The sequence below is a fragment of the Comamonas sp. E6 genome (genome assembly GCF_001010305.1).
In the GTDB taxonomy this organism is placed as follows: Bacteria; Pseudomonadota; Gammaproteobacteria; order Burkholderiales; family Burkholderiaceae_C; genus Comamonas; species Comamonas thiooxydans.
The window spans coordinates 56916-172258 of record NZ_BBXH01000011.1 but is presented as its reverse complement, the minus strand read 5'-3'; the positions used below and the strand labels follow the sequence as shown (position 1 = coordinate 172258).

The 115343-nt window shown below is 60.6% G+C and carries 93 protein-coding genes, 1 tRNA gene, 1 other RNA gene and 2 pseudogenes (1 of these 97 only partly in view); 46 read left to right on the top strand and 51 right to left on the bottom strand.

Annotation, left to right across the window (positions count from 1 at the left end; all coding sequences use genetic code 11):
• Positions 1-106 precede the first annotated feature (106 nt).
• The 5 genes from pgsA to CSE6_RS10515 form a co-directional block, all read right to left on the bottom strand.
• Entirely contained in the window at positions 107-670 is a 564-nt protein-coding gene (gene pgsA, locus CSE6_RS10535) for a CDP-diacylglycerol--glycerol-3-phosphate 3-phosphatidyltransferase (protein WP_003066269.1), read from the bottom strand.
• 60 nt (positions 671-730) lie between these two features.
• Complete coding sequence (uvrC, locus tag CSE6_RS10530; RefSeq protein ID WP_034407677.1) at positions 731-2683, bottom strand: excinuclease ABC subunit UvrC; 1953 nt, start codon at positions 2681-2683, stop codon at positions 731-733.
• A 205-nt stretch (positions 2684-2888) separates the two neighbouring features.
• Positions 2889-3875: a tripartite tricarboxylate transporter substrate binding protein gene (locus CSE6_RS10525; RefSeq protein ID WP_059440480.1), complete on the bottom strand. Its 987-nt coding sequence runs from the start codon at positions 3873-3875 to the stop codon at positions 2889-2891.
• Positions 3876-3954: 79 nt separating this feature from the next.
• Positions 3955-4947 carry a hydroxymethylglutaryl-CoA lyase gene (locus tag CSE6_RS10520; RefSeq protein ID WP_152668557.1) on the bottom strand — a complete coding sequence of 331 codons (993 nt, stop codon included), beginning with the start codon at positions 4945-4947 and terminating at the stop codon, positions 3955-3957.
• Positions 4944-6176: a CaiB/BaiF CoA-transferase family protein gene (locus CSE6_RS10515; RefSeq protein WP_059440479.1), complete on the bottom strand. Its 1233-nt coding sequence runs from the start codon at positions 6174-6176 to the stop codon at positions 4944-4946. Before CSE6_RS10515 ends, CSE6_RS10520 begins: the two co-directional genes overlap by 4 nt.
• Before the next feature lie 164 nt (positions 6177-6340).
• Between CSE6_RS10515 and CSE6_RS10510 the strand changes: the two genes are divergently transcribed.
• From CSE6_RS10510 to CSE6_RS10485, 6 genes are all read left to right on the top strand, one after another.
• Positions 6341-7255 (top strand): LysR family transcriptional regulator, encoded by a 915-nt coding sequence (locus CSE6_RS10510; RefSeq protein WP_059440478.1) that lies wholly within the window; start codon positions 6341-6343, stop codon positions 7253-7255.
• Between the two features lie 4 nt (positions 7256-7259).
• Entirely contained in the window at positions 7260-8381 is a 1122-nt protein-coding gene (earP, locus tag CSE6_RS10505; protein WP_059440477.1) for an elongation factor P maturation arginine rhamnosyltransferase EarP, read from the top strand.
• Positions 8382-8575: 194 nt separating this feature from the next.
• The gene (gene efp / locus CSE6_RS10500) at positions 8576-9130 is read left to right on the top strand and encodes an elongation factor P (protein WP_003056627.1); all 555 of its coding nucleotides are present in this window, start codon (positions 8576-8578) and stop codon (positions 9128-9130) included.
• 170 nt (positions 9131-9300) lie between these two features.
• Entirely contained in the window at positions 9301-10050 is a 750-nt protein-coding gene (aat, locus tag CSE6_RS10495) for a leucyl/phenylalanyl-tRNA--protein transferase (protein ID WP_034357018.1), read from the top strand.
• A 28-nt stretch (positions 10051-10078) separates the two neighbouring features.
• Entirely contained in the window at positions 10079-10849 is a 771-nt protein-coding gene (locus CSE6_RS10490) for an arginyltransferase (RefSeq protein ID WP_034393186.1), read from the top strand.
• 98 nt (positions 10850-10947) lie between these two features.
• Entirely contained in the window at positions 10948-11781 is an 834-nt protein-coding gene (locus tag CSE6_RS10485; protein ID WP_034383642.1) for an IclR family transcriptional regulator, read from the top strand.
• A 110-nt stretch (positions 11782-11891) separates the two neighbouring features.
• Here CSE6_RS10485 and pbpG read toward each other — a convergent pair whose 3' ends face one another.
• The 7 genes from pbpG to CSE6_RS10450 all read right to left on the bottom strand — a co-directional run bounded on the left by pbpG (position 11892) and on the right by CSE6_RS10450 (position 21359).
• Positions 11892-13106, bottom strand: a complete 1215-nt coding sequence (pbpG, locus tag CSE6_RS10480; protein WP_059440476.1) for a D-alanyl-D-alanine endopeptidase — start codon at positions 13104-13106, stop codon at positions 11892-11894.
• A 112-nt stretch (positions 13107-13218) separates the two neighbouring features.
• The gene (locus CSE6_RS10475; RefSeq protein WP_012837810.1) at positions 13219-14757 is read right to left on the bottom strand and encodes a 2-isopropylmalate synthase; all 1539 of its coding nucleotides are present in this window, start codon (positions 14755-14757) and stop codon (positions 13219-13221) included.
• A gap of 103 nt (positions 14758-14860) precedes the next feature.
• The gene (leuA, locus tag CSE6_RS10470) at positions 14861-16534 is read right to left on the bottom strand and encodes a 2-isopropylmalate synthase (protein ID WP_034393178.1); all 1674 of its coding nucleotides are present in this window, start codon (positions 16532-16534) and stop codon (positions 14861-14863) included.
• A 231-nt stretch (positions 16535-16765) separates the two neighbouring features.
• Positions 16766-17635, bottom strand: a complete 870-nt coding sequence (gene pssA, locus CSE6_RS10465; RefSeq protein ID WP_003056635.1) for a CDP-diacylglycerol--serine O-phosphatidyltransferase — start codon at positions 17633-17635, stop codon at positions 16766-16768.
• A 199-nt stretch (positions 17636-17834) separates the two neighbouring features.
• Positions 17835-18851, bottom strand: a complete 1017-nt coding sequence (gene ilvC, locus CSE6_RS10460; protein WP_003056637.1) for a ketol-acid reductoisomerase — start codon at positions 18849-18851, stop codon at positions 17835-17837.
• A 73-nt stretch (positions 18852-18924) separates the two neighbouring features.
• Positions 18925-19416 (bottom strand): acetolactate synthase small subunit, encoded by a 492-nt coding sequence (ilvN, locus tag CSE6_RS10455; protein WP_003056638.1) that lies wholly within the window; start codon positions 19414-19416, stop codon positions 18925-18927.
• A gap of 155 nt (positions 19417-19571) precedes the next feature.
• Complete coding sequence (locus CSE6_RS10450; RefSeq protein WP_059440475.1) at positions 19572-21359, bottom strand: acetolactate synthase 3 catalytic subunit; 1788 nt, start codon at positions 21357-21359, stop codon at positions 19572-19574.
• A gap of 265 nt (positions 21360-21624) precedes the next feature.
• On the opposite strand from CSE6_RS10450, the gene CSE6_RS10445 reads away from it, so the two are divergent.
• From CSE6_RS10445 to CSE6_RS10420, 6 genes are all read left to right on the top strand, one after another.
• On the top strand, positions 21625-22194 hold the full coding sequence (locus tag CSE6_RS10445) for an RNA polymerase sigma factor (RefSeq protein WP_034356999.1): 570 nt from the start codon (positions 21625-21627) through the stop codon (positions 22192-22194).
• Entirely contained in the window at positions 22191-22646 is a 456-nt protein-coding gene (locus CSE6_RS10440) for a DUF3619 family protein (RefSeq protein ID WP_059440474.1), read from the top strand. Before CSE6_RS10445 ends, CSE6_RS10440 begins: the two co-directional genes overlap by 4 nt.
• Positions 22647-22668: 22 nt before the next feature.
• Complete coding sequence (locus CSE6_RS10435; RefSeq protein ID WP_034356994.1) at positions 22669-23484, top strand: DUF3106 domain-containing protein; 816 nt, start codon at positions 22669-22671, stop codon at positions 23482-23484.
• Positions 23485-23611: 127 nt separating this feature from the next.
• Positions 23612-24076, top strand: coding sequence for an RDD family protein (locus tag CSE6_RS10430; protein WP_003066228.1), 465 nt, complete (start codon positions 23612-23614; stop codon positions 24074-24076).
• A 9-nt stretch (positions 24077-24085) separates the two neighbouring features.
• Positions 24086-24484, top strand: a complete 399-nt coding sequence (locus CSE6_RS10425; protein WP_034356988.1) for a diacylglycerol kinase — start codon at positions 24086-24088, stop codon at positions 24482-24484.
• A complete protein-coding gene (locus CSE6_RS10420) occupies positions 24481-25074 on the top strand; it encodes a TIGR00730 family Rossman fold protein (RefSeq protein ID WP_034356985.1) in 594 nt (197 codons plus the stop codon). Before CSE6_RS10425 ends, CSE6_RS10420 begins: the two co-directional genes overlap by 4 nt.
• A 143-nt stretch (positions 25075-25217) precedes the next feature.
• Here the strand turns inward: CSE6_RS10420 and CSE6_RS10415 are convergent, their stop codons facing one another.
• Together CSE6_RS10415 and CSE6_RS10410 are read right to left on the bottom strand one after the other, a co-directional pair.
• Positions 25218-25556 carry a P-II family nitrogen regulator gene (locus CSE6_RS10415; protein WP_003056652.1) on the bottom strand — a complete coding sequence of 113 codons (339 nt, stop codon included), beginning with the start codon at positions 25554-25556 and terminating at the stop codon, positions 25218-25220.
• A gap of 51 nt (positions 25557-25607) precedes the next feature.
• On the bottom strand, positions 25608-27254 hold the full coding sequence (locus CSE6_RS10410; protein WP_059440473.1) for an NAD+ synthase: 1647 nt from the start codon (positions 27252-27254) through the stop codon (positions 25608-25610).
• Between CSE6_RS10410 and CSE6_RS10405 the strand changes: the two genes are divergently transcribed.
• A complete protein-coding gene (locus CSE6_RS10405) occupies positions 27253-28614 on the top strand; it encodes a GNAT family N-acetyltransferase (protein WP_193751116.1) in 1362 nt (453 codons plus the stop codon). The two genes, CSE6_RS10410 and CSE6_RS10405, sit on opposite strands and share 2 nt — an antisense overlap.
• Before the next feature lie 60 nt (positions 28615-28674).
• Here CSE6_RS10405 and CSE6_RS10400 read toward each other — a convergent pair whose 3' ends face one another.
• The 4 genes from CSE6_RS10400 to CSE6_RS10385 form a co-directional block, all read right to left on the bottom strand.
• Entirely contained in the window at positions 28675-30444 is a 1770-nt protein-coding gene (locus CSE6_RS10400; RefSeq protein WP_083994713.1) for a methyl-accepting chemotaxis protein, read from the bottom strand.
• A gap of 436 nt (positions 30445-30880) precedes the next feature.
• Positions 30881-32644 carry a methyl-accepting chemotaxis protein gene (locus CSE6_RS10395; RefSeq protein ID WP_059440535.1) on the bottom strand — a complete coding sequence of 588 codons (1764 nt, stop codon included), beginning with the start codon at positions 32642-32644 and terminating at the stop codon, positions 30881-30883.
• Between the two features lie 138 nt (positions 32645-32782).
• Positions 32783-33310 (bottom strand): inorganic diphosphatase, encoded by a 528-nt coding sequence (ppa, locus tag CSE6_RS10390; RefSeq protein ID WP_003056663.1) that lies wholly within the window; start codon positions 33308-33310, stop codon positions 32783-32785.
• 226 nt (positions 33311-33536) lie between these two features.
• Positions 33537-34061 (bottom strand): DUF962 domain-containing protein, encoded by a 525-nt coding sequence (locus CSE6_RS10385; protein WP_059440472.1) that lies wholly within the window; start codon positions 34059-34061, stop codon positions 33537-33539.
• A 112-nt stretch (positions 34062-34173) separates the two neighbouring features.
• Between CSE6_RS10385 and CSE6_RS10380 the strand changes: the two genes are divergently transcribed.
• From CSE6_RS10380 to CSE6_RS10355, 6 genes are all read left to right on the top strand, one after another.
• Positions 34174-34935 carry a Crp/Fnr family transcriptional regulator gene (locus CSE6_RS10380; protein WP_003066211.1) on the top strand — a complete coding sequence of 254 codons (762 nt, stop codon included), beginning with the start codon at positions 34174-34176 and terminating at the stop codon, positions 34933-34935.
• A 78-nt stretch (positions 34936-35013) separates the two neighbouring features.
• Positions 35014-35700 carry a DUF2889 domain-containing protein gene (locus CSE6_RS10375; RefSeq protein WP_083994712.1) on the top strand — a complete coding sequence of 229 codons (687 nt, stop codon included), beginning with the start codon at positions 35014-35016 and terminating at the stop codon, positions 35698-35700.
• Positions 35701-35797: 97 nt separating this feature from the next.
• Positions 35798-36940: a GTP 3',8-cyclase MoaA gene (gene moaA, locus CSE6_RS10370; RefSeq protein ID WP_059440471.1), complete on the top strand. Its 1143-nt coding sequence runs from the start codon at positions 35798-35800 to the stop codon at positions 36938-36940.
• On the top strand, positions 36933-37598 hold the full coding sequence (gene mobA, locus CSE6_RS10365; RefSeq protein ID WP_034407648.1) for a molybdenum cofactor guanylyltransferase MobA: 666 nt from the start codon (positions 36933-36935) through the stop codon (positions 37596-37598). The genes moaA and mobA overlap by 8 nt, the downstream gene beginning before the upstream one ends.
• Positions 37599-37684: 86 nt before the next feature.
• Positions 37685-39058: a molybdopterin molybdotransferase MoeA gene (locus tag CSE6_RS10360; protein ID WP_034383609.1), complete on the top strand. Its 1374-nt coding sequence runs from the start codon at positions 37685-37687 to the stop codon at positions 39056-39058.
• Positions 39059-39111: 53 nt separating this feature from the next.
• A complete protein-coding gene (locus CSE6_RS10355; protein ID WP_059440470.1) occupies positions 39112-39438 on the top strand; it encodes a thioredoxin family protein in 327 nt (108 codons plus the stop codon).
• A gap of 27 nt (positions 39439-39465) precedes the next feature.
• On the opposite strand, the gene rnhA is transcribed toward CSE6_RS10355, so the two are convergent.
• Together rnhA and CSE6_RS10345 are read right to left on the bottom strand one after the other, a co-directional pair.
• Positions 39466-39915: a ribonuclease HI gene (rnhA, locus tag CSE6_RS10350; RefSeq protein ID WP_003066200.1), complete on the bottom strand. Its 450-nt coding sequence runs from the start codon at positions 39913-39915 to the stop codon at positions 39466-39468.
• Complete coding sequence (locus tag CSE6_RS10345) at positions 39912-40745, bottom strand: class I SAM-dependent methyltransferase (RefSeq protein WP_034356964.1); 834 nt, start codon at positions 40743-40745, stop codon at positions 39912-39914. Before CSE6_RS10345 ends, rnhA begins: the two co-directional genes overlap by 4 nt.
• 19 nt (positions 40746-40764) lie before the next feature.
• Here CSE6_RS10345 and gloB point away from each other — a divergent pair, with 19 nt between their 5' ends.
• Positions 40765-41538, top strand: a complete 774-nt coding sequence (gene gloB / locus CSE6_RS10340; protein WP_034356961.1) for a hydroxyacylglutathione hydrolase — start codon at positions 40765-40767, stop codon at positions 41536-41538.
• Positions 41538-43070 carry a transglycosylase SLT domain-containing protein gene (locus CSE6_RS10335; RefSeq protein ID WP_034393156.1) on the top strand — a complete coding sequence of 511 codons (1533 nt, stop codon included), beginning with the start codon at positions 41538-41540 and terminating at the stop codon, positions 43068-43070. The genes gloB and CSE6_RS10335 overlap by 1 nt, the downstream gene beginning before the upstream one ends.
• A 130-nt stretch (positions 43071-43200) precedes the next feature.
• Here the strand turns inward: CSE6_RS10335 and recR are convergent, their stop codons facing one another.
• The 3 genes from recR to dnaX all read right to left on the bottom strand — a co-directional run bounded on the left by recR (position 43201) and on the right by dnaX (position 46439).
• Entirely contained in the window at positions 43201-43791 is a 591-nt protein-coding gene (recR, locus tag CSE6_RS10330) for a recombination mediator RecR (protein ID WP_003066191.1), read from the bottom strand.
• Between the two features lie 128 nt (positions 43792-43919).
• Positions 43920-44252, bottom strand: a complete 333-nt coding sequence (locus CSE6_RS10325; protein ID WP_003066189.1) for a YbaB/EbfC family nucleoid-associated protein — start codon at positions 44250-44252, stop codon at positions 43920-43922.
• A 27-nt stretch (positions 44253-44279) separates the two neighbouring features.
• Positions 44280-46439, bottom strand: coding sequence for a DNA polymerase III subunit gamma/tau (gene dnaX / locus CSE6_RS10320; protein WP_059440469.1), 2160 nt, complete (start codon positions 46437-46439; stop codon positions 44280-44282).
• Between the two features lie 103 nt (positions 46440-46542).
• Here dnaX and ffs point away from each other — a divergent pair.
• From ffs to CSE6_RS10310, 3 genes and pseudogenes are all read left to right on the top strand, one after another.
• An RNA gene (gene ffs, locus CSE6_RS10315) (signal recognition particle sRNA small type) lies at positions 46543-46638 on the top strand.
• A 116-nt stretch (positions 46639-46754) separates the two neighbouring features.
• Positions 46755-46934: pseudogene (locus CSE6_RS26800) on the top strand (DUF6538 domain-containing protein); the annotation flags it as partial.
• Positions 46935-47123: 189 nt separating this feature from the next.
• Positions 47124-48134 carry a site-specific integrase gene (locus CSE6_RS10310; RefSeq protein ID WP_059440468.1) on the top strand — a complete coding sequence of 337 codons (1011 nt, stop codon included), beginning with the start codon at positions 47124-47126 and terminating at the stop codon, positions 48132-48134.
• Between the two features lie 332 nt (positions 48135-48466).
• Here the strand turns inward: CSE6_RS10310 and CSE6_RS10305 are convergent, their stop codons facing one another.
• From CSE6_RS10305 to rimO, 5 genes are all read right to left on the bottom strand, one after another.
• Positions 48467-49267: a hypothetical protein gene (locus CSE6_RS10305; RefSeq protein ID WP_059440467.1), complete on the bottom strand. Its 801-nt coding sequence runs from the start codon at positions 49265-49267 to the stop codon at positions 48467-48469.
• Between the two features lie 1135 nt (positions 49268-50402).
• A complete protein-coding gene (locus CSE6_RS10300) occupies positions 50403-50984 on the bottom strand; it encodes a recombinase family protein (RefSeq protein WP_059440466.1) in 582 nt (193 codons plus the stop codon).
• Between the two features lie 622 nt (positions 50985-51606).
• Entirely contained in the window at positions 51607-52008 is a 402-nt protein-coding gene (locus tag CSE6_RS10295) for a hypothetical protein (protein WP_059440465.1), read from the bottom strand.
• Positions 52009-52012: 4 nt separating this feature from the next.
• Positions 52013-52708 (bottom strand): HNH endonuclease, encoded by a 696-nt coding sequence (locus CSE6_RS10290; RefSeq protein WP_059440464.1) that lies wholly within the window; start codon positions 52706-52708, stop codon positions 52013-52015.
• Between the two features lie 793 nt (positions 52709-53501).
• On the bottom strand, positions 53502-54908 hold the full coding sequence (gene rimO, locus CSE6_RS10285; RefSeq protein WP_034356952.1) for a 30S ribosomal protein S12 methylthiotransferase RimO: 1407 nt from the start codon (positions 54906-54908) through the stop codon (positions 53502-53504).
• A gap of 735 nt (positions 54909-55643) precedes the next feature.
• On the opposite strand from rimO, the gene CSE6_RS10280 reads away from it, so the two are divergent.
• The gene (locus CSE6_RS10280; protein ID WP_034356949.1) at positions 55644-56024 is read left to right on the top strand and encodes a MerR family transcriptional regulator; all 381 of its coding nucleotides are present in this window, start codon (positions 55644-55646) and stop codon (positions 56022-56024) included.
• A 75-nt stretch (positions 56025-56099) separates the two neighbouring features.
• On the top strand, positions 56100-56687 hold the full coding sequence (locus tag CSE6_RS10275; protein ID WP_059440463.1) for an NAD(P)H-dependent oxidoreductase: 588 nt from the start codon (positions 56100-56102) through the stop codon (positions 56685-56687).
• A gap of 174 nt (positions 56688-56861) precedes the next feature.
• On the opposite strand, the gene CSE6_RS10270 is transcribed toward CSE6_RS10275, so the two are convergent.
• The 7 genes from CSE6_RS10270 to CSE6_RS10235 form a co-directional block, all read right to left on the bottom strand.
• On the bottom strand, positions 56862-58952 hold the full coding sequence (locus CSE6_RS10270) for a site-2 protease family protein (protein ID WP_059440533.1): 2091 nt from the start codon (positions 58950-58952) through the stop codon (positions 56862-56864).
• A 27-nt stretch (positions 58953-58979) separates the two neighbouring features.
• The gene (locus tag CSE6_RS10265) at positions 58980-60344 is read right to left on the bottom strand and encodes an efflux RND transporter periplasmic adaptor subunit (RefSeq protein ID WP_059440462.1); all 1365 of its coding nucleotides are present in this window, start codon (positions 60342-60344) and stop codon (positions 58980-58982) included.
• A gap of 36 nt (positions 60345-60380) precedes the next feature.
• Positions 60381-72146 (bottom strand): Ig-like domain-containing protein, encoded by an 11766-nt coding sequence (locus CSE6_RS10260; RefSeq protein WP_059440461.1) that lies wholly within the window; start codon positions 72144-72146, stop codon positions 60381-60383.
• A 209-nt stretch (positions 72147-72355) separates the two neighbouring features.
• Entirely contained in the window at positions 72356-73138 is a 783-nt protein-coding gene (locus CSE6_RS10250; RefSeq protein ID WP_034356737.1) for an efflux RND transporter periplasmic adaptor subunit, read from the bottom strand.
• A 17-nt stretch (positions 73139-73155) separates the two neighbouring features.
• Positions 73156-74697, bottom strand: coding sequence for a TolC family protein (locus CSE6_RS10245; RefSeq protein ID WP_238585678.1), 1542 nt, complete (start codon positions 74695-74697; stop codon positions 73156-73158).
• 1014 nt (positions 74698-75711) lie between these two features.
• Complete coding sequence (locus CSE6_RS10240; protein ID WP_059440460.1) at positions 75712-76947, bottom strand: EAL domain-containing protein; 1236 nt, start codon at positions 76945-76947, stop codon at positions 75712-75714.
• A gap of 412 nt (positions 76948-77359) precedes the next feature.
• Positions 77360-78055, bottom strand: coding sequence for an RNA polymerase sigma factor (locus CSE6_RS10235; protein WP_059440531.1), 696 nt, complete (start codon positions 78053-78055; stop codon positions 77360-77362).
• Positions 78056-78245: 190 nt separating this feature from the next.
• Between CSE6_RS10235 and CSE6_RS10230 the strand changes: the two genes are divergently transcribed.
• From CSE6_RS10230 to CSE6_RS10220, 3 genes are all read left to right on the top strand, one after another.
• The gene (locus CSE6_RS10230) at positions 78246-78815 is read left to right on the top strand and encodes a ferritin-like domain-containing protein (RefSeq protein WP_059440459.1); all 570 of its coding nucleotides are present in this window, start codon (positions 78246-78248) and stop codon (positions 78813-78815) included.
• Positions 78812-79210 (top strand): cytochrome c family protein, encoded by a 399-nt coding sequence (locus CSE6_RS10225; RefSeq protein WP_045839707.1) that lies wholly within the window; start codon positions 78812-78814, stop codon positions 79208-79210. Before CSE6_RS10230 ends, CSE6_RS10225 begins: the two co-directional genes overlap by 4 nt.
• 560 nt (positions 79211-79770) lie before the next feature.
• Complete coding sequence (locus CSE6_RS10220; protein ID WP_003070780.1) at positions 79771-79956, top strand: hypothetical protein; 186 nt, start codon at positions 79771-79773, stop codon at positions 79954-79956.
• Between the two features lie 459 nt (positions 79957-80415).
• Here CSE6_RS10220 and CSE6_RS10215 read toward each other — a convergent pair.
• The 5 genes from CSE6_RS10215 to tolB form a co-directional block, all read right to left on the bottom strand.
• A tRNA-Lys gene (locus CSE6_RS10215) sits at positions 80416-80491 on the bottom strand.
• Positions 80492-80587: 96 nt separating this feature from the next.
• Positions 80588-81412 (bottom strand): ThiF family adenylyltransferase, encoded by an 825-nt coding sequence (locus CSE6_RS10210; protein WP_034356714.1) that lies wholly within the window; start codon positions 81410-81412, stop codon positions 80588-80590.
• Positions 81412-82173: a tol-pal system protein YbgF gene (ybgF, locus tag CSE6_RS10205; RefSeq protein WP_012837777.1), complete on the bottom strand. Its 762-nt coding sequence runs from the start codon at positions 82171-82173 to the stop codon at positions 81412-81414. Before ybgF ends, CSE6_RS10210 begins: the two co-directional genes overlap by 1 nt.
• Positions 82173-82700, bottom strand: a complete 528-nt coding sequence (pal, locus tag CSE6_RS10200) for a peptidoglycan-associated lipoprotein Pal (protein ID WP_034356711.1) — start codon at positions 82698-82700, stop codon at positions 82173-82175. The genes ybgF and pal overlap by 1 nt, the downstream gene beginning before the upstream one ends.
• A 67-nt stretch (positions 82701-82767) precedes the next feature.
• Positions 82768-84087 (bottom strand): Tol-Pal system beta propeller repeat protein TolB, encoded by a 1320-nt coding sequence (gene tolB / locus CSE6_RS10195; RefSeq protein WP_034361226.1) that lies wholly within the window; start codon positions 84085-84087, stop codon positions 82768-82770.
• Positions 84088-84387: 300 nt separating this feature from the next.
• Between tolB and msbA the strand changes: the two genes are divergently transcribed.
• Entirely contained in the window at positions 84388-86256 is a 1869-nt protein-coding gene (gene msbA / locus CSE6_RS10190) for a lipid A export permease/ATP-binding protein MsbA (protein ID WP_034356707.1), read from the top strand.
• Positions 86257-86368: 112 nt separating this feature from the next.
• On the opposite strand, the gene CSE6_RS10185 is transcribed toward msbA, so the two are convergent.
• The 6 genes from CSE6_RS10185 to mltG all read right to left on the bottom strand — a co-directional run bounded on the left by CSE6_RS10185 (position 86369) and on the right by mltG (position 91277).
• Positions 86369-87097 (bottom strand): ankyrin repeat domain-containing protein, encoded by a 729-nt coding sequence (locus CSE6_RS10185; RefSeq protein WP_034356706.1) that lies wholly within the window; start codon positions 87095-87097, stop codon positions 86369-86371.
• Positions 87094-87924, bottom strand: a complete 831-nt coding sequence (locus tag CSE6_RS10180; protein ID WP_034356703.1) for a TatD family hydrolase — start codon at positions 87922-87924, stop codon at positions 87094-87096. Before CSE6_RS10180 ends, CSE6_RS10185 begins: the two co-directional genes overlap by 4 nt.
• Before the next feature lie 112 nt (positions 87925-88036).
• Complete coding sequence (locus CSE6_RS10175) at positions 88037-88360, bottom strand: PilZ domain-containing protein (protein ID WP_012837773.1); 324 nt, start codon at positions 88358-88360, stop codon at positions 88037-88039.
• 123 nt (positions 88361-88483) lie between these two features.
• Positions 88484-89509 carry a DNA polymerase III subunit delta' gene (holB, locus tag CSE6_RS10170; RefSeq protein WP_059440458.1) on the bottom strand — a complete coding sequence of 342 codons (1026 nt, stop codon included), beginning with the start codon at positions 89507-89509 and terminating at the stop codon, positions 88484-88486.
• Positions 89506-90195 (bottom strand): dTMP kinase, encoded by a 690-nt coding sequence (gene tmk / locus CSE6_RS10165; protein ID WP_034381236.1) that lies wholly within the window; start codon positions 90193-90195, stop codon positions 89506-89508. The genes holB and tmk overlap by 4 nt, the downstream gene beginning before the upstream one ends.
• A gap of 89 nt (positions 90196-90284) precedes the next feature.
• Positions 90285-91277 carry an endolytic transglycosylase MltG gene (mltG, locus tag CSE6_RS10160; protein ID WP_034356694.1) on the bottom strand — a complete coding sequence of 331 codons (993 nt, stop codon included), beginning with the start codon at positions 91275-91277 and terminating at the stop codon, positions 90285-90287.
• Between the two features lie 44 nt (positions 91278-91321).
• Between mltG and CSE6_RS10155 the strand changes: the two genes are divergently transcribed.
• Together CSE6_RS10155 and CSE6_RS10145 are read left to right on the top strand one after the other, a co-directional pair.
• Entirely contained in the window at positions 91322-92278 is a 957-nt protein-coding gene (locus CSE6_RS10155; RefSeq protein WP_034356692.1) for a folate-binding protein YgfZ, read from the top strand.
• A 211-nt stretch (positions 92279-92489) separates the two neighbouring features.
• A pseudogene (locus tag CSE6_RS10145) lies at positions 92490-92776 on the top strand (heme-binding protein); the annotation flags it as partial.
• Positions 92777-93089: 313 nt separating this feature from the next.
• On the opposite strand, the gene CSE6_RS10140 reads toward CSE6_RS10145, so the two are convergent.
• A complete protein-coding gene (locus tag CSE6_RS10140; protein WP_059440457.1) occupies positions 93090-93947 on the bottom strand; it encodes a GNAT family N-acetyltransferase in 858 nt (285 codons plus the stop codon).
• Positions 93948-93963: 16 nt separating this feature from the next.
• Positions 93964-94944, bottom strand: a complete 981-nt coding sequence (locus CSE6_RS10135; protein WP_059440530.1) for an alpha/beta hydrolase — start codon at positions 94942-94944, stop codon at positions 93964-93966.
• A gap of 906 nt (positions 94945-95850) precedes the next feature.
• Here CSE6_RS10135 and CSE6_RS10130 point away from each other — a divergent pair.
• The 5 genes from CSE6_RS10130 to CSE6_RS10110 all read left to right on the top strand — a co-directional run bounded on the left by CSE6_RS10130 (position 95851) and on the right by CSE6_RS10110 (position 101558).
• Positions 95851-96159 carry a DUF3649 domain-containing protein gene (locus tag CSE6_RS10130; protein ID WP_034356687.1) on the top strand — a complete coding sequence of 103 codons (309 nt, stop codon included), beginning with the start codon at positions 95851-95853 and terminating at the stop codon, positions 96157-96159.
• Positions 96156-97868 carry a PepSY domain-containing protein gene (locus tag CSE6_RS10125; RefSeq protein ID WP_059440455.1) on the top strand — a complete coding sequence of 571 codons (1713 nt, stop codon included), beginning with the start codon at positions 96156-96158 and terminating at the stop codon, positions 97866-97868. The genes CSE6_RS10130 and CSE6_RS10125 overlap by 4 nt, the downstream gene beginning before the upstream one ends.
• Before the next feature lie 2 nt (positions 97869-97870).
• Positions 97871-98230, top strand: a complete 360-nt coding sequence (locus CSE6_RS10120) for a DUF3325 domain-containing protein (protein ID WP_034356680.1) — start codon at positions 97871-97873, stop codon at positions 98228-98230.
• Positions 98231-98570: 340 nt separating this feature from the next.
• Positions 98571-99287 carry a DUF4198 domain-containing protein gene (locus tag CSE6_RS10115; protein WP_059440529.1) on the top strand — a complete coding sequence of 239 codons (717 nt, stop codon included), beginning with the start codon at positions 98571-98573 and terminating at the stop codon, positions 99285-99287.
• A 45-nt stretch (positions 99288-99332) separates the two neighbouring features.
• Positions 99333-101558 (top strand): TonB-dependent siderophore receptor, encoded by a 2226-nt coding sequence (locus CSE6_RS10110; protein ID WP_059440454.1) that lies wholly within the window; start codon positions 99333-99335, stop codon positions 101556-101558.
• Positions 101559-101703: 145 nt separating this feature from the next.
• On the opposite strand, the gene CSE6_RS10105 is transcribed toward CSE6_RS10110, so the two are convergent.
• The gene (locus tag CSE6_RS10105) at positions 101704-102675 is read right to left on the bottom strand and encodes an AraC family transcriptional regulator (RefSeq protein WP_034356674.1); all 972 of its coding nucleotides are present in this window, start codon (positions 102673-102675) and stop codon (positions 101704-101706) included.
• Between the two features lie 143 nt (positions 102676-102818).
• Between CSE6_RS10105 and CSE6_RS10100 the strand changes: the two genes are divergently transcribed.
• Entirely contained in the window at positions 102819-103991 is a 1173-nt protein-coding gene (locus CSE6_RS10100; protein WP_059440453.1) for an FAD-dependent monooxygenase, read from the top strand.
• 481 nt (positions 103992-104472) lie between these two features.
• On the opposite strand, the gene CSE6_RS10095 is transcribed toward CSE6_RS10100, so the two are convergent.
• Entirely contained in the window at positions 104473-104997 is a 525-nt protein-coding gene (locus tag CSE6_RS10095) for a MarR family winged helix-turn-helix transcriptional regulator (protein ID WP_003061480.1), read from the bottom strand.
• A gap of 178 nt (positions 104998-105175) precedes the next feature.
• Here CSE6_RS10095 and CSE6_RS10090 point away from each other — a divergent pair, with 178 nt between their 5' ends.
• From CSE6_RS10090 to CSE6_RS10055, 8 genes are all read left to right on the top strand, one after another.
• On the top strand, positions 105176-106159 hold the full coding sequence (locus CSE6_RS10090; protein WP_034356671.1) for a tripartite tricarboxylate transporter substrate binding protein: 984 nt from the start codon (positions 105176-105178) through the stop codon (positions 106157-106159).
• A gap of 115 nt (positions 106160-106274) precedes the next feature.
• Positions 106275-108581, top strand: a complete 2307-nt coding sequence (locus CSE6_RS10085) for a xanthine dehydrogenase family protein molybdopterin-binding subunit (protein ID WP_059440452.1) — start codon at positions 106275-106277, stop codon at positions 108579-108581.
• Positions 108574-109455: a xanthine dehydrogenase family protein subunit M gene (locus CSE6_RS10080; protein WP_045839725.1), complete on the top strand. Its 882-nt coding sequence runs from the start codon at positions 108574-108576 to the stop codon at positions 109453-109455. Before CSE6_RS10085 ends, CSE6_RS10080 begins: the two co-directional genes overlap by 8 nt.
• The gene (locus CSE6_RS10075; RefSeq protein ID WP_034356661.1) at positions 109452-109931 is read left to right on the top strand and encodes a (2Fe-2S)-binding protein; all 480 of its coding nucleotides are present in this window, start codon (positions 109452-109454) and stop codon (positions 109929-109931) included. Before CSE6_RS10080 ends, CSE6_RS10075 begins: the two co-directional genes overlap by 4 nt.
• Positions 109921-110724 carry a CoxG family protein gene (locus tag CSE6_RS10070; RefSeq protein WP_059440451.1) on the top strand — a complete coding sequence of 268 codons (804 nt, stop codon included), beginning with the start codon at positions 109921-109923 and terminating at the stop codon, positions 110722-110724. The genes CSE6_RS10075 and CSE6_RS10070 overlap by 11 nt, the downstream gene beginning before the upstream one ends.
• A gap of 107 nt (positions 110725-110831) precedes the next feature.
• Entirely contained in the window at positions 110832-111926 is a 1095-nt protein-coding gene (locus tag CSE6_RS10065) for a porin (RefSeq protein WP_059440450.1), read from the top strand.
• Between the two features lie 278 nt (positions 111927-112204).
• Positions 112205-112549 (top strand): DUF4148 domain-containing protein, encoded by a 345-nt coding sequence (locus CSE6_RS10060; protein ID WP_080745891.1) that lies wholly within the window; start codon positions 112205-112207, stop codon positions 112547-112549.
• A 629-nt stretch (positions 112550-113178) separates the two neighbouring features.
• Positions 113179-114315, top strand: a complete 1137-nt coding sequence (locus CSE6_RS10055) for an iron-containing alcohol dehydrogenase (protein ID WP_012837752.1) — start codon at positions 113179-113181, stop codon at positions 114313-114315.
• 18 nt (positions 114316-114333) lie between these two features.
• On the opposite strand, the gene CSE6_RS10050 is transcribed toward CSE6_RS10055, so the two are convergent.
• Positions 114334-115343 carry the 3' portion of an AI-2E family transporter gene (locus CSE6_RS10050; RefSeq protein WP_045839734.1) on the bottom strand. Its footprint extends 1417 nt past the window's final position, so 1010 of the gene's 2427 nt are visible here — the last part of the coding sequence; its start codon lies beyond the right edge, outside the window; its stop codon occupies positions 114334-114336.

Sequence of the window (115343 nt, the reverse complement as noted above, 5' to 3'; positions counted from 1 at the left end):
TCATGCGATGCGCCGCCGCAAAGTCTTTTGCCGCTCCGAAAGCAGCCCGCCAGATAGCAAAAAGCGCTTGATGAACAAGCGCTTTCAGAGAGGTCCATTTCGGATTTCAGAGCCTGGCACGAATTTCGGGCAATGCCTTTTGCAGGTAGTAGACCATGGACCAGACGGTCAGCACCGCTGCAATCCAGATCAGCCACTGCCCCCAGACGCCGGTATCGATCACTCCGAACGCCACTCCGTCATAGAGCAGAAAGGGAATGGCCACCATCTGGGCCATGGTCTTGGCCTTGCCGATCATGTGCACGGCCACGCTCTTGCTGGCACCGATCTGAGCCATCCATTCACGCAGCGCCGAGATTGCGATCTCGCGTCCGATGATGATCAGCGCCACGAACACATCGGCGCGTTGCAGATGAACCAGTACCAGCAGCGATGCACAGACCAGAAATTTGTCGGCAACGGGATCTAGAAAAGCACCGAATGCCGATGTCTGATTGAGCTTGCGCGCAAGATAACCATCGAACCAGTCGGTGGCGGCAAACACGATGAACATCACGGTGGCGATGAGATTGCGGGTCGCCTGATCCAGCGGCGCGTAAAACACCCCCACGATGAGCGGAATCGCCACGATCCGCGTAAGGGTCAGCACAGTAGGGATGGTGAAGAACATGGGTGTCATTGTGTCACGAGCACGCAGCGCCAGCGCGGATTCGCGCTCGCGCAGCCTGCATCAATGCAGTGCCTTGTAGATTTCTTCGGCCAGCGTTGCGGAAATGCCTTCCACCGTCATCAGGTCGTCCACACTGGCATCGGCCACGCCGCGCACGCCGCCAAAGCGCTGCAGCAATCGCGCCCGCTTCTTGGGCCCCACGCCCGCAATATCTTCCAGGCTGCTGCTGCCCGTGCGCACCTTGGCGCGGGCCGCGCGCATGCCGGTGATGGCAAAGCGGTGCGCCTCGTCGCGAATCTGCGCCACCAGCATCAGGGCCGCCGAGTCATGGCCCAGATAGACCTTGTCGCGCCCGTCGGCAAACACCAGCTCTTCCAGGCCGACCTTGCGGCCCTCGCCTTTTTCCACGCCCACGATGCGCGACAGATCAAGGCCCAGTTCCGTGAACACCTCGCGCGCCATGCTGACCTGGCCCTTGCCGCCGTCGACCAGCACCAGATCCGGCAGATGCGGCTGCTTGCCGGTCAGCTCGGCGCCGCCCGCCTCGCGCTGTGCCTCGGCCACGGGCTTGTAGCGACGCGTGAGCACCTGGCGCATGGCCGCATAGTCGTCGCCGCCGGTGATGCCTTCGATATTGAAACGGCGGTAATCGCTGCTCTGCATCTTGTGGTGATGGAACACCACGCAGGACGCCTTGGTGCTTTCGCCGCTGGTGTGCGAGATATCGAAGCATTCGATGGTCAGCTCGTCGAGATTCTCGACCGGCAGGTCCAGCGCCTCGGCCAGAGCACGCGTGCGCGCCTGTTGCGAGCCTTCTTCGGCCAGCAGGCGGGCCAGCTGGATGTCGGCATTTTTCTGTGCCATCTCCAGCCAGATGCGGCGCTGCTCGCGCGGCTGCTGGACCACGGTGATGCGCACGCCGGTCTGCTCGGTCAGCAGCTCCACCAGCCGCTTCTCCACGGGATGGCTGACGATGAGCGTGGGCGGCACGGCCACGCCGACATAGTGCTGGGCGATAAAGGCCTCCAGCACCAGCTCCTCCACGGGCCGTGCCTCGGCCGCGGCGTCCACCTCTTCCTCGCTGGAGTAGACCGATGCGGCATCGCCCAGATTCGCCGGGAAGTAAGGCCGATCGCCCAGGTGGCGGCCGCCGCGCACCATGGCCAGGTTGACGCAGGCGCGGCCGCCCTGCACGCGCACGGCCAGGATGTCCACATCCTTGTCGTCCGTGGTTTCGATCGCCTGCTGGTGCAGCACGCGCGACAGGGCCGTGAGCTGGTTGCGCACCTCGGCCGCCTGCTCGAACTCCAGCTTGTCGGAGTGCGCCATCATGCGCGCTTCAAGCTGCTGCAGCAGCTCGCTGGTTTCGCCGCGCAGCATGGCCTCGGCATTGCGCACATCCAGCGCATAGGCCTCGGGCGATATCAGATCCACGCAGGGGCCGGTGCAGCGCTTGATCTGGTAGAGCAGACAGGGCCGGCTGCGGTTGGCGAACACCGTGTCTTCACAGGTGCGCAGCCGGAAGACTTTCTGCAGCAGCTGAATGCTTTCCTTGACCGCCCAGGCACTGGGGTAGGGGCCGAAATAGCGGTGCTTCTTGTCCACGGCGCCGCGGTAGTAGGCGATGCGCGGGAACTCCTGAAACGCCGGTTCGCCCTCCTTGCCGTCACGATGCGCCACACCGGTGATCTTGAGATAGGGATAGCTTTTGTCGTCCCTGAACAGGATGTTGTACTTGGGGTACAGCGTCTTGATGAGGTTGTTTTCCAGCAGCAGCGCCTCGGCTTCCGAGCGCACCACCGTGGTCTCCAGACGCGCGATCTTGCTGACCATATGGCCTATGCGCGTGCCGCCATGGTCCTTCTGGAAATAGCTGGAAACGCGGCGCTTGAGGTTGATGGCCTTGCCCACATAGAGCAGGACACCGGCAGCATCGAAATAGCGATAGACGCCCGGCAATGGCGGCAGCGCGGCCACCTGGGCCAGCAGTTCGGCGGAATGCGTGGAAGACATGGGCGCTATTGTCTGCGCATGTGGACGAATCCGGCAGCAAGCGGCTCAAACGACCAGGCAGTCTGTAGCACCTCAATAAAAGGAGCTGCTAGCGCCTGATCAGATTGAATTTCAGATAGTTTTCAACCTGAAATCTTTATCAATCGAGCGATAGCAGCTCCTTTTTTAGAGCCAAGGATGCAAGGAAACCCCTGCGGCTTGCAGCTTACTCGGCTTCGATCTTGGACGACTTCACCACCTGCGCCCAGTTGCCGTATTCGGTCTTGACCATGACCGCCAGTTGCTGCGGGCTCATATAGTCCGCCGTGGCGCCCTGCTCTTCGGCCTTTTTCCTGAAGGCAGGATCCTCCACCACCTTCTTGATATCAGCAGCCAGCTTGTCGATCACGGGCTGCGGCGTAGCCTTGGGCGCAAACACGGCAAACCAGGAGGTGGCGTTCACGCCCGGATAGCCGGCTTCAGCCGTGGTGGGTACATTGGGCAGGCTGGGCAGGCGCTGCTTGCCCGTTACGGCCAGCACGCGCAGCTTGCCGCTTTGCACATGGGGCATGAAGGGAGGCGCGGTGCCGAAGGTCAGGTCCACCTGGCCGCCCAGCAAGTCCTGCAACGCCGGACCCGTGCCCTTGTAGGGGACGTGCACCATCTTCACGCCAGCCTGCTGCTCCAGCATGGCGCCCGTCACATGCTGCAGCGAGCCGTTGCCCGACGAGGCATAGTTGAGCTTGCCGGGATTGGCCTTGGTGTAGCTCACCAGTTCGGCCAGAGTCTTCACCGGTAGCTCGGAGCGCACCACGATGATCTGCGGTGCCGACAGCACATTGGCCACGGGGGCAAAGTCGCCCTGCTCCCAGCTCTTGGCCTTGGTCAGGTGGGGCGAGATGACGTGGTAGCCCGAATACTGCATCAGCAGCGTGTAGCCGTCGGCATCCGCGCGCTTGACCAGATTGGCCGCAATGGCGCCGTTGCCGCCGCCCTTGTTGTCCACCACCACCGATTGCCCCATCACCGGCGCCAGCGCCTGTGCGGCCATGCGGCCGGCCAGATCGGTGGTGCCGCCTGCGGCTGCGGGCACGATCATCAGCACGGTTTTGCTGGGATAGCCGCCCTGGGCCATGGCCGGGGCACTGACCAGACCGGCGGCGGCAGTAGCCGCAGCCAGCATGAAATAAAGGCGTTGACGTTGAACAGTCATGTTTGTCTCCTTGTTGGAATGTTGAACTGCGCCAGCTCCTTCCCCCGAAAGAGCCGCTGCAGCAGGGGCGAAAACCGTCTCAGGCCCTGGCCTGGGCGCGTTCCTTGATCTCGGCAAAATCCGCGGGCGGCCGGTGCAGGTCCCAGCGCGCACCGGCCTTGACGATCTGACTGGGCGTCTCGTGCCCTATCAGTGCGGGCAGGCTGCGCGCGGCCGCGACGATGCGATCCAGGTCCGTGCCCGTGTCATAGCCCATGAGCTGCAGCGCATGCACGATCTCTTCGGTGCAGGCATTGCCCGAGGCACCTGGCGCATAGGGACAGCCACCCAGACCGCCAATCGAGGCGTCAAAGCGATCTGCACCCGCAGCGATGGAGGCCAGCACATTGGCCAGCGCCATGCCGCGCGTATTGTGGAAATGCAGGGTCAGGCCCAACTGGGGCCAGCGCGCCTTGAAAGCCTGGACCATGGAATGCACCTGGCTGGGATAGGCCATGCCCGTGGTGTCGCACAGCGTGATGCCCTGCACGCCCAGATCGGCAAAGCGCTGCACCCAGGCCAGCACTTCGGCCTCGGCCACATCGCCCTCCATGGGGCAGCCAAAGCAGCAGGAAAGCGACACGTTGACGGGCGTTGCCGCCTGCTGCGCCGTGGCGATCACCTGCCTGAGCGCCTCGAAGGACTGGCTGCGCTGCATGCGCAGATTGCAGAGGTTGTGCGTCTCGCTGACCGACATCACCAGATTGAGCTCGTCAGTCTGCGCATCGATGGCGCGCTCCGCGCCACGCACATTGGGCACCAGCGCCGTGTAGACCGTGCCCGGTCGGCGCGCAATCTCGCGCATCACGATCTCGCCGTCGCGCAGGGCCGGGATGGCCTTGGGCGAGACAAAGGCCGTGACTTCGATCTTGGACAGGCCCGCCTCGGACAGCGCATTGACCAGCGCGATCTTGTCCTCGGTGGACACAAAGGCCTGCTCCATCTGCAGACCGTCGCGCGCGCCGACTTCGTTCATATGGATGCGGCGACCCGCACCAATCCACACCGTAGCATTCAGGTCGGCGGCCATCATTGGACAATCCCCTTGGCGCGCAGCTGCGCGATCTGCTCGGCGCTCAGGCCGATCTCGGCCAGCACGGCATCGGTGTCGTCGCCCACATGGGGGGCGCTGCTGCGCACTGTGCCCGGCGTCAGCGAAAGCTTGGGCACCACGCCGGGCACCTGCAGCTCGAAACCATCGCGGGTGCGCTGGGTCAGAATCATCTCGCGCGCCTGGTAATGCGGATCCTCGGCAATATCCTTGGCCGTGTAGACCTTGCCGGCCGGCACGCGTGCCGCGCCCAGCTCGTCCATCACCGTCTGCACGCTGCGTGCCTGCGTCCAGGCGCCAATCGCGGCATCGATCTCGGCCACGCGCTGGACTCGGCCCGCGTTGTCGGCCAGATCGGGCGCATCGGCCAGATCCTGACGGCCGATGGCCGTCATGAGTCGCTTGAAGATGGAGTCGCCATTGCCCGCCACCAGCACCCAGCCATCCTGGCAGGGGTAGGCATTCGAGGGTGCAATGCCCGGCAGCGCGCTGCCGGCGGCCTCGCGCACGGCGCCAAAGGCACTGTACTCGGGGATCAGACTTTCCATGATGTTGAACACTGCCTCATGCAAGGCCACATCGATCACCTGGCCCGGACCGCCGTTCACCTTGCGGTGATACAGAGCCATCATCACGCCGATCACGCCGTGCAGGGCCGCCAGCGTATCGCCTATCGACACGCCCACGCGTACCGGCACCCGGCCCGGCTCGGCCGTCAGATGGCGCAGCCCGCCCATGGCTTCGCCGATCACGCCAAAGCCCGGCAGATCGCGATAGGGGCCGGTCTGGCCGTAGCCAGAGATGCGCAGGATCACCAGGCCTGGGTTGATGGCGTGCAGCTCCTCGGGCGACATGCCCCAGCCTTCCAGCGTGCCGGGACGAAAGTTCTCGACCAGCACATCGGCTTCAGCGATCAGCTGACGCGCCACGGCCTGCGCCTCCTGCTGGCGCAGATCGAGCGCGACCGAGCGCTTGTTACGCGACTGCACCTGCCACCAGACGGAGGTACCTTCCTTGATCAGGCGCCAGTTGCGCAGCGGATCGCCCGCACCGGGCGCTTCGATCTTGATGACATCGGCACCAAACTCGCCCAGAGTCTTGCCACAGAAGGGACCGGCAATCAGCTGGCCCATTTCCACCACTTTCACACCTTCCAGCGCGCGCGGCGTGGCGGTCTGCGTTGCGGGGTCTTGGATATTCATCGTCGTCATCCGTTTGTCTCTTGATGGTTGTCTTGCTGTGCCGCTTTGCGTTGACCAACACCAGGCAAAACGGCTTTTCAATCATCTTGCCCTTGAAGATCAGTCCTGCAAAACGCTGAAATGCGAAGCTGCCATCGCATTTGGGCATAGCCAGGCGGGATAATGCAGTCCTCATGAAACTGGACCCGATCACCCTGCGCCTGTTTGTGGCCGTGATGGAGGAAAACGCCATCGCGCGTGCCGCAGCACGCGAGCACATCGCCCCCTCGGCCGCCAGCCGGCGCCTCGCCGAGCTGGAGGATCAGCTGCAGCTTGAGCTGTTCACACGCAGCAACCGGGGCAGCCAGCCCACGGCCGCCGCCTACGCTCTGCTGAACATGGCGCGTGGCGTGCTCAACGAGCTGGACGGCATCGCCACGCAGATGAAGGACTATGCCCAGGGCGGCGAGCAAGGCCTGCGCGGCCATGTGCGGGTGATGGCCAATATTTCCAGCATCACCCAGTTTCTGCCTGCCCAGCTGCAAAGCTTTCTGAGCCGGCACCCGCTGGTGGACGTGCGGCTGCAGGAGCGCGTAAGCACCGATATCGCGCGCGCCGTGGCCGACAACGAAGCCGATATCGGCCTGCTCAACAACGGCAGCTACGGCAGCAAGATCAGCCTGCGTCCCTATCGCAGGGACCGGCTGGCCGTGGTCATGCCCCAATCCCATCCGCTGGCCGGCGAGCACAGACTGCGCCTGGAGCAGGTCATCGAGCATGATCTGATCGGCATGCATGCCGACAGCGCGCTCAACCATCTCATCACCCGCTCTGCCGCCGACCAGGGCCTGCAGCCGCGCCTGCGCATGAAGGTCACCGGCTATGACGCCCTGTGCCTGATGGTGGCCGCCGGCCTGGGCGTGGGCATTCTCCCCGAGGGCAGCGCCCATATCTACATGGGCGCACTGCCCTTGCGCTGCATCCGCCTGGACGAAGTCTGGGCCGAGCGCCAGCTCATGCTCTGCGTACGCTCCCAGGACGCACTCTCGCCCGTCGCGCAACTGCTGGTCGAGCACCTGTGCCAGAGCGCCTCAACCGATAAAAACTGAACCCATGCCTGATTTCTCACCAATGCCTCTGCCCGCCCCCGGGGCGCCCCATCCGTCGCTGTGCTGGGACATCTTCTGCCAGGTCATAGACAATTTTGGCGACGTGGGAGTGTGCTGGCGCACGGCCGCAGAACTCGCCGCACGCGGCCAGCAGGTACGCCTGTGGATGGACGATGCCAGCGCCCTGCAATGGATGGCTCCCCAGCCCTGGCCGCCCGGCCTGAGCGTCCATGCCTGGCCCGCGCAAGCCGCAGACGTTCCGGCGTCGATTGGCGATGTGGTCATCGAGGCCTTCGGCTGCGAGATTCCCGCGGCATTCGTGAGCGCCATTGCAGACAAGGCGTCGAAGAGCAAGCCTCCAGTCTGGATCAACCTCGAATATCTCTCGGCCGAAGACTATGTGGAGCGCTGCCATCGCCTGCCCTCACGCATCATGAGCGGCCCCGCCTCAGGGCTGACACGCTGGTTCTTCTATCCCGGCTTCACGGCAGCCACCGGCTCGCTGGTGCGCGAGCAGAACCTGGCACAGCGCCAGCAGACCTTCATGGCGCAGCGCGAATCATGGCGCCGCGCAGAAGGCATTCAGCATGACGAATGTGCCGTCTCGCTGTTTTGCTACGAGCCTGCCGCCCTGCCCCAGTTGCTCGCGCAGCTCTCGGACAAGCAGGCGCTCAATGCCAGGCTGCTGGTGACCCCGGGACGCGCAACGGCTGCCGTGCAGGCACGGCCCGAAGCACAGCAGATGCAGCCGGTCTATCTTCCAGCCCGCCCTCAGGCCCGGTTCGACGAAATGCTCTGGGGCTGCGACCTGAACCTGGTGCGTGGCGAGGATTCCCTGGTCCGCGCACTCTGGGCCGGCCAGCCCATGGTCTGGCAGATCTACCCTCAGCATGACAACGCCCACCACGACAAGCTGAATGCCTTTCTGGACTGGCTCCAGGCCCCGGACAGCCTCAGGCGCTTTCACCACACCTGGAATGGCATGACCGCACCGCAAACATTGCCTTTGCTGACGCGCGAAATGCTCAATGAATGGGCCTGCTGCATCAGGGCTGCGCGCAGCAGATTGACGGAACAAACCGAGCTGATTGCGCAGCTTCAAGCTTTTGTCGCCGAAAAAAGCTAAAATCCACGTTTTGCCTCTCTGAGGGCAGTCGCAGCCGGTATGCCGAGCGATCTTGCTTTCGGGGTCGCGCCCCGCCGCGGTACATGCGGCAGGCCCCGCCGCCGCACCTTTGATGCGTTGCTTTCTCCAGCGACCATTGCGAACAGCTTGCCTGCCGTGTAGAGCGGCTCCAACCTTTCAAACGCAAGCAAGCCATGAAAATCGCTCAAGAAATCCGCGCAGGCAATGTGATCATGTTCGGCAAGGACCCCATGATCGTTCTGAAGACCGAATACGCTCGTGGCGGCCGTGGCGCTGCTACCGTGCGCATGAAGCTCAAGAGCCTGATCGGCAACTTCGGCACGGAAAACGTGTTCAAGGCCGACGACAAGATCGACAACGTGATCCTGGACAAGAAGGATTGCACCTACTCCTACTTCGCCGACCCCATGTACGTGTGGATGGACGAAGAGTTCAACCAGTACGAAGTCGAAGCCGAAAACATGGCTGACGCACTGAACTACCTGGAAGACGGCATGACTGCCGAAGTGGTGTTCTACGACGGCAAGGCCATCTCCGTCGAACTGCCCACCACCATCGTGCGCGAAATCACCTGGACCGAGCCCGCCGTCAAGGGCGATACCTCCGGCAAGGTTCTGAAGCCCGCCAAGATCGCTACCGGCTTCGAAGTGGCCGTGCCCCTGTTCGTGTCTCAAGAAGACAAGATCGAAATCGACACCCGCACCGGCGAATACCGCAAGCGCGTGTAATGTGGCGGCAGCTGCCGCAGCTGCACCCCGGCAAAAAGGCTTCCTTCAGGAAGCCTTTTTTCATTTCCACCTCCGACAGCGGGATTACGCCAGCCCCTTCGTCTGCCGCGACACTCAAAACCGCTTCAGTCTGTGCAAGACTAAGGGCAGTCCATCCACTCCCACTGCCAATGACGCACTCCCTGCCCTGGCTGCAGCCCGAACAAGAATTTCCCCCCATTGATCAGACCTGGGGGGAGAGGGATCCCATTCCAGGGCTGCTCGCTGCCGGCAACACCCTGGATGCCGCCCGCCTTCGCACGGCTTACAGCCAGGGAATTTTCCCTTGGTTCAGCGAGGGCCAGCCCGTGCTCTGGTGGTCCCCCAATCCACGCATGGCTCTGCATCCCGACGAGTTTCGTCTGCACCGCAGCCTGCGCAAAAGATTGCAGAAATTTCGCAATGATCCGCGCTGCGAAATTCGCATCGACAGCGCTTTTGCCACGGTGATGCAGCATTGCGCCCAGACCCCGCGCGACGGCCAGAACGGCACCTGGATTGTGCAAAGCATTGTCGATGCCTATACCGAGCTGCATCAGCAGGGCGCTGCACACAGCGTGGAAACCTGGATCGACGGCCAGCTGGTTGGAGGCCTCTACTGCGTGGCGCTGGGCAGAGCGGTTTTTGGCGAATCCATGTTCGCACTGCAGACCGATGCCTCCAAGATTGCACTGTCGGCGCTGGTGGCCCTGTGCAGGGCTCATCAGGTGCCGCAGATCGATTGCCAGCAGGCCACCGCACATCTATCTTTCATGGGCGCTCGAGAAGTCACAAGAGCGCAGTTCGCCCGGACCGTTCAAGCCCAGGCCCAGCTGCCCGATATGCAGTGGCAATTCAGGCCCATATACTGGGAACAGTTGCTGAGCCATACTGAGGCTTGACGCACCGCATCTGCAGCTGAGTCCGATCATGACGCACCCGAACGACCTCCCGCTACATGCCCTGCAGTTTTATGCCACGGCAGCCTATCCCTGCAGCTATCTGCCGGGCCGGCTGGCACGTTCTCAGGTCGCCACACCCAGTCACCTGATTCAGAACACCACCTATTCGGAACTGGTCACGCTGGGCTTCAGGCGCAGCGGCATGTTCACCTATCGCCCCTATTGCGATGGCTGCAAGGCCTGCGTTCCTCTGCGAATTCTGGCCCAGGAGTTTCGCCCCAGCCGCAGCCAGCGGCGCGCTGCAAAACAGCATGGGCAACTTGTCGCCTCCATTCAGCGCCTGCACTACTCCGACGAACACTACCAGCTCTACCTACGCTACCAGCAGCACCGCCATAGCGGTGGCGGCATGGACAACGACAGCGTGGACCAGTACACGCAGTTTCTGCTGCAAAGCCGGGTCAACTCCCGATTGGTCGAGTTCCGCGAGCCGGGCGCAGGCGGTCAGCCCGGCACACTCAAAATGCTCTCCATTCTGGACGTACTGGAGGACGGGCTGTCGGCGGTCTACACCTTCTACGATCCGGAGGACCACGCCAGCTATGGAACCTTCAATGTGCTGTGGCAAATTCAGCAAGCCAAAGCCATGAACCTGCCTTATGTCTATCTTGGCTACTGGATCTCTGAGAGCCAGAAGATGCGCTACAAGGCCAGCTTTTTGCCACATGAGATCCGCCAGGGCGAGCTATGGCAGCGCGTAGACAGGCAAAGCATTGTGCGCTCGCAAATTGAAGAGTGACGCTGCAAAAAACAGCACATGGATATATGAGCGGATGACATGGCTGCACGGCTGCAGCACCGCTAGAATGCCCTCATCCCGCAAAGTATCTCTAACGCATGAAAAAAGACGACCTATCGGCCTCCGCAAAGCCCAGCGTCCAGGTTCTGGAACGCATGTTCACGTTGATCGACGTGCTGGCATCGCGTGAGGAAGCGGTTTCTTTGAAGGAGATCAGCGAACGCACGGGCCTGCATCCATCGACCACGCACCGCATACTCAATGACCTTGCACTGGGCCGCTTTGTGGATCGACCCGAATCGGGCAGCTACCGCCTGGGCATGCGCTTTCTGGAACTGGGCAACCTGGTCAAGGCCCGGCTGAACGTACGTGAAGTGGCGCTGACCCCCATGCGTCAGCTTTACAAGCAGATTCAGCAACCCATCAGCCTGTCCGTGCGCCAGGGCGACGAGATTGTCTATGTGGAACGCGCCTACAGCGAGCGCTCGGGCATGCAGGTGGTACGCGCCATTGGCGGCCACGCGCCTTTGCATCTAACCTCCAACGGCAAGCTGTTTCTGGCAGCTGACGATTCCCAGCAGGTGCGCGCCTACGCCATGCGCACCGGCCTGCCCGGCAAGACCCATTTCAGCATCACCCAGCTGGGTGACCTCGAACATGAGCTGGCCAAGGTACGTCAATACGGCATTGCCCGCGACAACGAAGAGCTGGAATTGGGCGTGCGTTGCATGGCAGCCGGCATTTACGACGACCAGAGCAAGCTGATTGCGGGCCTGTCCATCTCTGCCCCAGCAGACCGCCTTGACGAGAGCTGGGCCCCCAGATTGCAGGCCACGGTGCAGGAAATTTCCGTGGCGCTGGGTTTCAGCGGCACACGCCCGGCCTCGGCTCAGGCCACCCCCAACCCCTATAGCCGCAGCCAGCACAGTTGAATACAGGGGCGCCTCTCGCAATCTGCAAAGGGGCTGGAATTCCATTTCAGGTGTAGACCCAATAAAAAAGCGCTACCTGGGTAGCGCTTTTTGACTAGACCTGTACCTGCTTAGCCCCTGATACGGCTTGCAATCGTATTGCTGGCGGTGGGCCCCTTGCTTTCCATCCAATGGCGCACTCGCTCGGCATCTGCCAGGCGGCTGAACTTGCCTGCGGAATCCAGGAACACCATGATCAGCTTGCGCCCGGCCACATGAGCCTGCATCACAAGGCAGCGTCCAGCTTCGGAGATATAGCCGGTCTTTTGCAGGCCGATATCCCAGTTGTCGCTCTTGACCAGACGGTTGGTGTTGTTGAACTGCAGCGTGCGGCGACCGACGGCTACTTCATAGCCGGGCGATGTGGAGTACTCGCGCATCAGCGGATCGGCATGCGCCACCGCCACCAGGCGCGCCAGATCGCGTGCGCTGGACTGGTTGCTGCTGGACAGGCCGGTGGGCTCCACATAGCGCGTGTCCTTCATGCCCAGTTGCAGCGCCTTGGAGTTCATCAGTTGCACAAACTGCGCCAGACCGCCGGGATAAGTGCGTCCCAGGGCATGGGCAGCACGGTTCTCGCTGGACATCAGCGCCAGATGCATCATCTCGGCACGCGTCAAGGTGGTACCGACACGCAGGCGGGAGCTGCTGTGCTTTTCGGTGTCCACATCGTCCTGCGTGATGGTGATCATCTCATCCATGGGCAGGCGGGCCTGAGAGATCAGCAGACCGGTCATCAGCTTGGTCAGCGAGGCAATCGGCAGCACTGCCTGATCGTTCTTGCTCAGCAGCACCTCATGTGTGTCCTGGTCGATCACATAAGCCACGCTGCTTTGCAGATCAAGGGGGTCCGAGACGGAGTGAAGACCCGCCATCTGCCCATAGGACAGGCGTGCGGGCTCGACTGCCGTGGCAGCTGCTGCTGCCGCAACCGCAGCGCCAGCGGCTCCTGCCCTGGCCAGACGCTTCTTGCCGCCGGTCTTCTCGTCTCTTTCGGCCTTGGCTGCCAGAGAAGTCTTGCCGCCCTTCTTGCTTGCAAGTTTGGTGTCTGCCTTTTCCGGCTTGCCTTTGGCGACCTTTGCGCTTTTGGGCTGCGCTGCGGCACGAACCTTGCCCGCCGGCTCCTTGGCCGCTTTCTTAGCCGAAGCCGCAGCAGCCACGGGCTTTTTGGAGTCTTTTTTGGGCGTCGCCGCATGCGCTGCCGGAGCAGCCAAAGCGCAGCTCAACAGAGCCAAAGACACCACCTGGGTGAGTTTTGCAAGGCGAAATGGACGCAGCAGCTGCATGCGATACTCCAGACAACAAGGTGTAAGGATTTAATTCAATCAAAAAAGTTGTGCAGTGACAAGCACTTGCACAACCTTCTCGATAATCTGAGTGAAATTATAAATCCAGCAGTCAACCTTGTGCTGCAACAACTTCCTGATTGCTATGCAATTTGTTCAAAGCGCTCAGATATGCCTTGGCCGATGCGACCACAATATCGGGGTCAGCACCCACTCCGTTGACGATGCGACCACTGCGCTGCAGGCGCACCGTCACCTCGCCCTGACTCTCGGTTGAGCCACTGATGGCATTGACGGAATACAGCACCATTTCGGCACCGCTCTTGACTTCGGACTCGATGGCCTTGAACGAGGCATCAACCGGACCATTGCCCTCGGAGCTGGCCTTGATTTCCCGGCCTGCATTGCTGAAGACCACGCTGGCATGTGGGCGCTCACCTGTTTCACTCTGCTGGGCCAGCGAAATGAACTGGAACTGATTGTCCTGGTGCTCCGCGCCTTCGGCATTCACCAGCGCCAGAATGTCCTCGTCAAAGATTTCGCTCTTGCGATCCGCGAGTTCCTTGAAGCGCGTGAAGGCCTGGTTGATGGCAGCTTCGCTGTCCAGTTCCACCCCCAGCTCCTGCAGACGCTGCTTGAAGGCGTTGCGACCGCTGAGCTTGCCCAGCACGATCTTGTTGGCCGCCCAGCCCACATCCTCGGCACGCATGATTTCGTAGGTATCACGCGCCTTGAGCACGCCATCCTGATGAATGCCGGAGGCATGGGCAAAGGCATTGGCTCCCACCACCGCCTTGTTGGGCTGCACCACAAAGCCCGTGGTCTGGCTGACCAGGCGACTGGCGGCCACGATATGCTGAGTATCGATATTCACGTCGAGACCAAAGTAGTCCTTGCGCGTCTTGATGGCCATGACCACTTCTTCAAGTGAGCAGTTACCTGCACGCTCGCCCAGCCCGTTAATGGTGCATTCGATCTGGCGCGCGCCGCCGATCTTCACGCCCGCCAGCGAATTGGCAACCGCCATGCCCAGGTCGTTGTGGCAATGCACGGACCAGACGGCCTTGTCGCTGTTGGGCACGCGCTCGCGCAAGTTGCGAATGAACTCGCCATAGAGCTCGGGAATCGCGTAGCCCACGGTGTCGGGCACGTTGATGGTGGTTGCACCCTCCTTGATGACGGCCTCGATCACGCGCGCCAGAAAATCGGGTTCGCTGCGATAGCCGTCCTCCGCGCTGAATTCGATGTCTTCGATGAGATTGCGCCCGAAGCGCACCGCCTGCTTGGCCTGCTCCAGCACCTGCTCGGGTGTCATGCGCAGCTTTTTCTCCATGTGCAGCGGACTGGTGGCGATGAAGGTGTGAATGCGAGCGCGGTTGGCACCCTTCAACGACTCGGCCGCACGCGCGATGTCGCGGTCGTTGGCGCGGGAGAGCGAGCAGACTGTGGAGTCCTTGATGGCACGCGCAATGGTCTGGATGGACTCGAAATCGCCATTGGATGCCGCGGCAAACCCTGCCTCGATCACATCGACCTTGAGGCGCTCCAGCTGGCGTGCAATGCGCAGCTTTTCATCGCGCGTCATGGATGCGCCGGGCGACTGCTCGCCGTCACGCAAGGTGGTGTCAAAAATAATGAGCTGATCGGACATGGTGGGGACTCTCTATGTAATGGCGCCGGTAGACGCCTGTTTTGACTGGAGGATTGCCGACAAAAAAGCCGGTGCGCTTTTGGCGACACCGGCTTTGAACCTTTTATGCGGCTACCGCCTCTTCGGCGACAGCAGGGACGCGCTGCACTCCCGAGATGATGGCGCGCAACGAGGCAGAAACGATATTGGCATCGACCCCGACGCCATAGCAGACCTGAGCGTCATCCACGCGCAGCTCCACATAGGCAATCGCCTTGGCATTCGCTCCCTCGCCAATCGCATGCTCAGCATAGTTGAGCACGCGCACATTGCGGCCGACGTTAGCCGACAGCGCCTGCACGAAGGCATCAATGGGGCCCGTACCTTCGCCTTCCAAAAAATACTTTTCTCCGGCGATCTCGATGTGGGAAGTCATATTGACAACGCCATCTGCCTCGCTCAGGCGATATTGAGGTGCCTTGACAGTGTTGACCCCATATTCGCGCTGGAACAGCTCCCACAGATCCGCAGCCGACAATTCCTTGCCGCTGGCGTCCATCTCGCGCTGCACGACCTGGCTGAACTCGATCTGCAGGCGGCGAGGCAGCTGAAGCCCATATTCGCTCTCGAGCAGATAGGCAATACCACCCTTGCCCGACTGGCTGTTCACGCGAATCACTGCCTCATAGCTGCGCCCCAGGTCCTTGGGATCGATGGGCAGATAAGGCATATCCCAGATATCGCCTTCCTTGTGGGCGGCGAAAGCCTTCTTGATGGCGTCCTGGTGGGAGCCGGAGAAGGAGGTGTAGACCAAGTCACCCACGTAAGGGTGACGAGGATGCACGGGCAACTGGTTGCAATGCTCAACCGTTGCGCGGATATCGTCGATGTCGGAGAAATCCAGGCCGGGGTTCACGCCCTGGATATACATATTGAGCGCCACATTCACCACGTCCAGATTGCCGGTGCGCTCGCCGTTGCCGAACAGGCAACCTTCCAGGCGGTCCGCGCCGGCCATCAGGGACAGCTCGGCAGCCGCCGTTCCCGTGCCGCGGTCGTTATGCGGATGGACCGAGATCACCACGCTGTCACGGCGCTTGATGTTGCGATGCGTCCACTCCACCATGTCGGCAAAGATATTAGGCGTTGAGTGCTCCACGGTGGTGGGCAGGTTGATGATGCACTTGTTCTCGGGCGTGGGCTGCCAGACGTCGGTGACGGCGTCTATCACGCGCTTGGAGAACTCCAGCTCGGTGTCCGAATACATTTCGGGCGAGTACTGGAAGGTCCATTTGGTGTTGGGGTGCTGGGCCGCGATGTCCTTGAACATCTGGGCATTGGTCACAGCCAATTCCACAATCTCGTCTTCAGTCATGTTCAGCACCACGCGGCGCATCACGGGAGCCGTGGCGTTGTAGAGATGGACGATGGCGCGGGGCACGCCTTCGAGCGCTTCGAAGGTGCGGCGAATCAGGTGCTCACGCGCCTGGGTCAGCACCTGCACGGTCACGTCGTCGGGAATGCGGTTTTCCTCGATGAGCTTGCGCATGAAGTCGAACTCGATCTGCGAGGCCGAAGGAAAGCCGACTTCGATTTCCTTGAAACCGATCTTCACCAGTTGCTCGAACATGCGCACCTTGCGCTCGATGTCCATGGGCTCGATCAGGGCCTGGTTGCCGTCACGCAGATCCACGCTGCACCAGACCGGGGGCTTGGTGATGACCGCGTCGGGCCAGGTGCGATCGGTCAGACGCACGGGGGCGAAAGCGCGGTATTTGGTGGAAGGGTTTTGCAACATGGTGAGTCTCTTTAGTCGAAATTAGAGGAAATTGAACCCAGCTCCAGCGACGCCCAAAAGCAAAAACGGCCCGTCGCTGATGCTACGGGCCGCCAAGTAGGGTGTGTTTGTACGCGCGCGCTACTTTCTCTGCCCGTTGGACATTAGTAGTAGAGCTAGCGACAGGTTTTGCATGCGGGTCACTTTAACACAAGAAAAGTTGACAGGGCCAGGATTTTTTGGGGCCGCGCTTCAATCGTCGTGCAGACCACGCTCATCGGGCTCGTCCTTGGAGGTCGCCACAATGCTGACCTGCTCACCCTTGGCACGGCGCCAGACATAGATCACATAGCCCGAGACCGAGTAGCCGACAAACACCAGGAAGAGCATGGTTGCAGGCTCGATGCTGACCACGGCCATCAGCAGGGCCACCACCACCAGCGAGACGAACGGCATGCTCTTGGCGCCGCCGATGTCCTTGAAGCTGTAATAGGGAATATTGGTGACCATGGTCAGACCTGCGAACAGCGTGATGGCGAACATGATCCAGGAGAGATCGGCCCTGTCCGTGGGATAGCCGCCAAACCAGGAAATCACATCGCCGAAGATGGGTACATCACGATGGGAAACCATCAGCGCACTGGTCAGCCAGATAAAGCCCGCCACCAGGGCCGCAGCCGCAGGCGAAGGCATGCCCTGGAAATAGCGCTTGTCCACCACGGCCGTATTCACGTTGAAGCGCGCCAGGCGCAATGCGGCGCAGGCGCAATACACAAAGGCGGCAATCCAGCCCCAGCGCCCCAGGGGACGCAAGGCCCATTCATAAGCAATCAGCGCGGGCGCGGCACCGAAGGACACCATGTCGGAGAGCGAGTCCATCTGCTCACCGAACGCGCTTTGCGTGTGCGTCATGCGCGCCACGCGACCGTCAAGACTGTCGAGCACCATGGCGCAGAAAACGCCCACGGCCGCCAGCTCGAACTTGTTGTTCATGGCCATGACGATGGCGTAGAAACCGCCAAACAGCGCTGCCAGCGTGAACAGATTGGGCAGCACATAAATGCCTTTGCGCGGCTTGCGCGGCATTCCACTCAGATCGGCAGAATCATTGCTGTTTTGCATCAAACAGACCTCCAGTGCTTGCATGTCAACTGCATGCAGCTATTAAAACGATAGTATTTCAAGCATGGCCATCATGGCCATGTCCCTGCCACCAGTGTACCCGCCACACAGATCGCATCCGGAATGAAAAAAGGCCACCTCAAAGGTGGCCTCTTGCCCAAGCGCAGTCATCCGGCTCGCGCCGAATGACCTGCCTGCATTAGTTGCGGGTCTGGTCGACCAGCTTGTTCTTGGAGATCCAGGGCATCATGGAGCGCAGCTGGCCGCCCACTTGCTCGATGGCATGGTCGGCGTTCTGGCGACGACGGGCAGTCATCGAAGGATAGTTCAGACGGCCTTCGCTGATGAACATCTTGGCGTATTCACCGCTCTGGATGCGCTTGAGGGCGTTGCGCATGGCCTTGCGGGATTCTTCGTTGATGACTTCGGGGCCGGTCACGTACTCGCCATACTCCGCGTTGTTGGAGATGGAGTAGTTCATGTTGGCGATGCCGCCTTCATACATCAGGTCAACGATCAGCTTGAGCTCGTGCAGGCACTCGAAGTAAGCCATTTCGGGAGCGTAGCCAGCTTCGGTCAGCGTCTCGAAGCCCATCTTCACCAGTTCCACGGCACCGCCGCACAGCACGGCCTGCTCGCCGAACAGGTCGGTCTCGGTTTCTTCCTTGAAGTTGGTTTCGATGATGCCGCCCTTGCCGCCGCCGTTGGCGGAAGCATAGGACAGGGCCACGTCACGGGCCTTGCCGGACTTGTCCTGGTAGATGGCGATCAGGGAAGGCACGCCGCCGCCCTTCAGGTATTCGGAGCGCACGGTGTGGCCGGGGCCCTTGGGAGCGACCATGATCACGTCCAGATCGGCGCGGGGCACGACCTGGTTGTAGTGCACGTTGAAGCCGTGAGCGAAAGCCAGGGTAGCGCCGGACTTGATGTTGGGCTCGACGTTGTTCTTGTACACCTCGGGGATGTTCTCGTCAGGCAGCAGGATCATGACCACGTCGGCAGCCTTCACCGCGTCGTTCACTTCCATCACGGTCAGACCGGCCTTGCCGACCTTGTCCCAGGAAGAGCCGCCCTTGCGCAGACCGACCACAACCTTCACGCCGCTGTCGTTCAGGTTTTGAGCATGTGCGTGGCCTTGGCTGCCGTAGCCGATGATGGCAACAGTCTTGCCCTTGATCAGGCTCAGGTCACAGTCCTTGTCGTAGAAAACTTTCATGATGGCTCCAGGTCTCTTATCTTGAGGGGGTTAAAAAGGTTTGTTCAGATTCAAAAGTGGTGCAACGCAGCCATTAGACACGCAGAATGCGTTCGCCACGACCAATACCCGAGGCGCCTGTGCGAACGGTCTCAAGGATGGCAGTGCGATCAATGGCTTGCAGGAAGGCGTCGTTCTTGGACTGGTCGCCGGTCAGCTCCACGGTGTAGCTCTTCTCGGTCACGTCGATGATGCGACCGCGGAAGATGTCCGCCATGCGCTTCATTTCCTCGCGTTCCTTGCCCACGGCACGCACCTTGACCATCATCAGCTCGCGCTCGGTGTAGGCACCTTCGGTCAGGTCCACCACTTTAACCACTTCAATCAGTCGATTCAGGTGCTTTGTGATTTGCTCAATCACATCGTCCGAGCCCGTGGTGAGGATGGTCATGCGCGACAGCGAGGGGTCCTCAGTCGGTGCGACAGTCAGGGATTCGATGTTGTAGCCACGGGCGGAAAACAGGCCCACGACGCGCGACAGTGCTCCAGGCTCGTTCTCGAGCAGCACGGCAATAATGTGTTTCATTGGGAGATTCCTCTTTTCGCCGCCCTCCCCTGACACCGGTAAGTGCCAGGCTCGGCGGACAATAGATTCGTCAAAAAATGCTATTTAAAATATAGCTGCTTGTGCTTGATATGTAAGTGCTTGAGGCCGATTTTTTCAAAACCGGCTACCCGGCATCACAGATCGTCGGCGCCCAGCAGCATTTCCGTGATGCCACGGCCGGCTTGCACCATGGGGAACACGTTCTCGGTCGGATCGGTGCGGAAGTCCAGGAAGACCGTCTTGCTTTCCTCGCGCACGATACGGCGCGCCTCGCGCAGCGCAGCCTCGACATCGGCAGGCTTCTCGATCAGCAGGCCACGATGGCCAAAGGCCTCGGCCAGCTTCACGAAGTCGGGCAGCGAATCCATATAGCTGCTTGAGTAGCGACCCGAGTATTCAATTTCCTGCCACTGGCGCACCATACCCAGGAAGCGGTTGTTCAGCGCACAGATGACCACCGGGGTGTTGTACTGCTTGCAGGTGGCCAGCTCCTGGATATTCATCTGGATCGAGCCTTCGCCCGTGATGCAGAAGACTTCGGAGTCGGGCTTGGCCAGCTTGATGCCCATGGCGTAAGGCAGGCCCACGCCCATGGTGCCCAGACCGCCGGAGTTGATCCAGCGACGGGGTTCATCAAAGCGGTAATACTGCGCCGCCCACATCTGGTGCTGGCCCACATCGGAGGTGATGTAGGCGTCGGCATCCTTGGTCATGTTCCACAGCGTGTCGACCACGTACTGGGGCTTGATGACTTCGGTGTTGGACTTGTCGTAGCTCAGGCAGTCGCGGCTGCGCCAGCCTTCGATGGTGCTCCACCATTGGCCCAAAGCTGCCTCATCGGGGCGCTGTGCCGACTCGCGCAGCATGGCAATCAGCTCGTTGAGCACGTCCTTGACATCGCCCACGATGGGCACATCCACCTTCACGCGCTTGGAGATGGAGGAAGGATCGATGTCGATATGGATGATCTTGCGCTCCACCGACATGAAATGCTTGGGATTGCCGATCACGCGATCGTCAAAGCGCGCACCCACGGCCAGCAGCACATCGCAGTTCTGCATGGCATTGTTGGCTTCGATGGTGCCGTGCATGCCCAGCATGCCCAGGAACTTCCGGTCGCTGGCCGGGTAGGCGCCCAGGCCCATCAGCGTATTCGTGACCGGGTAGCCCAGCATGTCCACCAGCTGACGCAGCTCGTTGCAGGCATTGCCCAGCAGCACGCCGCCGCCGGTGTAGATATAAGGGCGCTTGGCCGTCAGCAGCAGCTGCAGAGCCTTGCGAATCTGGCCCGCATGACCCTTTTTGACGGGGTTGTAAGAGCGCATTTCCACTTTTTCAGGATAGCCCGTGTACAGCGCCTTCTTGAAGGACACATCCTTGGGAATATCCACCACCACAGGGCCGGGACGGCCGGTGCGGGCGATGTGGAAAGCCTTTTTCATGGTCTCGGCCAGCTCGCGCACATCCTTGACCAGGAAGTTGTGCTTGACGATGGGACGCGTGATGCCCACTGTGTCGCACTCTTGAAACGCGTCGGTACCGATGTAATTGGTCGATGTCTGTCCCGCGATCACCACCATGGGGATGGAGTCGGTATAGGCGGTGGCAATGCCCGTTACCGCATTGGTCAGACCGGGGCCGGAAGTCACCAGCGCCACGCCCACCTCACCGGTGGCACGCGCAAAACCGTCGGCTGCATGCACGGCCGCCTGCTCGTGGCGCACCAGCACATGCTGGATGCTGTCCTGCTTGTAGAGCGCGTCGTAAATATAGAGAACTGCCCCGCCAGGGTAACCCCACAGGTGCTTGACACCTTCAGCCTGAAGAGACTTGATGAGGATTTCGGAGCCCATCAATTCCTGGGCGCCCTTGGGGGACGATGCGGCGGCTGCAGAGGCCAGCTCGGCTTTGGAGATTTCCATGATCAACCTTTGTGAATTTCTCTAACGAAAAACCTTCGGTGCCCTTAGCCTGAAGCCCTTGTGAGGCCGGTTTAGGACTTAAGACCACATGCCATGGACGTTTGTGTATACGCCGGACCGTGATCCGTTTGCTTCTTTAAGTTGAAGATCATTATCGCACTGCAACAAGACCTTCAAATGCAGTACACAAAAAAACATCATCGGATGCGATAATCTGCCGCTTTCGTCACTACCTAACTCCCGCTTTCTCCAGGGTTACTCTCTCTTGGCCACAGAACAAGAACTGTCTGCATTCCTCAAAGACGTTGAAAAGCGCGCCTTCAAACGCAGCGTTTTCCATGTCCGCGACGAGGAGGCCGCCCTGGATATCGTGCAGGACAGCATGCTCAAACTGGCCCAGCACTATGGGGACAAACCGGTCAATGAACTGCCCATGCTGTTCCAGCGCATTCTGTCGAACAGCACTCTTGACTGGTTTCGCCGCCAGAAGACACAGAAAGCCGTTTTCACTCACTTCAGCGACCTGGAGTCTTCCGTAGACGGGGACAGCGACTTCGATTGGCTGGAAACCTATGCCACCAACGGCGACGCATCCGCCGCCAGCAACGCCGAGAGCCTGACCGAACGCAAGCAGACACTGCAAAGCATAGAAAAAGAGATACAGGAGCTGCCTGCGCGTCAACGCGAGGCCTTTCTCATGCGTTACTGGGAAGAGATGGATGTCGCAGAGACCGCTGCCGCCATGGGTTGCTCTGAAGGCAGCGTCAAAACCCATTGCTTCCGCGCCATTCAAACATTGAGCAAGGCACTCAAGGCCAAAGGAATCGAGTTATGAAATCCGCGCCCACCCTCCGGCAAGAACAGACCGCCGACCGCATCGCCCGTCAAATCACTGCCCGCCTGAGCGAGGGCGAAGCCTTGCTCCCTTACGAAATTACCGAACGCCTGCGCGCCTCCCGCGAGCAAGCCGTGTCCATACGTCGCCGCGAAGCGTCTGTACTGCGCGTTCAGACCAGTACTGCAGCATCCGCCCAGGGCAACACCCTGACACTGGGCAACCCCGACGAGGGTAACGGCTGGTGGCGCACCCTGGTCTCGGCCATCCCCGTTTTTGCACTCATTGCGGGCCTGGTAATCTACAACTCCGACACCGAACAAAGTATGCTAAGCGAAGTCACCGAGGTCGATACAGCCTTGCTGACCGATGATCTGCCCCCTGCTGCCTACTCTGACCCTGGCTTCATCCAGTACCTCAAGACCTCGGCAGCCACCCCATCAGAACACTAAACAGCCTGCCACCTCTGCCTTGATGCCCACTGAGAAGCGCTCCCTCCTGAAACCCGACAACACCGCCGCCATCATGGCGGCGCTGTTGTTGGTGGCCTTGAGCTGGACAGGATGGAATGTCGTACAGCAAGTCAGGCTGGCACCCAGCTCCGTCCCCCCCGCCACGGTAGCTGCATCCAGATCCATGCATGCAGACCCGTCCACGCGCCAGAGAGCCTCGGCGCAGGCCTCAGGTCCACGCTGGGGCGAACTCAGCAGCCACCAGCGCGAGATTCTGCAGCCGCTGCAAGAGCGCTGGGCCATGATCGGCTCGGTGCAGAAGCGCCGCTGGATTGCCCTGGCGGATGGTTTTGACAAACTCAGCGAGCGCGAACAGCAAAAGCTTCATGACCGCATGGAAGCCTGGTCCGGCCTGAGTGCTGCCCAGCGCAATCAGGCCCGGCTGAATTTCGCCATTACCAACAAGCTCGCGACTGACAAGCAGGCCCAGTGGGAGGCCTACCAGGCTCTGAGCGATGAAGAAAAGCGACTGCTGGCGGCCCGCGCCACTCCCAAGGTGGTAAGCGCCGCACCGGCCATCAAGCCCGTGCCTTCCAAGAAGCTGGCGCGCATTCCTGCTGCCACGGCCTCCCCCAATACGGTGCCCAATCTGCCCAAGATTCCACCCGCAACCATTCATCATCCACCACCGCCCGTGCCCGCAACACCTGCCATGGTGGAGACGCACCCCATCCGTACGCCCTCGGTGATTGTGGAGACGGCTCCTGTGGACATTCCTCGCGCCACCCCGATCACCCTGCCTCCGCTGGATGCGCCAAGTCAAGACGCGCACCAATGACAGTGTCGGTGCGGCAACCGAGCGCCAAGCCCGCTGACCTGAGCCCTACAATGCCCTCATGCAGCAAGACACCCGGCCGGCAGCCTCATCGACTCCTGACTTCATAGCACCAAGCCTGCGTCGCCGCATGGCTTGCTGGCTTTATGAAGGCATGCTTTTGTTTGGCGTGGTGTTCATCGCCGGCTATTTGTTCGGAACGTTGTCTCAGACGCGCAATGCACTCGACAATCGGCATCTGCTGCAGGCCTTCATGCTGGTGGTGCTGGGGATTTACTTTGTCTGGTTCTGGAGCAAGGGCCAGACGCTGGCCATGAAGACCTGGCATATCCGCGTGGTCGATACCCAAGGTCGACCCCTGACGCAAACCCGCGCCCTGCTGCGTTACGCAGCCAGCTGGATGTGGTGGCTGCCACCGCTGGCCCTGCTCTACCCGCTGGGCCTGCCGCCACTGGAGGTTCTGGTGCTGCTCATGGGCTGGATTCTGATCTGGGCGCTGCTGAGCCGCTTTCACCCCAGAAAGCAGTTCTGGCACGACGCCTGGGCCGGCACCCAGCTGGTGCATCAGGCCCCCACTCCCAAACGCATCCGCTGACCCCCCTCCATGAGTACCTCCTCACCCGACCCCGTCAACCCGCAAAAAAGCCGTACCGGACTGTCCCGAGTGCTGCATGCCGGCGGCTACTCACTGGCTGGCCTCAAGGCCGGCTGGCATGAAAAAGCATTCCAGCAAGAAGCAATCTGTGCTGCCGTCATGATTCCTCTGGCGCTCTGGCTGGGCCAGAGCTGGGAGCAGACAGCGCTGTTGGCCGGCACCGTCATCCTGGTGCTCATTGTGGAATTGCTCAATACCGGCATAGAGGCAGCCATAGACCGTATTGGGCCCGAATGGCACGAGCTGTCCAAGAAAGCCAAGGACATGGGCAGCGCTGCTGTATTTCTGGCCCTGTGCCTTTGCGGAGCCGTCTGGGCTGCCGCTCTTTATCACCGTTTCATCGTATGACTCAACCCGCTTTTTCCATTTGCGTGTACTGCGGCTCACGCCCCGGCACCAACCCTCAATTCACCGAAGTCGCCAAGGCCGTGGGCCAATGGATAGGCTCGCGCGGCGGCCAGCTGGTCTATGGCGGTGGACGCAGCGGCCTGATGGGCGTGGTGGCCGAAGCCACGCAACAAGCTGGCGGCCGTGTCGTCGGCATCATCCCTCAGGCACTGGTCGACAAGGAGCTGGCCAACCAGGCCTGCGACGAACTGCACATCGTCAAGAACATGCACGAACGCAAGGCCATGATGGCCGAGCGCAGCGATGCCTTCGTGGCCCTGCCCGGCGGCATCGGTACTTTTGAAGAGCTGTTCGAAGTCTGGACCTGGCGCCAGCTGGGCTACCACGACAAGCCCGTCGGCATTCTCAATGTGGATGGCTATTACGACGCCATGCTGCAGTTTCTTCAGTCCTGTGTGGGCAACGGCTTCATGGGCGAGTGGCAGATGGGCCTGGTCGAAAGCAGCAGCGACACCTCGGCCCTGCTGCAGAATCTCGTCCAGAATGCCGGCAGCCAGCTGGATACACCGCCTCTGCGCTCGGTAATCTGAGCCCTGAAAAACACTGCAGGGCGTCATCCGTCGGCCCGTAGCGCTGCCGACAGTGCGCACACCCGGCCCCAGACCATGAAAAAAGCCAGACTCAAGGTCTGGCTTTTTGCCTGGGGCGCATGACTGGGGCGCGACATGGCGACTTAGACAGCCGTGTCGTCCAGCTCACCCGTACGGATGCGCACCACGCGCTCCACGGGGGTGATGAAGATCTTGCCGTCACCAATCTTGCCGGTGCGCGCGACGTTGACGACAGCATCCACGCAGCGGTCCACGTCTTCATCTCGCACCACGACTTCGATCTTCACCTTGGGCAGAAAATCCACCACATACTCCGCGCCACGATAGAGCTCGGTATGGCCTTTCTGGCGGCCAAAACCCTTGACTTCGGTCACGGTCAGACCATTCACCCCACACTCGGCCAGGGCCTCGCGCACTTCCTCGAGCTTGAAGGGCTTGATGACGGCGGTAATCATTTTCATGGGGCTGGTTCCTCAATTGATTGAAATCGGCAAAACACCGGAGGCAGAACCTCAGGCGCGAAATTTATTGGTAATGGGGTAGCGCCAGTCCTTGCCAAAGCTGCGCATTGTCAGACGTGGACCGACTGGCGCCTGGCGACGCTTGTACTCGTTGATTTGTATCAGACGCGTGACCCGCTCCACATCCGCAGGCGCAAAACCCTCGGCGACGATGGAGCTTATGCTCTCGTTGTTTTCCATGTAACGGGCCACGATGGCATCCAGCACCTCGTAGTCCGGCAGGCTGTCCTGATCCTTCTGATCGGGGCGCAGCTCGGCGCTGGGCGGACGCGTGATGATGCGCTCGGGAATGGGATCGAGCCCCGTGCCGAAGGGATCGTTGGCATTGCGCCAGCGTGCCAGCGCAAACACCTCGGTCTTGAACACATCCTTGATGACGGCAAAACCGCCGGCCATGTCGCCGTACAGCGTGCAGTAGCCGGTGGACATCTCGCTCTTGTTGCCCGTGGTCAGCACGATGGAGCCAAACTTGTTACTCATAGCCATCAGCAGGGTGCCGCGAATACGGGCTTGCAGGTTTTCCTCGGTCGTGTCTTCGGCGCGTCCGGCAAAAGTGCCAGCCAGCGCTGCCTTGAAGGCTTCGAACTGCGGCGCGATATCGATCTCTTCGTGCTGCACGCCCACGCGCTCGGACATTTCGCGCGCATCAAGCCAGCTGATATCGGCCGTATAGGGCGAAGGCATCATGACCGTGCGCACCTTGTCCGCACCCAGCGCGTCCACGGCAATGGCCAGCACCAGGGCCGAATCCATGCCGCCCGACAGGCCGATGAGCGCACCCGGAAAACGGTTCTTGCCCACATAGTCGCGCACGGACAGCACCAGCGCCGACCAAAGCGCATGATGGTGGTTCAGCTGGGGCTTGACTTGCCCCATCAGCTTCACGCGCCCATCCACCAGCTGCGCAGCCATCATGGGCAGCTCTTCCTCGAAGGCCGCCGCACGCGCCACCACCTGACCGCTGACGTCCACCGCAAACGAGCAGCCGTCGAACACGACCTCGTCCTGGCCGCCCACCAGATGGGCATAGACCAGGGGAACCGCATTTTCCATGGCGCGCTGCGCAATCACCGCCTCGCGCTCGGAGGGTTTGCCGCTATGGAACGGCGAGGCATTGATGACGGCCAGCAACTGGGCGCCTGCGGCCACGGCCGCCCGCGCAGGGCCGGCATGCCAAGCGTCTTCGCAAATCAGCAGTCCGATCTGGATGCCGTCCAGCTCGAAGACACAGCTCTCTTCACCGGCCGCAAAGTAGCGCTGTTCGTCGAACACGCCAAAGTTGGGCAGCAGTTGCTTGAAATAGCGCGCAATCTGCTGACCATCGCGCAGCACGCTGGCAGCGTTGAACAGTTTCTCACCTTGCTCATCGCGCTGCGGGTGACCGATGACCAGCGCCAGCCCCGGCCATTGGGCACTGGCTTGCTGCAACTGCTGCAGGGCCGCATCGCAGGCTTCCAAAAATGCCGGACGCAGATACAGGTCCTCAGCCGCGTAGCCACACAGGGCAAGCTCGGGCGTGAGCAGCAGGCGGGCACCGTTGGCATAAGCTTCAGCAGCAGCGGCGATGATTTTCTGGACATTGCCAGAGAGGTCTCCCACAACAAAATTGCGTTGGGCACAGCAAATGGAAAGCGTCATGAAAAGCAAGCTAGGCGGTGAGGCCACCAGCCCCCGCGACAATCAGGGCATGGCCGAAAACAAGATTATCACTCGCGTGCTTGCCAGCGTGCAGCAGCTGGACGCACAAACCTGGAATGTGCTGCTGGCCTCTCAATCCACGCCCACGCCCTTCATGCGCCACGAATACCTGGCAGCCATGGAGCAAAGCGGCAGCGCCACGCCCGATACCGGCTGGATCGCCCGGGTCATCACCGTCTGGGACGGCGATGAGCTGCTGGCGGCCTGCCCCCTCTATATCAAGACCCACTCCTACGGCGAATATGTGTTTGACTGGGCCTGGGCGCGCGCCTATCAGCAGCATGGCCTGCCTTACTACCCCAAGGGATTGCTGGCCGTCCCCTTCACGCCCGTGCCAGGCTCCCGCCTGCTGGCACGCAGCCAGGCACTGCGCGTGGCGCTGGTGCATGCCGTCCAGGCCTGGGCAGCCGAGCAGCAACTGTCATCGCTGCACCTGCTGTTTGGCGATGCCGACGATCTTGCTGCCTGCGCCGCAGCCGGCTGGATGCAGCGCAGCACGGTGCAGTTTCACTGGACGAACACGCCGCCCGCACTTCCCGCTGCGGGCGCTCCCCTGCCAGCCGGGGCACTACCCGGCAGCATGCAAGCGAGCAATGACACAGCAATGGCACCGTCCCGCTGGAAGGACTTCGACGACTTTCTGGGCTCGCTGAACCAGGAAAAGCGCAAGAAAATCCGCCAGGAGCGGCGCAAGATACGCGAAGCCGGCGTGAGCTTCAAAGCCATGCAGGGTAGCGACATCGGTGCGCAGGACTGGTCCTTCTTCTACCGCTGCTATGAGCGCACCTACCTGGAGCATGGCAACCCGCCGTATCTGACACTGGAGTTCTTTGCCTCCATGGCCTCGGCCATGCCCGAGAACTGGGTGATGTTCATCGCCGAGCGCGACGGACAGCCTGTCGCTTCAAGTTTGATAGCTATTACCAGCTTACAGTCAATGACTTCAGCATCAAAACCATTGTTTTTTGATGATAGACAAGCGCTAGCAGCTATCAATAACAAGGTCGCCTATGGCCGCTACTGGGGCGCTCTGGAGCGGATCGACAGCCTTCATTTCGAAGCCTGCTACTACCAGCCCATCGAATGGTGCATCGCCAACGGCTTTGCCCGCTTCGAAGGCGGTGCCCAGGGCGAGCACAAGATGGCCCGCGCGCTGCTGCCCGTGGAAACACCGAGCGCCCACTGGGTGGCCCATCCCGCTTTTGCCGATGCCATCGAGCGCTTCCTGCAGCGCGAGAGCGAAGGCATGGCCCAATATGTGGAAGAGCTGCAATCCCATAGTCCACTGCGCAAGGCCTGAAGGTGGAGACAAAAAAAGGCCGCTTTGCAGCGGCCTTGAAGCTCAGACTCCAGGAGACATTCAGAAGGTTTCCCAGTCATCCTCATCCAGCGAGGACTTTTGCACATTGCGGGTAGGAGCGGATTCGCCAGCAACCGCGCCCCCCATCAAAGAGCGCGGGGCTGCCGGCATGGGGGCAGGACGGGCAGCAACACGACGGACAGCTGCCTGACGCGCCGGGGCGGCGGCGGCGACCACAGCCGGCGCCGCCGCACGGGCTGCAGCCTTGGGTGCCTGGTCATAAAGCGCACTGGCGGGCAGCTGGAAAACCGCCACAGCCTGAACCAGATCCTGCGCCTGCTTGCGCAGCGCACCAGCGGCTGCAGCACTTTCCTCCACCAGCGCCGCGTTTTGCTGCGTCGTCTGATCCATTTGCGTCACCGCCTCGCCAACCTGGGCCACACCCTGGCTCTGCTCCTGGCTGGCGGCACTGATCTCGGCCATCAAATCCGTCACCCGGCTGATCGCAGACACGATGTCGGCCATGGTGGCACCGGCCTTGTCCACCAGCTGCGTGCCCTGCTCCACCCGCTGCACGCTGGTGCTGATCAAAGCCTTGATTTCCTTGGCTGCCTCGGCACTGCGCTGGGCCAGGGTACGCACCTCGCCCGCCACCACGGCAAAACCACGGCCCTGCTCACCGGCGCGCGCTGCTTCCACAGCCGCATTCAGCGCCAGGATATTGGTCTGGAAGGCGATGGAGTCGATGACGGTGATGATGTCGGCAATCTGCTGGCTGCTGTTGTTGATGCCCTTCATGGTTTCCACCACTTCGGCCACCACGGCACCGCCCTGCGCTGCCACCTGGGAAGCATTCACCGCCATCTGATTGGCGGCACGGGCGTTGTCGGCGTTCTGGCGCACGGTAGAGCCCAGCTGCTCCATGGAGGCGGCGGTTTCCTCCAGCGCACTGGCCTGCTCCTCGGTGCGACCGGAGAGATCAGCATTGCCCGAGGCAATCTGCGAACTGGCCGAGGCCACGCCTTCCGCGTTCTGGCGTACCGAGCGCACGGTCTGCACCAGACTGCTTTGCATACGCTCCAGGGCGCTGAGCAAGCGGCCTGTTTCGTCCTCTCGCTCCACGCGGATGACGCCGCTCAGATCCCCATTGGCCACACGGTCCGCGGCCTGCACCGCCTGCTCCAGCGGCGCACGGATGGAACGCACCAGCCAGATGCCTGCCCCTGCAGCCACCACCACCGCAATCAAGGCAGCCAAGGCAAGCATGCTCACAGCCCGGTCGTAAACCCTCTCCGAAGCCAGAGTCTCGCCCTTGGCCACATCGCTGTTGAACTTGATCAGCTTTTGCAGGGTCGCCGAAGACTGTTCATAGAGCTTGAGAGATTCGCCTCCCAGCAGTTGCTTGGCCTGCTCTTTATCGCCTCGACGCGAAATTTCGAACAGTTGCTTGTTCAACTCCACATAATGCTCTCTCTCGCGCAGGAACTGCGTGTAGAGCTCGCGCTCTTCGGCAGTGACAATCAAAGGTTCATAGAGCTTTTTTGCCTCCGCCAGGTGTTTCTGCAATTGCTCGAATTGAGCTTCCACCTGAGCCATATAGCCGGTCTCGTCATTATTGACATGCCGCAACTCGAGCAAGCGGGTGCGCGCCAGGTCGGTATTGAGTGTATTGATCACTTCCACACTGGGCAGGGCATTGCCGGTGATGGTTTCAGCACTGGAGCGCATGGAGCGCAGCTGCAGCAATGCCATGGCAACCACCACGACCAGCAGCAAGACCAGAACCCCGAACGTACCGAGAATCCGCGTGGAGATTTTGATGCTTTTCATTGATTGCACCTCCCTCTATTACCAATTAGTTTTTATAAATACTTCTTTTGAATCCATGCCCACGAAGCGCAAGGATTCAATGTTTCTGCTCGATCGGGAAATATCTCTCTGAATGGCATACCAGAGATGGAATGCTCCTTGATACCGGCTTATATGTTTTCAATTGTTTCCAGTTTCATATTCCTTGCCTATCTTCACGAGCCTACAGTCATGTAGGCAGTCGCTTACGCCGCACTTAAGTTACTGAAAGTTACCAATCAGTGACAGCAGAGATTCTCGATGCCATGGCAACCTACATAGCCTTGAAAAAGCATCAAGCCACCCCTCTTCTTGATCAATGTCAAGACAGTTTGAAGAAAGCTTGTAAAAAAACCCCGACAGCATTCGCTATCGGGGTTTTGAGACGGAAGCCGTTGAAACCGGCAATACCTCGACCTCAGAACTGCTCCCAATCCTGGTCATTGCTCAAGGCGGGCTGAGCCGTTTTGACCGGCGCAGGCACAGCCTTGCCCGGGCCTTGATCGGCTAACGCCGCAGCCCGCGGGCCAGCGCTCATGCCGGCCTTTGCAACCGGCTCGACCCGATTTTTCAGCGCCGCAGCGGCAAAGCTCTGTGCCTGATTCCCCAACTGAAAAATCGCCACCGAATCGACCAGCGCCTTGGCCTGGCGCTGCAAAGAATCGGCGGCCGCCGCACTCTCCTCCACCAGGGCCGCATTCTGCTGCGTGGTCTGATCCATCTGGGTGACGGCTTCACCCACCTGGGCCACGCCCTGGCTCTGCTCACGGCTGGCTGCGCTGATCTCGCCCATGATGTCGGTCACGCGGCCTATGGCCGTCACGATTTCGGCCATGGTGTCACCGGCCTTGTCCACCAGCTGCGAGCCTTGCTCCACGCGCTCCACGCTGGCATGGATGAGCTGCTTGATTTCCTTGGCCGCCTCGGCGCTGCGCTGGGCCAGCGTGCGCACCTCGCCCGCCACCACGGCAAAGCCACGGCCTTGCTCGCCGGCACGCGCGGCTTCCACGGCCGCATTCAGGGCCAGGATATTGGTCTGGAAGGCAATCGAGTCGATGACGCCTATGATGTCGGCGATCTGGCGGCTGCTGTCGTTGATGCCCTTCATGGTGTCCACCACCTGGGCAACCACATCCCCGCCTCGACCCGCGACATCGGAGGCATTCTTTGCCATTTGATTGGCTGTCTGGGCATTGTCGGCGTTCTGACGCACAGTCGAGCCCAGCTGCTCCATGGAGGCCGCCGTTTCCTCCAGGGCACTGGCCTGGCTCTCGGTGCGCGCCGAAAGATCCGCATTGCCCTGAGCAATTTCGCTGGACGCCAGAGCCACGCCATGGGCATTGCCGCGCACATCCTGAACGACGGAGGACAGTTGCCGACGCATGTCTTCCAGCGCATTGAGCAGCAAGCCCATTTCATCGCGGCGCTGGTTCTTCACCACCATGCCCAGCCTGCCGGCTGCCACGGCCTGCGCCAGCTCAACTGCCGTGGCCACGGGAGCCGTGATGGCGCGTGTCATCGCAATACCGACCACGGCGGCAAACAGCACCACCAGCGCCAGCGTACCGAGCAGCCAGTAGCGGGCCACCTCGAAACTGGACTTTTCGGCCTGCTGGGCCTGAGCCGCGTTCTCGAGCTGCAGCGTCATCAGCTTGCCCGTGCTTTCCGCCAGCTGGCTGAAGGCCTGTTCGGACAGCCCGGCAAAGAACAGCCCCAGCTCGTCGGCCATGCCTGCCTGGCTGTCCACGGTGTTGTAGTCGCCATCGCGTGCCCGCGCCAGCAACTGCTCGTGCAGCTTCAGGAAATTCGCCTTGTTGGCCTGATAGCCCTCGTAGGCCTCGCGCAGCGGCGGGCTGGCAATCAGCTCATGGACCACCTTCTCCTGCTCGGCAATGGTTTTCAGGCGCTGCTGGATCTGCTGCTCGTAGCCTTCGATCTCAACCAGGGTGCGAGCGGTGGCGATGCCTGCCTCATGGCGGCGCAGCCGGTTGTACTCGGAGCGCATGGAGGCTGCGTTGTAGACACTGGGCAGCGCCACTTCGGAAACCTCACGGCCCGCTGCATGAATGCTGGACAGCTGCAACCAGGCCACCAGGCCGAGCAATGCAGACAACAACACCAGCGCCGTAAAGCTGATGCCCAACTTGGTCCCCACGCGCCAGTCCGAAATCTTCCAACTCATGCGCATCCCCTCGTATATATCGATACAGGCAATAAAAAACGCACCAAGCGATGTCCGCCGGGTGCGTTTCAAATTGTATATATGCAGATAGCGAGGCTTCTCTGCAAGTAAAGGTTAGAGACCCTTTACTAGTTTGGATCAGCCCTTGTAGTTGGCGATACCGTCCACGATTTCCTTGTGTGCCGCGTCCACGCCCTTCCAGCCCAGAACCTTGACCCACTTGCCCTTTTCCAGATCCTTGTAGTGCTCGAAGAAGTGGGCGATCTGCTGCAGGGTCAGCTCATGGATGTCGCTGAGGTGGTTGATCTTGTCGTAGGAAGGCAGCAGCTTCTGTGTGGGAACGGCCAGAACCTTGCCGTCGACGCCGGATTCGTCTTCCATCTCCAGAATGCCGATGGCACGGCAGGGCACCACCACGCCGCTGGGCAGGGGGAAGGGAGTCATCACCAGCACGTCCACGGGGTCGCCGTCGCCAGACAGGGTCTGGGGCACATAGCCGTAGTTCACGGGGTAGTGCATGGCAGTGCCCAGGAAACGATCCACGAACAGGCAGCCGGATTCCTTGTCCACTTCGTACTTCACGGGAGCCGAGTTGGCCGAGATTTCGATGACGACGTTGAAGACTTCAGGCGTCTTGGAGCCGGGGGTCACATTGTTCAGAGACATGATGGTTGGGAGAAGTAATACAAAAAGCCCGCCAGAGCCAACAAAGCATCGGCACCTGAGGGTCAGCCCGCGATTTTAGGCGCATGACCCTAACGCTGGCATTACATGTTTGAAAGATGCGCGTGCAGTCGTGTATTCCCGCTAGGCAGCCTCGCCCACTTCAACCATGAAAACCCACTCAAACCAACACCCATAAATCGGTGTCAGCTCTCGGAACAAGAGCATGTCAGGCGCTCACCGGATGCCGGCGACGCACGGGCCCGCTGCGCTGCTCCACCGCAGCCTGCACCTCCTTGCGCAGGCCCAGAGCAAAACCCAACTCGGCCGCCACAAACAGCGGGCCAATCAGCAGGCCCATCACATCGTCAAGAAAAGCGGGCTTGCGTCCTTCCCAGTAGTGACCGATGAACTGGATCACCCAGCCCAGCACAAACAGGCCCAGCCCCCAGGCCAGCCAGCTCCCCATGGGCTGCGTGGCGACAGGAGTCGCCAGCGCCAGCATGGCGGCCAGAAACACGCTCATGAACAGGCCGTATCGCCCGTCGAGCCGCCAGTAATACACTGCTGCAGCAACCGCTGCCAGCAGAGCCAGCGAGATCGGCATGCCGCCAAGCGCTCCCCATTGCAGCCTGGCCAGCAGAATCACCACCGCCTGCATGATCATGGGCACACCGATGTAGTGCGTGACGATATTGCGCGGGTCGCGGTGGTAGTCGGCGTAGTTGGACAGTTGATCGATTAGGGTTTTCATCGCTGTATCTCCTTGTCGCTTGTCAGAGCATGGTGGCGCAGCATCAACCTTGCCGTCTGTCATGCCACCGACACAAGCGCTAAACCCTTCACCCAGGCCTGCACTGGCCTCAGTGCCCACTGCACGCAAGCGCGGCAGCTTCGAGCATGTCAACTCCAATGATCTCTGGGCCATCGTGCAGGCCGGCCGCTGGTTCCGCTCGCTGCCGCCGGAATTGACCGCCCAGATGCAGCAACTGGCCCAGCCAAGGCTGCTGGCCGCCGGCGAATGGCTGTTTCGCCGCGGCGATGCCCCCTGCGGCCTGTATGCGGTGGCCAGGGGATCGCTCAGCATCTCCGGCACGGCAGCGCTTCAGGAAAACACCCGCACGGCCTTGCTGACCTTGATCGAGCCACCGAGCTGGCTGGGCGAGATCGCCCTCTTCGATGGCGAGCCCCGCACCCACGACGCCTGCGCCAACACCGCCTGCGCCCTGCTGCATATCCCTATACCGCCGCTGCGCGAATGGCTGGATGCCAACCCGCATTGCTGGCGCCACATGGCCCTGCTGCTGACCCACAAGCTGCGTGCCAGCCTGATCGCGCTGGAGGAGCAGACCGTGCTGCCTGCACCGCAGCGCGTGATGTGCCGTCTGGTGCAAATGGCCATGGGCCACGAGCAATGGGCCGACCGCATGCGCACCCACCGCGAGCTGGCCGTCTCGCAGGAGCAGATCGCACGCATGCTGGGCTTGTCACGCCAGACCACCAACCAGATCCTGCAGGAGTTGCAGCAGGCCGGCTGGCTGCAACTGCGGCGCGGCAAGCTGGAAGTTCTCGACCTGGCCGCACTCAAGGCCGCAGCACTCACCGGGCAAATCCCCACTAGCAGCTAGGCGCTGCCGGCCTGGCTCGGGGTCGCCCCCCGCCCCGCTGTCCGCTTGGTGCTGGACAAGCCTGCTATCTCTTTGATAATGAAATCGGGTCTGATGCACCAGACCCGGCTCAAGATCATCGCGGGCGACCCAGCCGAGTTCCGACATGCCGTCGTTGTCGCCCGCCATAACAACGGATACCCCATGCCCCTGTCTCCCAGTGCCAGCCGCAAGCCAGTCCCCATCAATATGCGCGACGTCAAATACCGGGGCTATGCCCGCGATGACGGCATGTGGGACGTGGAAGCCGAGCTGATCGACCAGAAAACCTATGACATCGAGCTTCATGGCCGCCGCAAAGTGCCAGCGGGCAAGCCGATTCACCATATGTGGATCCGCCTGACCATCGATGCCGACATGGTGGTGCACGGCATAGAGGCCGCCATGGACGACCACCCCCTGGGCCACTGCCCCCAGGCCACAAAGTCCATGCAAAAGATGGTGGGCTGCTGCATAGCCTGCGGCTGGCGCCGCGCCATTGCCGACAATCTGGGCGGGGTAGTGGGCTGCACGCATCTGCGCGAGCTGCTGTTCAATATGGCAACGCCCGCTTTTCACACCGTGCTCAACCAGTTCGGCCCCAATGGCTCGGGCCTGCCGCCACGCCATCTGGGTCAGTGCCTGGGCTGGGACTTCAACGGCCCCGGCGTGGCCGAGTTCTACCCCGAGTTCAAGGGCTGGAAGCCGCTCTCTCAGCAACCCGTGAAAACCACTACAAAAGACTGATCCACAATACCATCAAGCGCCACCAGCTATCAATTTTGATAGCCCACAACAAGCCCGCAGCCGGCCCGGACTTCACTCTTGCGGCACAATCGAGCCCATGGCAGAACGTGTGATCCCCTTGGTCGATGAGCGTGCGGCATCCCGCAGCGCAATCGTCCCCAGCCCCCTGCAGGCCCCTACCGGGCTGCTGCAGGATCAATGGGGACGGCCTTTGCGCGACCTGCGCATCAGCGTCACCGACCGCTGCAACTTCCGCTGCAACTACTGCATGCCCAAGGAAGTTTTTGACAAGAACTACCAATATCTGCCCCACAGCTCGCTGTTGAGCTTCGAGGAAATTACGCGCCTGGCCAGGCTTTTTGTCGCCCATGGCGTGCGCAAGCTGCGCCTGACCGGCGGCGAGCCGCTGCTGCGCAAGAACATCGAAGCCCTGATTGCCCAGCTGGCCGAGCTGCGCACGCCCGACGGCCAGCCGCTGGACCTGACACTGACCACCAACGCCTCGCTGCTGGCACGCAAGGCCCGCGCCCTGAAGGACGCCGGCCTGAACCGCGTGACCGTCAGCCTCGACGGACTGGACGACGCCGTGTTCCGGCGCATGAACGATGTGGACTTTCCCGTGACCGATGTGCTGGCCGGCATCGAGGCTGCACAGACCGCGGGCCTGTCGCACATCAAGGTGAACATGGTGGTCAAGCGCGGCACCAATGACGACCAGATCCTGCCCATGGCCCACTACTTCCGCGGCACGGGAATCACGCTGCGATTCATCGAATACATGGACGTGGGAGCCACCAACGGCTGGCGCATGGACGAGGTGCTGCCCTCCGACGAGGTCATAGCCCGTCTGCGCGCCGAACTGCCGCTAATCCCGCTGGCACCCAGCGCCCCGGGCGAGACCGCCGTGCGCTGGGGCTATGCCGATGCCAGCGGCCGACATGATCCGCAGCTGGGCGAGGTGGGCGTCATCAGCAGTGTGACCCACGCTTTCTGCGGCGACTGCAACCGTGCACGCCTGTCCACCGAGGGTCAGCTCTATCTGTGCCTGTTCGCCAGCCAGGGCTGGGACTTGCGTAGCCTGCTGCGCACCGGTGCCAGCGATGCCGAGATTGCAGCCGCCATTGCCCCCATCTGGCAGCAGCGCGACGATCGCTACTCGCAAATGCGCAGCGAAATGCCCCCCGATATGGCGCCAGTGCGGCAAGGTCGGCGCATCGAGATGAGCTATATCGGTGGCTGACTCACGCATCACCCCCGAGCAGATCACCGGTTGCGTGCTGGCCGGAGGACGCGGTGCGCGCATGGGCGGTGTGGACAAGGGTCTGCAGAGCTTTCAAGGCTTGCCACTGGCACTGCATGCATTGCAGCGCCTGGCTCCGCAGGTCGGCCCCTTGCTCATCAATGCCAATCGCAATACAGCAGCTTACGCCGAGCTGGGTCGGCCACTGGCTGCCGAGGTCTGCGCCGACAGCCTGCCCGACTACCCCGGCCCGTTGGCGGGCTTCATGGCCGGCCTCGCGCATTGCCGCACGCCATGGCTGCTGTGCGTGCCCTGCGATACGCCGCTGCTGCCCCTCGATCTGGCTGCGCGAATGCTGGCGTCGCGTGGCGATGCCGATATCGTCATCGCTCACGGCTGGGATACCGAGCATGCCCAGCCGGAGCAGCCGCCGCAACTGCGCCCCCAGCCCGTGTTCTGCCTGCTGCGGGCCGGACTCGCCTGCAGCCTTGAGCGCTTCATCACCAGTGGTGGCCGCAAGATAGACGCCTGGACCGGCCAGCATCACAGCGCCCAGGCCGTATTTGACCGCCCCGGGGACGAACAGGCCTTCAGCAACGCCAACACGCTGGCCCAGTTGCTTGATCTGGAGCAAATCGCCCCCGAACGCCAATCCTGAGTCACCGGCACTACCAGCCAAAAGCGTAAAGTGCCACGCAGCCCCATGGCCGCATCCGTCATGAGGTTTTTTTATTTTTTGCTGTTATGACTGCGACTTTTCAACCTGCCGCTTCCACCAGCGCCCAGACGCTGACCACTGACCAGGTACTGCAACAGCTGCAAGCCTTGCTGCAGCCGCTGGGTGCGGTCGCCGAGGTGGAAGCCGTCGCCCTGCCCGATGCACTGGATCGTGTGCTGGCAGCCGATGTGATCTGCCCCGTCAACGTACCACCCCACGACAACAGTGCCATGGACGGCTATGCCTTTGCCGGCAGCGAACTGGAGCAGGCTCGGCCCGGCCAGCCGCTGATGCTGCGTGTGGTGGGGACGGCTCTGGCAGGAGGGCCTTGGCAAGGCCGGCTTGGCGCGGGCGAATGCGTGAAGATCATGACGGGTGCGGTCATGCCGGTGGGTGCGGATACCGTAGTCGCCCATGAGCAGGCCAGCTCTGGCGAGGAGTGCATTCAGTTTGACGGCAGTGCCCTGCGTGCAGGCGCCAATCGTCGCCTGCGCGGCGAAGACCTGGAGCAAGGCTCTGTGGCACTGCAGGCCGGCCAGCGCCTCACACCAGCCGCCCTGGGTCTGCTGGCCAGTCTGGGACTGGGCCAGGTCAGCGTGCGACGCCGCCTCAGCGTGGCTTACTTCTCCACCGGCGACGAGCTGCTGAGCCCAGGTGCCGAGCCGCGCGAGGGAGCCATCTACGACAGCAACCGCTTCAGCCTGCAGGCGCTGTTGCGCCGGCTGGGAGCCCATGTGCTGGACCTGGGGGCCGTGCCCGATGAACCGGCCGCACTGGAAGAGCGCTTGCGCGAAGCAGCCACCCTGGCCGATGTGGTGCTGACCAGTGGCGGCATCAGCGCCGGTGAGGCCGATCACACCCGTGCGATGCTTCAGCGCCTGGGCACTGTGCAGTTCTGGCGGGTGGCCATGCGTCCCGGTCGGCCACTGGCGGTGGGCCTGCTCGCTCCCGCCGGTGGAATCTCATTGACCAGATCAACAGGCATCCCAATCAAGACAAGCGCAAACAGCTCACAAAATCTGAGCAATCCACCGCCCACTCAGCGCCCTGCGGTGCTGCTGGGACTGCCCGGCAACCCGGTGGCCGCCATGGTGAGCTTTCTGATGTTTGTGCGCCCGGCCCTGGCCATGCTGGCAGGCGAACGCAGCCCCTCCGTGCCATTGCTGCAGGCGATCAGCCGCGAGCGCCTGCGCAAACGCCCGGGCCGCACCGAATATCTGCGCGGCGTGCTCGAACTCAATGAGAAGGGCCAGGCCGCCGTGCGCACCACGGGATCGCAAGGCTCGGGCGTGCTCAGCTCCATGGTCGCCGCCGACTGCATCATCGTGCTGGACGATGCACGCGGCGACGTCCAGCCCGGAGAATCCGTCAATGTCCTGCTGCTGCAGGGGCTGATCTGAAGACGGACTTTCTGCCTGGTCTTCTACCCTCGATCCATTCTGGGAAATATTTCATGCCATACCAAGCCACCCACTGGGCCACAGAACCCACAAGGCAGGCCATCGATGCGCTCAAGGGCGCGAATTTGCTGGAATTCGGCACCCCCTGGTGCGGCCACTGCCAGCGCGCCCAGCCGCTGTTGCAGGCTGCGCTGGCAACCCAGCCAGAACTAGCGCACATCAAGGTGGAAGACGGTCCCGGCCGGCCACTGGGCCGCAGCTATCGCGTCAAGCTCTGGCCCACGCTGATTTTTCTGCATGACGGCAAGGAAGTAGCGCGCATCGTGCGCCCCGAATCCGAGCAACAGATCCAAGAAGCGCTGGCACAAATCACGAGCTGAGCCAGCGCATCTACCCCGGCTCCTGGCTCAGCCCTTCTTAAGTGCCAGCTCCACGCCCTTGTTGGCAAGCGCATCGGCGCGCTCATTGCCGGGGTCTCCGGCATGGCCCTTGACCCAGCGCCAGTCGATGCGGTGGCCGCTGCCCTGCACCAGCGCGTCCAGCTGCTTCCAGAGCTCGACATTCTTGACGGGTTCCTTGGAAGCGGTAACCCAGCCCTTGGCCTTCCAACCCTGGATCCACTCGGTAATGCCTTTGCGCACGTACTGACTATCCAGATACAGCACCACATCGCAGGGACGCTTGAGCGCGGACAGCGCCTCGATCACGGCCTTGAGTTCCATGCGGTTATTGGTGGTTCCCAGTTCACCACCGAAGAGTTCCTTCTGTGCCGATCCGGCCTGCAGCAATGCGCCCCAGCCGCCAGGGCCGGGATTGCCCTTGCAGGCACCATCGGTATAGATCACAACTTGATTCAATTTTCTTCCTTGTTACGCCAGGACATGTCCGGCGGCTGCCTCTGGGTCACGGGCGCCTTCATGCCGGCCGGCACGCTGCTCTTGCGCCAGCTCGGGCTCATCAGCCGCATGCCCTGCACACGCTTGACGGCCACCACGCAATAGACGCCCCCCATCACCGGCCAGCAGCGGTGGCCCAGGCCTTCCATGAACTGCCAGCGGCTCAGCCACTTTTCACTTTGAGTGGCAGGACGATAACAGCCAAATTGCACTGCTTCGATCTCGAAGCTCAGCAATCGCAGCCAATCGCGCAAACGCCAGTAGCCCACACCCAGGCTCAAGTCCGGCAAATAGCCCGCACTGCGCTCCACCCGGCGCTGCAAGCCCAGCAGGCTTGAGGGGTTCAGCCCGCTGATCACCAGCCTGCCTTCCGGCACCAGCACGCGTGCAGCCTCGCGCAGCGCGGCATGCGGATCGTTGCAAGCCTCCAGCGTATGCGGCATCAGCAACAGGTCGAGGCTGGCCTCGGCAAAAGGCAGGGCTTCCGGGGCGGTTCTGAGCGCCGGCATCAACGGGGCAGAATTCTGTGCTTCATCAGCGGGCGGCTGCTGCTGCGACACTGCGGTCGCCCTCGCTTGCGCTACAGTGCCTGCTTTTGCATCCGGAACGGGATCGAGACCCTCCAGCGCCAGCCAGCGATGAGGCATGCGATTGCTGCGCAGTCCTTGCAGCTGCGGCAAGCCCAGCTGCAAGGCGTGGTAGCCAAAGATATCGGCCACCGCCTCGTCAAAGCGCTGCTGCTCCCATTTCAGGAGATAGTGCCCGAGGGCTGAATCCGTCCAGTGATGCATCTCTATAATTTTGCAGCTCATGAACCTGTTGCCCATTCCCGCTTTTTCCGACAACTACATCTGGATGCTCCACGATGCAGAACATGCCGTGGTCGTCGATCCGGGTCAGGCCGAGCCTGTGCTGGCCACCTTGGCACAGCGGGGTCTGAAACTGCAGGGCATTTTAGTCACCCACCATCATGCCGACCATGTGGGCGGCGTGGACGCCATTCGCGCGGCCACGGGTGCTCCGGTCTGGGGCCCCGCCTACGAGACCCTGCCCGAGCCCGTGACGCGCGTGCAGGGGGGCGACCACGTGGAGCTGCTGGGCGGCCCCTGGCAGGTCATCGATGTGCCGGGGCATACCAGCGGCCATATCGCCTTCTTCAGCACCCGGGCGCAAAGCCAGCCCCTGCTGTTCTGCGGCGACACACTGTTCTCGGGCGGCTGCGGTCGCCTTTTCGAAGGCACGGCAGCGCAGATGCAGGCCTCGCTGGACGCACTGGCCGCCCTGCCCGGCAACACGCTGGTGTGCTGCGCACATGAGTACACAATTTCCAACCTGCGATTTGCGCAGGCCGTGGAACCAAACAACCCGGAACTGGCTCAGTATCTGGAACATTGCCAGCAACTGCGCAAGAGCGGGCAGCCGACGCTACCCTCCACATTGCAGACCGAGCTGGCCATCAACCCGTTCATGCGAAGCCGCGCTGCAGATGTGATCGCAGCCGCCGTGCACCATGATCCTCAAACCAGGCCCGAGGAGCCCGCCAGCGTTCTGGCTACCTTGCGCCAATGGAAAAACGTTTTCTGATGAAGCTGCTATCCACCCTGCTGCTGACAAGCGCACTGATATTGACTGGCTGCGCCACCACCAGCAGTGTCGACCCCATGTATCCCAATGGCCCGCTCAAACCCCTGGGCCAGGGCAAAGTCGGCAGCGCTGAAGTCGCTGAGCTTGAAGCCACAGGCGACCTCTGGGTACGTATCCGCAAGGGCTTTGCCATGCCCAACCTTGAGCAGGATCTGGTCCAGAACCAGGAGCAGTGGTATGCCACACGCCCCGACTACATACAGCGCATGACGGAGCGGTCGAGCAAATACCTGTTCCACATCGTCGAGGAACTGGAGCGCCGCAACATGCCGACAGAGTTGGCGCTGTTGCCTTTCATCGAGAGCGCCTTCAACCCTCAGGCCGTCTCCAGCGCCAAGGCCGCCGGCATGTGGCAGTTCATGCCGGCCACGGGCACCTATTTCGACCTCAAGCAGAATGTCTTCCGCGATGATCGCCGCGATGTGCTGGCCTCGACCCGCGCCGCGCTCGACTATCTGCAAAAGCTCTACAACATGTTCGGCGACTGGCATCTGGCCCTGGCCGCCTATAACTGGGGCGAAGGCAGCGTGGGCCGCGCCATCAAGCGCAATGAAAAGCTGGGCCAGCCCGCAGGCTACCTCGACCTGCAGATGCCGGCCGAAACCCGCAATTACGTGCCCAAGCTGCAAGCCGTCAAGAACATCGTGGCCGAACCCGAGAAGTTCAACACCGAGCTTCCCATCATCGAGAACCACCCCTATTTCCAGGCCGTGGATCTCCCGCACGACATCGACGTTGAGCTGGTGGCCAAGCTGGCCGATGTGAGCGTCAAGGACTTCAAGGCACTCAATCCCAGCTTTCACAAACCGGTGATCTTTGCGCGCGCCACGCCACAGGTGCTGCTGCCCTGGGACAACGCCAAGGTTTTCCGCCGCAATCTGCAGGCCTATAGCGAAGGCCAGTTTGCCAGCTGGACGGTATGGACCGTGCCCACCACCATTACCGTGGCCGAAGCCGCCCAGCGTGCAGGCCTGGGCGAAGCCGACCTGCGCGCCATCAACAACATCCCGCCGCGCATGCTGATCAAGGCCGGCTCGGCTCTGATGGTGCCGCGCGATGCCAACGTCAAGACCGATGTGCCTGGCCATGTGGCCGACAACGGTCAGATCTCCTTCGCCCCCGAAATCGTGACCGTGCGCACCACGGTCAAGGCGCGCAAACGCGATACCCTGGTCAGCGTTGCCAGCCGCTATGGCATCAGCGTCTCCAACCTCGCGGACTGGAACGACCTCAAGTCCACGGCATCCTTGCGCCCCGGCCAGTCGCTGATTGCCTACCTGCCCAGCCGCGCAGCCCGCAGCGCACGCGCCGAAGCCAACGACAGCCCACGCGAGTCAGCCCGCAACACCCGTGGCGGCAGCAAGGTGGCAGCCTCCAGCAAGAACGCCAGAACCAGCAGCGCGCCCGCTCCCCGTGGCGGCAAGAGCGAACCCAAGGCACGTGGCGGCACACCAGCCAAGAAGCGCAAATAATCTTCGCCGCCCGCCAAAAAGCCCGCTGTTCGTAAGAACCGGCGGGCTTTTTTATCTCTGCTCATTCAAAGAAATCGATAGCAGCACACGCCTGATATAGAAGCGCCGGCTCCCAATTCAAGCGATATTTTCAGCGCCGGTCCACCAGCGCGTGGGCAATCGTGCCCAGATCCACATATTCAAGTTCGCTGCCTATCGGCACGCCACGCGCCAGCCGCGTGACCAGAATGCCGCGCGACTTGAGCGCCTCGCTGACAGCATGGGCCGTGGCCTCGCCCTCTGCCGTGAAGCTGGTGGCCAGAATCACCTCCTGCACCACGCCATCACAGGCACGCTCCAGCAACTGCTTCATGCCGATTTCCTTGGGGCCCACGCCGTCGAGCGGGGACAGCCGCCCCATCAGCACATAGTAATAGCCCTGATAGGCCCCCGTGCGTTCCATCGCAGCCAGATCGGCCGGAGCCTCGACCACGCACAACCGAGCCCCGTCGCGCCCGGCGTCATCACAGATGCTGCAGATAGCACCTTCGGTAAACGTATGGCAGCGCTCGCAGTGATGAACAGAGTTCACCGCCGAGTCCAGCGCCCGCGCCAGCTGCAGCGCACCAGCCTGATCACGCTGCAGCAAATGAAACGCCATACGCTGCGCCGACTTGATGCCCACACCCGGCAGTCGGCGCAAGGCCTCGATCAAGGCGTCCAGAGATTGCACATCAGACACAGGCTTGTCCTTTCAGTCACCAGAAAAAAGGCGATCTGCCACTACGCAGATCGCCATTCATTCCCCTGCCCACAACACTTGCATGCCCTAAGTCGGGGAAGCGGCACTGCCGCTCAGGAGGAAATCCGTCAGAACGGGAACTTCATCCCGCCGGGCAGGCCGGGCATACCGGCAGTGATCTTGCCCATCTTCTCGTTGGAGGTCTCTTCGGCTTTGCGCACAGCCGCGTTGAAGGCGGCAGCCACCAGGTCTTCCAGCATGTCCTTGTCTTCGGCCAGCAGGCTGGGGTCGATGGTGATGCGCTTGACGTCATGCTTGCAGGTCATCACGACCTTGACCAGACCGGCACCGGATTCGCCTTCGACTTCGATATTGCCCAGCTCTTCCTGAGCCTTCTTCAGGTTGTCCTGCATGGCCTGAGCTTGCTTCATCAAACCGGCGAGTTGTCCTTTGTTGAACATGAGAATTCCTTCTTTTGTTGAAACGCCTTATTCAGGCTGAATAGATATGGGCTTGATGCTACCGGGCACGATTTTCGCGCCAAAGTCTCGCATCAAGGTTTGAACCTGCGGATTGCTTTTGACAATATCCTCGGCCAGCAACTGGCTGGCTTTTCTTTCCAGGGCCAGTCGGCGGGCGGGACTATCCGTCACGGGCCCCTGCTCGACCTGCAATTGTCGCGCATGACCGGCCGCTTCCAGCGCAGCACGCAGACGATCACGTGTGCCAGCCTGATTGAGCGAGTTGGACTCCACGCGCAGCCGCCACAGATCGCCGTCACGGCCCAGAAGTTGAGACTGCAGCGCCAGCTGCCGCGCCACGGCCACCACGGCTTCGCTCTGCAGCAACTGCTGCACCACGCCAAACCACAGATCGCCCTCGGCTGTGCGTTCCACAGGGGCTGCGTCCTGGGCCGTACTGACATAGCCGCCGCTTGCACTCTGGGCCGCCGGCTCGTCAGACTCCATGGGCGGCATGGCATGCGGGGGCTGTCCGACATCCAGGTCGGCATCATCGCCCCAGCGCCCATCGTCAGACCAGCCCTCATCGGGCATGCCTGCCCAGGCCGCCTCGCTGGCATCCTGCTCTTCGGGAGCATCAGCCATATCGCTGCCCTCTGCACTCTCGGACGCATCGTCGACAGGCGTCTGGTCTACCTCGGCGACGGCCTCCTGATCCTCAGCAGGCATGTTTTGCCGAACCGCAGCAGGCTCAGGCCTCACTGCAGGAGCAGGCAAGCGGGTCGACTCCGGCACTGCCTGCATCACCGGCCTTGCGACGGAATACGCTGCGGAATCCGAGCGATCGGCAACAACTTGAATATGTTCTGGCTCGGCCATGCCGGCCACTGACGCAGGCTCCTGCGCCGGTGCGGACTCCAGTGCGGATTCCACCACCGGCTGCACGGAATGAACCTTGGCCGGTGGCACCTCCATCGCCGCTGGCGGTGAAGCCGGAGGCTGCTGAATCGGATTCGGAGCCTGGACAACAGGCCGGCTAGGCCTCAGCGCCGGAGTTTTTTTTTCAGCCGTGCCGGCTTCGGCGTTTTCAGGCTTGAAAGCCAGCAACCGCAGCAGTGCCATGGTCAGCGCAGCGTACTCATCCGGGGCCAGCCCCAGTTCGGCACGGCCGTGCAGGCAGATGCTGTAGAGCAGCTGAGTCTCGTCGCGCGGCATCAGACTGGCCAGTCGGTCTACTTCGGCGGCCTCCGGGTCGCTGGCATCCAGCGGCATATCGGGTACGGCCTGCAACACGGCCATGCGCTGCAGCACGGCGCACATTTCCTCCAGGGTCGATGCAGCAGACAGACCGTTGTGGCGCAGCTCTTCGGAGATTTCAACCACCGTACGCCCATGACCCTGCGCCAAGGCATCGATCAGGCGAAAGACATGGCTGCGATCCACGCTGCCCAGCATCTGGCGCACCGTCGCCTCCTGCAACTGCCCGCTGCCAAAGGCAATCGCCTGGTCGGTCAGACTCAGCGCATCGCGCATGGAGCCACGCGCAGCACGCGACAGCAATCGCAGCGCCTGGGGCTCTGCCGGCACGCTTTCCTTGTCCAGCACATGGGTCAGGTGCTCCAGAACCGTCTCGGGCGCCATCGGGCGCAGATTGAACTGCAGGCAGCGCGAGAGCACAGTGACCGGCACTTTCTGCGGATCGGTCGTGGCCAGCACGAACTTCAGATACTCCGGAGGCTCTTCCAGCGTCTTGAGCATGGCGTTGAACGCGGTGTTTGTCAGCATGTGCACCTCGTCGATCATGAAGACCTTGAAGCGCCCCTGCACCGGCTTGTACACCGCCTGCTCCAGCAAGCTCTGCACCTCATCCACACCCCGGTTGGACGCAGCATCCAGCTCGGTGTAGTCGGGGAAACGCCCGCTATCGATTTCCGTGCATGCTGCGCAAACCCCGCAAGGGGTTGCGGTGATTCCACCGTTACCGTTCAGGCCCTGGCAATTCAGAGACTTGGCCAGAATGCGCGACACCGTGGTCTTGCCCACGCCACGTGTGCCCGTGAACAGATAGGCATGGTGCAGACGCTGCTGGGTCAACGCATTGGTCAGAGCCTGAACCACGTGCTCCTGCCCCACCATTTCGGTGAAGGTACGAGGCCGGTATTTGCGAGCAAGCACTAAATAAGACATAGCCTCTGATTCTACGGGGCCGGGGCATGCCAACAAGCCTGCTCCTGGAATCTCATTTCACAGCTCGCGGAGCTGTGTCGGTTTTGCATCTATAATCGAATGTGACGGGCCTCCTCGCATGGGGAAGCAGCCAACCGGGTCAGGTGGGGAACCAAGCAGCCCTAACTGTGGATACAGTGCCGAGATCAGGCTCGTCACCTTTAGCTGGAAATCCTCTTTAAAAACAAAGAGTTAGCATCCAGAAAAGGCAAATTTTGATGTGTTGTGTCACATGAGCGTGTCACTTTTGTCCACCCCAGACGAAAGTTTTGCCTCATGGCTACCCTTACGGGACTCCATCAAAGAGCAGGTATCTACCACCTCCGCGTCCTCATTCCAACAAGCCTTCAAACAAGGTTTGGGCATAGCTGTTTCCGCAAGAGTCTTGGCACGTCAAACAAGTCAGAAGCAGAGCTGCTAGACACTATCGAGCGAGCACGACTACTAGCCCTCTTTGCAGCAGCAAAGAAAACGCAAGAGCCGCTCAGCAGCGAGGGCCACGTCCCCTTTTCCAATCTCTCAGAGCAAGCACAGAGGGTGCTAGAGCCACTACAAGGCATCTCCGTACCCCCACCAGTAGCACCGACTACACCACCAGCAACAGCACCTCAGCAGGCTGCTTTGCACTCTCAGGCAAGCTCAGCCTTGTTTGCAGAAATCCCCACGCTCAAAGACCTATACAAGCTCTGGCAGCGAACAAAGCAACGGGCGAAGTCTTCCGAAAAAGCATGTTTGCTTGCCATCGACACATGCGAGAAGGCACTAGGCCGTTTACCCATTAACCAACTCACCCGAGCACATGGGGATGCCTTCAGATCATGGTTGCAAGAGCAGCCCATCTCCAGCAAAACCGCTAGGGATCGGTTTACATGGATCAAGTCCCTGCTGGGCTATGCCTTCCGCGAACTGGAGCTAATCCCAAGACAGCCATGGGAAGGCATGGAAATTCAGGTGAGCAAAACCCAGACTCGAAGAGCGTGGAAGGATGAAGAACTTCAGCAGCTATTCAGGCAGCCGCTATTCACTCAATACGACACGCCCAAGGGCAAGAAGTCTGGGAGTGATGCAGCGTATTGGATTCCAATCATCGCCCTTTACACCGGAGCACGCATCGGGGAACTGGCCCAGCTAAAAGCCAATGACATTAATGTGATTGATGGCGTCGCCTTGCTGCATATCACTGATGCTGGTGAAGGCCAGAGGGTGAAAAGCAGCGCCAGCGTTCGCAGCATTCCCATCCACTCAGAGCTGATACGCCTGGGCCTTCTGGAATACGCACAAGCCATCAGGGATACAGGACATACACGGCTTTGGCCCATCCTGCGAGAAGACACGGAGCGCCCAGGATTGAACCTGTCAAATTGGTTTGGGGACTACCGCCGCAGCATTGGCTTGACGGAGCGTTACCCAGACTTTCACTCATTCAGACACCTAGCCAGAACACGCATGGCTAGAGCCAAGATTTCCGAAAAGGCGATGGACTCCATCACGGGCCATGAAACCCAGGGAAGCATAGGCAAGACCGTGTATCAAAACGTGGACATGACAGATCGCATCGAAGCTATTGAAGCAATAGCCCACCCAATAGCCCTGCCTCGCGTTTACACAATCCCAAAGATGGAAACAGCCAAACGAGGAAGACACAAACTCATTTAAACACGCCACAGGCACTTTTACACCCCAATGGCCACCACCCCATTGAAAGTCAAATTTAAACGCTTACAGACCCCTTAAAACGCGTTTAAACGGTATTCAAAGCAACAAGCAACAAAAGAAAGAGAATTTATGCAAGTCATTACCAAAACAGTACACATCTCTGGAAAGAATAGAACCTACTGGTCAGATGATGGTGGATTGAGCTGGTACTGGGTTGAGGCAAGGGCTATTCCATCCCCCCAGAATTTTCAGGATTGATATCTGAAGGGCTTAGCGCATCCCTGAGCAGACAATATACAAGCTCAGGCAAAAAGCAAATATCGTGGTGGAGATCATGCTAATTCCGTTCTACGTGATTTGATGATGCGCTTTCGTTTGCACTGCCGTTCACCACCAGGAAGCAAGGAACCACCTGAAATTCTTTTCCCCTCCTCAATGATTTTCTCCTTCGTGTGCTTCTTACACATGTATGACAACCAGTAGAAGGCAAACTCTCGTTCAATCTCAGACTCCAAGCAAATATATTCCTTGGAGCTATCAAGATTCAAACCATTACTCAGGAAATACACCTTTACTTCCTCCTGTTTGATTCGTGCAATGTCTGGGCAAATGAACTGAGCAGTAGCGAATGAATATTCAGGATTGGAATTCTTTACTTTATGGAAAGATGCCATAAAGGCATCAGTGTTTTGGATTTGATTGGAATTGAAGAAGATAGCGACGTGGAAGTGATACCCAGCCGTTTCAGACCACTCCAGATGCCATCTGTAATACAGATTAGCCCTAGGAATGCTTCTCTGCACTTCCTTCATCAGCTTTGTTAAGAAGACTGGGCCACTCTTGGCTAGCTCTTCTCGCCCCTGCTGCTCATCCTTAGAAACAACCGTCAAACGCATGTGCGCAACGCACCAGCGGTAGCCAGGAATGCCCTGAACGTACTGAAACATGCGGAGCATCTGAGACATAGACCTTCTCTCCACAGAAGCAATCTCTCCTCGCTTAGTTTCATATCCAGCATTTATATGCAAACCATAGAATTCTGGCTCTTCATGAAATCCCATATCCTTAGGAATTTTCACAACCGAATTGAAACCATCAATTTTCAAGCCATCATTAGCATTTTTCACTTTCATTTTTCTTCTCCAAACAAAAAAGGCATGGAGCTTTTAAACTCTATGCCTTCATCAACCCACAGGAATCTGTAACTCCTAACCTTCAAATAAATCTAAATTCATCAACTACATGTTTAATTATTTTGTAGGTGATGATGACATTACCACCACATTACCATTACTCTTTTATTGTTTCTTCTATTGTTATATGACATACTATTTGTAGTAAGCTCTATACGAAGTTATCTATGATCCAACAAACATTTCACCCAAATCTCCACAACCAACACCCGTGAAAGCCAATAGCCACAAGGGTTTCAGCATTTACCTAATGGAAATTTATGGTTAAAAAGTTACCCGACATATCGCCATCCACTGCCGAGTAAAACAAAACCAGTAAAAACGAGCGAGAGGAAGACCAGGGCTAAGCCAAATCTACCTCTTAAAGCTATACAGAACTTCTGACGCTGCTAGCTACATCTATACATTAGATAATTATATATAGTAATACTTTATTATATATAATATATATTATTAATTAATACTAATAGTATAGTTACCTTGAGTTTCAAAAACAGAAGACAAAACTTGTCTTTGACACCAGAGACTTTCAAGGAGTAAAACCTATCCAATCTACCTGTTGTCGAAGACAGTTATCTTCTGTGTATCGTTACCTTTGAGCACGGCACAGCTCACCATGAGGGTGAGAGACATGGGAAACCCATGCCAAGACAGCCACCCTCTTCCTAACAAGGGGCGACATGTAGCCACATTTACGGGAGTTAGCCCTGCACCAGACCCGCCACAACGTGCATCGCACATCTTGTCTGTCTGCCCCCTGCGTGCCTTGGTTCCGCAGAACCCACCAGCCCAGGTTGGGGGAAATAGAATCGCTGGCCCCGGTTCGTGTCACGTCCCAACCAGCAAAGCCTCGACCCATTCCCGAGTATCTATTATCATATCATGACATCACAGTTTTGTCAAGATGCCCGATAAAATATTCCCAACTACATCTCAAACCGCTACAATAATCCCCCCTCCCGGAAGGCAAGCCGATTAGCGGCCTTGTAAGCGTTTTTTTCACCCCCTGGCTACCCTGGTATACCCCAAGCAGATTAAAGCCCGCAGAAGCCACCCTGATGGCCTTCCTGGGGATTCATTGCTGCTTGCGGCAGTAGCGATTTACAGAAGATGTAGAGATTCCGAAGTGTTTGGCAGTTTCGGAAACGCTGGCGCTGTTGGCCCTCCTCCACTCTTTAACCTCCGCAGCATTGGCAGCAGTAGGGCGCCCCAGGGATAGTTTCCCGTGTTGCGTTTGGCCTGTTGTGGCAAGTAACTCTCGGGCTACAGCTCTGCCTGCTTCTGTCCGATCCCTGATTCTGTTGCGCTCCATGTCTGCAACCTGGGCAAGCACCGCCAGGATCAGCTCACCCACGCCAGCAGCAATACGACCCAGGCCGTGAATCTCGATGGCAATCCCTCGCTTCAGCAGATCACGCACGACCTGCTGCACGTCCAAGGCATCACGCCCTAAACGATCTACTGCGTATACGTGGATGCTGTCACCTTCACGGACGTAGGCCAGTAGTTGGGCAAACCCAGCCCGTTCAATAGCGGGAATTGCCCCGCTTACACCTTCATCTTGAAATTCTTTGTCAAACCCACCGCCCAGCGCTGCACGCTGAGATTCAATGGATTGGTCGGAAGCAGAAACTCGGTAGTAGGCAATACGGCTCATGATTCGTATCAGAAGTTACCCTTCAATTCTGACACTGTATCAAAAGTGTTTTTCATATCTTTTGATATAAGCCATCCCTTCGAATTTAGCTTGTGTCAGAAGGTACGACTTATGATCCACCAACCTCCTCACTAGAGGTAGCTTGCGACCCAAAGCGAATATTTATACCCCTGCCTAGAAGCAGACGCTCAGGAATGCTTATATTTACCGCCCTTGTGCTGCTTTATGCACAAGTTCTGGTGGAATGATTGATTGCGCCTCAATAAAAATTCTCTCTAGTGGATTTGATTTTCATTCTCGATACTTATAGGAAATGGCGAGTATGCCTGAATTAATTTCAATATTTCCTCTATATCTCGCCCTGCAGCGGACATATCGATGCACCCGAGGTATTTTGCTCGTGCAGTGAATTTGAAAGCAAATGAATGCTCGGCCTGTTTCGATAGCATCGTGACGTGAAGATTTCGAATTATTGCTTGAAGCTGACGCTTACAATTTATAGCAAGGAAACAAGACTCTTTGGATCGATTTTCATGGATCAATAGTAAGTCTATATCACGGTAATCAGGATTTCCACAAAAAAACGATCCAAATCCGTAGACTTCAATTTGACTCATGACGCCTACGATCTATTCAACATTTTCTTTTCCCACTCACTCATGTAATCCCAATAATTCGATTTATTAATTGCAGCCATAAATCCTTTTATATCGAATATGCCAACTTTCTCTTGCATTTTCGCAAGCTTCATTTCAAAATCGTAACCACACCAGCTAGAGCTAATGATTACTGCATTTACAGGTCCGTAATTTTCAACTGTCTCATAGTATGAAGCATCATCGAAGGCGTAACATTCACAAATAAATACTCGCAGTACTCGACCATCCAAAAGATGCACATCATAAAGGCCTGTTTTAATATTTTCTAAATTAGATACCTTGCTGTGCTCATGCATTCGAGCCTCAAAGAATCTATAGTGCCCATAGTAACTTAGCCAAGGAAAACTTTTGTTATGTGCTGACATAGTTTTATTCTCGAATAAGTGCATCAAAATCTACTGGAAAACGCTCAACTGCTTGATATGGAATATCATCGTTAACCCATAATTCATAACTCTTAGCGTGAGAAAGGAATTTACTAACAATAGATTGCTGACTTTGGGTAAAAAGCATTCGATAATCAATCAAGAGCTTAGCTATGGCTCTATTGTTGGGAACAATCGTTGATAATCGCTCGGATGTCCACAGTCCGTAAAGTAATTCGTTATTTGGGTTTTTCAGTGCAAGGATAGAGTTTGGACCGTACTTTATCCATGCCTGATGATTATCAGCCAACAGTCTTGCAATATGATTTTTTAGTTCTTCAATAGTCAAGACTTTCTCTACTGCAAGCATCGAGATGACCCACTTCTCATGGCTCGACTTTGCCTCGATCAACCACTCAACAAAGTATTTTTTTTCATTCTCTGGCTTGTCGATTTCTGTGTGATGGTTAGGGCAGAGCAGAATTAGATTCTGGTAGAGATCTCGTTCGTCGTCTTTCTGTTTATCATCATATCTGCTCGAACCAGGATTCTTTCCCTTAATGTGGGCCATCTCACCGAGCGTGTATGGTGCGGTATCTGCTGCTTGCTCTACCGAAAGGCGCGTATTGCAACCTGGAAATGAGCATCTCCCGGCAGCATTAGACCAAAGCAGCTTGATTGATTTATCACTTACTGCCATAAGTACTGTAAATTCTGTAATCCATTGGATGGTCTGCTTAGTTGGACCTAAAAATCATGAAGGGCATTTACCAAGTATTTATATATATTGGTGCTTCTATTGAAATTATGCTGCCTGAGCCGACCATGGGTCAAGGGACTAGCCCCTGCCATGCTCGTGAAAATACTAGTAATACGGAAGAAGTGGGAGACGGCTAGGTAGCCACCCATAAGGAAAAATACCCAAGGCAGGTTGTGGCCGCCAACAGCCAACCACACACCCATGACAAATAGTTAAAGCAAAGCCAGCATCAGCTAGACTCCTGCCTGTTTTGTGTCACTTCTTTGTGTCACAACACTCATTTTTTGTTGGACGGGCCTCCTCGCATGGGGAAGCTTTCGCCTGCGAAACACCGGGTCAGGTGGGGAACCAAGCAGCCCTAACTGTGGATACAGTGCCGAGATCAGGCTCGTCACCTTTCGATGGAAACCTCTTTACAGACAAGAGGCTGTCTTCCTAGAAAGGCAATTCTTCACCATTAACAACACGATGCTGTAGTGCTTCTCCCGGGAAAAGTACAGAAAAAGTGTTTCGTGCTGACGTCATGTCCTGGATCTCAAATCGACCCCGGAGGCGATGCCGTCCCGATCAGAACCGAATCTGAACCCTTCATTGCATCAGGATCTCCCGCAGGCCATTGGCAGACAAGCACGGCAACCAAGAGGCCAAGAGATCAGATGCAAAAAAGGCCGCAGTCGCGGCCTTTTTGTCTCTACCGGATTGAAATGGCGCCGCACAGTGGCGCCATGAAAATTCAAACAGGAACGCCCACCAGATCATGCCCCTGCGTGCCCACGATGCGCACGCTGATCAGCTCGCCCACCTTGTAGGTCTTGCTGGCCTTCTCGGGCGGCTGGATGTGAACCACACCATCGATCTCGGGAGCATCGGCATAGGTCCGGCCCACACCGCCCTTTTTACCCAGGCTGACAGCCTTGTCCACCAACACCTTCATGACCTGGCCCACGCGGCGCTGCAGACGCTTGGTGGAGACCTCCTCGGCCACCTCCATGAAGCGCGCACGACGTGCTTCGCGTACTTCTTCAGGCAGCATGCCGGGAAGTTCGTTGGCGGTGGCGCCTTCGACGGGGCTGTAGGCAAAGCAGCCGGCACGGTCGATCTCGGCTTCGCGAATGAAGTCCAGCAGATGCTCGAACTCCTCCTCGGTCTCGCCGGGAAAGCCGGCAATGAAGGTGGAACGAATCACCAGCTCGGGGCAGATCTTGCGCCACTCGCGGATACGGTCCAGGTTCTTTTCGCCCGATGCGGGTCGCTTCATGCGCTTGAGCACATCGGGGTGGCTGTGCTGCAAGGGCACATCCAGGTAAGGCAGGATCTTGCCCTCGGCCATCAAGGGCAGGACCGCATCCACGGTGGGATAGGGGTAGACATAGTGCAGACGCACCCAGGCACCATGCTGCTGCGCCAGCTTGCCCAGCTCGTCGGCCAGCTCCAGCATGCGGGTCTTGACGGGCTTGCCGTCCCAGAAACCGGTGCGGTACTTCACATCCACACCATAGGCCGAGGTATCCTGGCTGATCACCAACAGCTCTTTCACGCCCCCTTCGAACAACGCCTTGGCTTCCTTGAGCACATCGCCGATCGGACGCGAAACCAGATCGCCGCGCATGCTGGGAATGATGCAAAAGGTGCAGCGATGGTTGCAGCCCTCGGAAATCTTCAGATAGGCATAGTGCTTGGGCGTGAGCTTGATGCCAGCATCGCCAAAGCTGCCAGGCACCAGGTCCACGAACGGGTCATGCGGCTTGGGCAGGTGGGTGTGCACGGCGTCCATCACCTCTTGGGTAGCATGGGGGCCGGTGACGGCCAGCACACTGGGGTGCACTTCGGCCACCATGGTGGAGCCGCCCTCTTTGCCAGCCTTGGCACCCAGGCAACCGGTCACGATCACCTTGCCGTTAGCTGCCAGAGCTTCGCCAATGGTGTCCAGGCTTTCCTTGACGGCATCGTCAATGAAGCCACAGGTGTTGACGATGACCAAATCCGCGCCTTCAAAGGTCTTGGAAGTCTGGTAACCCTCGGCGCTGAGCTGCGTGAGAATCAGCTCGCTATCAGTCAAGGCCTTGGGGCAGCCCAGCGAAACAAAGCCCACTTTGGGGATTGCGGTTTGCGTGGGGCTAACGGAGTCGATTGATTTCATTTGATTTTTCCAGCAGCGCAGCGTCTACGCGCCAAGCAGAAATTTTATTTCAACGGCCAAATCAGCAGACTCGACTCTGTTGTTCGAGCCAGCCACACGCACGATGAAAAACTGGTAAACGAAAAAGGCGCTACCGCTTCTATAGCTGTAGCGCCTGTATTCTGGCTGGTTCCACGAGATTCAAGCTCGCGACCAACGGATTAAAAGCCCGAGTCACCAACAAGCATTGACACGGCCCAAAACAGGTTAATCGATTGATTTTACCAGTTGCGCACCCAGGCTGCTCGCGCCCTCCAGGTCTTCCCAGGGCTAAGGTATGCGATGGATGCTTGAAACCTCCCTGCCCTGCCTAGCAAGAGGCATCCAATAGTCGCCCTCAATGCTTGCTGCAGCGAGCGCAGTCAATATGAGCAGATAAAGGAGCGGCAGCAAGGCATTGCTTACTAGAGAAAAGCCGTTAGCAGAGGATTTCCGACACGCACTGGACAACCCTGATGATTGTCGAGTGCCAGGGCCGCGCCGAAATTTGCTGCAATCGCGCCATGGGATTGCCGTAAATTCGCACGATGGCTCCTGACAAGGCCTATGGCCGTGAACCCTTTGTCACGACCACTCGAAATTCATGGGTCAACAACTCCCACAACACATTCAAACGACCCCAGGCATTCATGCCCCCTGAGCCAACAGCACTTTCAGCAAGAAAGATACATACTGCCAAGCGCACGGGAGTCACCTATGCGTATCGGTGAACTCGCCGCACTCACAGGCTGCACGCCCAAAGCGCTACGCCTTTATGAGGCGCACGGCTTGCTCGGCACCGTGGCACGCCAGGGCAGCTACCGCCACTACGAACCGGAAGATGTGCAGCGCGTGCAGTGGATCCGCCAGGCGCTGTCGCTGGGTTTTCGCCTGGCTGCGCTACAGCCGCTACGCAGCATCGACACTCCCTCCGGCGCTGCCGCCGTCCAGACCCTGCTCCAGACCCGGCGACGCGCCATTGCCGACGAACTGGCGCGGCTGCAAGCTGCCGACATCGCCCTGGCGGCATTGTCCATGGAGCTGAGCACATGCAACGGTGCAAAGACATGCGGTTCACCAGAGCCACTCTCCATTTGACGTTGTAGGGCTTGACTCTGTCCCCAAGGACAAGGTGATGCTGGCGGCTTACGAACTCAGCCCGCCTCTATCGCCATGTCCCGTCGCATCCTCATCATCCTCGGCCAGCCCTCCACCAACAGTCTATGTGCCGCCTTGGCGAGCACCTATGCCGATGCCGCGCGCCACGCTGGAGCCGAGGTCCGACTTCTGGAGCTGGGTGAAATGCAATTCGACCCCATCCTGCGCCACGGATACGAGCATAGCCAGCCGCTGGAGGCCGACCTCCAAGGCGCTCAGCTCGACATTACCTGGGCGCAACACCTGGTGTGGGTCTATCCGATATGGTGGGGCGGGCTACCGGCGCTGCTCAAGGGCTTTCTCGATCGCATCTTCCTGCCAGGTTTCGCCTTCAAATACCGAGCCGACTCTGCATTGTGGGACCGCCTGCTGGGCGGCCGCACTGCTGAACTGCTTGTGACAATGGATTCCCCCCCTTGGTACTACCGCTGGGTACAGCGCCAACCAGGTCATCGGCAAATGAAACAGAGCATTCTGGAGTTCAGCGGGATCCGGCCCGTGCATGTGCATAGTTTCGGCCCTGTGCTCAAGTCCAGTGCCGCCAAGCGCGCCGTCTGGATAAAGCGCGTGCACACGCTGGGCACTCGTGCAGGCTTATGCTGACAGCGTCCTTCCTTATCCTTCATCCACCGCTCTTTGCTGCGACAGCAGGGGGCGGTAAGCCCCCCCACTTTCGTTCCGTGAAGCTCCACGCGGCCAAGGAATACGGCCACAGACTGCTGCGGGGCGGATGCATCGACCGGTTGAATCACCGCCCATTGCAGTCATTTATCGAAGCTAAAAACCTGCCTCCCTCCAAAAAACACTCGTCGCAGTTTTCACAAACTGCGCCGCAGCCGCTTCCCATTGGCCGCGAATGCTGACTTTGCCACGCCAGCGGTGTTGCAAAACAGCGTCTGTTTCGAGCGGTGTCACCACATCCAGCACCACTCTGTAGACCGGACGCTCCGGGTATAGGGTGCCTTGCATGCTTCGGACCTGAATCATGCCTCCAGCTGCCGCAGACAGCGCAGCCTCCGAGAGGGTACGACTCGCATCCTGATCAACGCTGCGCACCGTCAAATCCAGTACCGGACCCACACCAGCGTCAGCGATAAAAATTGCGCTGTCGCCGATGCTGATGCGTTGAATATCTTCTTCCTGCACATAGACAAGAACCTCCAGCCGATCGCCGCCCACGACTCTACCCAGCAATTCATTCCGGGCCAGCCAGTCTCCCGGTCGAAGATCCGGATCCACGTCGCGCAGAACTCCAGTGCCCGAGGCATTCAGACGGTAGCGACTGGCTTCGGTTTCTACTGCCTGCTGTTGAGTAGCCGCCTGCAGCTGACGCTCTTGCAGAACCTGCCAGTCCCTGCGCAGCTCAGAGTCGAAACCTGCTGCCGCTATTTGCTGCGAATACTGGGTCCTCTGCGCATCGTTTTGAGCCTGAGCGGCCTTGAGAGCCGGAGAGTCCAGCATAAAGACAGGGGCATCAACCTTGACCATGCGTGCGTCGCCAAACATTTGCTGCTGCAGCTGCGATGCATCAAGCGCATGCAAAGGCCAGATTTCGCTGGATTGCAACATACCCTCGGTGCGGATTGGGGCAGGCAGGGGCAGCCAGCAAAGCGCAATAAGTGCAAAGGCTCCGATGGCACTCCAACGTGCTCTTCGACTACGGACGATCTGAGGCCAGCGCAAATACCATGCTGCAATCTCGGACCAGAGAGGCTTGGCAATGAACCACACAATCTCCACCAGAAACAGCAAGATGCCCAGCGCCTTGATGAAGAAGTGATAGACCAAGGCGGCAATACCCAAAAAAAGAACCAATCGATAAATCCAGGTAGCCCAGGCAAACAAGATGAGTCCGCGACGTTTGGCATCGGCAAAAGACTCCGGGGGAGGTTCACCGAGCTTGAATAATTTCTCTCTGAGATCCCAGCGTGCCAGTGCAAAGGCACGTGAGTGCAGATTAGGCATCTGCAGAAAGTCGGACAACAGAAAATATCCATCAAAACGCATGAACGGACTTGCATTGATGGCCAGCGTGCTGACCCATGTCGTAGTGGCCAGCAAAAAGGCCATGGACTTGGGGGCTCCTTCAGGTAACCAGACCCACGCCAGCAAGGCCCATGCGGCAATCATCAGCTCCGTTGCGATGCCAGCACCCGCGACCTTGAGGCGCTGATCACGCCGGGTCAATTTCCAGACCTCGTTGGTATCGGTGTACGCCACCGGCCAAAGCACCAGAAAGGCAACACCCATGGTCGGAACGCGGCATCCAAATCGCTTGGCCATCAAGCCATGCCCCAGTTCATGAAGCACCTTGACAAACCCTAGCGTCAATCCATAGGCCAGCAGCCCTTGCCAGGTCAGCGAATCAACCAGGGTGGCCGTGAACGTTCCCCAGGAGCGTGAAATGCCCCAGACCCCAGCAAACAGAGCCAGCAAGCTGACCCAGCCAAAGGTTCGGCTGAATAGAAACTCCAGCGAGGGCGCCCATCGTGTCAGCCAGCGATCAGGCCTGATCAGCGGGACCCGAAAAAAGAGGTAGTTATGAAGAAGCCATTGCATCCAGCTTGAGCGTCTGCCCTGCCACCGCTCAGCCATCGCATCGGCGCTATTGGGAGGAGGCTCCAACAGATCATTTCTCTGCGCAAACTGCAAGAGCGCATTCACGTCTTCCTCATGGAGCGTCAATGTCGTTTGAGCACAGACATCTTGCACAATCGCGTCAGCGACGCCCAGATGCCAACGCTTGAACACCTCAAAGCTGGCCCAGTCCAGCTGAAAGAAAAGGTTGCGTACGGGATCATGCAGGGTCCAGCTGGGCTGACCATCGGGCAGCACAGGACCGGGAAGCAAATCCAGCTCTTCACGCAAAGCAGGCCATGCGGTACTCATGTCGACTTACCAGGCAATGAACTGGCGCAGGACGGCCCAGGGCTTGCGCAGAACCCAGTAGGCCAAAGGCACCCAATCGCCTTGCAGCTTGGCGGTACCTTTGAGGCCTATACGAGCCTCCTCCTTGGCGAGCGACATGGACGCACGCACTCGATAGGCGTAGCTGCCATCTGGCCTGGCATTGGCGTCATACGCCATATACCGTAGCTTGCCCTCCAGCCCGGCCATGGGATTCGCTGCCAGATACAGCCTCACTGTGGCGCCCTGGGCCAATGGAATGGCATCGCCGATGGGAACCCAGGCCTCGATTTCCACTTCATCAGGCTGGGCAATACGCATCACCCGCTCGCCCGTCTGTACAGGTTTGCCAAGCCATTCGGTGGGCGAGTCAAACAAAACCATGCCATCTTCAGGTGCCAGTACCCGGCTGCGATCACGTTGGTCACTCAGATATTGCACCTCGGCACGCTTCTCTCCTATGCGCCCGACTAGCGCTGCAAGCTGTGCCTTGGAGCGAACGTCGCCCAAGGCCAGTTGGGCAGATTGTCGATATTCGGCTTCAGCGGTCAGCAGAGCTTGCCGGGCAACTTCCAATCGGCTGCTGATCTGCGCCTCATCCAGTCCAAACAAGCGCTCGCCTTTACGTACCATTTGATTGGGCTGGACATGGATCTGATCGATGACGCCATCCAAGGGTGCTCTCAACACCACAGGCTGGGCCGCTACCAGTTCACCCGGAGCAAGAACGCTCATATGCACAGGGACAGCACCAATCGCAACAAGCCCGCCAATGATCCAGACAGGCTTTCTCTGCCACCAGCTCCTGGCCGCAGTTATTGATACCGCAGGCTTTCGCCAGAACCTGGATTGGCTTGCCTGCAATGCAGAGTACGCATGGAACCAGATATGACACCATTCGGCGAGCAGCGGAAAACGCTGCTCTTCAATAGGCTGCGCCCCTGAAAGCAACAGCCCGCCGCAACAAACAGGTGTCTGGGCATCCTGCACAAGAGGCACCCATATCGCATAGGCGCCCAGCCATTCGTGCCAGGAACTGGCCAGCTCGGGAGGAAGCTGGGCCGGTTCAATGCGCCGCACCTGAACGGATGGCTGCGCCTGGAGAAACTGACCAACCCCGTGCAGCCACTGCGCATAAGGAGTGTTCCTGTCGGTCTCGACCACGCCGGACAGCGCCGTCACACCCTCCTTGTCCAGCCACAAGCATGCTTGACGGTAAGGCACGAGCAAACGGCTGTCGTTGACCAGCAAAAAGTGCAGTTCGGCGCTGCTGCGTGCAGCCCTGGCTCGATGCCCAAGCTCGAGCAGCAGCATTGCCGGGTTTGCGTTCTGAGGAGAAACGGCTGCATTCATCGCACAACCGCCTCATGGGCTGCACCCATCAATCCTTTAGCCATGGACATACATGGACATCCTTTTCCCCACCTGCTGATTCGCTGCATTTGCCATCTTCTCACTCAGTCCAGCCCGCCCTGCGGGTGCGCTGGACGTCGCCCTTGCATCGCCGATGACCACTTTGACAGTCCGCACCGACTCGTGCCCCTTTCCATCGCTGACCTTGATCTGCAGAACAAGCGTTGTGCTGAGGTCCTTGGGTGCGTTGATGGTTAGCTGACCGCTATGACGATCCAGGCGCACCCATCCGGGAAGCTCCTGCTTACCGGAGAAGCTGAACTGGAGCGACTCGATATCCCACGGGCTCTCCGACGCCAGGAGGACGGGCTTCAGATCCAGAGTGCTGCCTCCACTCGCGACCGAGAACTGCTCAGGTGCCGGATCAAATCCAGAGCGATTGGGTTCTGCTGGTGCGAAAAGCGACGCCCACATCCAGTCATTGACGCCTGCAATTGGCTGCGGAAGGCCATATTCAGACCAGCTATCTTGACGAGGCATCCCTGTGTCTCGAGATACGGAGCCGAGCATCATCGACGCAGGATGCAGAAAATCAGCATTCGGTTCTGGTACCTCGGAAGGTTGAAATGGAGCGAGACCAAGTCCATCAGAGGAATTACTCACAGCAAAGGCAAATGGAGCATGCACGGCAGGAGGTACCAGCGGTTCAACAACGCCGCTGAGTGAAGTTACCGAAGATGCATTGCCCGCCACGTCCCTTTGCTGAACCCAGAGGCTGAATGCCCCGAGACCAGGTAGTTGGAGGGAGTTCCCGCGGCCTTCAAGACAGGAAACACCATTGTCCAAGGAGTACTGCCAGCTTCCTCCCGTTTCCAGACCAGAAATGAAGACCAAGCCCGTTGGCGAGACTTGCCGCCCATTCACCAGCGTGGCTTGATCCAGAGTAATTTCTGGCGCAACCGGATCAAGGGTATCGATGGCATAAGAGTTGGATATTGTGGTGCCGATGCCGCTGTTGCCTGCCGCATCCATATAGCCGGTGTTGTTCAGCGTGATCACATTGCTGACATCGGTGATGCTGGCTGTCGGCTTCAGGGTCGCCGTCCAGGTGACGCCGTCGCTGCTGCTGAGGTTGCTCAGACTGCCGTTCGCCACAGTGAAGTCACCAATATCCAGCCCCGTCACCGCTTCGCTGAAGGTAATGATGACCGTGGAACTCTCGCCCACCGCCAGCGCCGTATCGTTCACCACAATGTTGGCTGTCGGGCGCTGGGTGTCGATGGCGTAGTTGTTCGAATCGGCGGTGCCGCTGCCGGCATTGCCGGCAGCGTCAGTCACCCCGGAATTGTCCAGGGTGATCAGGTTGCTGGCGTCACTGGTGTTGGCGGTCGGCGTGAAGGTCGCCGTCCAGGTGATACCGCCGTCCGCACTGGAAACCGCCGACAACGTACCGTTGGCAATGGTCAGGTCGGCGTTGGTGAAACCGGCGACCGCTTCACTGAAGGTGATGGTCACCAGCGAGGTCTCACCGACCGCAAGGCTGGTGTCCGCCACGACAATGGTCGCCGTTGGGCGCAGCGTATCAATGACGTAGTTGTTGGAGTCCGTGGTGCCGCTGCCAGCATTGCCGGCAGCGTCAGTCACCCCGAAATTGTCCAGGGTGATCAGGTTGCTGGCGTCAGTGATGTTGCTGGTCGGCGTGAACGTCGCCGTCCAGGTGATCCCGCCATCGCTGGAACTGAGCGTGCCGAGCGTGCCGTTGGGCACGCTCAGGTCGGTGTTGTCGAGACCGGTCACCGCCTCGCTGAAAGTGATGGTCACGGTGGTGCTCTCGCCAGCCGACAACGTTGGATCGTTTATCACGATGGTCGCTGTAGGCCGGATGCTGTCCACTGCATAGGCATTCGAGTCGGTGGTGCCGGAACCCGCGTTACCTGCAATGTCTGTCACGCCGGTGTTATCCAGGCTGACATGGTTGTTGCCCGCGTTCACGCCCACCGCCGGCGTCAGGGTGGCAGTCCAGGTGATGTTGTCGCTGGTGGTCAGGTTGCTCAGGGTACCGTTGCCGGCCGTCAGGTCGGCCAGGCTGAAACCGGTCACCGCCTCGCTGAAGATGATGGTCACCTGCGAACTGCCGCCAATACCCAGTTGGTCTTTGGCCACCACGATGGTCGCGGTCGGCCGCTGGGTATCGATCACGTAGTTGTTGGAGGTGGTGAGACCCGTGCCGGTGTTGCCCGACGAGGCCGCATTGACACCACTGTTGTCCAGGGTGATCAGGTTGGCCGCGTTGCTGATGTTGCCGGCCGGGGTGAAGGTGGCGGTCCAGGTGACACCGCCGTCGGCGCTGCTCACCGCGCTCAGGGTGCCTCCCACCACCGTCAGGTCGGCGTTGGTAAAACCGCTCACCGCCTGGCTGAAGGTGATGGTCACCTGGGAGGTGTCGCCGATCTTCAGCGCCGGATTGGCCACCACGATGGTCGCGGTGGGGCGCACGGTGTCGATGCTGTAGTTGACCGAACTGGTGGTACCCGCGCCACTGTTGCCCGCGATGTCGAAGATCCCGGTATTGGCCAGGGTGATGACGTTGGTCCCACTGCTGGTGTTGGCGTTCGGGGTGAAGGTCGCGGTCCAGGTGACGCCGCCGTCGCTGCTGCTCAGGTTGCTCAGGGTGCCGTTGCCGGCGTTCAATTCGCCCAAGGTAAAACCGGTCACCGCCTCGCTGAAGGTGATCGTCACCTGCGAGGTCTCGCCGGCGCTCAGGTTTGGGTCCGACATGACGATGGTGGCGGTCGGGCGCTGGGTGTCGATCGCGTAGTTGCTCGACACGCTGGTGCCAGTCCCGGCGTTGCCAGCGGTGTCGGTGTAGCCAGTATTGCCCAGGGTGATGACGTTGCTGGCGCTGGTGATGTTCCCGGCCGGAGTGAAGGTGGCGGTCCAGGTGACACCACCGTCGCTGCTGCTCACCGCGCTCAGGGTACCGTTGCTCACCGTCAGGTCGCTGTTGGAGAAACTGGTCACCGCCTCGCTGAAGGTGATGGTCACCTGCGCGGTCTGGCCGATGATCAATGAGCTCTTGTTGATAGACACGGTCGCGGTGGGTCGCACGCCATCAATGCCATAGTTGTTGGACGTGGTGGTGCCGCTACCGACGTTGCCCGCCCCGTCGAGCACACCCGTGTTGTCGAGAATGACGTAGTTGCTGGCGCTGTTGATGCCCGCCGTCGGGGTGAAGGTGGCGGTCCAGGTGACGCCGCCGTCGCTGCTGCTCACCGCGCTCAGGGTACCATTGCTCACCGTCAGGTCATCATTGGTAAAGTCGCTCACCGCTTCGCTGAAGGTGATGGTCACCAGCGACATCTGGCCGATGCCCATGTTCGGTTTGGCGAACACGATGGTCGCGGTCGGCCGCTGGGTGTCGACCGAGTAGGTGTTGGAGTTGGTGGTGCCGGTGCCGGCGTTGCCCACCAGGTCGTTGACCTCGAAGTTGCTCAGGGTGACGACATTGCCGCTGTGGGTGACGCCATTGGTCGGGGTCAGGGTCGCGGTCCAGGTGATGTTGTCGCTGGTGCTCAAGTTGCTCAGGGTGCCGTTGGTCGCCCACATGTCGGCCAGGCCGAAATTGGTCACCGCCTCGCTGAAGGTGATGGTTACCAGGCTGCTGCCACCGATATTCAACGAGTTGTTGCTGACCACGATCGTTGCGGTCGGCCGTTGGGTATCGACGGCGTAGAGGCTGGACAGGGCCACGCCGGCGCCTGTGTTGCCCGAGGCATCTGTGTAGAGGCTGTTGTCCAGAGAGACATAGTTGCCGTTGCTGGTATTGCCGGCGTCCGGCGTCAGGGTCGCGGTCCAGTGGATGTTGTCGCTGGTGCTCAGGTTGCTCAGGGTACCGTAGCGGGCCGTCAGGTCCGCCAGGCTGAAACCAGTCACCGCCTCGCTGAAGGTGATGGTCACCGTGGCGGTCTCACCCGCCGTCAGGCTGCTGTCGCTGAGCGAGATGCTGGCGGACGGCCGCACGCCATCGACCACCAGGGCCTTGTTGGCCCCCAGGGAACCGGCGGCGCCGGGGGCGGCCAAGGTGAGGATGGCATCCTGGCTGGCAGCGCCCTTGATAGTGCCGCCGTTGAGGGTCAGCGCCGTGGTGGCGGCATAGTCGAGATCGGCCGCAACGTCACCCGCCTGCACCGTGTAGCTGAAGGTCAGGGTATTGCTGCCCGAACCGGAAACGTAGTTGAGGGGCCGGTCGGTGGCACCGGTCTCCAGCAGCAGCTGGGGGGTACCAGTGACGCTGACATTGGCGTCGAAGGTCACCGTGATGGTGATGACGTCGCCGATGCCGTACTGGCCATTGCCGTTGCTGGAGGTCACACCGGTCACCCGCGGGAAGATGGGTGCCGTGAGGGTGACGTCGTTGCCGTTGCCGCCGATGTAGCTGGTGGTCAGCGCGGTGCCGTTGCCAGTGGCGGCCATGATGCCGCCCTCGGCAAGACCGCTGAAGGTGCCGGTCACGCTATCGGCGAGGTCATTGCTGATGATGGTGTAGGCGTCGCCTTCCGCCGACGCATAGCCGTGGGTGACGGCCAGGTTGGCGGCGCTCATGTCCACCGTACCGTTCACCACGACCTGGTCGTAGCCGGAGCCCGCGGTCAGGCCATTGATCTGCAGCGCCAGGGTGCTCCCGGCGGCCATGGAGAGGGGGCCATTGATGGTGAGGATGCCCGCCGCGTTACCGCCCGGGGCAAGCGTACCGCCGCTCAGCACCGTCACTGCGCCCAGGGCACCAGTACCGGCCAGGGTGCCGCCGTTGGACACGGTGGTGGCGCTGGCCGTGCTGCCGTTGACCGCCAGGGTGCCGGCGGAGACGGTGGTCGCGCCGGTGTGGGTCTCGGCACCGGTCAGCGTCAGGGTCGCGCTGCCGCTCTTGGTCAGTGTGCCGCCACCGGAAATCACACCGGACAGGGTGGTCGCCGCATCAGCCTGGATAGTCGCCCCACCCGACATAATCACGTTGTTGTCGATAGTGGTAGCGCCGCCAACGGCCAGCGTACCGCCGGCAAGGACCAGGTCGCCGCCACCGAGGTTGGCGTCGGACGCCACGCTCAAGGTGCCAGCGACCAGCGTGGTCGTGCCGGTGTAGGTGTTGTTGCCCGCCAGCACCACGTCGGTATGGTTGCCGCCGACCGAGTAGGCATTCACCGTCAGGTTGCGCGCGCCGCCGCTTTCGCTGATGACGCCGCTGAAGGTGATGTCGTCATCGCCCGTAGCCGGGGAACCGGTGCGCAGCGTGGCGTCGCCGAGCAGCACGATGTCGTTGCTGAAGGTACGGCCGCTGCCGGCCACGCCGAGCGTGGCGCCAGCGGTCAGGTTGATCGTGCCGCTGCCCAGGGTGCTGTTGCCGATCGCGGCCACCAGGCCGGTACCGCCGCTTGAGGACAGGGTGAGATTGCCGCTCAGGCCGCTGGCGTTGCTCAGGTAGATCTGACTATCGCCAGCGTTGAGGTTGAACGCCCCACTGCCGCTCGTCAGGCCGCCAAGGCTGATCACCACGCCAGTGCCGCTGCCAGTGGCGTCGAGAGTGACCGTGCTGAGCACCTGAGTCGTGCGGTTGAGGGTGAAGGTGCTGTTGGAATTGACCGCCAGCGTACCGCCGGCGAGCTTGAGGATACCGCCGCCGATCTGGTCGGCCGAGGTGACCACCGTCGTGCCGTTGATCTGGCCGAAGGTCCAGTTGCTGGCGCTGTTGCCAATGTTGATCAGGTTGAGCGTGCCACTGCCGCTCTTGAAGAAGTCGCCGCTGCCGGTAATCAGGCCCGACAGCGTGGCTTCGATGCCGAAGCCGAGCTCGATTGCGCCCGAGCGGCTGGTGATGTCGAACGCGTTGTCGATGGTCTGGCCGTTGCTGGTCACCGAGAAGGTGCCGCCATAGACGCTCACCAGACCGCTGCCGAGGTTGCTGTCGCTGCCGACGGCCAGGATGCCCTCACCGAGAACTGTAGTGCCCGTGTGCTGGCTGGTACCGCTCAGCGCCAGGGTGCCGAATATACCGGTCTTGCTCAGCGTGCCGCCGCCGGAGAACACACCCGAGGCGGTCCAGTCGACGTCGGCGTGGAGCGAGCCACCACCGGCACCGAAGACCATGTTGTTGTCGACCGTGACACCGCCAGTGGTGACATCGAAGGTGCCGCCGTTGAACTGCAGCTCACCGCTGCCGAGCGCATCGTCGGTGCCGACCGCCAGGGTGCCGCCATCAATGGCGATAGCCCCCGAGAAGCCGGCTTCGTTGCCGGTGCTGGCCAACGTCAGCGTGCCGGCGCCTGTCTTGGTCAGTGAGCCGCTGCCGGCCAGCGTGCTGGCGATCGTGGCGGTGTCGGTAAAACCGTTGCTGATGGTGAAACCACCACCCAGGGTAATGGTGCTGCCACCGATAGTAAGTCCATTGGCACCATCCAGATCGAGTGTGTCGCCCGCGCCTCCGGTGACGCCGCTGCCGAGGGTGATGGTGCTGTTATCAGCCAGTACCACTCGAATCGTGTCCGCGCCGCCCTGGGCCGCACCGCGAGCCAACGCTTCACGCAGGCTGAAGCCGTCCGCCGCGTCGCCGCCGGCGTCGTCGTTGCTCTGGTCGACGTAGATGGTGTTGCAGGTGAGCGTCACGTCGCTGTTGACTGTGCCGCCCAGGCTGTCGGTGAGCGCGAAACGGATGTTCGCGTCGCCGTAGGGCGTGGCGTTGTTGTAGCTGATATGGCGTACCACGTCCTGCACCAGCGCGGTGGACGCCGGAAAGCTGCTGCCGGTGAAGGTGATGGTCAGCACGCCGCCGGCGTAGTTGTAGGTCGCGAAGGTGAGACCGGCGAACTGCAGGTCACCGCTGAAGGCGTTGCCACTGACACTGAAGTTGGCGTTGCTGAGGTCGAAACCGAACAGGTCGTTGGCGCTCGGGTCGGCGCTTCCGCCGGTATAGCGCTGCACCACCAGGCTGGCGCCGCTCCAGTTCGCCAAGTCGTCTTCGGCGTCGCTGACTACAGCGTTGCCGCCGGCGTCGAGCACCACCGTGGTGCCGGCGGTATAGGGCGTGCTGTCGCCGTCAAGACCAGTCACCACCGGCATGCTGTTGATCGGCGCTGTGATGGTGAAGTCGTTGCCGTCGCCAGCGGCGTAGTTGGCGGTCAGCTGGATACTGTTGCCACCGGCAGTCAGGGTGCCGCCTTCGGCGAGGCCGCTGAAGCTACCGGTGACGGCATCCGCGAGATTGTTGGAAATGATGGTGTAGACGTCGCCGAGGCCGGGCGTGTAGCCATGGGTGGCGGAAAGGGTGGCGCCGGCAACGATCACCGCGCCATTCACCACTACTTGGTCGTACTGGGTGCCAGCTGTGGTGCCGTTGATCTCGACAGCCAGGACGCTGCCCGCGTTCATCTGCAGATTGCCGTTGATCGTCAGACTGCCCGCGCCGGCATTACCCGGGGAGAGCAAGCCACTGCTCTGCACCGTCACATTGCCGCCCAGGATACCGGTACCGGCCAGCGTGCCCCCGGCGGCCACTGTGGTGGCACTGGCAGTGCTGCCAGCTACGGACAGAGTGCCGGCGGACACAGTGGTGGTGCCTGCGTAGTTGTTGCTGCCCGAGAGTGTCAGTGCACCGCTGCCGGTCTTGGTCAGGGCACCGGTGCCGCCGATCGCGCTGCTCAGGCTGACGGCCAGGCCGGAGCCCACTGAGATGCTGCCGGCGCTCGCGCCCAACGAGATCGCATTGTCGATGGTTCCGGCGCTGGTGACCGACAGTGTGCCATCGTTCAGTTGCAGGGTTCCGCTGCCCAGATTGGCGTCGCCGGCGATCGAAACGGTGCCGCCGCTCAATACCTGCATCCCCCAACTCTGTCCGCTGTTGGTGCCGGACAACGTGAAGGTGCCGCCGCCATCCAGCGTCAGGGTGCCGGAACCGGTGATCGCGCCCGAGAAGGTGCTGCTGGTGCCGTTGATGCCGATCGTCAGCGCGGAGGTGCCGAGGGCCACCGTACCGGCACCGGACAAGGCGTCGATGGTCTCGTCGGCCGTGAGGGTCAGGGTCGCGCCGGACGCCACCGCCACCGACGTGTTGTCGTCCAGCGCGCCGCCGACGCGGTTGAGCGTCAGCCCGCCCGCCGACAAGTTGGTGGCGCCGGTGTAGCTGTTGTTGCCGGTCAGCGTCAGCGTGCCACTGCCAGCCTTGGTGAGGCCGAACAGACCCGAGATAGCACCGGCGTAGGTGGTACTGGTGTTGTCGCCTCCGGTAGTCAGACCGGCATGGAGCACCACGCTGCCTGTGCCAGCCAGGGAGCCGATGGTTTCGGCGTTGAAGAGGGTCAGCGTAGTGCCGCCCGATAGCGTCATCGCACTGCTGTTGCCAATCGCCGAGCCGCCGCTGAGGGTCAGGCCGCCGGCGGACAAGTTGACGGCACCGCTGTGGGTATTGCTGCCGGACAGGGTCAGGGTGCTGGCGCCTGACTTGGTCAGAGTGCCGCTGCCGCTGAGGACGCCACTCAGGGTGGCGTTGACGCTGTTGGCGATGGTCGAGGCGGAAGCTAGCGCGATGGCGTTGTCGACGGTGGTGACGCCGGTGATGTTCAGCGTGCCGCCATTGAGCGTGAGCGTGCCGAAACTCAGGTAGTTGTCGTCGGCAATCGACAGCACGCCGGCACTGATCGTCGTGCCCGCCGTGAGCGAAGCCTCGTTACCGCTATTGGCCAGGATCAGCGTGCCGACATCGGTCTTGTTGAGTGCGAAGGCGCCGGACATGAGGCCACTGACGGTCAGCGTCGAACCGCTGGCGGCGCTGATGTCGGCGTCGCCAGTCAGTGTCACGGTGCCGCTCACTGTGCTGTTACCGCTGATCTGGTGGAGTGCGCCGTAGTTGACAGCAGACACCGATTTGCCGGTACCTGCAAGGCTGAAGGACTCGGCAAATGTCAGCGCTCCGGCAAGGCGCACGGTGGCGCCGCTGGCGACAGTGGTGGCGCCGGCCGTGGTCCCAAAAGCGTTGGCGTGGCTGGCGATCACCGTACCCGCCGTGACATTGGTGGCACCGGTATAGGTGTTGTTGCCACTGAGCTCCAGGATGGCCTGGCCATTCTTGATCAGGCTGCCGCTACCGGAAACGACACCACTCAAGGTGACCTGCGCGGCGCCGCTCCCCCCCCCGATATTGAAGGTACCGCCGCTGGCACCCAGCGCAATGGCATTGTCGATGGTAAACGCGGAGGTACCGTTGGTGAGGGTCCCTCCGTTCAACGTCAGGGTGCCGGAGGACAGGTGATCGTCGCTCTGCACCTGCAAGGTGCCGCCGGTGACGGTAATGCCACCTGACATGTTCGCTTCGTTGCTGACACTCGACAGTGCCAACGTGCCAGCGCCGGCCTTGCTCAACGCACCGCTGCCGCCGAGCGTGGCGGCGATGGTGACGGTGCCGGTGGAATTGGTGAAGTTCAGCGTGGTGCCGCCACCCAAGGTGATGGTGTTGCCTCCGCTGATGGTGAGTCCCGAGGCCGAATCGGCGTTGAGGGTCAGGCTTTCGTTGATGGCCAGGCTACCGGCCAACGATACGGCGCTGTTGAAATTGCTGGAGAAGACCAGCGTTTGGCTGCCAGTGGCGTCTGCAGCGGCAATCGCCACCGCTTCGCTGAAGCTCACGCCGTCACTCACGTTGATCGTGGCGGTGTCGCTGGTGTTGGTGATGTAGATGGTGTCACTGGTGACCGTGGTATCAGCCGTGGCGCTGGAGGTGCCGTCGCTCAGGGTGAAGCGGACGGTAGCATCGCCGGCCGGCGTATCACTGCGATAGGTGACGCGGTGCGCCACATCGTTGATCAGCGCGGTCGTGGCAGCGGTGCCGCTGCTGGTAAAGGCGATCGTCAGCACGCCGCCCGTGTTGGTGAAAGTGGCGAAGGTCAGGCCGCCGGATTGCAGGGCGTTGCCACTGACGGTGAACAGTGCGCCCGAGGTATTGAAGCCGAAGGTATCGGCGGACACCGCAGTGGGGCGTTGGACGGTCAGGCTAGCGCCCGCCCAGTTGCCGTTGCCGCTGTTGAGCGCGCCCATCTCGGTGTCCGCGAGAGTGGCGTTGGCACTGGAATCGAGACTTACGGTGCCGCCTACACCCGCCCAGGCAACGCTGTCGCCATTGAGGTTGCTGATACTTGGAGCCGAGTCGATGACGATGGCCTTGTTGGCCCCCAACGAGCCGGCGGCTCCAGGTGAAGCCAGAGTCAGAGTGGCGTTGTTGGTGGCGGCATCGCGGATGGTGCCGCCATTGAGCGATAGGGCACTGCTGCTGACGTAATCGAGGTCGGCACTGGTGTCGCCCGCCTGCACCGTGTAGTTGAAGGTCAGGGTGTTGGTGCCTGAGCCGCTGGCGTAACTGACCACCCGGTCGGTGGAGCCCGTTTCCAGGGTGAGCTGGGGAACACCGGTGACCGTGACCGTCTCGTTGAACGCTACGGTGATGGAGATCACGTCGCCCGTCTTGTAGGTGCCGTTGGGTGTGCTGGCACTGACGGACGTTACCGTTGGCGGCGTGGTATCCGGGAGGACTGCGTCGCTGAAATTAATGTCGTCGATATCGACATCGAGATCAGTTCCGCTGATCCTGACTTCGTCGATGTACTCCCAGTTGCTGTTTCCGCTGACGTTGAAGTTCGCAGTGCCGGACGACACGTCGACGACCTGGGTATCGATCAGCACATTGTTGCGATAGGCCCTGATGGTGAACGTGTTGTCGAGACCAAGACCACGGTCCACGACAAAACCGTTGAGCTTGAATTCCGACCCATCCGAGGTCTTGAATCCAACCTCAGTGGAGGTGTTGGGGCCAGTGCTCCGGTATCCCAGGGCATGGTCCGTGCCATTCGCGATGAAACCATCATTGACGATCGAAATGGCAAAACTGTCGTTATTGAAGTACGTAATCCCGCCGATGTTGACGCTGTTGCTCCCCTGGCTCGCAACAGGAAGAGCGTCGAAATTCTGGTCCGCAGGCGTCGCCAGTAACCCGTTGTAGGTCTCCAAACCAAGCAATGCGCTGGTTTCGACGGTGCCCAGGTTCTGTTCCAGGGTCCAATCACCGCCCAATCCGGCCGCACCTGTCACATCGTCCGAGGCGGCGACATCCGCGCCGGTTGCGCTGGCCAGGGCCTTGACAAAATCGTTGCCCGCGCCGCCATCGCCCACGCGACAGCCGTACACCAGGATGTCGCCATCCTGGTCGAGCGACTGGCCAATGGCATCGAGCAACTCGCTACGAGCGGCTAGATCGCCGCTGTCCAGCCAGTCGTTGCCCAGCTGGATCTTGCCCACATCGCCGTGGCTAAGGATGTGAATGGCATCGATGCCACTGCGGCCGTCCAGGTAATCGGCAATCTGCTGCAGCCCATCCTTGTTCGCATCCAGCACGACGACTTCAGTGCCTGGTTTCAGGCCGCTGATGAGCTGCTCGTAATCCTTGATATTGCTGTCAACGAAGACCACTTCCTGGCGCTGTGTAGTCGCCGGCGAAGCCTCGGTCGCTCTGTGCGCTTCCGCGGTCAGCGCATGTCGCAGCGCAGTTGCCGTGTCCACCATATGCTCTGCGGCCGCAGGCGCCGCAGCATCTGTAGCCGCATGCGCCACATCCACCGCCGCTGCACCGTCAAACATAAAGCGCTGCTCCAATGCCAGCGGGCGCACGGCAGAAGCCGGCTGCAAGCGCTGGGCGGCATCGGTCTTCACTGCCTGCGCCGTCATGGCCTGTGTCAGACGGCTCCAGAATGAGCGAGATTTGCGGGTCATCAAAGTGTCCTTCCTGTATGAAGGTGGCATGGCGCTTGCCTGCCTTGCAGGTTCAGGCCGCCGGCTTGCCCTCTTCCCGGGAGCTGTCGGTCTCTTGCTATCGGACTATAAAAATATGAGCTTTTGGCGCCTTTCATATATAGACTTCAGCATTAAAGTAATCTGAAACCTTTGAATGGCATGCGCAATATGCTCTTGTATTTGAATGTCTAGGGCTTGCCAGTCTGGGGTGGTGCCAGCAGCACCTGCCCGCTCATTCCGGCGATCAGCTCGGTAAACTTTCCGTGAATGGCCGCATTGACTTTCACCGACTGGCTCACCGGGTCCACGCGCGCAGCCAGGCGCTGCACCTTGGCGGGATAGGTTTTGCCGGTCTCGTCAATGCGCACCTGGAATTCCGAGCCCGAATGCAGCCAGCTGAGCCAGCGCGAAGGCACCAGAAACTCCAGTTCCAGCGCGGAGTCGTCCAGAATGTCCAGCAGCGCCTGGCCCGGCTGCGCATATTGCTGCTCGCGGATCTTCTGCTCGGCCACGCGACCCGCATAGGGTGCGGTGATCTGGCATTTGCTCAGCAAGCTGCGGTTGGCGGCGACCTCGGCCCTGGCCTTGTTCCATTCGGCCTGAGAGACATCCAGCTCCACCTTGCCGACAGAGTTCAGCTCGGCCAGGCGCTGGTTGGCCTTCCAGGTCTTCTCGGTGGCATCCACCCCTGCCTGTGCCTTGTTCAACTGGGCTTGCGGCAGGCTGCAGTCAAACTGCACCAGCAACTGTCCCTGACGAAATGCGCCCCCCTCCACCACGGGCAGACGCTGTACCTTGGCACCGATCTCTGCTGCCAGAGTGGTGTAGCGGCGCGGTGAAAGCTGGGCACGGATCTCACGCTGGTCCAGCACACTGGGCAAGGGTGCCTGAGTCTTGGGAAAGCTCTGGACTGAGGAGCCGTGCTGGGCGTGGGCGGTGAGCGACAGGCACAACGCCAGACCCAGAATCAAGGGAGACACGCAAGACTTCATTGGAATTGGCCCGCGTCCCAGCTTTGCAGCGATTTGCCAACGGCCTGCGTGAGTTCGAGCAAGGGCATGCTGTCGGAGCCCTCGATCACGGGCTCCATGCCCAAGGTGGCTTGCAGACGGGAACTGGCGGCCTGCATATTGGATTGGGCCTGGTAACGACGCAGCACGGAAAGAATAGTTGTGGTCTGCTGGGAGACCCGTTCAAGCGCATTGAGCTTGTCGGCCTGCACCTGGTTGTTCACATGCTCGGACAGACGCTGGTCCACGGAGGCAATGGTCTGCGCTCTTTCATACTGGCGCACGGCGTTCGCAAATTGCAAACGCGCTACATGCAGCTGTGTCAATACCGCCATCTGGGTAGCCAGACGACGCTGATCGGCCAGCTGGACACCCGCATCGGCCAGCTGACGCTGTGCAGGCAGTGATAGCAGCCCCAGCAGATTGAAGGAGATCTGCAGGCCCGCATCCTGCCAGCGGTCGTTGATCAGATAGCTGTCGCTGCTCTTGTTGACACCGTAGTTGAAGGAAAGGCCGGGGAACATGCGCAGCATGACGCGCTTGGTCTCTTCATTGGCGATACGGGCGTTGTACAGGCTCTCGCGCAGATCCGGGTTCAGCAGCAGGGCCCGGTCCTCCAGCTTGTCCACCGGCTGCTCCAGCCAGCGCTGGGCATTCGAGGCCGCAGGCTCGATCACGCGCAGCGGCTGGTTCAGCTCTGCGGGCGAGACCCCCATCAAGGATGCCAGCTCGATGCGCGAGGAAGACAGCTCCTGCTGAATGGCCTCCAGCAGGCGGATGTTCTCCAGCAACTGGCGCTGATAGCGCAGCGGCTCCATGGGGGAGCGCAGTTTTTCCGCCTCGACCTTGCGCGAGTCTTCCAGGGCCTTGTCTGCATCCCGGCCTGCGGTCTGCAGCGAAGACTCCAGGGCCTGGGCCGCAGCCACACGCCAGTAAGCGATACGTACATCCTGGATCAGCGTGTGTATGGCCTTGCGGCGACGCTCAGCCGCAATTTGGGCGCGATCCGCATGCTGACGAGCGGCGTAATAGCTTTGACCGAAGTCCAGCAGGCTCCATGAGAAGCTCAGCGAAGCCAAGGTCGACTCACGATCCGACGAGATATAGGGATGAGCCAGGGAAGGCGCGCCCGTGACCGAGTCCGTGCTGCGGCTGATCAGGTCCTTGTCGCGGTAGCGGTAGCCGGCCGAGGCCACCAGCTTGGGCAGCATGTCGAACTTGGCAACATTGGCCGTGCCCTGGGCCACTGCCTCTTCCATGCCACGCAGGCGCTGGGCTGCGTTGTATTTGATGGCTCTCGCAATGGCCTCTTCAAGACTCACCGCACCAGTCAGCGGAGCAACGTCCTTGCCGAGGCTTTGCCGATCGGCCTGGACCTGCGACTGAATTTCTTCTGTCGAGAGCGCCTGACTGCTCAGGTTGGCACAGCCAGTGAGCCAGATGGCAGAGCCCAACAAGGCCGTGAGCCGGACACGGCCACGAAAATTTGTCTCGGACCGGCAGTGAGCAATGGCGTTCATATTCGCAAGGGGATGGTGGCAAAGACGGTTTGACAAGAAGACTGGCCCAGATGGAATCTATGCACCAAACCTCAAAAAGTATGCAAAAGTCTTAATTGTCAAAAAATGTGTTCGCGATATTACTGATCAAAGGTGACAACCGCAATCACTGAAATCAGGTATTTCTTCTGCCAGAAGCACCATGCAGCCGCACTCATTTTTTGCCCCAATTGGTGCATTGAGTCCTTGGTGGAGACTGGTCAAGCGAGTCGGTTGTGGTGCAGTGTGTAGCTGCCTGAGGCTGCTTCCAAAGCCGCTTCCGGTTGGAGACAGCAAGGCGCTCCTTCGGGTTTTCTCAGAGCCGACGGCGCATAGCTGCTATTGGAGATTTCAGCCCTGAGCTGTGAATTTCAGATCAACACCGTTCGCAAGCGCGCTTGCCAGGCATTCCGAGGCATTGGAAGACGCACAACAACGCCCACCAGGCACATCAAACTGCTCCAGCAAAGCCAGGCAGTTCAATCGCGGCAGCGACATCGTCAAGCTTGAGGGGTCTGGACGCCCAATGGAAATCGACCGCAACATCATGGGCGTGACGATTGCAATCGATGGCGCGGAAATGCCTCATGAGGGGTGCTGAAAACCCCGGCAGTCAATCCTGATCGCTGCCTTGCCTCAGGTCGTCCGCGACCGACGCGACAAAGCTGACGCAGAGCGTCAACACCATGAGCGCAAAACTGACAAGCAGCCACTTCATAGCGTCCTCGTGCAATTGATATTCGCAAACAGTATGCTCGCATTGATTGACAGCACTACATAGATGTTTACGCTAGGGCCAAGCACAAACCAAGCTCAAACCAAGCACCCGTCACCCGAGGCTCCATATGGGCTCAGGCCCTTTGCAAAGGAGTCACGAGAAGAGCCAAGGCCTGCTCGATGCAGGCGAACGAAGCCAGCTAAGCCAGCCGTCTGCAGGACGAGATCGGTTGCCAGACACCCAAACGATGCGACCGCCCATGTAGCGACACCTGCCGACTAGTGAAGCGAGAACACCGCCGCGGCATCAATCTCAAGTGGCCTGGAAAGCAAATACCCTTGAGCGCAATCCACTCCAAGCCTTTGCAGCATATCCAGCTCTTCCGCCCGTTCAACGCCCTCTGCAATCACCAGGCTTCCTATTTCATGCGCGAAGCTGATGAGGCCTCTGGCCAGTGCACGCCGTTTCTCATCTGTATCGATAGAGTGAGTAAGACTCATATCCAGCTTGATGATCTCGGGCTCGAGATTGAGGATATGCCGCATGCTGGAATAGCCTGCACCAGCATCGTCAACCGCCAGTTTCGCGCCCCGGCGACGGTAAGGCTCCAGCCCAATGGCAAGAGCCTTGTAATCCTTGACCGCAGCATGTTCTGTAATCTCCAGGACCAGACGTGAGAGATCATCAATGCTATCAAGTAGTTGATGGAATTTGCTGCTAAGCAGCAATTGTGGCGAGCAGTTGACACTTACGCTGCTGTTGGCGGGCAGCCGCTCCAGCGCTGGCAGCACCTTGGAAACAGCGCACAACTCCAGGTCAATGCCCAAACCGGCCTTGTCTGCCACATCGAACCAATAATCCGGCGCATGCCTGGGCTCGACATCAAAACGCGAAAGGCTTTCAAAGCCGCAGATGGCCTTGTCACGCAAACTGCAGATCGGCTGGAAAACTATCCTCGGATCACCGTGCGCCAACGCGGATCGGACCTCACCGACCAACCGTGCCTTGACCTGCTCCTCGGCAGCCTGCTCTTCGATACGGTCTGCCAGAATCTCTGCAAATGCGCGCAGCAATTGCATGTCGCGCTCCCCTAGTGTTGGGTTCGGGAGATAGCTGAAGCAGCAAAGCGTCCCATACACATGCCCATCCGTGAGACGGACGGGAACACTCAAATGAGACCCAATTGGAATTGCATGTGTTGCAGAAATGTGCTGAGCAGCCGGCACACAACTTGTGTCCGGAATGCATTCGGGCAGCTCGCCATGAACAACCTTCAGGCAGTATCCCTCCTGCATGGGAATGCTCTGGCCTTGATGGAGCGGCCCGCCCGAAACACTGTCCAAATGCTTGAGCACCCGTTCGGCCGCACCGAAGTGTGAGACAAAGGCGATATCCATTCCCAGATGCTTGCGAACCGCACGCAGTATGCGATCCACTCCTTCTGCGCACACACCTGATCTCATCAAATGATTGAGATGGCGATTCCCGTCAACCTCCAGATCGTTCATCTGCATGCCCCCTCTTACATACAGTCGACTCACACGGCTTTTGTCAATATTTAATCTGGAAAAGCATGCAATGTGAAGCGATGATCATCGATATCCAACAAGTGTCTCAGCAGCTGCCGTGGCGAAAATGTCAATCAATCCACCAGCTTCGCCATCCACCTGGATTTCAGCTGCTGCTCCAGGAATGTTTCCGCGGTGAGTTTTTCTGTATGACGGCTTCGTGGCATATGTCGCCACCTGTTATCCGCTTTGAAGCCTCCTCAAATCCTCGCTCCACTCAAAAGTAGAGAGCCCACCCCAGGGAGGTCTACGCATGAAGAAATCCAGAGTTAGTGAAGCGCAGATCTACTATCCACTCTTGCGAATCGGTCTGCATTTGCTGCATGGTCATCAGAACCCATGATTCAAGCATGTCTGCTTAACGCCGGGGTAGTCTTGCCCGTACCAAGGACACGATGCGATTGCACCGCTCCCCATCGAAATTGAAGGCGTCGCTGAGCGCCATATCCAGATCCTGTGAAAGCCCTTCACGAAGCATGCTTCGTGCACGGAAGAAGCGCGTGCGCACCGTGGCCTCTGGAATTTCCAGTATCTGCGACACCTCTTCTGCACTCATCTCTTCGACGCCGCGCAACATGAAAACCCTGCGGAAGTCATCGGGCAGCAGGTCAATGCGCGCCTCCATGATTCGACGCAACTCCGAACGCATGACGGTTCGATCGGGGCCGCGGTCCATATCGTCTTGCTGCCAACTGGCATCCATCTGCTGGGTCGATGCCATCGCGGACTCCAGCGGCACGATCTTCAACTGACGACGTCTAATCTGTCCAAGTGCTTCGTTAACGACAATGCGTACCAGCCATGTCGACAACTTGGCATCCGCCCTGAAATTCCCCAATGCCTGCCAAGCCTGCAAATAGGCCTGCTGCACGACATCTTCGGCATCCGTGTCACTTTTCAATATGGCTCGTGCGGTGCGGAACAACAAGCGATTGTGGCGTCGCATGATGGCCTCGAAAGCCACCTCATCGCCAGCTGCGGCTCTGAAAGCGAGCTCCAGATCCGAAGCATCAGCAACCGCAGGGCTGTGGTTCGAAGGTTGAGTGTGCGGCATGTACGCCTCCTTTGACCATTGGATGGTGTATCCGCGTCCAGCGTTCCCGTGTCGATCTGATTCTCGGCCCTGCTGCCAACAGGGGCGGAACGTGGTGACGCTCCGATCCATCCAATGGATGAGTGCTTGCCCTGGCCACCGGATTTCCGGTCTCCCAAAGCTGGCCTCGTCACCTACGAAGGAGTGCATCATGTCGTTTTTGCATATCGCTCATCCACAGGAGGCGCGCCGCCTCTTTCTTGGCCAATCCGGGCTGATGCTTTCAGGTGCCGCTGTTGCGCTACTAGCCGGCCGTGAAGCGCTGGCCGCCAAAACCGGCGATGGAAAAGCCCAGGACACTCAAATCCTGAACACCGCCCTGAGTGCAGAGCTGGAGGCCATCGCTGCTTATCAGTTGGGAGCCGAAAGCAAACTGCTACAACACTCGGTGCTGGATCTGGCCCTGACCTTCCAGGGCCATCACAAAGCGCATGCTGAACTACTTGCCAAGACGGTTGAAAAACTGGGTGGCAAGCCGGTAGTCCCCAAGACTGCTTACAACTTCCCAGCAAATCAGCTGAAATCACAGGAGGATGTGCTGCGCTTTGCGGCACGACTGGAGCAAGGGGCCGTCAGTGCTTATCTGGGAGCCGTTCCCTTGTTCAGCAATCGAGAGCTATCCAAGGCTGCGGCCAGCATTCTGGGTGATGAAGCCATGCACTGGGCAGTACTGCGCCAGGCAGTGGGCGAAGCACCGGTCCCCACGGCATTCGTATCATGAACACCGAACGGTGGCTGCTGCTTGGCATGCTGTCGTTCGCTGCGACAGTGCATGCAGCACCTGACAAACTTCCTGGCGAGCAGATATACGCTCGCTGTGCGGCCTGCCATGCGCTGGCATACGACCGAGTGGGACCGCATCATTGCGGCCTGTTGGGACGGCGTGCTGGCACGGTTCCCGGCTTTGCTTACTCGGATGCGATGAAGAATTCCGGCTTTATCTGGGACGAAAAAACACTCGATCGTTTCCTGACCCAGCCCATGAAGGTGCTACCAGGCACGACAATGACGTACGCTGGAATCCCTGACCCCAAGGAGCGTAGCGACTTGATTGCCTACCTCAAGCAAGCTAACGATTCACGAGAGTGTCATTCACTTCGAGCACTCCCGCATTGAACGCATATACCCTAGCTGCGCGTCGCAATCGGCCTGAAGCAGTTCACCAAGAAAATGCTCAGGCTGACTGCCTCAGGCGGTGGATTCAATGGGCCGATGCAATACCATGCCTCGCCTCCGGCGCGAGGAGTCGGCCCAACCGGAATACGCATCGAGGCAGGATGTGGATGACAGATCGCCGGCTGCATGTATTTGGGTCTAGCAGTCACAGCCGAAGGCATCGCTCACCTGGAATCCATCACCCTGCCCATCTTCCAAAGCGGACTTTTCTCATTCCAGGGGCCAATATGCCCGACGAGAATTCCCCGACGCTCTGTTTGCAGCGTTTGAGCTGCCACACAGGGCTCAGGCCGCTTCAAGGCTGGCGCCTTGACGGGAACACAGCCCCATCCTCCAAGCAGCAACTATCCGCATCCACCCTAAAAATACCCCCTAGTAGTCGTGATTCCAACGCAATCCAGGCGATCCGTCATTCATCAGGCGAATTCACTGGACTCGCCATCCCGGCAGCTGTACCGTCTTCTTTAGGTTCAGAAACTTGATTGAAGGCCGCCTTCCCCATGAGCAAATCCAAAGAGTCCACAGTCCATCGCATCGTGGATGCAAAGCAGTGGGAACTCAATCGCGAAAAAGAGCGCATCACCTATCCTGCCAACCACGCCGGCCCGATTCAAATGGACTGGCGCAAGCGTGAGAACTACTCGGCCACTGACCTGAACTACCGGGGAAGAAGCAAAACCCCATAACAGCAGCTCGGTCTCCGATCTCCTGACGAACCCCGCCACTGTTGAACTGAGCGGGGTTCTGCTTTTTCGACAAGCACACGGCGACCAGCGCCAGCACCGCTGGCCCGCCAGAAGACAAGGCCTGGCTCCACCATCACCTAAACTGACCGATCTGCTGAGCCGCTGCCTCTCCAGCGAAAAGCAGGTTCGCCACTCCGACGGACAAAGCCTCTGGTGAAGCACAAAACCTGGCTGCAGAGGCCACTCAGCCTCGCAAGAGTCGTTTCTGCTGATTGATAACCCGGCACAGGAATCGATACGGAGCGCTATCCGAACCGTAGGCCGACAGAGCAAGGGCCGCCCGTGTCCATGAACGCTCAGGAGAGCAAACCGCAATTCCTTGGAGCGATGAATGCTCCACCACGGGAATAAAACATAAAAGCCGCTACAGCTTTAACAGCTGTAGCGGCTTATGTATTCTGGTGGGTCCTGCGAGATTCGAACTCGCGACCAACGGATTAAAAGTCCGCTGCTCTACCGACTGAGCTAAAGACCCTGCCACACATCAAAAGCAGTAGTTGCCTAATCAGTGGAATGACGTTATTGTAATCTATTTTTTCCGGCTCTTTGCCTAATTCTTGAATTAGTTGGATTAGCTTGGTTTGCGAGCCAACTGATCAAGTACCCAGCCTGCTGCGCACTGACCAAAGGTAGCTGTCACAGCCACGACCGAGCCATAGCCGTGGCAGTTGAGACTGCCATCACCGCCCTCGATTGAGCAAGATGCATCCGGTGGTGCGACAGCCTCGCGGCTGAACACACAAGTCACCCCCATGCGCTTGCCATCCTTGGGAGCGCCATGCTGCTTGCGCAGTCGGTAGCGCAGCTGTGACAGAAGCGGATCATGGGTTGTCGCACTCAGGTCTGCAATGTCCACCAAGTGGGCCATGCGCTTGCCACCTGCAGCACCAACGGAGATAAAGCACTGCCTGGTTTTGCGCGCATGCGCCGCCATTTCGGCCTTGGCCTTGATCTGATCGCAAGCATCTATCACCGCATCAACATCTGCCGGCAAGAGTTGCTGCCAGTTGTCTGGATCGACAAATTCATCGATGCAATTGACCTCGCAGGCTGGATTGATCTCGGCGATGCGATCACGCATGGCATCGATCTTGGCCTGACCGACAGTGCTGGTCAGCGCGTGGATCTGGCGATTGATATTGGACTCGGCCACATGGTCCATATCGATCAGAGTCAAGCGGCTCACGCCGCTGCGCGCCAGAGCCTCGGCCGTCCATGAACCGACTCCGCCCACACCAACCACCACCACATGGGCCGCACGAATCCGGGCTGCCCCCTGCACGCCGTAGAGGCGCTCCAAACCGCCAAAGCGGCGCTGCACATCTGCTTCTTCCATAGAAAAAACAGCGCCGGATCGGGGCGCTGTTTCCGCTTGAGGCTGAGAATATTCGGCCATTACTTGAGCGTCGCCAGCTTGGACTTGGCAATCCCTGCGGCTTCCGAGTTCGGATAGGCCTGCAGCAGCTCTTCCAGGGTCTTGCGAGCTGCCTTGGTGTCCTTGAGCTCCACCAGACAGTTGGCGATGGACAGGGCCGCTTCGGGTGCACGAGCATGCATGGGCGCATTGGTCATGACCGAACGGAAATTGGCGATGGCATTCTTGTAGTCGCGCGTGGCGTACTGCGAGTTGCCCAGCCAGAAGCGCACCGACGGCGTATAGCCGCTCTTGGGCCATTGGCGCAGGAAAGCGGCGAAGGCCTGACCGGCCTCGGGGAACTTGCCCGAACGGAACATGCCCAGAGCCTGCTCGAATTCCTGCTGCTCATTGCGATCGGCAGTGAACTCCACGCCGTCCACGGTCACGCTCACGGGCTCGAACTGGCGCAGGCGCTCGTCAAAGCCCTTGGCCAGATCTTTCTGACCACGCTGCAACTCCGCGGCGTCGCGTGTCAGTTGCTCGTTCTGACCTCGCAGCTTGGCCTGGTCCGACTTGAGCGACTCGATCTGCGACTGCAGATCCAGCAGGCTGCGGCGGGTCTGCTCCTGCGATTGCTGCAGGCTGTCAACGCGCTGGCGCAGTTCGATGATAGCGCGGCGCGCCTCGTCATCACCAAACAGGGCTGCATGGGCGCTGATGGCAGAGCCGGCCAGCAGGCCGGCCGCCACCATGCGAGGCAGCGTTGCGTGACGGAGAGTCAACAAGGCCTGCTTCATCATTAACGGTAGTTGATTTCAACGCGACGGTTTTGGGCGTAAGCGTCTTCGCTATGACCTTCAGCAGCGGGCTTTTCCTTGCCGTAGCTCACCGCTTCAACCTGAGCGTCGTTCACGCCCAGCAGGCCCAGAGAACGGCGCACGGCTTCAGCGCGCTTTTGACCCAGGGCCAGGTTGTATTCACGGCCGCCGCGCTCGTCGGTATGGCCTTCCAGCTGCACCTTGGCTGCGGGGTTGGCCTTGATGAACTTGGCATGGGCTTCGATCTGGGGCTGTGCATCAGCCTTGACAGAGTAGCTGTCAAAGTCGAAGTAGACGATGCGGCTGACACCCTGAGGGCCTGCCTTGGAAGCGGCGGAACCGGTCAGGTCCACGCCCGACACGCCACTTTGGCCCTGGCCGCTTGCGCCAGCACCCTGGCTGGACAGCGAACCGTCAACGGGCTTGTCGTCCAGCTTGACGCCAGAGCTGCAACCTGCGACCAGCGCGGTCACAGCCAAAGCCAGGGAAAGACGTTTGATAGTCAACATGAGATTTCTCCGAACAGTCCACAACGGACTTCATCACTAGAAAGAAAGAGGGAAAGCAAACTTCAGATCAGTGTTTTTGGAACGGGCCCCAGTCGGGCTCACGTATGTCTCCACTTGCACCGGCCAGACGCGCCTTGATCTTGCCGTCCAGCGTTGTGGTCATGAGTGCTTCACGGCCGCCCTGAATGGTGGCGTAAACAATCAGACGGCTATTGGGCGCAAAACTCGGGCTTTCGTCCGCCGTGGTGTCCGTGACCGAGTTCACTGTGCCTGTCGCCAGATCCATGACCTGGAGCTTGAAGCCACCGCCTACGCGGGAGATATAGGCCAGCCATTTGCCGTCGGGGCTGATGGCGGGCGAGATGTTGTAGTTGCCGGTGAAGGTCACTCGCTCGGCGCTGCCGCCCGAGGACGAGACCTTGTAGACCTGAGGTGCACCGCCACGATCGCTGACAAAGTAAATGGTGCGGCCGTCACTGGAGAAGCAGGGCTCGGTATCGATGCCGCTGCTTTGCATGAGACGACGGGGCTCGCCGCCCTGGGCGCTGAGAAGATACAGCTGCGAGCCGCCGTCGCGGCTCAGCGTCACGGCCAGACGGCTGCCGTCTGGCGACCAGGCGGGAGCGCTGTTGGAGCCGCGGAAGTTGGCCAGCAGACGACGATGGCCGCTGGCTACATCATGCACATAGACCACGGGCTTGCGTGACTCGAAGGACACATAGGCCAGTTGCGTGCCGTTGGGCGCCCAGGCTGGGGAAATGATGGGCTCGGGACTGGACAGCGCGGACTGGGCATTCTCGCCGTCCGCATCGGCAATCCACAGGCGGTAATGGGCACCTGCCTTGGTCACATAGGCAATGCGGGTGGAGAAAATGCCTTTCTCGCCCGTGAGCTTTTCATAGATGTAGTCGGCAATGCGGTGGGCCACGAGGCGCAGATCGCCGGTGGTGACTGCGAAGCCCTGACCACCCAGATCCTGGCCCTTGACCACATCCCAAAGGCGGAAGCGCACATCCCAGCGGCCATCCGCCAGACGCGTGATGCTGCCGGTCGCCAGCGAATCGGCACCCTTCTGACGCCACTGGGCCACATCGGGGCGTGAGGTCTCGTCAAGCGCCAGGCCCGAGGCATCCACACCGCGGAACTGTCCGCTGCGCTCCAGGTCGGCCTGGATGATGGCGGAAATCTTCTGTGGGGCCGAGCCCTCTCCCTTGAACTGGGCAATTGCGATCGGCAACTGTGTCAGGCCCACGCCTGTTACCTCAACCCTGAACTGGGCCAGTGCCGGAAGGGCCGGCGTGGCGGCTAACGTTGCCAGCATGGCTCTGCGGGAAGCGCGCGGCCCTGCCGCCCAGGTTGTCAGGGATGGAAGTCGGTCAATAGTCATTGGCAGCCATCAAAATTTCCGGAATTGCCCGGTACAAACACAAGCGCGAATGTTACACACACTGACGGATTCCTGATGTAAGAACGTGCTCAGTAGGGTGATCAAACGCAAGTGCCACAAAACTTTCAGATCGGGAGCATGCCAGAGTCTGCATGAGCGCAGAGGCAATCCCCTCGCCGATTCTGCCGCAGGCTTGCGCTTTATATTCAAACAGGCATAGTTGGTTACAACTTCATCCCAAATTTCATCTATTGAGATCCGTGCGGACTCCAAAAGCACAAGCCCTAAAATCACGCGCTTATGCAAGCCACACCGTCCCCATCGCCGAGCGAGACCGCCAAGGCCGTCCCTGCCCCAGCTCCCGCTCAAGCAGCCCCCGTCAATCCATCCGAGCTGCCGCTGATGCAGCGCCTCAAGCGCCTGACGCCTTATTTCTCGGGCCAGCGCTGGGCCTGGGGTCTGGCCATCCTGGCCACGCTGGTGGGGGCAGCCACCGAGCCCGCCATGCCGGCACTGCTCAAGCCCTTGCTTGACAGCGGCTTTACGGCTGGCTCGCTTGCGCTGTGGACGGTGCCGGTGTTTCTGATCGGCCTGTTCGTCATTCGCGGCCTGGCCCAGTTCACGGGCCAGTACGCTCTGGCACGCATCACCAATGACGGCATGCTGGGTCTGCGCCAGAAGCTGTTCGAGCGTCTGCTGGCCGCGGACATGAGCCTGTTTTCCAGGCAATCGGCATCGGCGCTGTCCAACACCATCGTCTACGAGGTGCAGACCGGTGCCCAGCAGCTGGTGCAGGCCATGATGAGTATCTCCCGCGACGGCTTCACACTGATCGCCCTGCTTGGCTACCTGATCTATCTGAACTGGCAGCTCACGCTGATCGTGGCCTTCATGGTGCCGGGTGTGGCCTGGGTCATGAAGACGCTGTCGCGCCGCCTCTATCGCATCACCAAGTCCAGCCAGACGGCCACCGACGAGCTGGCCTATGTGGTGGAGGAGAACGTGCTGGCCCACCGCATGGTGCGCCTGCATGGTGCCCAGGCTTCGCAGCAGTCGCGCTTTGGCGAGTTGAGCCGGCAGCTGCGCGGCCTGAACACCAAGGCCACCATCGCCTCGGCCGCCATGACGCCGCTGACCCAGGTGCTGGCGGCGATCGCGCTGTCGGTGATTCTCTGCATCGCCCTGTGGCAAAGCCGCGAAGGCGGCGCCGCCATCGGCTCGGCCAGCGTGCAGGATGTGACCGTGGGCGGCTTTGCCGCCTTCATCTCGGCCATGCTGATGCTGATTGCGCCCATTCGCCGCATGGCCGATGTGGCCAACCCCATCACGCGCGGCGTGGCCGCACTGGAGCGTGGCCTGGCCCTGCTCGAAGGCTCCACCGACGAGCAAGGCGGCAGTTTCAAGCCCTCCGCCAAGGTCAGCGGCGCGCTGCAGCTGAGCGATGTGAGCGTGCAGTTCGGCGCGGACAAGGCTCCGGCCCTCTCGCACCTGAGCCTGAACGTCAGGGCCGGCGAAGTCGTGGCCCTGGTCGGGCCGTCCGGTGCCGGCAAGACCACGCTGGTCAATCTGCTGCCCCGCTTTTTCTCGCCCACCAGCGGCCAGATCACTCTGGAAGGCGTGCCCGTGGCCGACTGGGACCTGAACACGCTGCGCCAGCAGTTCGCCATGGTCAGCCAGGACGTGGTCATGCTCAACGACAGCGTCGCGGCCAATGTGGCGCTGGGCAAGGATATTGACGAGGCCCGCGTCTGGTCCGCGCTGGAGGCGGCCAATCTGGGCGACTTCGTGCGCAATCTGCCTCAGGGCCTGCACACCCTGGTGGGCCACAATGCCAGCCAGCTCTCGGGCGGTCAGCGCCAGCGCCTGGCCATTGCGCGCGCGCTCTACAAGGACGCGCCCATCCTGATTCTGGACGAAGCCACCTCGGCGCTGGACAACGAATCCGAGCGCCTGGTCCAGCAAGCCCTGAACCGGCTGATGCAGGGCCGCACCACGCTGGTGATCGCCCACCGCCTGTCCACCATCGAGCATGCGGACCGCGTGGTGGTCATGGAGCGCGGCCAGATTGCCGAGCAAGGCTCGCATGCACAGCTGATGGAGCTGGGCGGCCTCTATGCCCGCCTGCACAACCAGGTGCGCAGCTCGACCCCCGGAGAGCCTCAAATTTAAGAGCTGCTACCGCATATGAACAAAGGACTTCAGAGTCAAATAACTCTGAAGTCCTTTTTCATTGGGCGCTAGCAGCTATCAAAATATTAATGACGGCGGTGAACTGCGCCCACTACCAGCTCCCGCGCGAGGGCTGGGTACGGCGCTCATGCTGCAGCGCCTTGCCCAGCAGATCGACCATGTACTGCCGGTCCACCAGCCTGGCGAAATCCGCTGCCGTCATATTGCGCTGGTTGCGCAGCGTGATGTCCGCCCCCTCCTGCAGCAGCAGCCTGACCACGGCTTCGCTGCTGTACTGGGCGGCCAGCATCAGCGGCGTGCTGCCGTTCGGTGAAGCGGCATCGATATAGGCGCTTTCCTCCAGCAGCAGCTTGATGATGTCCAGCGTCTGCGGCGTATCGGCAGAGGCCGCGTAATGCAGCGGCGTCCAGCCCTCGCGATTGACGTCGGCACCGCGCTTGATCAGCTCGCGCACAATGTCGAGATGGCCCTTGATGCAGGCCATCATCAGCGGCGTCTCATTCTGGCGCGAGGCCAGATTGACATCGATGCGCGGCGCCTTGAGCAGCACATCGAAGACTTTGAGCGAGTCCTGATGCAGGGCCGCCACCAGCCCCGGCCGCCCGCGCGAATCCAGGGTGTTGGCGTTGAAGCCGCGAAAGATCAGATTCACCATGGCACTGGAGTTGTCGCTGACCAGCGCCCGCGAATAGTCCTCGTAGTCATTGGCTCGTGCCAGTCCTGGCAGGCCAGCCACCCCGACGACAGCAGCACCGGCCCAGCGCAGGCTCTGGCGGCGGCTCAATGATGATGCAATCGATGGGGCAGCAAAAAGACTCATGCACTGGCTCCAGAGTTCGCTGACAAGGTCACGCCCTTGAACAGGCGGTCAAAGTTGGCACTGGTGGCGGCGGCCACCTCCTCGATGGAAATGCCGCGCACCTCGGCAATCTGCTTGGCCACAAAGGGCACATATGAAGGATTATTGGTCTTGCCGCGGTAGGGCACGGGCGCCAGATAAGGACTGTCGGTTTCTATCAACAACCTGTCCAGCGGAACGAAGGCCGCCACGTCGCGCAGATGCTGGGCATTCTTGAAGGTCACGATGCCCGACAGGGAGATGTAGTAACCCATGTCCAGCCCGGCACGGGCCACTTCGGCGGTTTCGGTGAAACAGTGAAACACCCCGCCGGCCTGGGTGGCGGAATCCGCCTCGCCGCACTCGCGCAAAATGCCCAGGGTGTCGTCAGAGCTGCTGCGGGTATGGATGACCAGCGGCTTTTGCGTGATCTGCGCCGCCTTGATATGCGTGCGGAAACGCTCGCGCTGCCATTCCAGATCGGCAATCGTGCGACCGCCCTTGCGGTCTTCCATGCCGTAGTAATCGAGCCCGGTCTCGCCGATCGCCACCACGCGCGGCAGCGCAGCGCGCTCCACCAGGTCCTGCACGCTGGGCTCGGTCATGTCCTCGGTGTCGGGGTGCACGCCCACGGTGGCCCAGAAATTGTCGTAGTCCAGCGCCAGCTGGTGCACTTCGGGAAACTCTTCCATCGTCGTGCTGATGCACAGCGCGCGCGTGACCTTGGCAGCAGCCATGGCTTCGCGGATCTGCGCGATATTGGCGCTCAGCTCGGGGAAATTCAGGTGACAGTGGGAATCGGTAAACATAGAAATTGGACCGTTCCTGAGCGGCTGCGCCGCTTCCCCAGGGGACGACGCCATCGCTGCGAGACGGCTCTTGCTCGGCGTCTCTGATGTGGGAGCGCGCCAGTGTTAAAAATCAGATTGTCTGGGTCGGCTTCTCGGAGCTCAGGGCCGTGCCCAGAATCTGCTCGATCTTGGCCTTGAGCTCGGCGGACTTGGCATCCTTGGGAAACTGGATGCCCACGCCCTGGGTGCGATTGCCGGAAGCACGCTCGGGCGTCACCCAGGCCACACGACCCGCGACCGGGTAGCGCTGCGGATCGTCGGGCAGGGTCAGCAGCACATAGACATCATCGCCCAATCGGTAGTCACGCTGCGTGGGCACAAAAATCCCCCCTTCGGCGAACAACGGAATATAGGCGGCATACAGCGCCGCCTTCTCCTTGATCGCCAGCTGCATCACGCTGGGACGAGGGGTGGTAGTTGCGTTCATAGTGGATAGCAGAATTCTTGTGGCAGCCGGGCGGCTGTACTCACGAGGTTAACACCCAGAAAAATTTTGACCAAACCCTTGCCTCATGACCTAGCGCACGGCTCTGGCGGCTTTGCCCGAGATCAGCACCGCCCGAGCCCTGGAGGCCAGGGCCTCCATCATCAACCCGGCATTGAAGGGGTGATCGGCCGTGCGCGCCGCCTGCACCAGCTCGCGCGACCATTCGGCCAGCAGCGCCATGGGCAGCGGCTTGCCCGGCAGATCGGCTGGCGAGAAATACCGGGGCTCGCCGCCGCCGGCCAGAGCCATCAGGTCGTGGCAGATTTTCTGCAGCGCCTGCACGGCATCCACGGGAGCAAAAGCCGCCAGCGCAGCCACATCTCCCTTGGCCAGCTGCCTTGGCAATTGCGCCCAGGCGACGGCCTTGCCCGCGTCCGCCGCCATGCGCAGCGCATCGCCGGGTCGGCCGCCGGCAGCCTGCAAGGCCGCAGCGGCATCCGACTCGTTAAGACCTTGCGCCTGCAGCCACTGCGCGGCCTCGGCCGCCGCAGGCCAGGTCATGGTGTGCGTCAGGCAGCGGCTGCGAATGGTGGGCAGCAACTGGTGCGCAGCCTCGCTGGCCAGCACGAAGCGGGTGTCTCCGGGCGGCTCCTCCAGCGTCTTGAGCAGGGCGTTGGCGGTAATCGCATTCATTTGCTCGGCCGGGTAGACCAGCACGGCCTTGCCGCGTCCGCGCGCGCTGGTGCGCTGGCAGAACTCCACGGCATCGCGCATGGCTTCCACGCGGATTTCCTTGCTGGGCTTGCGCTTTTTGTCGTCGATGTCGGCCTGGGCTTTTTCCGGCAGCGGCCAGCCCAGCTCCATCATCTGCACCTCGGGCATGAGCACGCACAGATCGGCATGGGCACGCACCTCAATGGCATGGCAGCTGGCGCAGTGGCCGCAAGCGCCTTGCGCAGACGGCTGCTCGCAAAGCCAGGCGCGCACCAGCGACAGTCCCAGGGCGTACTGACCCAGACCCGAAGGCCCTTGCAGCAGCCAGGCATGGCCACGCTGGGCCAGCAAGCGGCCACGCTGCGCGGCAATCCAGGGCGCTTCGACGTCGACGGCACTCATGGCTTGCTGCCCACCATGATGGCCAGCCAGCCCTTGCGCACCACGGCCTGGGTGATCTGCTGCCACACGGCGTGGCGGCTGGCATGGGCATCGATACGCACAAAGCGCTGAGGCGCAGTCCGGGCTCGCTCCGCATAGCCTTGGGCCACGCGAGCAAAGAACTCGCCGGGCTGGGCTTCGAAGCGGTCGGGAACACGGGCCGTGGCCAGGCGCTCGGCCGCCACTTCGGCGGGCAGGTCAAACCACAGCGTCATGTCGGGCTCGCGCATGAAGTCCGAGTCCGGACCGGCATGCAGCGCGGTACCGGTCTGAGCCATGCGCTCCAGAGCCGACAACTGCTCCCAGCTGAAGCCGCGGCCCGCGCCCTGGTAGGCGAAAGTGGCATCGGTGAAGCGGTCGCTGATGACCACCTCGCCACGCGCCAGCGCCGGCTCTATGACTTGCACCAGATGGTCGCGCCGGGCCGCGAAGGCAATCAGCGCCTCGGTCAGCGGGTCCATGGCGTCATGCAGCATCAGGGCGCGCAGCTTTTCGGCCAGCGGCGTGCCGCCGGGCTCGCGCGTGAGCGTGACCACCCGGCCCTGATCGCGAAAAGCCTGGGCCAGTGCCTCGATATGCGAGGACTTGCCCGCGCCATCGATGCCCTCAAAACTGATGAACAGACCCTTGGGTAAAGCTGTACTCACTGATATTTCCTCTAGTGCGGCGCATGGCGGCACCAGTTGTTTGATTCGACACAGGGCACAGACCACGGCCTGCCGCCCTCAAGGATTGCTTATTGACCGCGTTGGTAGCGGTTGACGGCCCTATTGTGCTCGTCCAGCGAGGCGCTGAAATGGCTGGTGCCATCGCCCTTGGCCACGAAGTACAGAGCCTTGGTCTGATCGGGCTGCACGGCCGCCATCAGCGCAGCCTTGCCGGGCATGGCGATCGGCGTGACGGGCAGGCCCGCACGGGTATAGGTGTTCCAGGGCGTGTCCTCCAGCAGATCACGCTTGCGCAGATTGCCGTCAAAGCTGGCCCCCACGCCATAGATGACCGAAGGATCGGTCTGCAGACGCATGCCTATGCGCAGGCGGTTGGAGAAAACGCCGGCAATCTGTGCGCGGTCTGCGGCGCGGCCGGTTTCCTTTTCCACGATGCTGGCCAGGATCAGGGCTTCATCGGCGGATTTGAGCGGGGTATTGGCCGCCCGCATGGCCCAGGCATCGGCCAGACGGCGATCCATGGCATGCAGCGCACGGCGCAGCACGGCCATGTCCGAGCTGCCCTTGGCGTAGGTATAGGTGTCGGGGAAGAAGCGGCCTTCAGGCGGCACGCCCGCGCGCTCCAGTGCCGTCATCACGGCCTCGTCGCTGAGCCCTGCGCTGTCCTGCTTGAGGAATTCCTCACGCGCCAGCGCCGCACGCACCTGGCGCCAGTTCCAGCCTTCGACAAGCGTCAGCGCACGCAGGCTTTCCTCGCCCCGCGCCAACTTTTGCAGCAGCACATAGGGCGTGAGCCCCGTGCTCAGTTCGTAGTTGCCAGCCTTGATGGCGCGGTCCTTGCCAGAGAAGCGAAACCACGCATAGAGCAGGCGCGCATCGGTTTGCACCCCGGCCTTGACCACGTTTTGCGCCACGCCACGTGGCGTGGTGCCGGGCTCTATCTCCAGCTCCAGACTGGGTTCGGACAACTGCAGCGGCTGGTTCAGCCACCACCAGGCGCCTCCCGCCGCCAGGGCAGCCAGAAGCAGCAAAAATATCAGTGCTCGAATAAGGGCACGCACAAGCTAGATCCATCAGTACACAGAGCGACGATCATAATTCAGCCATGACCCAGCCCAAGACGCTGCCCCTGAACGGCATTACCCCCATTTCCCACCTTGGTGTCATCCGCGCCGTTGGCGCCGACGCAGCCAGCTTTCTCCATGGCCAGTTGAGCAACGATTTCGCGCTGCTCAAGTTCGATCAGGCCCGCCTTGCGGCTTTTTGTACGGCCAAGGGCCGCATGCTGGCCAGCTTTATCGGCTTCAGGCGCAGCGCCGACGAAATCGTGCTGATCTGTGACCGCAGCCTGCTGGCCCCCACGCTCAAGCGCCTGTCCATGTTTGTGCTGCGCGCCCAGTGCAAGCTCAGCGATGCGACGGCTGACTTCGCCCTCTACGGCCTGGCCGGCCAGGCCGCCGAGCAGCTTGCCGGCAAGAATGCAGCCGCCTGGGCGCTCAAGCAGCAAGGCGATGCCCATGTGATCGCGCTCTACCCCGCTGCAGGCAACCAGCGTGCGCTGTGGGTAGGCCCTGCGGGCCAGGCCCCCGAAGGGCAGTTGCTGAGCGAAGACCTCTGGCAATGGTCCGAAGTCCAGAGCGGCGTGGCCACGCTATCGGCTCCCGTGGTCGATGCCTTCGTGCCCCAGATGCTGAACTACGAATCCCTGGGCGGCGTCAACTTCAAGAAGGGCTGCTACCCCGGCCAGGAAGTGGTGGCTCGCAGCCAGTTCCGCGGCACGCTCAAGCGCCGCGCCTATCTGGTTCATGCCGAGCAGGCTCTGAGCGTCGGCCAGGAAGTCTTCAGCGCCGAAGACCTCGAGCAGGCAACCGGCACCGTGGTGCAGGCAGCAGCAGCTGTGCAAGGCGGCTGGGATGCCATCGTCTCGATGCAGATTGCCTCTTCCAGCCGCGACGATCTGTTTGCCCATGCTGCGCTGGCCGAAGGCCAGAGCGCCGATGCGGGTAAGGGCATTGCGCTGCAGCCCCTGCCCCTGCCCTACGAGCTGCTGGCGGATATCTGAACGTCTCGGGCCCGCACTGCCGCAGGCCTGGCAGTGCGGGCCCAGCCACCGCTAAACTTTACTTGCACCTGGGTCATTATCTTTTCCTCAAAAAGATAGCAGACCCCGAAGGCTGGCTCTGCGTTCGCATTGATTCCTCCCACTTGCTGGACGACAAAGTACTGCCGGATGGCAGTGGGCTGCGACGCCTCAACGGCCAGACTTTGCTGGAGCCCGCAGCGCAGCTGCAGCGACCGCCTCCACCCGCAGCATTGCCAGCACCAGCGCCGTGCAGCTGGCCCAGCAGACCGTGGCGGCCTGCAGCGCCGACGGCTACAACGTCAGCGCGCCTCGGTGGTGGACCGCTTTGGCGTGCTGCTGGCCATGGTGCTGGGCGGCGTGCCTCTGAAGATCGGCAATGAAACCATTGGTGCCATTGGCGTAGCCGGTGCGCCTGGCGGCCATCTGGACGAAGCCTGCGCTCATAAGGCCATCACCGCGCTGAAGGATCAGCTGCAGCAATGCCGCCGGCACGCAGCGGAGAAAGGGCTGGGCTCGAGCCTGCGTGCGGCAAGGCCTGCGAAGCAGGCCGCCGCAGAGCGCTCTCGCCAGCGGGTGGCCCCCACCTTCAGCCGCCCGGTCACCTCTGTCCCGGACCTCGCCCGAACGGAATCAGAAGACCCCGTAGCGATAAGCCACATAGGCAGCCGCCGCCACCCCGATCAGACAGAGGACGGTCATGATTCTTGCCATGGGTGCTCCTTCACATCAAGCATCAAATCGGGCTTGAACGCCTACAGATAAAGCGTAATAAGCTATCAAAACAGAGGTTTCAAAGCACTTTGCACATCGTGATGTGGGGAATGCCGGCCTCCTCATAAGGCTCGCCTACCGGCGTAAAGCCTGCGCGCAGATAGAAGGCTTCAGCATGGCGCTGCGCGTGCAGCACGATTTCCTTGTCACCGCGATCGCGCGCCGCATCCATCAGGCTTTCGAGCACCATGCGCCCCCAGCGGCCGCCGCGCACGCTGCGATCCACGGCCATGCGGCCGATACGCCCCACGCCCGGCACATCGCTGACCAGCCGGCCCGTGGCCACGGGCTGGTTCAAGCCGTTGAACAAGACCACATGACGCGCCACAGGGTCGAGCTCGTCGATCTCGATCTCGCGCGGCACGCCCTGCTCGCGCACAAACACGGCCAGGCGCAGGCGCTCGGCGTCGCGCCCCAAATCGTTCCAGCTGCCCGAGCGCAGCGTGACGACCTCCTGCCCTGCTTCATAGGCCGTGAGCAGATCCCGCATGGCCTGGGGAACGGGCCTGGGGGTCTGCGTCGCCGCGTCGGCAAACACATAGACCAGCTCCACGGTGTTGAGCAGCTCCATGCCCCGGAAGATGCCTGCCTCGAACTGCAGCGAGGTATTGCCCTGTTTGACGCAGCGGATGCCGACATCCAGCACATCGCCCAAAGTGGCCGAGCCGTGATAGACCGTGCTGGCCTTTTTCACAAACAGCTCGCCGCCCAGCGATGCAAAGCCTGCCTCGTAAGGAATGGCCAGCTGGCGCCAGTAGTTGGTGATGGCCACATCGGCATACATCAGATAGTGGGCATTGAAGACGATCTTCTGCGCGTCCACTTCGGCCCAGCGTACCTCGATACGGGTAAAGCTGCGAAAGTCCTGTCGATTCATGGTTCTCACTCTGGTTTCAATTCAATCCAAACGCGCCACGCAAGGCCTGCGCCATGTCCCGGTGCGCCTGACGCGCCTCGGCAATCACGCGGCCCATCTTGACGAACTCATGGGTCACGCCCTTGTAGATTTCCAGATCCACAGGCACGCCTGCCATGCGCAACTTGTCAGCATATTCCACGCCCTCGTCCACAAGGGGATCGCACTCGGCCAGGCCGATCCAGGCGGGTGCGACATCGTCGACATCGGGGGCCAGCAAAGGAGCGAAGCGCCAATCTTCGCGATCCTGGCGTCTGGCGATATATTGCGCAAAAAACCAGGTGATGGAAGCTTCTTCAAGAACCAGTCCATGGGCAAAGCGGCGATGGGAGTCGGTATCCTGGTGCGCCGTGGTTCCGGGATAGATCAGCAGCTGCAAGGCAAGCTTGAGGCCGGTGTTGCGCGCTTCGATGGCACAGGCTGCCGCCAGCGTACCGCCGGCGCTGTCGCCGCCGACAGCCATGCGGCTGCCATCCGCCCCCAGGCTCGCCGCATGGGTCGTCAGCCACTGCAGCGCATCCCAGGCATCGTTATGTGCAACGGGGAACTGGAACTGCGGCGCCAGGCGGTAGTCCAGCGACACAACCATGCAACCCGCCAGGTGTGCCAGCTGGCGGCAAAGCTGGTCATGCGTGGCCACGCTGCCTACCGTAAAGCCGCCACCATGCAGATACAGCAGCGCAGGCAAGCCCGCAGCGGGGGCTTCATCGCGGGTCACAGGAGCATAGAGGCGGGCCGGCAGATTCGCTCCGTCGCGTGCGGGAATCTGCAGCTCCTCCACACGGGGCAAGGCCTGCTTGGGGATCTCAAGCACGCCGGCGCCAGCTTCATAGGCCGCCTTGGCAGCTTCCGCACCGAGCTGATGCATGGGAGTGCGCGCGGCCCGCTCCATGCGGCGCAGCACATCGCGCATGGATGGTGTCAGACTGGCTGGCAAAGCCGCAGAGGAATCGGACATGATCACGACGGTAAAAAAACACAGGATGGCATTGTGCGTTGCAACTCCGAAGTCTGCAGGCCAATGCCGACAATTGTTGGTAATCGATACCGTCGCAGACGTTCCATGGAGCCAGCCCATGACAAGCAGCAGCACGGCGGCAGCCGCGGGATCCCGGTGAAGCAGGACCTGCGGCAGGAGCATCCAGACCGTCAGTCCATAGAGCAGGCCCGACATGCCGACATCGTCGCTCACCTGAGTCGAGGTGAACCACAACAGCAAAGAGACCAGAACGGCCAGAGAGCCCATGCAGGGCCTGTGTATCGCGGCTGCCCACTCCGCCCGCCAACACAGCGGCAAAAAAAGCACACGGCTCCTGCAATTCCTGCAAGTACTGCCTGAGAAGACGCATAAAGATGTCCTGTGCCAGATCCTAAACATCCTGCACACAATGCACTCCCCGCTTCAGCCAGTTCAGCTGCCATCCGTGGTGGTCGCAATAGAGCGTGTGCAGAAGAGAAGAAGAACTAGCTTGCGCACCAGGTAGGGCTCAGGGGAATACCGGTCTGCCCCGGCGATGAGTCGCCCACCGCTCCAGGAAGGGCCTTCAGGCGTCCGCCAGGCAGGCAATGGCCCAATGATGGGAAGAACTTCAGATGTCGCTTTTTAGGCTCTGTAAGCCGAATCACAAATAAATAACAATCATTCTCAATTACATCTATACTCGGCTTTACATTTCTTCGCACGCCAGCATGATTTCTTGACGCAAGCCAGCCAGCGAATCGACTGCATCGTTTGGTTGTCTGTCATGCTGAGCTCTCCGTATACCTGCTTTTCCTCGCCAAGGGTGATTCACCCGCGCTTTGTCGTTGCAGCACCTGTCTGCGGCAATCCTTGCCGCCCAGCGCCGGCACATCAGGAGGCGGTATGAAAGCCACATCGCCCCTTATTCACTACCGCCTTGCGATTGCCTCGCGCAGTTTGGCTGCCGTCCTTGGAGGCTATGCGCTGGCCGCATTCAGTACTGCTGCCCTGAGTCTGCTGCTGAGTTCCCTGATGAGCCGCGTGGAGGCGGTGATGACCGCCACCTTGCTGTCCTGGGTCATCTACGCCATGGCTATTGCCTGGACCTTCTATGCACGCACGGCTTGGCTTGCCTGGGCCGGTGTACTCCTTCCTGCCCTAGCCCTAAGCGCAGCGCTGTATGGGCCATTGTGGTTGGGGGTGGAAGCATGACCGCTCCTCAAACCAAGACAAGCGCCAGAACCACGCGTCAGCCCGAGCAGGAGGGTTTTCGCCAGGCCATGTCCTGGCTGCACACCTGGTCGGGACTGATTCTGGGCTGGCTTCTGTTTGCGATTTTCGTCACCGGCACGCTGAGCTTTTTCAAGAACGAATTCAATCTGTGGATGCGACCCGAGCTGCATGGCCTGCCACTACCCGACAGCGACGTTGCGCAACGCGCCCAGGCGGCGCTGCACGAGCACGCGCCGGGCGTCAGCAACTTCATCATGCGTCTGCCCGATGAACGTACGCCGGCCGTCAATGTACTGTGGCGCGACAAGCCCAACAGCCGCTTCGAGACTTTGCTGCTGCACCCGCAAACCGGGGCCGCACTGCAGGCCCGAGAGACCGCTGGCGGAGAATTTTTCTACCGCTTCCATTTCGAGCTTCGCACCGCTCACAAGGGCCGCTGGACGATCCAGGGCCGCTGGGTGGTGGGCGCGGCGACGCTGATGATGTTCATTGCCTTGCTGACCGGCGTGGTCACGCATCGCCGAATCTTCAAGGACTTCTTCACCTTTCGCCCGCGCAAGGGCGGACAGCGCGCCTGGCTGGACGCACACAACGTCTCGGGGGTGCTGGTGCTGCCGTTCTATCTGATGATTACGTTCAGCGGTCTGATGATTTTTCACGCCATGTATATGCCGGCCGGCATAGCCGCCGCCTACCCTGGCGCAAAAGGAACGGATTCGCAAAGCTATTTCTCCGAGTTGCAGGGCGATGTTCCCGGTGCGCGCAGCGCCAGGCGTGGCAGCAACGCACAGGCCGAACCCCTGCCCATGCTGGATCTGGGCCCCATGCTGAGCCAGGCCAGTCAGCTGTGGCGGGGCGGTCGTGTCGGCAGCATCACCGTGCGCAGCGACAGCCAGGGCCCGCTGGTGGAAATCACCCGCCACGACGGCGACAGGCTGCAATACGGACCAGCGCGGCTGCGTTTCGATGGCCGCACCGGCCAGCTGCAAACCCAGGTCGATCCGCAAAGCCCGGCCATCAAAACCTATGGCGTGCTCTACGGCCTGCATCTGGGACGTTTCGCCGACATCGGGATGCGCTGGGTGCTGTTTGGCTTTGGCGTCATGGGGTCGCTGATGATTGCCTCGGGCCTGATACTGTGGTCGGTCAAGCGCCGCGCCCAGGCCCTGCGCAAGACACCTGCCGCCCCCCTGCCCTTTGGCGAACGGCTGGTGGCAAGTTTCAATATCGGCCTCATGGGCGGTCTGCCGCTGGCGATCGCGGCCTATCTGCTGGCCAACCGGCTGCTGCCATTGGAGATGCCAGGCCGCCCCGATGCCGAACTGTCCTGCTTCTTCGGCACCTGGGCGCTGGCCTTGCTGCTGGGCCTGATCCGGCCCACGCGCCAAGGATGGACACTGGTGCTGGGCATGGCCGCCACCACATACCTGCTATTGCCTTTGGTCAATGCCTTGACCACTTCAACGCATCTGGGCATCAGCCTGCCGGCCATGGACTGGAGCTGGGCCGGCATGGACCTGAGTTTTGCGGTCACGGGGCTGATGCTTGCCGCCCTCACCCGACATCTGCTGCAACGCAAATCCCAGCCTGCAGCCAGACATGCGCTCCCCGCCAAGGCTGCGACAGCCCCGGGACGCCAGCCTGGCTCCCAAGGGATCCCTGGCGACAACACTGCGCAGGAGGCATAGCAATGCTGCTCGACTTTCTGTTGTGCTTTGCCGCCTGGACGGCTCTTGCCCTGGCCATGGACCGACATCATGAAGACGCTTGGCCGGATATCGATAGTGAAGCTCCCGCCGCAGTACTGCGCCGCCAGCGCCTGTTCCAAGCCGGCTGGATCCTGCTGGCCTTGTCACTGGGCATTGCTCTGGGCTTTCCGGGCGCAACCACCGCAGCCATGTCGGCCACCGTGTGGACGGCCGCTCTTTGCCTGGCGGCTCTGGCCGCCACCAGCATGGCGACCTGGCAAGCGCAGCGCCTGCCTCTGTTTGGCTTGATGGCACTGGCACTGGGAATACTGGTTTTTACCTTCGACCGCCTCGGTCCTTGACGGACTGCACCCAGAACCCGCAGGGGCCACGAATCAGAGAGTCGCTGAGCATCAATGGCTGAGAACCCAGGCAGCTATTGATGCAACAGGAATCCCGATCATGACCGGGCAAGGACATTGCATGCGCATCGCGATGCAGCAGCCGCCTCGGCCCTTGCATGGCTGGCCGTGGCCAATCGATTGAACAAGAGGTGCAAGGAAAGAGCACAGGGCCATACAAGAGATCAACAGGCGCTCTTTTCTTGGAATCCAGACCGGTGCTTGAGTCTGGATATCGGGCAGAAGACCTTCACTCGTGCAGAGCAATTCATTCACCTATCCAGCATCCAAGGAGATTTTCATGCGCAATTTTTATCATCCCATTGCTCTCGCCACTCTGCTGCTTGCCAGTCTGGGCACAGCCCATGCTCATCAAGTCTGGCTGGAGAACGATGGCGGCCAGGCCCAGTTGTTTTTTGGCGAGTTCAATGACAACCTGCGCGAGACTTCGCCCGGTGCATTGGACAAATTTCTGGCCACACCCACGCTGGCCCAGCAAACAGCCAGCGGCACGCTGCAACTGAGCGGCCAGCGAAATGCCACGGGTTTCAGCTACAACGCGGCAAGCCAGGCCCAAACCCTTTTTGCCAGCGCCTCCTATCCCTTGATCGACCGCAGCAAGCGCAATGAGCCAGCTTTGCTGTGGGTACCTGCGGCCCGCTGGGTAGCAACGCCGACACAGGCCGTGGCCGTCAATGCCCAGGCCCTGGATTTGGTGCCCACGGGCCAGCCGGGCCAATTCATGGTGAGCTTCAACGGTCAGGCCCTGCCCAAGGCCAAGGTGCAAATCGTCGCCCCCTCGGGCTGGTCGCGCGAGGCGCAAAGCGACGAGCAGGGCCGGGTCAACTTTGCCTTGCCCTGGAAGGGCCTGTACGTGGCCGAAGTGCATCACAGCGACAAGCAAGGCGGCGAAGCGCAAGGCAAGCGCTATGGCGAAGCCAGCTATGTGACCACGTTGAGCTTCAGCGTCAAGGACGGCATGCCATCCCCCGCCCTGCCGTCCGCCATCAAGCCCTGACGCAGAGCCTCCCATTCACTCCAGCAACCGCTCCAACCAACCCTGATGGTCATTGTCCGTGACCATCTATTTGACAACAGCATCATGAACTACCCATTCCCCGGCGTACCCAGCCGACCATCGCTGACCTTGCTCAGCGCCCTGGCCTGCCTGAGCCTGGGCACTCAGGCACAGACCTCGCTTCCCGCACCCAGCGCAGACGGCAGTGCCGAAGTCATGCTGGCCCCCGTTACCGTGCAAGACAGCCTGGCCGGCGAAACTGCCACAGGTCCGGTCAGCGGCTTTGTCGCCCGGCGTGCGATCTCGGCCACCAAGACAGATACACCCTTGATCGAAACGCCGCAATCGATCAGCGTGGTCACGCGCGACCAGTTCGAAGCCCAGGGCGTGACCACACTGCGCGAAACCACACGCTACACGGCGGGCATCAACTCCAGCTATTTCGACAACCGCGTGGACTCTTTCAAGGCCCGCGGCGGTGATGTCAGTCAGTACCAGGACGGGTTGCTGCGCACTTACGGCACCTACAACAACATCAAAGTCGAGCCCTACACGCTGGAGCGCGTGGAATTCCTGCGCGGCCCCTCCTCCGTGCTTTATGGCCAGGGCAGCGTGGGCGGTGTGCTCAACCTGACCAGCAAACGCCCCCAGGCCGAGCGCATGCGTGAGGTGCAGATACAGCTGGGCAGCCACGGCCGCAAACAGATTGCCAGCGACATGACGGGCGCCATGGACGACGAAGGAAAGTGGCTCTACCGACTGGTGGCCGTTGGCCGCGACAGCAACACCCAGGTCGATCATGTCAAGGACGACCGCGTGGTGATTGCGCCTTCGCTGACCTATCGTCCCAGCACCGATACTTCGCTGACGCTGCAAGCCCTGTACCAAAAGGACAAGAGCGGCTCCATCACCCAGTTCTTTCCCTGGCAGGGCACGCGCCTGCCCAGCCCCTATGGGCAGATTCCGACAAACACCTTTATCAGCGAACCGGACTGGGACAAGTACGACTCCGAAAACAAGTCCTTTGGCTATCTGTTCAGCCATCGTCTGAGCCCTCAATGGACACTGCGTCAGAACCTGCGCCGCACCATCAGCGAGGTGGACTACCGCACGCTCTACACCAGCTTTGCAGCCAACGCAGCCACGGGCCGTCCGGCACGTCCGGTGTTTGACGCCAACGGCCGCACCGTACAGCGCGATGCCGTATGGCAGATCAATGGCGGACGCATGCTGCTGGTCGACACGCAGCTCGAAGGCCTGCTGCAAACCGGTGAGGTTCAGCACCAGCTGCTTGCAGGCATGGACTGGCAGCGCAACACCAGCAACCAATCCAACTGGCGCGGGCCAGGCACGGCGCTGGATGTCTACAACCCCGTGTATGGCACGTTCACGCCGCCCTCGGCCTCCCGGCTGGTACGTGCGCCCAACGTGTCACAGCGCCAGCTCGGTTTCTATCTGCAGGACCAGTTGCGTTGGGGCCCCTGGACCGCGACAGTAGGCTTGCGTCACGACAAGGCCAAAACCGAGACCGAAGGTCGCCCGGCAGCGGCTGCCGACGACTCTGCCACCACCAAGCGCCTGGGTGTGACCTATCAGGCCGGTGGCGGCTGGGCTCCGTATGTCAGCTACACGGAGTCCTTCCAGCCACTGGGCGGCGTGGACTTCTACGGCACGCCGTTCAAGCCCCAGCGCGGCAAGCAGTTGGAAGCCGGCGTGAAATGGATTCCCGAGGGCAGAGGCATTTCTGGCTATGCCGCGGTTTACGGCCTGCGCGAACAGAATCGCAAGACCAATGATCCGGGCAACCCGCTCAACAGCCTGCAACTGGGCGAGGTCAAAACCCAGGGCTTTGAAGCCGAGCTGATCGCAAGCCTGGCCAGAAACTGGGACTGGACGCTGGCCTATGCCTATACCGACGCAAAAATCAGCCGCAGCAATGCTGGCGACCAGGGGCAGCGCGTGGCCTCGGTATCGCGCCATATGGCCTCCAGTTGGCTGATGCATCGATTTGCCGCTCAGGGCCGCGGAGGCTGGAGTCTCGGCGCCGGTCTGCGCTATATCGGACCACAGTGGAGCGGCACCTCTGCCATCGACACGCCCTCATCCCTGCTGGCAGACGCGATGGTGGCCTATGACGCCGGCGACTGGCGCCTTGCCCTGCATGCCAACAATATCGGCGACAAGGTGGTGATCACCCAATGCCTGTCGCGCGGCGACTGCTTCTACGGCGAACGCCGCAACTTTCTGCTGACTGCCACCTATCGTTACTGAACGGGCAGGCAATGCGAACAATGCCCAGCCGCCACTATGGATCCGAGGCGAAGGCGTCAAAGACACCTTCTCTGCAGTTTGTGAGGTCGGCTGGCAAGGCAGGCTGCGTTTGATTGAAGTGCTGCACGCAAGCGGCTGGAGAACCTCATTTCAGCGCAGCAAATTCGTTTCTGAGCGCCTTGGCGCTGCGCTGATAGGCGCGCGGTGGCAAACCGCACCAGCGCTTGAAGGCGCGGGCAAAAACACGCTCTGACTCGTAGCCGCAATCCTCGGCGATCTGGGCCAGCGGCAAACCCGATTCCAGTTGCTGGGCTGCATGGGCCATACGCTGCTGCTGCAGATAGGCCATGGGCGATTCTCCAACCAGCGCCTTGAATTTTTCGGCAAAGAGCGAGCGCGACATAGCCGCCTCCCTGGCCAGGGCCTGCAAGGTCCAGCCATGGCTGGGGCGGCCGTGGATGGCGGCCATGGCCCTGGCAATCTGCACATCGGCCAGGCCGCGCACCCAGCCTTGACCGCGCTGCTGCTGTGCGGCGAAATGGTTGCTGAGCACGTGGATCAGGACCAACTCACCCAGGCGCGCGGCTGCCAAACGCCAGCCGGCGCGTCGCGCCAGCGAGTCCTCTATCAGAGTCTGCAGCATATTGCCCAGCATGGCCGGTGGAGCGGCCTGCGCTGCAGGTATGTGCAGCAGCGGCGGCAGCAGAGTCAATATGGAGTGCCGGCAGTAGGCAGATATCCAGAGCAGCACCGAATCGATGCGGGTCTGGGCCCCGCCTCCGCCATGCTCGAACGTCAGAGGATTCTCGTCCTTCGGCCCCTGGGCAAAGCGTTCGATCATGCGTGCGAACGGAACCGGTGCCAGCGCGAGGTCCGACGCAATTACGTGCGGACTGCCCAGCGGCAACACCACCAGATCGCCAGGCAAGACCTGCAACGGTGACTGGCCTTGTACTTGCAGCCAGTACGGCTGCCCCTGGGCGATGCGGATCATGGTCCCCGGCACTCCCTCGGACGCCAGCGCCCAAGGCTCACCCAATGAAAAGCTGGCCGTCACCGCGCGCTCGGCTCGGCAGATGGCCAGCACGTCGCTTAAATGGTCGCTGCTTTGTTTCATGGAGGATTCCGGACGATTTGTGTCATTTTATGGATGCTTTGCGCTTCACGTGACAGGCGGCCTTGTCGACACTGGCAGGCACCGTATGCGGGCTGCCTGCGCAGCCCGGAACGTGCAAACCATACCCATATCAAGGAGCAAGCATGTCCAAGACACGATTGAAAATAGGCATTGTGGGAGGCGGCATTGGTGGCCTGGCCGCCGCCAACGCGCTGCACCGCAGCGGACACGAGGTGACGGTGTTCGAGCAGAGCCGGCAATACCTGCGCGTGGGCGCCGACATCAATCTGACGCCCAATGCTGTGCGCGCACTAGACGGACTGGGCGATGCCATTGCGGCTACCGTACGGGCTTCGGCAGCCCGCCCAACGCACCGTATCAGCCGCACCTGGGACAACGGCGAGGAAACATCGCGCCTGACCATGGGCAATGAGGCCGAGCGTCAATACGGTGCGCCACAACTCACCATCCATCGCGCCGACCTGCTGGCTGCGCTGGCCGATGCCTTTCCCCATGAGCAGGTGAAGTTCGCCAAACGCGTCAACCGGATTGTGCAAACCGATGCCGGTGTTGCCGTGGAATTTTCCGACGGCGCGCGAGTCGATGGACTGGATGCGCTGATAGGCTCGGACGGAATTCATTCGGTGGTGCGCACATCCCTGTTTGGCGCAGAGAGCCCACGCTTTACCGGTGTGGTGGCATTTCGCACCGTGGTGCCCACCGAGCGTGTGCGCCATGTTCCCGATATCGGGGCCTTCACCAAATGGTGGGGACCGACTCCTGACAGCCAGATCGTGACCTTTCCGCTCAATCAGGGCCGCGACACCTTTATCTTCGCCACCACCGCGCAGGAATCCTGGCATGAGGAATCCTGGACCACCGAGGGCAGCGTGACCGAACTGCGCAGCTTTTATGCCGGCTTTCATCCACATGCACGAGCCTTGCTGGATGCGTGTGACAGCGTGCTCAAGACGGCTTTGTATGAACGCGACCCGCTGCCGCACTGGTCGCAGGGACGAGTGTCGCTGCTCGGCGATGCCAGCCATCCCATGATGCCGTTCATGGCCCAGGGCGCCGGCATGGCTATCGAAGATGCCGTGGTGCTGGCCCGCAACCTTGATGCAGTGCAGGATGCCGAAGGCGTTGCGCAAGCCTTGCAGAACTACGAGGCCATGCGCAAGCAGCGCACCAGCCAGATCCAGATAGGCTCGCGAGGCAATAACTGGCTGCGTGCCGGAGGCAATGCCGACTGGGTCTATGGCTATGACGCGTGGCAAGTTGCTTTGACGGCCGAGCCGGTTGCCTGCTCTACCTAAACGACAGTACACCCCGGCAGTGTTGCCCTGCGCAGCGCCTTCGGGGGTTGATGGTGCGGTCTTGAACGGGCATCGTGGCGCTGTCGGCATCTGGCGAAAAGCCACGGTGCATGGCTGGCAGGCGCCCATGCCTTGCTTGGCCCATTGCATGAGCCTGCCTCTGCCCATGAGCAAGAAAACAGGCGTCTGCGGGAGCGCATCTTGCCATGGCGGATCCGGATCTCGCCAAGCGCTGCTGACTTGCGAGACATGTCAGAGGACGGTGACGAGCGGCCTCGGAAGCCAGGCGAGAAAGTACTGGCCTGTGACTTCCGGCCGCTGCTTTGGAAGTTGCGGACCCCGGCCCTCATTCTCAAATGGCGCATCAACCGGCGAAGCACATTTAATGTGCGGATGACCCCGCCTGCAGCATGCGGAAATTCGTGCGTCTATATGTGTTGCAACAGCATTCTGGCGGTTGTCCAACACAGGGACACAGGAACTATTCCAGACCTGCTTCATCCTCGCCGGACAAAGCGCCTGCTTTCTCGCAATGTGCACGCAAGCGCATCAGCGCGTTGTACATGGCATTGCGCTCATCTTCAGGCAATGCCCGAATGGCGGCAGCCTGGCTGGCACGCGCCAAGGGCATGACCTGTGCATGCAGGGCCTCGCCCTGTTCGGTGACCTGACAAAAAATCTTCTTGCGCGGCGTATTGCCTTCACCCTGCAGATCCACCAGGCCTTTGGCTTGCAGCCGCTTGAGAGCGCGGCTCACCAAGGCCTTGTCCGAGGTGGACTGAATGACCAGATCCGAGAAGGCCAACCGCTTCGAGTGAGCAATCAAGGCCAGCAAGCGCCACTCAGAGACCGTCAGATCGTGTTTCTCGGCATAGGGCACGGTAATCGTGCGCCGCAGAGCATTTCCCACCTGGCTCATCAAGGTGGTGATGAAGTCGTCCACCGTCAGTCCGTCGCCTTGCGCATTGAGCTGCGACCAGGGCGTTTCGCATGTTTTCTTGTTCATGCGCCATTGTTCCATCCGAATTAACAAATTCATATGTCAATAGTGAAAACGGCAATTTGATCGATCAACTATAAGCGTATAACTCCATTTATTGTTTCTTTTGCGATTCAATGTTTCACTTATGAATCATTTGGGATCGCACGCCAGATTTATACCCACGGCCCAAGGAGAGGCGACCATGTCAGTTGATAGACGCCAGTTTTGCTTTACCGCTCTTGCCTGCGGCACGCTGCTTGCGCAGCCGGTGCTTGCCGAAGAAAGTTATCCGAGCAAGCCCATCACGGTGATCGTGTCCTACCCGCCGGGCGGGGATACCGATGCAATCGCCCGCCTCTTTGCCGACAAGCTCAGCCACAGGCTCAAGCAGACCGTGCTGATCGACAACCGCCCGGGTGCCGGCGGGGCGATAGGCAACGGCATGGTGGGGCGTGCACGCTCCGATGGCTACACATTGCTGTTCACTCCCAACCCCTTCACCACAGCCCCCCTGGTCATGAAGCTGTCGGGCGCTGCAGCCTACGACGTACTCAACGGCTACGAAGCCATCATCAACACCGCCACCCAGCCCCTGGTGCTGGTCACGAGCCCCAAGCTCGGTGTCAAAAACCTGCCCGAACTGATCGCCAGGGCCAAGAGTGGCGCCACCGTCTCCTATGCCAGCCCCGGCGCCGGCTCGCCCATGCACATCGCCGGCGAATGGCTGAACAAAGCCGCTGGCGTCAAGTTGTCCCATGTTCCATACCGCGGCGTCGGCCCGTCGGTAACCGATGTCGTGGCCGGCCATGTCGATACTGCCTGGGTCACTTTCGGGCCTGTGCGCCAGTATCTGGACTCCGGCAAGCTGGTGGCGCTGGCCATCGGCGATACCAAACGCTCATCGCTGGCACCTGCCGTTCCGACATTGACCGAGCTGGGCTACAAGGATGTGGTGGTCAGCGCCTGGAACGGCTTCTTCGCGCCGAAAAAGACTCCGGCAGCGGTAATCAATCTGCTCAACGAGCATCTCAATGCCATTTTGCGTGAGCCCGAAGTCGTGGAAAAGCTGGCTGTCTTCGGCGCCCTGCCTGCGGGCGGGTCGCCCAAGGTGCTCAGCGATCTCAATCAACGCGAGTACATGGTGATGGGCAAAGCCATCAAGGAACTCGGCATCGTGGCCGAGTGACACCAATGAATCGTTCAGGCCCAGTCCTGGGCGATTCCAACAGACCTCTATATGACTGAAGTGGCACAAGCCTCTGGTCCGCAGCGACCCGGGCCTTCCGCTGCGAGGTACGGATATGACATCTGCTCTTTCATCTCGATCCACGCTGGGCATGGACACTCCACAGGTGACGGCCAAGGCAAAAGTGCTTGGTCGGGCCATCTACGCAGGAGATCTCAAGCTTGCCGGCATGCTGCATGGCAAGGTTCTGCGCAGCCCTTACCCGCATGCGCGCATCGCTCGCATAGACACCACCGAGGCGCGCGCGCTGCCTGGCGTCAAGGCGGTCCTGACCGGCGAGGATGCGCCCGCCAATCTTTGGGGGGCGCATCACAAGGAGCGCGCCGTCCTGGCCAAAGGCGTGGTGCGTTATTGCGGCGAAGAGGTGGCAGCCGTGGCCGCTGTTTCCGAAGAGATCGCACGCGACGCGCTGGATCTGATTCGGGTGGAATACGAAGAACTGCCCGCCATTCTGACGCCCGAGGAAGCCATGGACGAGGAAGCCTTCGGCATCCATCCAGGGCGCAACAATGTGGCCCAGCATATCCAGTTCGAGCGCGGTGACGTGGAGGCAGGCTTTGCCGCCGCGGATCTGATTCACGAAGCCACCTACACCACGCATTCTCAATACCCCGGCTATATGGAGCCCATGGCCACGGTGGCCTCGCTGGACCCCGATGGCCGGCTTGTGCTCTATACCTCGACCCAGGCAGTGAATCTGGTGCGCATGCAGGTGGCCATGACCCTGGGTCTGCCCATTTCCCGCGTGCGCGTGATTCAGGCCGCTACCGGAGGTGGCTTCGGCGGCAAGATCGTGGAGGACGACAACCAGTTGCTTGCCGGCCTGCTGGCTCTGCATACCCGACGTCCGGTGCGGCTGGTCAACAACCGCCTGGAGGACTTCCAGGCCGCATGTGCCAGCGTGCCCGAGCGCATCACCCTCAAGCTGGGCATGCTCAAGGACGGCAGCATTGTCGCCAAGCAGGTTCGCATCATTGCCGAATGCGGTGCATATGCAGGCCTTGCCGGTGATGTGATGCACGTCAGTGCCATGCGCAGCGACAACATGCACCGCAATCCCAATGTGCGTTCTGAAGCGACGCTGTACTACACCAACAATCCGCCACGCGGCGCCTTCCGGGGCTTTGGCGGAACCCAGATGCAGTTTGCGCTCAACAGCCATATCCACACCATGGCGGAGAAACTGGGCCTGGACCCGGTGCAGGTGCACAAGCTCAACGCGCTCAAGGCCGGTGATGTCTCGATTCACGGCTGGCATATCGGCAGCACAGGACTGCTGGAGTGCATAGACATGGTAACCGAGGCCATAGGTTGGGCAAGCAAACGCCAACGCGTCAAGGCCAGTGGCATCAAGCGCCGCGGCGTGGGCATGGCAGCTGCCATGCATGTGAGCGGCAATCGCACCATAGGCAACTGGGATGGATCGACGCTGGTCATCAAGATCAATGAGGACGGTCGAGTTTTCCTCATCAGCGGTGAATGCGATATGGGCCAGGGAGCGAGCACCATGCTCAGCCAGATCGTGGCCCATGAGCTGGACCTGCCTCTGGCCGATATTCATGTGCTTGCACCCGACACCGATGTCGCACCAGTGGCCGTGGGTACTCTGGCTTCACGCGTCACCATGTCGGGCGGCAACGCGGCCATCATCGCCGCGCGCAAGGCGCGGCAAGAGTTGCTGAGCCTGGCTGCCGAGCGCCTGGGTGCATCGCACGACGCGCTGACGCTGAAAGGCGGTGCCGTCTATGTGAGCGCGGAGCCTGAACGCCGCAGCACCGTGGCCGAGCTGGCGCGCCAGCATATCTGGCGCCATGGTGGAGGTGGTATCCAGGTCGCCGGAACCTGGGACCCAAAGACCGTCATGCATGACGACAAGCTCTACGGCAATATCGCAGCTGCCTACTCCTACGCCGCCCAGGCCGTTGAAGTCGAAGTGGATATCGAGACCGGCCAGGTCAGCGTCATCGACAGCTATGTCGCCGACGACTGCGGCAAGGCGCTCAACCCCACTGCGATTCACGGCCAGACCAATGGCGCCACCGTTCAGGCCATAGGCTGGACGCTGTATGAGCAGTTGCACTACGAGGGCGGGCGCCTGGCGAACGGCAATTTCGCGGACTACAACATGGCCACCGCCGATGCGGTTCCCATGCTGCGCGGCGGCCTTGTGGAATCCAACGATCCCAACGGCCCCTATGGCGCCAAGGGTGCCAGCGAAACAGCCATCCTGCCCGGCGCGCCAGCCATAGCCAACGCCGTCTATGACGCGATTGGCGTGCGCATCACCGATCTGCCCATCACCCCGGGGAAAGTGCTGGCTGCATTGCGCGACAAGCAGCAGCAAGGAGCAAGCCATGCGTGAATTTGATTTTGCGGAGCCCCGCTCGGTTGCGGAGGCCAGCCAGATGCTGGCCGAGTACGGTGACGATGCACGCATCATCGCGGGCGGGTCGGCGCTGATGCTGGCCATGCGCCAACGCATGCTTGCGCCCACGCACCTGATCTCGGTGGCAAGGCTGCCCCGGCTGCATGGCATCGATTTCGATCCGCACCAAGGTCTGCGTATCGGGGCCATGAGCCGCCATATCGATGTGGCTCGCTCCGAGCTCGTGAAGGCGCATGCACCGGTGCTGGCCCGGATGGCCGCCCAGGTGGCCAATCCGCAGGTGCGCAACCAGGGCACGATAGGCGGCAATCTCTGTTATGCCGACCCATCCACGGACCCGCCCGGCTGTCTGATGGCCCTCGACGCCTCGGTCGTTCTGGGCAGCACACGCGGAGAACGCGTGCTGTCGATGGAAGAGTTCCTGGTCGACTACTACACCACGGCCATGGAGAGCGATGAGCTACTGCTGGAAATCCGGGTGCCGCTGCAGGCGCCCTGCACCCAGGGGGAATACACGCGCTTTCTGCGCACGGCAGCAGAGCACCGCCCCCTGGTCAGCGTGGCCCTGGTCGTGCAAAGAGAGGGGCAGATATGTCACCAGGCACGTCTGGCTATTGGGGCATCCACGCCCATTCCCACCAGGCTGCGCCGTGCCGAAGACTGCTTGCGCGGCAAGACCGTGAATGCGCAGCTCGCTTCAGAGGTCGCAAGCATCGTGGCCGAGGACATTCAGCCGGTCTCCGACCTGCGGGGCAGCAGCGAGTTTCGCCGCGCCATGGTGCGCACGGTGACCCGCCGCACGGTGGCCACGTTGTTCGGAATTGATATCAATGAAGGAGTTGCCGCATGAGCACGCATCGCATCGAATGCCAGGTCAACGGCGAATCGCACAGCGCCGAAGTCGCATCACGGCGACTGCTATCGGATTTCCTGCGGGACGACCTGCACCTGACCGGCACCAAGCGGGGTTGCGAGACCGGCACCTGCGGCGCCTGCTCGGTGCTGCTGGACGGTGAAGTCATCAAATCCTGTCTGATGCTGGCCGTGCAGGTTCAGGGGCGCAGCATCACCACCATCGAAGGGCTGGCCGCCAACGAGCAGCTGCACCCCCTGCAGAAGAACTTCATGCAGTGCGGCGGCCTGCAATGCGGCTACTGCACGCCGGGTTTCATCATGGCCTCCTGCGACCTGCTCAAGAACACGCCCCAGCCCAACTGCGAGGAAGTGCGCCACGGCCTCAACGGCAATCTCTGCCGTTGCACCGGCTACACCCAAATCGTCGAATCCGTGCTGCATGCAGCACAGGAGATGCATCATGGAAATTGAAAAAAACCTGACCGTTTCAGCCCCTCCCCAGCAGGTCTGGGATCTGCTCCTCAATCCCCAGATCATGGCCGGAGCCGTGCCCGGAATGAAGTCCATCGATGTCATCAGCCCCACGGAATACGTGGCGGAGATGCACCAGAAGATTTCCTTCATCAGCGCCAAGTTCAAGCTCAAGACCAAGATCGTCGAGCAGAAGGCTCCGGAATACATGCGCGTGGAAGGCACCGGCGAGGATGCCTCGGTGGCCAGTTCGCTCAAGCAGACCAGCGAAGTGTTCCTGACGCCTGCTGCCAACGGCGGCACTGATCTACGGATCAAGGTCAATGTCGACGTGCTGGGCCGCCTGGGCGCCTTCGGCCTGTCGGTCATGAAAACCAAGGCCGACCGTCTCTGGGAAGAGTTTGGCAGCAATCTGGCTGCTCGCATCGAGGCTGGTGGCTTGATCGTTGATGCAGCACCACATTCCTCCGCCAGCCCCTCGACAGCGCCCACCATGCCTTCATTGGCCAAGCAAGCTGTCGCGAGCCCTGAGATCAAGCCTGTCGACGCATCGACCGTCTCCTCTAGCGCAGTACCGCAGGGACAGATGGAAGCAGCCATCACAGCCTCGACACAGGACACATACAGCGAAGCCGGCTGGTGGGCCCGCATCTTCGGAGGTGCCCGCAACGCACGCCGCGGCGGCCAGGTCATACGCGTAGAAGTGCGTCAGATGGACAAGACGATCTGTGTCGAGTGGCCTGCCACAGCTGCATCCGAATGCCGGGAATGGCTCCAGTCTCTGCACAAGTAAGCACTGTTTTTGCTCCGACCAGCAAGGAGGCTCACGACTCAACAGCTCAATCACATCAAGCCACGCATGCAAAAAATACTGAACGACATTAAAAATTGGAGACATTCATGCTGAAGAAGGTAGCGAGCGCCATTGCGCTTCTGGGGGTGGGAGGATTGGCACATGCACAATCGTCCGTACAGATTTACGGCATCATGGACACGGCCGTCGAAACCATGAACAACGTGGGCGCAACCAAGTCCAGCCTCACACGCATGCCCAATCTGACGGGCAGCGTTCCATCGCGCCTGGGCTTTCGCGGCCGCGAGGATCTGGGAGGCGGATTGAGCGCATCCTTCACGCTGGAGATGGGTATCGGCCCCGACAGCGGAGCTCTCAACCAGGGCGGTCGTGGTTTCGGCCGCCAGTCCTTCGTCAGCCTCAACGGCCCCTGGGGATCGCTGGGGCTGGGCCGTCAATACACCATGCTGTTCTGGTCCGTGCTCGACGCTGACGTGATCGGTCCGAGCCTGCACAGCATGGCCAGTCTGGACAACTACTTTCCCAATGCACGTGCCGACAATGCGATCTCCTACAAGGGCACGTTCTCGGGCCTGACGGTCGGCGCAACCTATAGCTTCGGCCGCGATGCCGTCAATGCGGGCCCCAGCCCCGGCGGTACCAACTGCGCGGGTGAAAGCAGCACCGACTCCAAGACCTGTCGCGAGTGGTCGGCCATGCTCAAGTACGACACAGCGACATGGGGGGCAGCGCTGGCGCATGACGAGCTGCGCGGCGGCCCCGGTGCTTTCGCGGGGCTGACCAGCAGCGACAAAGTCGACAAGCGCACCATGCTCAACGGCTATGTGAAGCTTGGTGGCGCCAAGATTGGTGGTGGCTATATGCGTCGCAAGAATGACGGCTATATCGCATCGCCGCGCAACGACCTGTGGTTTGTGGGCGTGACCTACCCCATTGGGCAATGGAGCGTGGACGCCCAGTACAACCAGCTCAAGTACAAGGACAACGCGGACAAGGGTCAGCTGCTGGTACTGCGCGGTACCTACAACCTGTCCAAGCGCACTGCGGCCTATGCCTCGCTGGGCTATATGAAGAACAGCGGCAATGCAGCCTTTGGAGCAAGCAGCGCTCAAGCTGGTGGAACACCGCTGCCTGGCGTCAACCAGACTGGCTTTGGCATGGGCTTGCGCCATACGTTCTAAAGCCGGTGCCAATACAGCGGGTGCGGGTAGCCTGGTGGCCTGCACCCGCTTTTCAGAAGAAGTGACAGTCCCCCAGGCGGGGCTCGTTCAACAACATAGACCGGACATGTCTACCAGCCCAAAGGCAGTCCAGGTCGGCATGAGAAGAAGCTGACAACAATGTCACCGCGCTGTCCCGCTTCTGTTGGGGTCGGATTTCTAAGATCCACACATCTCCTCCTTACCTTTATCAAGGCCTGGGAGATTGTGTTTCACCGACTTTCTTAGGAGCTCCCACCATGTCTCAACGTCGTCTCTCCATCGCGTCCGTATTTGCAAGCGCAGCAGCAGTAGCTGTACTAGCCATGCCGGGGATGGCTTCTGCAGCCTATGAACACCCAGCCAATAACGAGCAAGGCGTGACTGTTCACCCCGAACATTTCGTGAGCCAGAAGACGCGTGATCAAGTCAGGGCCGAAACTGCAGATGCGATGAAGAACGGTCGTCTGTCGTATGGAGAAAGCAACTTCCCCAACTTTGCACCCCCTGCAGGTCCCGGTAAAACACGCGAAGAAGTGATTAACGAATTGCTGCGCGAATCTCCAGCAGCTCGGGAAGCTCGTTTGCAGTCCATCGCTCGCTGAGGTCAATAGAGGCCTTGTTGGGCCCCCGGTCTTACTTGACCAGCATTGCGCGATGCGATGACCGGCATGCTTGATCTGACCACCGGCAGCAACTGCCCCATGCTGCCGGCCGAGTGGCGATGATCAATGCTTGGATTGCTGGCATCACCCAGTCCAAGCCTTTATCCGCTTCCTTCAATTGATCATCGCCCCACAGACGCCGCCCCCTGAGCCGTTCCTGAAGACCAACCAACGGGGGGCGGGCGAGCAGCAGACAGTGCCCGTCAATTGGCAAAGCGCAGTTCACATGTAGCTTCATCGCTCACAGAGAGCTTACGTGCGCAACCTTTGGCAAACGTGCGAAGGCTGGAATTAGGGCTGCAGCCATCGCCACAGTTCTTTGTTAACGGATTGTCTTGCCATGAAGGCATGAAACATCAGTGCTTCAGGTTGGCATCGAAGGAGATGGCGTGATCGACTCTGCCCAGTCCCCTGTCCCCTGTCCCCTGTCCCCTGTCCCCTGTCCCCTGTCCCCTGTCCCCTGGGAGACGATTTTTTCCAATCCCTAGGGTTTGCTGTCTTTGCGTGGCCGCATTCAGCTTCTAGGCTTCTAGATTGCCAAGACTCCCTTTTTACTGAGCAAACAGAACATGGCCTTCATCAATTACGTGACTCAGATCCAGTTTGACTTTGGCGCCGTTCAAATGCTGCGCCAGGAATGCGAGCGTGTCGGTATCAGCAAGCCACTGATCGTGACCGACCCAGGCGTCAAGGCGGCAGGAATCTTGCAAAAAGCCATAAATGCACTGGGCGGCCTGCCCCATGCAGTATTTGACCAGACTCCTTCCAACCCCACTGAAGCGGCGGTGCGCGCTGCGGCTGAAATCTACAGATCCCAGAACTGCGATGGATTGATCGCTGTGGGCGGAGGCAGTGCCATTGACTGCGCCAAAGGCGTGGCAATTGCAGCTACGCATGAAGGCCCGCTCTCGTACTACGCGACGATTGAAGGCGGCTCGCCTCGTATTACCGAGCGAGTTGCTCCGCTGATTGCCGTACCCACCACCAGCGGTACAGGCAGCGAGGTAGCGCGTGGAGCCATCATCATCGTGGACGACCATCGCAAACTGGGTTTTCACAGCTGGCATCTGGTGCCCAAGGCTGCCATCTGCGACCCCGAGCTCACCTTCGGCCTCCCCCCCATGCTGACGGCAGCAACCGGCATGGATGCCATAGCCCATTGCATGGAAACCTTTATGGCCTCGGCCTTCAATCCACCGGCCGACGGCATTGGCCTGGACGGGCTGACCCGGGGCTGGGCGCATATCGAGCGGGCCATGCTCAATGGCAACGACGCGGAAGCCCGCCGCCAATTGATGAGCGCAAGCATGCAAGGGGCCATGGCTTTTCAGAAAGGGCTGGGCTGCGTGCATAGCCTCAGTCACAGCCTGGGCGGCATCAACCCGCGCCTGCACCACGGCACGCTCAACGCCATGTTCCTGCCCGCAGTCGTGCGCTTCAATGCCGAAGCCGAAAGCGTTCAGCGCGAGGACCGCCTCAACCGCATGGCACATGCCATGGGTCTCAGCAGCGGAAGCGATATCCCCGACGCTATTCGAGATATGAATGCCCGCCTGAACCTGCCATCGGGTCTGGCTGCCATGGGCGTGGAGCGCGCGCAGTTTGATGCAATCATCAGCGGTGCACTCAAGGACCACTGCCACGCCACCAATCCACGGCTGGCATCCGCGCAGGACTATGAGCAGATGCTCAGCACCTCGCTCTGACAGCACTGCACACAGTGCTCAAGCCTCAACGACAGGGCCCGGCTTGAGCGCTTCGCGCACATCGTCCATCAATTGCCTCGCCATGCTGCTGAGCACCTCGAGCTCATCGTCGGACATGTTTCGAGGCTCGTCATCAAGTATGGAAAGGCAGCCCAGCACATTGCCTTTTTTGTCCACCAGAGGCACACCCGCGTAAAAGCGCAGCTTAAGGCTATGCACCACCGAGTCACTTGCAAATCGGGGGTCTCGCGCCAAGTCTCCGACCACAATGGCCTCTTCTTCATACACGACATACGAGCACACCGAGCCATCACGAGGGACGCCTTGTTGAGCGCCCTCTTGCGCTGACAGCGGAAGCAGACTGCCCGGCGCAAAGACACGTTCAGCATCCACCCAGGAAACTTGAGCCCACTTGGTGTTGAAAGCATTGACGGCCTTCTTGGCCGTATCGCGATATAGCGCTGTCAATGCTGATGCCAGCACTCCGCTTTCATGCAGCATTCTGACGCGCTGCTCATCGTCATCGGGAATCGGAGCAGCAATCACACACTCGCCGGGATCTCCAACCTGCATGGCCTCTACCCACAGATGCAACTCACGCAGACTGGTAACGCAGGCCTGCGCTCCTGTCTGTCGGGCAAACTCGGGGTCAGCTGCCACGGCTGGAGCATTCCACAGGCACAGCACCACTCGTGCACCCGGCCAATGGCGGCGAATGCGCCGCACAATGCGTCTCGCCATGCTTTGTGGCTGGTGATTGAAAATCGACAGCACCAATAGATCCGATTGCTTTACGGCCTGAACCCACTCGCGATCCGCCAACAAGCCATTGGCGTCAAACTGCAAGGACTTCGAGTCCGGGGCAAGTGCCCATCCGGAGCAGCTAACCTCATGACCATGCAAACTCTCTGCATGGGCCACCATGGCTGCGCCCAGGGCATCCACCTCCCAGCGCACACCCGCGCAATGAATGCGCAGGCATCGACGCTGATCACCTTCACCGGGAGCCGCCTGGGCATGCTCGCCAC

Excerpts from the sequence above, each read along its gene's own strand:
- pgsA (WP_003066269.1), bottom strand. The coding sequence starts at position 670 with ATGTTCTTCACCATCCCTACTGTGCTGACCCTTACGCGGATCGTGGCG.
- uvrC (WP_034407677.1), bottom strand. The coding sequence starts at position 2,683 with ATGTCTTCCACGCATTCCGCCGAACTGCTGGCCCAGGTGGCCGCGCTG.
- CSE6_RS10525 (WP_059440480.1), bottom strand. The coding sequence starts at position 3,875 with ATGACTGTTCAACGTCAACGCCTTTATTTCATGCTGGCTGCGGCTACT.
- CSE6_RS10520 (WP_152668557.1), bottom strand. The coding sequence starts at position 4,947 with ATGATGGCCGCCGACCTGAATGCTACGGTGTGGATTGGTGCGGGTCGC.
- CSE6_RS10515 (WP_059440479.1), bottom strand. The coding sequence starts at position 6,176 with ATGACGACGATGAATATCCAAGACCCCGCAACGCAGACCGCCACGCCG.
- CSE6_RS10510 (WP_059440478.1), top strand. The coding sequence starts at position 6,341 with ATGAAACTGGACCCGATCACCCTGCGCCTGTTTGTGGCCGTGATGGAG.
- earP (WP_059440477.1), top strand. The coding sequence starts at position 7,260 with ATGCCTGATTTCTCACCAATGCCTCTGCCCGCCCCCGGGGCGCCCCAT.
- efp (WP_003056627.1), top strand. The coding sequence starts at position 8,576 with ATGAAAATCGCTCAAGAAATCCGCGCAGGCAATGTGATCATGTTCGGC.
- aat (WP_034357018.1), top strand. The coding sequence starts at position 9,301 with ATGACGCACTCCCTGCCCTGGCTGCAGCCCGAACAAGAATTTCCCCCC.
- CSE6_RS10490 (WP_034393186.1), top strand. The coding sequence starts at position 10,079 with ATGACGCACCCGAACGACCTCCCGCTACATGCCCTGCAGTTTTATGCC.
- CSE6_RS10485 (WP_034383642.1), top strand. The coding sequence starts at position 10,948 with ATGAAAAAAGACGACCTATCGGCCTCCGCAAAGCCCAGCGTCCAGGTT.
- pbpG (WP_059440476.1), bottom strand. The coding sequence starts at position 13,106 with ATGCAGCTGCTGCGTCCATTTCGCCTTGCAAAACTCACCCAGGTGGTG.
- CSE6_RS10475 (WP_012837810.1), bottom strand. The coding sequence starts at position 14,757 with ATGTCCGATCAGCTCATTATTTTTGACACCACCTTGCGTGACGGCGAG.
- leuA (WP_034393178.1), bottom strand. The coding sequence starts at position 16,534 with ATGTTGCAAAACCCTTCCACCAAATACCGCGCTTTCGCCCCCGTGCGT.
- pssA (WP_003056635.1), bottom strand. The coding sequence starts at position 17,635 with ATGCAAAACAGCAATGATTCTGCCGATCTGAGTGGAATGCCGCGCAAG.
- ilvC (WP_003056637.1), bottom strand. The coding sequence starts at position 18,851 with ATGAAAGTTTTCTACGACAAGGACTGTGACCTGAGCCTGATCAAGGGC.
- ilvN (WP_003056638.1), bottom strand. The coding sequence starts at position 19,416 with ATGAAACACATTATTGCCGTGCTGCTCGAGAACGAGCCTGGAGCACTG.
- CSE6_RS10450 (WP_059440475.1), bottom strand. The coding sequence starts at position 21,359 with ATGGAAATCTCCAAAGCCGAGCTGGCCTCTGCAGCCGCCGCATCGTCC.
- CSE6_RS10440 (WP_059440474.1), top strand. The coding sequence starts at position 22,191 with ATGAAATCCGCGCCCACCCTCCGGCAAGAACAGACCGCCGACCGCATC.
- CSE6_RS10435 (WP_034356994.1), top strand. The coding sequence starts at position 22,669 with ATGCCCACTGAGAAGCGCTCCCTCCTGAAACCCGACAACACCGCCGCC.
- CSE6_RS10430 (WP_003066228.1), top strand. The coding sequence starts at position 23,612 with ATGGCTTGCTGGCTTTATGAAGGCATGCTTTTGTTTGGCGTGGTGTTC.
- CSE6_RS10425 (WP_034356988.1), top strand. The coding sequence starts at position 24,086 with ATGAGTACCTCCTCACCCGACCCCGTCAACCCGCAAAAAAGCCGTACC.
- CSE6_RS10420 (WP_034356985.1), top strand. The coding sequence starts at position 24,481 with ATGACTCAACCCGCTTTTTCCATTTGCGTGTACTGCGGCTCACGCCCC.
- CSE6_RS10415 (WP_003056652.1), bottom strand. The coding sequence starts at position 25,556 with ATGAAAATGATTACCGCCGTCATCAAGCCCTTCAAGCTCGAGGAAGTG.
- CSE6_RS10405 (WP_193751116.1), top strand. The coding sequence starts at position 27,253 with ATGAAAAGCAAGCTAGGCGGTGAGGCCACCAGCCCCCGCGACAATCAG.
- CSE6_RS10410 (WP_059440473.1), bottom strand. The coding sequence starts at position 27,254 with ATGACGCTTTCCATTTGCTGTGCCCAACGCAATTTTGTTGTGGGAGAC.
- CSE6_RS10400 (WP_083994713.1), bottom strand. The coding sequence starts at position 30,444 with ATGAAAAGCATCAAAATCTCCACGCGGATTCTCGGTACGTTCGGGGTT.
- CSE6_RS10395 (WP_059440535.1), bottom strand. The coding sequence starts at position 32,644 with ATGAGTTGGAAGATTTCGGACTGGCGCGTGGGGACCAAGTTGGGCATC.
- ppa (WP_003056663.1), bottom strand. The coding sequence starts at position 33,310 with ATGTCTCTGAACAATGTGACCCCCGGCTCCAAGACGCCTGAAGTCTTC.
- CSE6_RS10385 (WP_059440472.1), bottom strand. The coding sequence starts at position 34,061 with ATGAAAACCCTAATCGATCAACTGTCCAACTACGCCGACTACCACCGC.
- CSE6_RS10375 (WP_083994712.1), top strand. The coding sequence starts at position 35,014 with ATGAAATCGGGTCTGATGCACCAGACCCGGCTCAAGATCATCGCGGGC.
- moaA (WP_059440471.1), top strand. The coding sequence starts at position 35,798 with ATGGCAGAACGTGTGATCCCCTTGGTCGATGAGCGTGCGGCATCCCGC.
- CSE6_RS10360 (WP_034383609.1), top strand. The coding sequence starts at position 37,685 with ATGACTGCGACTTTTCAACCTGCCGCTTCCACCAGCGCCCAGACGCTG.
- CSE6_RS10355 (WP_059440470.1), top strand. The coding sequence starts at position 39,112 with ATGCCATACCAAGCCACCCACTGGGCCACAGAACCCACAAGGCAGGCC.
- CSE6_RS10345 (WP_034356964.1), bottom strand. The coding sequence starts at position 40,745 with ATGCATCACTGGACGGATTCAGCCCTCGGGCACTATCTCCTGAAATGG.
- gloB (WP_034356961.1), top strand. The coding sequence starts at position 40,765 with ATGAACCTGTTGCCCATTCCCGCTTTTTCCGACAACTACATCTGGATG.
- CSE6_RS10335 (WP_034393156.1), top strand. The coding sequence starts at position 41,538 with ATGAAGCTGCTATCCACCCTGCTGCTGACAAGCGCACTGATATTGACT.
- CSE6_RS10325 (WP_003066189.1), bottom strand. The coding sequence starts at position 44,252 with ATGTTCAACAAAGGACAACTCGCCGGTTTGATGAAGCAAGCTCAGGCC.
- dnaX (WP_059440469.1), bottom strand. The coding sequence starts at position 46,439 with ATGTCTTATTTAGTGCTTGCTCGCAAATACCGGCCTCGTACCTTCACC.
- CSE6_RS10305 (WP_059440467.1), bottom strand. The coding sequence starts at position 49,267 with ATGAAAGTGAAAAATGCTAATGATGGCTTGAAAATTGATGGTTTCAAT.
- CSE6_RS10300 (WP_059440466.1), bottom strand. The coding sequence starts at position 50,984 with ATGAGCCGTATTGCCTACTACCGAGTTTCTGCTTCCGACCAATCCATT.
- CSE6_RS10295 (WP_059440465.1), bottom strand. The coding sequence starts at position 52,008 with ATGTCAGCACATAACAAAAGTTTTCCTTGGCTAAGTTACTATGGGCAC.
- CSE6_RS10290 (WP_059440464.1), bottom strand. The coding sequence starts at position 52,708 with ATGGCAGTAAGTGATAAATCAATCAAGCTGCTTTGGTCTAATGCTGCC.
- rimO (WP_034356952.1), bottom strand. The coding sequence starts at position 54,908 with ATGAAATCAATCGACTCCGTTAGCCCCACGCAAACCGCAATCCCCAAA.
- CSE6_RS10280 (WP_034356949.1), top strand. The coding sequence starts at position 55,644 with ATGCGTATCGGTGAACTCGCCGCACTCACAGGCTGCACGCCCAAAGCG.
- CSE6_RS10275 (WP_059440463.1), top strand. The coding sequence starts at position 56,100 with ATGTCCCGTCGCATCCTCATCATCCTCGGCCAGCCCTCCACCAACAGT.
- CSE6_RS10265 (WP_059440462.1), bottom strand. The coding sequence starts at position 60,344 with ATGAATGCAGCCGTTTCTCCTCAGAACGCAAACCCGGCAATGCTGCTG.
- CSE6_RS10260 (WP_059440461.1), bottom strand. The coding sequence starts at position 72,146 with ATGACCCGCAAATCTCGCTCATTCTGGAGCCGTCTGACACAGGCCATG.
- CSE6_RS10245 (WP_238585678.1), bottom strand. The coding sequence starts at position 74,697 with ATGAACGCCATTGCTCACTGCCGGTCCGAGACAAATTTTCGTGGCCGT.
- CSE6_RS10240 (WP_059440460.1), bottom strand. The coding sequence starts at position 76,947 with ATGCAGATGAACGATCTGGAGGTTGACGGGAATCGCCATCTCAATCAT.
- CSE6_RS10235 (WP_059440531.1), bottom strand. The coding sequence starts at position 78,055 with ATGCCGCACACTCAACCTTCGAACCACAGCCCTGCGGTTGCTGATGCT.
- CSE6_RS10230 (WP_059440459.1), top strand. The coding sequence starts at position 78,246 with ATGTCGTTTTTGCATATCGCTCATCCACAGGAGGCGCGCCGCCTCTTT.
- CSE6_RS10225 (WP_045839707.1), top strand. The coding sequence starts at position 78,812 with ATGAACACCGAACGGTGGCTGCTGCTTGGCATGCTGTCGTTCGCTGCG.
- CSE6_RS10220 (WP_003070780.1), top strand. The coding sequence starts at position 79,771 with ATGAGCAAATCCAAAGAGTCCACAGTCCATCGCATCGTGGATGCAAAG.
- CSE6_RS10210 (WP_034356714.1), bottom strand. The coding sequence starts at position 81,412 with ATGGCCGAATATTCTCAGCCTCAAGCGGAAACAGCGCCCCGATCCGGC.
- ybgF (WP_012837777.1), bottom strand. The coding sequence starts at position 82,173 with ATGATGAAGCAGGCCTTGTTGACTCTCCGTCACGCAACGCTGCCTCGC.
- pal (WP_034356711.1), bottom strand. The coding sequence starts at position 82,700 with ATGTTGACTATCAAACGTCTTTCCCTGGCTTTGGCTGTGACCGCGCTG.
- tolB (WP_034361226.1), bottom strand. The coding sequence starts at position 84,087 with ATGACTATTGACCGACTTCCATCCCTGACAACCTGGGCGGCAGGGCCG.
- msbA (WP_034356707.1), top strand. The coding sequence starts at position 84,388 with ATGCAAGCCACACCGTCCCCATCGCCGAGCGAGACCGCCAAGGCCGTC.
- CSE6_RS10185 (WP_034356706.1), bottom strand. The coding sequence starts at position 87,097 with ATGAGTCTTTTTGCTGCCCCATCGATTGCATCATCATTGAGCCGCCGC.
- CSE6_RS10180 (WP_034356703.1), bottom strand. The coding sequence starts at position 87,924 with ATGTTTACCGATTCCCACTGTCACCTGAATTTCCCCGAGCTGAGCGCC.
- CSE6_RS10175 (WP_012837773.1), bottom strand. The coding sequence starts at position 88,360 with ATGCAGCTGGCGATCAAGGAGAAGGCGGCGCTGTATGCCGCCTATATT.
- holB (WP_059440458.1), bottom strand. The coding sequence starts at position 89,509 with ATGAGTGCCGTCGACGTCGAAGCGCCCTGGATTGCCGCGCAGCGTGGC.
- CSE6_RS10155 (WP_034356692.1), top strand. The coding sequence starts at position 91,322 with ATGACCCAGCCCAAGACGCTGCCCCTGAACGGCATTACCCCCATTTCC.
- CSE6_RS10140 (WP_059440457.1), bottom strand. The coding sequence starts at position 93,947 with ATGAATCGACAGGACTTTCGCAGCTTTACCCGTATCGAGGTACGCTGG.
- CSE6_RS10135 (WP_059440530.1), bottom strand. The coding sequence starts at position 94,944 with ATGTCCGATTCCTCTGCGGCTTTGCCAGCCAGTCTGACACCATCCATG.
- CSE6_RS10130 (WP_034356687.1), top strand. The coding sequence starts at position 95,851 with ATGAAAGCCACATCGCCCCTTATTCACTACCGCCTTGCGATTGCCTCG.
- CSE6_RS10125 (WP_059440455.1), top strand. The coding sequence starts at position 96,156 with ATGACCGCTCCTCAAACCAAGACAAGCGCCAGAACCACGCGTCAGCCC.
- CSE6_RS10120 (WP_034356680.1), top strand. The coding sequence starts at position 97,871 with ATGCTGCTCGACTTTCTGTTGTGCTTTGCCGCCTGGACGGCTCTTGCC.
- CSE6_RS10115 (WP_059440529.1), top strand. The coding sequence starts at position 98,571 with ATGCGCAATTTTTATCATCCCATTGCTCTCGCCACTCTGCTGCTTGCC.
- CSE6_RS10110 (WP_059440454.1), top strand. The coding sequence starts at position 99,333 with ATGGTCATTGTCCGTGACCATCTATTTGACAACAGCATCATGAACTAC.
- CSE6_RS10105 (WP_034356674.1), bottom strand. The coding sequence starts at position 102,675 with ATGAAACAAAGCAGCGACCATTTAAGCGACGTGCTGGCCATCTGCCGA.
- CSE6_RS10100 (WP_059440453.1), top strand. The coding sequence starts at position 102,819 with ATGTCCAAGACACGATTGAAAATAGGCATTGTGGGAGGCGGCATTGGT.
- CSE6_RS10095 (WP_003061480.1), bottom strand. The coding sequence starts at position 104,997 with ATGAACAAGAAAACATGCGAAACGCCCTGGTCGCAGCTCAATGCGCAA.
- CSE6_RS10090 (WP_034356671.1), top strand. The coding sequence starts at position 105,176 with ATGTCAGTTGATAGACGCCAGTTTTGCTTTACCGCTCTTGCCTGCGGC.
- CSE6_RS10085 (WP_059440452.1), top strand. The coding sequence starts at position 106,275 with ATGACATCTGCTCTTTCATCTCGATCCACGCTGGGCATGGACACTCCA.
- CSE6_RS10080 (WP_045839725.1), top strand. The coding sequence starts at position 108,574 with ATGCGTGAATTTGATTTTGCGGAGCCCCGCTCGGTTGCGGAGGCCAGC.
- CSE6_RS10075 (WP_034356661.1), top strand. The coding sequence starts at position 109,452 with ATGAGCACGCATCGCATCGAATGCCAGGTCAACGGCGAATCGCACAGC.
- CSE6_RS10070 (WP_059440451.1), top strand. The coding sequence starts at position 109,921 with ATGGAAATTGAAAAAAACCTGACCGTTTCAGCCCCTCCCCAGCAGGTC.
- CSE6_RS10065 (WP_059440450.1), top strand. The coding sequence starts at position 110,832 with ATGCTGAAGAAGGTAGCGAGCGCCATTGCGCTTCTGGGGGTGGGAGGA.
- CSE6_RS10060 (WP_080745891.1), top strand. The coding sequence starts at position 112,205 with ATGTCTCAACGTCGTCTCTCCATCGCGTCCGTATTTGCAAGCGCAGCA.
- CSE6_RS10055 (WP_012837752.1), top strand. The coding sequence starts at position 113,179 with ATGGCCTTCATCAATTACGTGACTCAGATCCAGTTTGACTTTGGCGCC.